Genomic DNA, 115343 nt, shown 5'->3' on the forward strand with positions numbered 1-115343 from the left:
TGAAAAATATTGAGAAAACCAAATGAGATAAAAATAGATACAGTAGAAAGACTACTACAGGAAGTAATTAATCGTACGAAGTTAGATGAAATATTGGAAAGAAAAAACTTTAATGGAAAATATGTCGATTGCTGCTTGGGGAGAAAATTGTAGATATCACAATCGGTATAAAGATATTCATGAGTTATTCAGAGGTTACGATTTACACTGCCTTAGGAAAAAAAGGATAGGTTCCCGAGACACCCTTTATATTTAAGTAACGATTCAAGCCAATAGATTACATAAAACCAGAGCGGATTGTGCATCATCTTATTCGAACTACAAGAAACCATAAACGAACAAGTAAAGCGGGACTTAGAGTAAACTGTAATGGTGAAACAGGAGGAGACGCATGGGTGTGGTGTTCAATTTGTCATGAAGAACATCCTGTGTGCTGAATCCATCGCTTGCTTATCTTGTATCAATAAACTTATAGAAGACTATCATAAAGAAGTATGAAAACATGCCCCACTCCTTAATAAGGAAGTGGGGCATACATTTATCCAAGGTATATTTCTTTTCTGCGCTTTTCTACATAATCTAACATCTTTAGAAATTCATCATCTTTTCTTTGTTGTTCTTCTTTTTCGTTTTCAGAAAGTAAATGTGATTCCAATACTACGTCTTCTAGATCGAACTCTTTTCCGTTCCTTGGATTGGTAACCCGAATAGAATAGAGTTTTAATGTATCAGTGATACGATTCGAAGTGCCAAGGATAGTACCAGGAGCTCCATTAAATAATAAAAAGGGCCTAACTTCAGGTACTTCTAATTCTTTTCTAAGATATGCGATATCTCCCACTTTAAATTTGTTTTGCACCATGCATCAACTTCTCTTATTTTCGATACGTGAATATTACATTATAAAGATTTTATTTTTATAACGATTCCATGAAACTCTTTTTGATAATGTTAAAAATAAGAATTTAAATTGAATCAAATAAAAAAATTTCTCTAATTGATATGAGAGGTTTTCATCGTTCTATCATTATACTTTCTAATTCCTCAGAAGAATGGGCTAATGTTAATATGAATGATTTTTTTCTTGTTGAGCGGCTGCCGCTGGCTTGTTTTCCTTTTCACTGTTTAAATATCCAACTCCTGTTAGTAATAGGATAGGGACTGCCACTGTTAGAATCTTTTGTTTCAATACGATAACCTACTTTCTATAGCCTTTGTGTTTGTCTTGATGAATTATGTATACAGTTCAATAATCTAGGAGACTCTCTGCTGTTATTAAATTATTTAATATAAATATATTTAAATTTATTTTTGTTATTAGTTGGTAAAATTAGGTGTTAATACCAATAAAATCGATATTAAGGTGATTTTTCAACCGAGCAAATATACTCATAATGTTAGAACTTTAGAATATATGAGATAATAGCACAAAGAAGAGAGGTGAAGACATGCCTACACTAATATATCTTGTTGGATTACCTGCAAGTGGAAAAAGTTCGTATGCAAAGATGCTTCAAAAACAATACCGTGCTGCAATCGTCGCGACAGATGAACTTCGCCAAACGTTGTTTTATAGTGAAACGAAACAAGGGAAAACAGGAATGTTATATCGTTATGCAATGGAACGCGTTCGTGAACACTTAGAGGAAGGTCGTAATGTCATATTAGATGGGACAAATATTGAGAGGGAATTCCGTGTGAAAGCACTGCATCGCCTACGTGATATACCGAATTTAGAAAAACGATGTTATGTGGTGGACACTCCCTATCAGGAATGCCTCAAGAGAAATCAAGAGCGAAAGCGAACGGTGGAAGAGCGGATACTAGAAAAAATGTACAAAAAGGCTGAGTTCCCATTAAAAGAGGAAGGATGGGACCAAATCGAAATTCTGCATACACCAGGTTCATACAATATATCGAGACAAGAATTTCAAGAACTTCTAACTAGGTATTCAAGTTATGAAGAATTCTACGAAAGACTAAACACCATCCCGTTCTTTTCTGATATGTTTCAATATGATCAAGGAAACCCCTATCATTCCTTACCATTATGTCAGCACACATATATGGTATACGCTCATTTAACAGAGAATTATGTAGGGGAAGATTTATTTCTTCTGCAAAGTGCTGCAGCACTCCATGATATAGGTAAACCGTTTTGCCGTGTATTTAAAAAGCTCAAAGGGTACCATTCGTATTATGGTCACGAATATGTCAGTACCCATATCGCTTGCCACTTTTTAATGGAACTTGGTTTCGAATGGGAGTTTATTGAGAAAGTATTAATGATTACAGAGTTTCATATGAAGATGTTACATGGCGGGGAAGAGGCAGCACGTGAAATCTATCATTACTGCGGTGATGAGATGCTTACGAAATTATATTTTTTCCGAGATGCAGATGCATTTGCGAAGTAGAGAGGTGAAAAAAATGCTTGTAAAATATCCACGAACATTGCACGTTCCTTGGTCGATAGGGGTAACAAGTGATGACCGTGTTCTACAAAATATGGACGGATTTGAAACTCAAGAAGTGATCGTACTAGAAAAGTTAGATGGTGAAAATACATCCCTTTATAAAGATGCTATTCATGCAAGGTCGTTATCAAGTGGTCATCACCCATCGAGAACATGGGTAAAAACGTTACAAGGAAGTATGGGGTATAGAATTCCAGAAGGCTGGCGGATATGTGGTGAAAATGTATATGCTTGTCATAGCATTCACTACACAGCACTGACTTCCTATTTTTATGTCTTTTCAATATGGAATGAGAAAAATGAATGTTTATCGTGGGATGCAACAGTTGCATGGTGTAAAAAGTTAGGCCTTGCACATGTTCCAGTGTTATATCGTGGCCCCTATAATGAAAAGGTAATTCGTTCGTGCTACAACGGTACTTCACTCTTTGGAGGGATTCAGGAGGGGTATGTACTTAGATTAACGGATGCGTTTCACTATAATGATTTTTCAAAATCCGTAGGGAAATTTGTTCGAAAAGACCATGTGCAAACCAATCAGCACTGGATGACACAAGCGGTTATCCCCAATAAATTAGCAAAATAAAAACACGCAATTCCAAATGGAACTGCGTGTTTTTTCGTTTTCTAACATCATTTGACGTTCATGTATGGTTACTCTTATCAGAGAATATACTCCCTAACACTGAAAACTATTAATTTATTAGTTTTTATTCGTAACTTTTAAAGTATCTAATACGACTTTAGTTGCGTCTGCAATAAGCTTATCATCATATTCTGCATCTTCTTTATCATGATTAGAAAGGATGGCAAGAACAATTGGCTTTTTATTTGGTGGCCAAATAATTGCAATATCATTCCTTGTTCCATAAGATCCTGCGCCTGTTTTATCCGCTACTTCCCATCCTTTTGGTACGCCCGCACGAATCAACTTATCACCAGTCGTATTTCTCTTCATCCAATCTACTAATAATTCACGTTTCCCTGTTGGAAGTGCAGATCCTAATGTAAATGATTGAAGTGTCTTAGCGATCGCTTCTGGTGTACTGGTATCACGCGTTTCTCCAGGATGTACTTCATTTAATTCAGGTTCAAATCGTTCAGATTTAGTAACCGTATCCCCCGTTTCTCTCAAGATTTTTTCAAATGCGGATGGGCCACCTAACTTTTTAAGAATTAAATTATGTGCCGTACTGTCACTATATCGAACAGAAGCATCTGCAAGTTCTTTTAACGTCATTCCTGTATCCACATGCTTTTCAGTAATTGGATTATAATTAGAAAGGTCTTCACGCGTATACGTAATCCTTTCATCAAGAGCTTCTATTGAGTTCTGACGTAAAAGAGCTCCCGCTGCTAATGATTTAGATGTAGAGGCAAATGCAAAACGATCATTTGGATGATAAGCAACAGTTTGATTTGTACCTGTATCCAGAGCATAAATACCAAGCTTAGCATTATATTCTTTTTCAAGCTTAACAAAAGAATCATGACCTGTATTTTCTTGTTTAATTTGCTTTATTTGTTTTGTTTGCTTAGGTGGTTCAGATGGAGTATTACTATTAGAACACCCTATTAGTGTTACACATGAAAGTAATACGACAGGTATAATCTTTTTGTAGGTAAAGAACTTGTTTAAAACGTACATGAATTTTCAACCTCTTTCAATAATATATGGATTTTGTTTTGGTATTTTAAATACCGATGTTAATTAAAGTGGGTGTTGGATATCAATACTTCTGAAGTTGAATTTTAACAGGCTAAGCAGAACCAAAGCGTTTATATGAATGAACGGTTACTGTTTAGGGTGTTTCTTTTTTGCTTACACTTGTAATAGTTTACCTGTGAAAGTATTAAACTCGTAACATTTAAATGAAGTATTTCAATACACACTTTTTTTACATCACTTTACTTTTGGGAATAATAAGTCCTTTCATATTTTTAGGAATACACATAATAGACACTCTAAGTAATAAATTTGTTCCATTTTAACTTGGTGAACGGTAAAGAAAATACAATGAATTGTAAATGAAATCTGTACGGGAGTATAGTACAGTGCATATGAAAAACCCCTCAATGCTATCTCTCAAAAAATCATAATTCTCGTCTTTATAAACTGTATTTTCAAAAACATTGCGAGCTTGTAAGAAAAATGAAAGGTAATTCAATATGAGATAAACAACCTTACTACTACAATGAAAAACAGAATCATTCTTAAAAATCATGAGATACGATATCAAGTTATTTGCGTGTTTAATACATTTGACCAAATATTCCAGTTTCAATAGGAAAAGTCGAATCAGACCATTAACGAATGGTATATTATTCGTATTTTGGAAAAGTCAAAATGTAGACAAGCATCTTCTATCAAATCTCATTCTTAGTATGTACATTTGGAGGGGATTTCTCATATGAAATTAGTAAAAGTAACAGATGTTAGTTAGGAGAAAGATGATAATGTTAACAAATTCTATGGGAAGGTGAAGAAAGAAGGTAGCGTAGGTCTATTCCTACGTGTATATCATTTAGATAAAAAAGGTGTAACAGCTTGGGAGGAAGTGCAGGAAGACGAGCTTCCTAAGAAAGTAAAAGAAAAACTAGGTGTGAAATAATCATTTATTTGTGATGGTGGATTCTCCTACGTCGAGGGTTCGCCGTTTTTTATTATATGTTATGTTGTAATTTTTTATATGAAGTATATTGAAAAGATAGGGTAAATCTTCTGGAATGATATCTCCATTATTACTAAATCCATTTATATCAACAAATTTCCCTTTGTACCATTATCTTTTAAAGTACGTATAAAAAATGCCCTTTATCTTATCTTTATCTTATCTTTACTTTATCTTTAAATTTTTATATTAAACTTGAAACCTTAAAGTACTGATGTTTGAGTCTAAAAAGGGCGGGAGATAGATGTTCATTACATAGTTTGTAAATAACCAATTACCTTTGAAAAATTGAATTTTTTATACGAGGAGGAATATATGAAGGATACAAGTAAAAAACAAATTATAAAAGTGTTCCTTATTAGTATTTTAGGCTTAGGAATAATACTTGGAATGCTATATTTTAATCATAAAACCAATATTCAACAAAATAAAGCGCTAGCCACCGAAAAACGTGTATTGCAATATGAGTCTACCTTAAAAAAAGAATTAGAAAAATATAATTTAGGAGAGAAAACTGCAGTTTTATTAGGAATTATGTACCAAGAGAGTAGAGGTGAGGGAAACGACCCTATGCAGTCATCCGAATCACTTGGATTAAAGCCAAATGAAATTCAAGAGACAAGCTTGAGCATTAAACAAGGGGTAAAACACTTTGCTAAAATGTACAAATATGGAACGGACAAAGATGTTAGCATGGATACAATTATTCAAAGCTATAATATGGGGCCAGGGTATATTGATTTTATTGCTAGTCAAGAAGTTAAACAACACTCGGAGGATTCAGCCAAAAAGTTTTCTAAGATGAAAGTTGATCAAAATCCAGCGATGTATACTTGTGGTGGAAATAAAAATAATTTTAGGTATCCATATTGTTATGGTGATTTCACATATGCTACAAAGGTAAATGAAAAAACAAAACTTATTGAAGAACTTCTTCGAAATGTACATATCTCTTCTAAATAAGTTGCAGAATGAAATATAATGATACCATCAGTTATTAACAATAATATCTAAGAAAAAAACTACTTTCTTTCTTAATTCACATAATTTTCAAAAATAAATCCCGTGGATGTTAATATTTGTTATATAATATATTTGTCAAAGCATTACCCCTAAAGTTTCTAAAGTCAAGCTGTAAGATAGTTTGTTAGGCACGTATTTTCACCTTAAAACAAAAAGAACTTGTAGAGATTCCTACAAGTTTTTTTGTTTTAAGGGTTAAAAGTGGATTTTAAATATAGTTGCAATTTTTTGAGGGGGAAAAGTAAATGTTTATAAAAACAGAAAGATTATTAATGCGAAAATTTGAGTTCAAAGATTGGCAAGCTGTTCATGAGTATACATCAGATATCAATGTTATGAAATACATACCTGAAGGGGTTTTTACTGAAGAAAATACAAGAAACTTTGTGAATGAAAACATTGGTGAAAACGCTAAGAACTTTCCTGTATTATTAATTGATAAAGATATTCTGATTGGTCATATAGTTTTTCATAAATATTTTGGTGAGCATACATATGAGATTGGTTGGGTATTCAATCCTAAATATTTCAATAAAGGATATGCTTCTGAAGCAGCACAAGCTACATTGAAATATGGCTTTAAGGAAATGAAGTTACATAGGATTATAGCTACATGTCAGCCACAAAATATTCCATCATATCGAGTGATGGAGAAGATTGGAATGAGAAGAGAAGGCTATTTTAGGAAGTGCATACCACATGGGAATGAATGGTGGGATGAATATTATTACGCTATTTTAGAAGAAGAGTAGTGTTTTAGAACGCACTATTTAAAACGGCAGATTAAAAACAAGTAGGTTATATTTCTTCTGCATATGTTATGAAAATAGTATAATTTAAGAACCCACAATGAAGATAATTACTGATAAAGATATGGTAGTGATGAGAACAGTTGTAGGTTTTGGTGCAAAAAAGTTATCAAACTTGGACATACCAATACTATTCCTCTATAAAGGCTTATAAACGGTATGGAAACAAAACAGTTGTTCAAGTGTAAGAATTTTGAGCCTAACTTTATTTTGTAAATAGTGAGATGATACATGCGGTACAACTTGAATCTTCGTAAAGAAGTATTTCTACATGTATATTACACTGAAAAAAAGTGCAATAGCTTGGGAAGATGTGAAGACAGACGAGTTTCCAACAAAAGTAAATGAAAAAATAAATATGAAATGATTAGTTACTTGTGATGGCGGATTCTCTTACATGGAGGATTCGCCGTTTTTTATTTACAATGAGAAACGCATGCTAGGATGAATATTGGGATTAATTAGAATGTTTGACTGGTCGATACTGCTAATGTATTAATGATCGATATGTATAAGTACCTATACATATCAGATCAACGAAATTTTGTTCATTTGTTTTCATTAGAGGTTGCATCTCGGGGGAAAAGAAGAAATTGTGCAAAAGAAGTGTGAGAAATCCGTAGCGTGACTGAGAGAATTAAACGCGTAAGATATCTTGTAATAGGCAGCATAGCAGAATGTTAATTGTATATTTTAATATATTGTTGTAATATTACAAACGGTACCTAGGTAATATAAGGTAAATGCGCTATTGTTATTGTATAAATATGGCGCAAACAGGGGGAATGGACATGAAAAAGTATCTAGTAGCAGGATTATTGTTATCAAGTTTATTAGTGGGATGTGGTCAGGAGAACGCCTTTACCAAGAAAGAAACAGCTAAGAATGAACAGATAGTGAAGAAGGATGAGAAAGCCGATAAGAAGGTAGATGATGCAAAGCATGATGAATTAAAGGACACGCAAAAGTTGGATGACAATGTGCTAAAGGATAATGAAAACAAAGAGGTTAAAATGGACAAGAATGAGGGGAAAGTTGATATTGTAAAGTATCAGTTTCCATTAGAAGATAGTAGTTCAACAATGCCTGTCGATTACTTTGAAGCACTTAAACATGGTATGCCATATGAAGAAGTAGCTAAGGAATTACACCGTAATGCGACAAGTGCATTTAAAACGAAGAAGTATGATACGGACTTAATTGAATATACTTATGAAGCGCCACAAGCGATAATACAAGTTCAATTTAAGGATGGTAAGTTATTTGGTGCGGATTATGTTGGTCAAGATAAGGAAATGTATTCAGTTATTTCTGTTGGATGGGATGAAAAAAATAATCGCTGGACTGAAGAGAAAAACGTAGGCGTACAATCTAGTGAAAATAATCCAAATAATACAAATAATCACAAGCCTCAAATAAACGAAGGTAAGAATATAGAAACGAATGATAAGCCCGCACCTAGTACAGCAGGTGTAAAGGCAGATAAGAAGTCCGAAGAAGTTACCAATAATAACGAAGTTGAACAACATCGTAATAAGGAACAATAACGTAAGGAAGTAGAAGAATTTAAGCCGAGTGATGCGGACATGGAACGCATTAAACGACAAGAAGACAGTTGGAATACACCATTAGGTGGTGTTGGTGCTACATGGCAAGAAGAAATGGAAGAGATGAAAAAACAGAAATAAAATAACATACATACCTATTATAGGGATTAAGTGAATTTAAAGTGGGAAATTTATAGTTTTTATCATATTTTATTATATTCATTCTATAAAATTCAAAAAGATGACAGGGTGTTGGAAATCCAAAAGGATTTCTCATTAATCTGTCTATTACAAAATATTAATATTATTGTTGATATTGTCTTATAAGAAGGAATTCATTTAAGATATTAATTGAAAATATTAATTAGGAGGATGTTAGAAATGGAATTAAATAATGGGGATGGAATTAATATAGAAAAAAGTACAAGTATTAACATGGAAGAAATGGAGTTATTATTGTTAGCTGATCCCTCAACAGAAGTAGTTAATGGGTATCTTAAAAAGGGAGATTGTTTTGTTTTAAAAAAAGATGCTTTTACTGTAGGTATTATGATTTTAATCCCTACCCGAACTGAAACAATTGAGATTATAAATATAGCAGTTTCCGAAAAAGAGCAAGGAAAAGGATATGGGAAATACCTACTTAGATTTGCTATAGATTATGCTAAAAAAGAAAAATATAAAACTATAGAAATAGGCACAGGAAATTCTAGTTTAATGCAATTAGGTCTTTATCAAAAATGTGGTTTTAGAATAACCAGTGTGGATAAGGACTTTTTCTTACGAAATTATAATGAAGAAATATATGAAAATGGTATTCAATGTATGGATATGATTAGGTTAACGCAAAATTTATAAAAAATTATTTGTACATAAAAATCGCAACACCCATTAAATGTGAAGGGTTGCGATTTTTTTGATATAATGCGTCATTATGATTTGTGGGTAGCGTTAGGCAGTATATGTATTTGAGAATTATTACAAAATCAACAAGTGTTAATAAATTTATCTGTTATGTCAACAATTTGAATATATTTCAAATTGTTTTTTATAATTCAGATAGATCTTTTTCCAATAATTTTAATGAAAAGTAAAAAATATGAAATTTATCCATTTTAGTTATGGTTAAATGTTCATTTAAACAACTAACTAATGGGATTTATTAGATAATTATTAGCGTAATTTTTTCTTTATTCAAGGATGAAAATCGTACTAAATGTAGATATAACAACTATTATGTTGTTTTAATGATATAAAAATATTTGGTTTTTGAAAAAAGAATTTTCTGAACAATAAATATTATTATATATTGAGAAAGTAAAAAAATAGAAAAATATCAATTTAATCCCAAAAATAACGTGTGAATATTATAGATATAAATTACAACTTGATATTTCACATGAATTTCTACAAATTTAGATGTTTATTAAATTAGGAGGATTGATAGTGCTAAAAATGTAGTTTGTTGCTAATTCAGTATTTTATATGCATCCATGGGATTTTAGAACGCACAGTTATTATTTGCTAGTAAGTATTTTAATATCAAATCTTTTGGGGAAGTGATAAGTAATGGTCACAGTATTAAATAATGAAACTAAAAGTTTATTAGTTGATAAAATTGCAAATAAAAATGCGTGTATTGGATATGTAGGCCTAGGTTATGTTGGACTACCATCGGCTCTTAAATGTTTAGAAGTAGGTTATGCGGTAAGAGGTTTTGATAAAAATTCAGCAAAAATAAGAAAACTAGAACGTGGAATAAGTTATATCAGTGATATTCAAGATACTGAAATCCAAGATGCTTTACATACAAATAGATTTTTTGTTAGTACAGAAATGAATGATATAAACGAATGTGATGTTGTAGTTATATGTGTTCCTACACCATTAGAAAGAACTAGTAAACAACCAGATTTAACATATATTCATTCAGCGGTGGATGAAATAGTTAAATACATTAAAAAAGGTACATTAATTATCTTAGAAAGTACTACTTATCCAGGTACTACAAGAGAAGAAGTTTTATACAAATTAGAACAGAAAACTAATTTTAAAATTGGTGTAGATATATTTGTAGCATACTCTCCAGAGCGAATCGATCCTGCAAATCAATCGTTTTCAATTCAAGATATTATAAAAATCGTAGGTGGAGTTACATCTAATTGTACCGATTGTGCAGCAGCTTTCTATAGTAACTTAATTAAGGATATTCATAAGGTAAGCAGTCCAGAAGTAGCAGAGACAGCTAAGTTATTGGAAAATACGTATCGTTTTATAAATATCGCTTTTATTAATGAAATGACACAAATTTGTAATGAGTTAAACATAAATATCTGGGAAGTAATTGATGCCTCAGGAACTAAGCCATTTGGATTTCAAAAATTCTATCCTGGCCCTGGCGTAGGAGGACACTGTATTCCAATTGATCCTATTTATTTTAAGTGGATTGCAAATAATAAGGATTTAGCAACAAAAATGATTGATGTGGCAAGGGAAATTAATGAAAACATGCCTAAGTATGTTCTTAATAGAGCACTACAGTTACTAGATGATAAAGATGGTAAGAATATTCTTATGGTTGGTGTTGCATATAAAAAGAATGTTAATGATGCTAGGGAATCGCCAGCTTTGGATATTATGAATGATTTAATGATAGAAGACTATAACGTGGATTATTACGATCCGTTTATAGAGGAACTCATTGTGGGCGATAACACATTGAAAAAATCTATAGATTTAAACCTAAGTCAATTAGACAAATACGCTTTAATTATTGTTCATACGGATCATGATTGCATTAATTTTAAATTGCTTAATGAGGTAAATTGTTTAATTTTAGACACAAGAAACATATTTAAAGATGAATCAGTATATAAAAAAAATATTATAAGTTTGTAGGTGATTACATGGTAGAGTTTATTCCTTTTTATCGACCGGAAATCAATGATGAAGATATAGAGAGGGTAGTTTCTGCCCTTAAATCTGGATGGCTTTCAAAGGGGCCAAAAGTGATAGAGTTTGAAGAGAATTTAAAAGAATATCTGAATACTGAACATGTAGTAAGTTGTAATTCAGGGACTGCCGCATTACATTTAGCATTACTGTCTTTGGGAGTTGGATTAGAAGATGAAGTAATAGTTCCAAGTTTTACTTTTTGTTCTAGTGTAAACGTTATTATGCATGTAGGTGCAAAACCCGTATTTGTGGACATAGATGAAGAGAATTTATGTCTTGATCTTCAAGATGTTAAAAGAAAAATCACTAAAAAAACGAAAGCAATTATTGCAGTTCACTTTGCTGGATATCCGGCTAAATTAAAAGAACTTCAAAAATTATGTAAAGAATACGGACTGTTTTTGATAGAGGATGCAGCGCATGCATTAGGAACAAAATATGATAATACTTTAATTGGTACACATGGAGATGTTATTTGTTTCAGTTTTTATGCCACAAAAAATATAACAACAGGTGAAGGTGGAGCGTTAGTCACTAAAAATGAATCGATTGCTGAAAAAGCTAGATTATATGGTTGGCATGGTATCACCAAAAATGCATGGAATCGTTATGGTGAAGAAGGAAGCTGGCGTTATGATGTTCTATTACCTGGGTTTAAATATAACATGATGGATCTACAAGCTAGTTTGGGTATTAGTCAGTTAAAAAGAGCTGATGAAATGATTGAAAAACGCAAGAGAATAGCTGAAAGGTACCAAGAGGAATTAAAAGAGGTTCAAGAGTATATAACGTTACCTAATTATACTAACAATCCAAGTGTAAAACACGCATGGCATTTATTTGTTATAAAAATTAATTCTAATTCTCCTGTTAGTAGAGACCAGGTAATTCAAGAAATGAAAAAGAGAAATATTGGGCTAAGTGTTCACTTTATTCCTGTTCACATGCATCCGTATTATGAAGAGAGATTTAACGTATATTTACCTAAAACGGAAGAGATATTTAATCAAATTATTTCATTACCACTGTATAGTGCTCTTACAGACAATGAAGTTGAACATATTATAACGTCTTTAAAAAGTCTATATCAATTAAAAATAGGGAGGTAAATATTTATGAAAATTGGGGTTATTGGTGGCAGCGGATTTATTGGTAAGCATGTTACAAAGGAGTTACTAGCAAGGGGGTATGAAGTAGTTATATTTGATAAATTTAAACCAAGTATTGATGTTCCTTTTAAGGAAATTGATATTTTAGATATTGCAACATTAAGAGAAAATCTTATTGATGTCGATGGGGTAATCCATTTAGCTGCATTAGTGGGTGTTGATAATTGCCGTTTAAATGAAGAAGATGTAGTGAGGGTGAACTTTGAAGGTACGAAAAATATTGTACAGGTTTGTACCGAAAATGGCATAGAAAAATTATTGTTTTCTTCCAGTTCGGAGGTATATGGGGATGGAGTGAGTGTTCCGTTTAAAGAAAATGATATTAAAATTCCAAAATCAGCTTATGGAAAAGCTAAATTAATGTCCGAAGATTATTTGAAAGAATATGTTAGTAATAGTTTGAAAATTAGAGTGGTACGTTATTTTAATGTGTACGGTTCACAACAAAATGATAACTTTGTAATTTCTAAGTTTTTAAAACAAGCTCATAGTGGTAAAGATATTACTATTTATGGAGATGGACAGCAAATTAGATGTTTTAGTTATATAAGTGATATTGTTAACGGAACTATACTAGCCTTTGAATATGAAGGAGAAAACTTTGCAGATTTTAATATTGGCAATAACAAACCTATATCTATGGAAGAACTAGCAATAAAAATTAATGAATTAATGGGCAATAAAAGTAAAATTAAATTTCTTGATTTAGGTGAAGAGGGAGTCCGAAATTCTAGTATTGAAATCTTTAGAAGAATCCCTTCAATAGAGAAAGCTAAATTATTTTTAAACTATCAACCAATTATTTCATTAGATAAAGGACTAGAGATAATAATAGGGGAGAAGTATGGAAACACAGTATCTATATCCTAAGAATCCAAAGAAAATTAAGTATCCCATATATTCTTCTCCTTGGAGTATATCTGATCATGTATTTTTTTTGAAAAGTGTATATAGACCTAATGATTCTAAACTTAAAAAAAGTCTTCAAGCTCTTTATCCGGATGCAGAAATTGTATTAACTAATAGCGGTACATCTGCATTAGTAGTTGGTTTAAAGTATCTAAAAGTGGCAAAGGGAGATGAAGTAATTCTATCGAACTTTAATTGTCCTAATGTAATAGAAGCAATATTAACGGTGGGAGCAAAGCCTGTATTAATTGATTTAAACACTAATCATTCAATTTCTCTTAATAAAATAAAAAAACATTTGAATGCTAATACAAAGGCAATTATTCTTACGCACTTGTATGGATGTCATGACGATTTAGAAATTATTGACTGGGCTAGAGAAAATAATATTTATATCATCGATGATGCTGCACAAGCAATGTTTTCTTATCAAAATGGAAAGCCAGTTGGTAGTTTAGGCGACATTGGTATTTTAAGTTTTGGAGGAACTAAACCGATCCCAAGTATTGGGGGAGGAGCGTTACTTCTTAATCGTACAATAAGTGAATTATGTGACATGGATGAAGAAAAGAAGGAAGAAGTGGTTTTAGATTATAAGAATCATTTAAAAACACAATTAGCTATAAAAATAAAAAAGAGTAGAGTACTGAGTTTATTTACTAATTATTGGAGGAAATTAGAGATTCTGCCCTCCTATAATAATAGTAAATTAGATTCTTTACCGGAGAAAACGGAAGTTATAAATCCAAAAAGAATGTCTATAGTACGTTCATTGTTAATTGATAAACACCTACAGAAAACAAAGAAGATTTTAGAAATAAATATATGCAACGCTAGTCTGTGTTATACAATGCTGCAGGAAATTGAAGAAAAGTATGGCGTTAAGATTATATTTTCAGCTCAGAATGTTTATTTAAACTATTTTACCATTATATTCAAAGAATCATCTGATAGATATGAGTGTTCTGTACATTTAGCGGAAAAAGGTATACAAATTTGTTGGAATTACTTACCTCTGAGTGAAATTCCTATTTTTTCGAAGTACGCAACTGAGTCAGAAAATATAGATTATTTATGGCCAAGGGTATTATCAATACCTTTTAAATATCCTTTAGTAGACAAGGACCTTAAGTATATATGTAGTCAAATTCTGAAATATTTAGAGAATAAGAATTAAAAGGTGATTATATGGAAATCGAAATATGTACTGACGCCCAATATTGGGATGCCTGTATGGAAGAATACAATGGTTCTGTATTTCATAGTTACGAATGGGGAAAGTTAATGGAATTATTACCTGGTGTTCAATTTTTCCCAGTACTAATAGAAACACGAGATACAGTAGTTTTAACTCCTATGTATGTACAGGATGGTAGGCTTTTGGGAAGTTTAATTGGTTATGGAGGTCCAATAATAATTGGCCAAGATAAAATAGATTTTTCAGTTTATGAATCCATAATAAATAAGAAGTTTGAAAATAAAATTCAAAAGCTTTTATTACCTATAACGATAAATCCTTTTCAAAGTTATAGTAAAGAAAAGTGGGATTATAAAGAAACTTATATGTTAGACCTGCCAAATAAGTTTGAGGATTTATGGACATCGTGTTCTGGGAAAGCTAGGACAAGTGTTAGGTATGCACGTAAACAGAATGTTGAAGTTCGTCCTATAACTGTAGCGGAATTAGATGAGTTTTACCAATTATATCAAGAACATAATACAAGTATAGGAGCGAGTTATTCATTTAGTAGAGAGTTTTTTTATCATTTAGTTCTTAATTTGCAAGAAAAAATCCTTTTCTTAGGGGCATTCTTAGAAGAAGAATTAATTAGTTCCAGCATTTTTATAATGGATAAAAAGGTTTTATATTATTGGATTAACATTAACAATACCGAAGGGAAAAATTCACAATCTTCATATTTACTACTAAATGATGCGTTTGAATTAGCAATTCATAATAAATTAAAGTATGCGGATTTAGGATATTCACATAATAAAGGGATTGCTAGACCTAAGATATACTGGGGGGCAGCTTTGAAAAAATGTTTTTGTTTAAAAGAAAGGATTTAAACTATGATTATTAGTGGCCACCAACCAAGTTATTTACCTTGGTATGGTTTTTTTGAAAAAATTCATAAATCAGATGTGTTTGTATTTCATGATATAGCACAATTTGAAAAAAAAGGTTTTTTAAATAGGAATCGTATTAAAACTTCACAAGGAGCGTCTTGGTTAACTGTTCCAATACAAATGAAGAATTATAAAGAAATTCCATTTAATAAGTTAAAGATAGACAATACTCAAGATTGGGAACGGAAGCATTGGAAAGCAATAAGAATTAATTATTCTAATGCACCTTACTTTAATGTATATAAGGATTATTTAGAAAGTTTTTATTCGGAAGATTGGATTAATTTAAATGATATGAACATGAATTTTATTCATTTTATTATCCGTGAATTAAACATTGATACGGAGCTATATTATGTATCAGATTTAGAAGGGATTACAGGTAAGAAAAGTGATTTTGTATTAGAGTTGTGTCAGAAATTTAATGCCAGTACTTATTATTCTGGAAGTTTAGGGCAAGATTATTTAAACGAAAAAGACTTTGAGAATGAGAATATAGAAATTATTTATCAAAGAATAAGAGATTATTCATACAAGCAATTATTTGGGGAATTTATACCACATTTATCTATTTTAGATATTTTACTAAATTGTGGGCCAAAGGAAACAGAAAAATTAATTAAAGGAGTCTAAAATTCTATGAATGTACTTATATTTGCTGCTCATCCGGATGATGAAATAATTGGTGTTGGTGGAACAATAGCGAAACATGTGAAACAAGGTGATGATGTACATGTTGTAATACTTGCAGAGGGAAAATCTTCTAGAGCTAAAGAATATAGAGAGCTAGATTTAGAGGTTAAGAACTTATCGTATAAAGAAACAGAGGGGGCATGTACTACACTTGGTGTAAAAAGTTTTGCAAGACTAGATTTCCCTGATAATCGTCTTGATACATTACCCTTACTTGATGTAGTGAAAGAGATTGAAAATCACATTGAAAAAATAAATCCTACAATTATTTATACTCAATATGGTGGAGATATAAATATTGATCATACTGTTGTTTACAGAGCAGTAATGACAGCGACACGCCCTCTGCCAAATACTAATATCAAATGGGTATTTGCATATGAAACTTTATCTTCTACAGAGTGGAATTATAATGAAAAAGATAAGTTCCTTCCTAATTATTTTGTGAATATTGAAGATCATTTGGAGGAGAAATTAAGTGCGATGAGACATTATGAATCTGAGTTAAGGGAATTTCCTCATCCACGCTCTATAGAAGCAATGAGACATAACGCATTTGTATGGGGTGCCAAATCAGGATACCAAGCGGCTGAGGCATTTATGTTAGTAAGGGGGACATGGTAGGTGAAGAGAATATGTTAATACCACAGGTCCCGTTCTTTGGTTTAGATAGTAAACAGATTGACTTAAAATGGGTTGAAAAAGGCTATGGATTAGAAGCAAATATTTTTGATGGGAAATCTTTATTTGATAACTCATATACAAAAAGGTTTTCTGAGGTCCTTTCTTTTGTGCAAACCCTTAATCCATCCTTGTTAACGCTGCATTTTCCTACTGATAATGCAGACTATCTCAATGATGAATTTATTAAAAAGCAACTATATGAATTTATTGACCTTGCTATAAAGTATAATGCATCAGGTATAACAGTGCATGCTAATCAATTTATGAATGTCACGGAATTTCAAAACTATAATCTTCTTGATAATAGAAAAAGGATTATAGAGTTCTTTAACATGCTAGATGAAGAAATAAAAGGAACTGATATATGGATTGGTGTTGAAAACCTACCCATTATTGGAAACTTGGGTGATGATTTTGATCCTATATTTATATATCCCGAAGATTTTACTGATTTGGTTAATTTGGAGTTATCTAAAGTTGGAATAACATGGGATATATGTCATTGGTCTATAACCTATCTTACACGTTTAGGTATTTCTAAATTATTAAGGCAAGAAGAAATTGAATATAAGGACTTTCATAAGTATTTAAGCTTAATGGATCATATTAAACATTTTCATTTTAGTTCTTTTAAGCATTTAACGATTCCTTATAGTGAGGTACGTTGCTATGAGGGAGAGAATCCGGCTAATGGATCTATTGATGAAAGTTTATTACATGAAACTTTATTAAAAGTGAAGAACAATACTTTGGATAAAAACATAGGAATTGTATTTGAGGTTCAGGAAACTGATTATACGAATAGAAAGAGGTCATGGGAGACTCTTAATTGGTTTCATAAAAATATTACTGGTATGCAAACAAAAATGAATTATTTGGAGATATAAAAGGCACTATCGGTTTATTTATTTTTACATGTAACTTGAGTTAGAGATTATTTTAATGAACCTTTTCTTCTAAGTAAGTGTGTTAGGAGGGAAGGTTTTACTATTAATCTTTTTTAATCATAGGGAGGACAAATGAAAAAACTAACTCTTATAAAGAAGCTTATTGTAACTTTTGGGATTTTGTTGCTTTTCCTTTTTAGTAATTTATCTGAGGATGTAATACTAGTACATGCTATGACTAAGAACGACCAAAGTTCTCTCATGTCAGATAAGGTTCGTGCTAGTCGAGCTATTGAACATACACGTTTTCTGTCTGAGAAAATTGGTCCACGTCCAAGTGGGACTAAGGAAGAACATAAAGCAGCTACATACATTGGAGATACATTAAAAAAATTAGGGTATGAAGTTGAGTATCAGGCCTTTCCTGTACCAGATCAATATATTGGGAGTATCTCTTTTAGTGTGAATGGAGAAAAAGAATGGCAAGTTGGAGCAGCATCTAATGCATCTATACCTAAAGATCCTGTCGTAGGACCGGTAGTTTCTATAGGAAAAGAGAACGATATTAAAAATTCACCTGAGCCAATTCATGGGAAAATAGTATTATTGGAACAAGCTGATACGTATGAGAAATATAATGAACAAGTTGAGTATGCAGCAGAAAAGGGAGCAAAAGCTGTATTGTTATATAGTACGATTGGGGATAGAGGCAACTATGGAGAAGCCTTTAACCCAGTTCTAAAAAAGAAACAATCAATACCTGTATTTGGGCTTGCTTATAATCAGGGAATTAGAATGAAAGATAAGATAGTGCATAATAAAAATATAGTTAGTTTAAAGGCAAAACACGAAATGAATTTGAGTTCATTAAATGTTATTGCGAAAAAAAAGCCCAAATACAAGACAGATAATGAGGATGTAGCAATAATGAGTGCTCATTATGATAGTGTTATCGGAGCACCTGGAGCAAATGACAATGCTTCCGGCGTAGGACTTTTATTAGAGTTAGCATACAATTTTAAAGATATAGAGACTAATAAAGAAATTCAATTCATAGCCTTTGGAGCAGAAGAAAATGAATCTTTAGGTGCTTACCATTATGTTAATCAGTTATCTACAACAGATAAGAAACATATTCTAGGGGTTTTTAATGCAGATATGATAGCGACAAGTTACAAAAAGGCTAAGGACTTATATGCAATGACACTAGATGGTTCTCAAAATGAAGTAACAAATACTGCGGTAGCTACTAGTAAAGCATTAGGGAAATCGGTTGTATTAACTGGAAAGTTTGATTCTAGTGATCATGTACCATTTTACGAAGCTGGAATTTCCTCAGCACTATTTATTTGGATGGATGTAGAGAGTTGGAATCCCCTAATTTATCATGTTGAAAAGGTATTCCATACACCTCAAGATACCGTTTTAGAAAATATTTCTCCTCAGCGTATGCAGGAGGCACTAGAAATTATAGGGACAAGTTTGTATTACTTTATCAAAAGATAGGTTTTTTCGGAGGTTTCAGCATAGCCGACTAAATTTAGATTTTAATAATAATATAGTAAAACTTTTGTTGGGATAAAAATATACTTTGAGCATAGGCGAGGTAACTATATGAGGAGTACATGGAAAGAATTAAAGGGGATGGATCTTAATGTCTGGATCCGCTTTATCGGAGAAGCCTTAAATGGTATTGCAATGATGATGTTAATGCCATTTTTTGCATTATATTTGAAGGATAAAGTGGATTCTCTACTTGAGGTAGGTATAATTATAGCTTTATCCCCAATTGCGGCGAGTTTTGGTTCATTAATTGGAGGGCATATAGCGGATACTTATGGACGGAAACCAACTATGGTACTCTCTATGGCCAGTAATGGGCTACTAATGCTTGTTTTTTTGTTTATTGATAGTTTTATAGGGTATGCCATTTTATCTATTGGTTTAGGGCTATGTAATTCTTTCTTTGAACCAGCGGCATCTGCAATGGTTACCGATGTAACAGAACCTGAAAAAAGAACTGAGGCATATGGATTACTTAGAATGGCTCATAATATAGGAGCTGCGATAGGCCCTATAATTGGTGCAGCAGTTGTGGTTGTATCAAAAGATGTCATATTTTTGATTACTTCTGGAACCATGCTGTTTTATACAATATTAATGTTATTGTTTCTAAAGGAAACAAAACCTAAAAATATAATGATACATGAGGAAACACATAAACAGTCAATAAGATTTACGTTAAGAGTTGTTATAAGAGATAGAATATTTCTATTCTATATAGTGACGGGAATCATTATATTTATGGGATTCTCACAATCGGAAGGTATGTTACCACTTCATTTTAGTAATGAGGATACAATGATTTTTGGAAATAGTAATCCATTTCCATATTTAATGACTTTAAATGGCTTATTGGTTGTATGTTTCCAATTTCCTATTTCAAAGTGGTTAACTCACAAACCAATTGGTAAATCAATGCTATATGGTGCTATTCTTTTTGGCGTTGGCCTTTTAGCAATAGGATGGTTACCAAAGTGGTTTCAAGTAATAGACGCAAATGATTTAATTATTCTAGGCTCATTATTAATAGCTTATACAGTTTATACAGTAGGGGAAATGATTATGTCACCTGTCCAAATGACATTCGTCGCTAATATAGCTCCAGAACATTTGAGGGGGACTTATATGGGGGCGGCTAATCTGCAATGGATTACAGGTAATGTATTTGGACCTCTTCTAGGCGGTGTATTACTGGATCAGCTTTTAGGACATATGTTATTTACAATCTTAGGTGTGGGTTGTATTATTTCTGGATTTGTTTACTTACTATTAGATAGACTTATTGAGAATAGAAGTAAACAAATACCTATAAAACAAACATCTTAATTTTAATATTGTTAATAAGTTGAAAATTAAATTTTATGTTTTAAGGATTAAATAAAGTGCACGTTTATTAATAGTAAACGTGCACTTTATTTATTAGTGTTTAAACTTAATTTATATATAGTGAGTTTTTTAGGTGACGACTTAAGTGTATAAAAGTAATTTGCTACTTTATTTAATTAATTTCAACTAGACTTCTTGTCTTATCAATATGATTAAGTAACATACGATACTCTTCTTCGTACATAGTTACACGTTGTAGAAGGGAATGATTTTCTGTCTCTAAAGTTTTTATTTGACTTTGTAAGTTTGTAAATTCATATGTTTTTTTATAATTTTGTAGAAAGAGAATAATATCATCTAATGTCATAGATAAAGAGTATGTTTCTTTTTTGTTGAGAGGGAGAAATATTGTTTCCCACTTCTCGATTTTGTTTTGTTTGTTGTATTTCCTCTTGGTATTGTTTTCTCACGTATGAATTCCAGCGAAATCCACAAGCTGCAGGTGTCCGATTTAGTAGCTTTGCTACTTCCTTGAATGCAGTTAACTGTGTTCCACCGTTACGAATATTCTGGAGTACTGTTGATGTGAGAAGTAAATCTTTATCGTTAGTCCAGGAATCTTGTCTTGAGAGTACCACGTTTTAACCTCCTTTATATGTTTTATAACATTAATCAAATTAAACGTTCTCTTTTCCTTTTGTAAATTTGATATCAATCTCTCATTTTAATCTACTTAGAATAAATCCGTTAATACGTAGATTGCTGATGATGCGTTAGGTGGATTTACTTATATCACCCACCAATTTATTAGTAAAAAATTAATTTCGTTGTACATAATATTATAGGATCTTCTGACAAGAGACAATTACGCTGATATAGCCACTAATAGGAAATAAGAGTACTTTATCTGTTTGTATTTTGGGTTCTGGATAACGATTGTAATATGCGTTTTTAATAGACATTTAGTAGATATTTGTTAATTTAGCATCTCTAAATGGAGGCATGTAACTTGAATATAATAGATTAAAAGAGGATATATACTATTGGGGTTAAAGAGAAAACGAAATAGAGAGGATATTTTAGGTTAGGAAAATTTGAATGGACTTGTCATTAAAGATAGGACCTTTCAAAAAGGGAGGATAATTGACAACTGTAGGTACTATGATTAGGAATTTAATTCTAATCATTTTATGTTGAGAAATAAAAAATTATTTTGTAAAAGGCGAGATGGGATGGGAATTCATATAAATTTTACAAGAAGAGAAGGTAAAAGTAGAATTTTATTGAGAATAACTTGTGCTAGATTAACTTAAAAAACCTTATAATATAATTATATTATAAGGTTTTATTTTAACTATAATAATATTTATTGTGATTTTTTATCGAAGAATAAATTTAAATCTGTTTTGTCTGTGTCGTCTGCTAAAGCATTTTGTATAATATCATTTAATAATTGCATTTTTTCTTTTTCAAAAAATGGGACACTAATATAATAAGGTGTTCCTGCTTTTTCAATTCTTAATATTGTCTGGATACCGCTACCCGCAATTCCAATACCTAATAGTAGTAAAATTAATCCACCAATAAAACTATCACTTAAAGTACCTAATCCAAATAAGAAAATTAGTATTCCTAAAATCATTGGTTTAAAGAAATACTTGGTAGATAACATTGCTCCAGAAATATTTTTTAGAGGAATGTTTTGTTGGTCTTTACCAGCAGGAATAAAACCAAATAATGTGTTTGATAAGTTGGTTTTTACAAACCTATTATCAACGTCTACTCTGCCTTTTATCCAAAAGAATAATAGGCTGGTTGAAAATTCAAGTCCTTTCATCTTTTCATCTCCTGTTATAAATTACTAATAATAAAATCTATATATCTTTATATTAACATTAATTATGAAATATGTGTATAATTTTTTATAAAATTATAATATACAGAATAACAAGAGTGAAAAAGTGTTAAGGGCAATACGATTATAGGGAGACTATTAACTGGTACAGGTTTTGCTGAAGTAAAAGCGAAACGAATTCTGTTTGATGAGGTGCCAATGGATTATTGGTCATTTATGCAATATATAATTTATCTAACGAGGGAAATGTTATTGTAGGATACGGAGATGGTATATTTGGTTTGGGATATAATGTACCTGTGAACAAGTAGATGCACTACTTTATCGAGCACATTTGAAGGGGTATGTGAAAGATGATCAGATACTACATATTCAAGGGAAGTCGTCATTTGCTAATCTTTATCATGATATTAATGAAAACTCAACAATGTTTTTAAAAGAAATTTTGACGGTGACAGAGTTAGAGATTTTTAAAGGAGACAAAAAAGGAAATCTTAGGACAAAAGGTACGTTTACACGCGCGGAGATGGAACAAATAATTAAAAATGCTTTTCCCTACAGTGTGAAAGCTCCGCATTAATTTAAAGGTATACCTGCTAACTTTTGGGTAGAAGAAGAAATTAGTGTAGTTTACTCTAATTATATTTTAGCAGGAGTAGAGATAGGGGAATTTGCTCCATTTATGACAGCAACTCGTGAACAGTATGCTCAATTTTTATATAATGCTCTTTGAAATGATCTTTTATGGAATCTTAAAGATCTATTTGAATAATGAGAAGAGCTTTTTCTAAAAGGTAAATCAGTTATTAAACAAAGGCTATGGGATTTTCTTGCTGTAACCATTTCTTATTTATCACTAGACAGCTTTATTAATAAGAGAAAAAAGTTGGTGAGATAAAGGGCATCATTCTAATTAGAATGATGCCCTTCTTAATTTTAAATATAATTTAATGAAATACTTTTTCAATTGTGGGCATAACAGCTATTGGTGGTAGGGATTTAGTCCATGCAGCTGCATATACATTTAATTTCTCACCTAATGTGTAGTTTTCACCACTTGAAACAGGGACCCTTAAAATCTTATTTTGAGAAACTAGATCCCACCAATCATGTTGATAAGCAAGAGCTTCATCTTTTGTAGACGTAGCTGCAACTACTAAATAATTGTTCTCTACTGAAATGACATATCCAGTAAAAGGTTCTTGTTCTTGGTTCTGAATAGAATGAACAGGAATATTGTTGGCGGAAATCTTGTTAGAATCTGCAAAGGCCGGTGTTAATCCGAATGTAAATCCACATCCTAGTGTTAAAACTGTTACCGTTGTTACGAATATTTGTTTTTTGTTAAACATGATATATCCCCCTTATATTTTATTCTTACACTATCCACTTTCAATTTACATACATATAAAGCCTTTTAATATTAAGATGTTTAACAATTCTGTAACAATTATCCTATAAATGTTAATATTATCTATTAATGGAATTGGGTTTGTGTTATAATTCACTAGGTGAACTATTATTGTTCATTTCATCTCTTGATGAATGTATGCCCTTCCTTAAGTGTAAAGATGTTCGATTTTATTGGTGAAGAGGGGAGATATCCCTTTCCTTTTTTTTATGAGATTTTGGGAATGAACAGAAAAAGAACCCTATGGGGTTCTTTTTCTAGGCATATTAACAGTAAGGAGAGTATTGAAATGCTATTTTCAAATCTTTATCAGGAGAAAAATTTGAAAAAGCTTATCATGTTATTATTTTTACATATATCTAATATAAAGTGAATTGATAATATGTAGATTCACTATTACTAATATTCAATTAAGATATTTAGCGCTATGTTAATAGTGTTAACTATCTTAATTGGTGTGGAATATGATAGAAAGCATAAGTTTACCGCAAACTTATACTTTCAGGATTTGAAGAATATTCTTAATATGAATTTTAAAGAAAATACAAAATTTTACTAGACGTGAGAAAGAAGGAACTGAAAATATCCTTTAAAATAAGATATATTTTGCTCAAAAGATTAGAGGGCACCAATTCATTAAAGCGATAAAAAACGTTTTAATGAATTGGTGTCCTTTTTGTTTTAAAAAGAGAATATATTTTCTCAACAGGACAAATGGTAATCGGCTATAAGTATTAATTATAAGGATAAAAGGAAAATAGAAATTAATAATAAAGGAGAATGCAAAATGATAACATTAATATCTGAAAGAAATCTAGCTGAAATCCACGAAGACGATGTAGATGTATTAAAAGTAATGGCACATCCTGTTCGATTACAAATTGTAAATGAATTAATGCATCATAAAATGTGTAATGTTACACAATTAACGGAAATATTAAGACTCCCCCAATCCACTGTTTCACAACATTTATCAAAATTGAGGAGAACCGTACTCCGTTCAGAAAGAAGAGGGTTAGAGATGCATTATTATATAGATAATGCTAAGGCACGTCAGATTGTTGAAATTTTAGGTTTATAGGTTAATAATACATAAAAGGTTTCCTGTTACAAGGCAGGAAACCTTTTTTATATGTATAACTAATTGTTTGATAATATCATACTGTAGAAGCTACCTAACAATAATTAAATTTAAAAGCTTGTTTTATCTTGCCACACACAATTTAACACGATACATAGGTGTAAACTTACAAAGAAGGGTTTTAAATAGAAATTAGATATAACAATGGATAATGGTAAGTGTATTAAAGAAACTATAGAATTAATGAAATGCAAAATAATAAATAATAAATAGTTGTTGTAAAGGCTTATTCTGATAATAAAAGGAATTAGATACATTAAATTCAACTATGAGTTTTTTTACTAAAAATATGTAAGTGAGGATTACAAGCAACATAATCCTTTTGTAGCTGATGGACGAAAAGCTTTCATGGATTTCTTTAAGGAGGATTTTGTTAAGAACCCTAATTCTTTTGCAGAAATTAAACGTGTAGTAGCTGAAGGAGATACAGTTTCTCTTCATGTACATTCTCGTACTCACTCTCAAGATAAGGGAGTTGCTATAGTGGATATTTTCCGTATAAAGGATGGAAAGATTGTCGAACACTGGGATGTAATTCAAGAGATTCCAAGTGAAGCAGCTAATGATAATACGATGTTTTAGGTAGAAAATCTATTTATAGATTGTTAAAATATTTTTTCGAAAATAAGTAAGATTGCGTTAGTAAAAATATCCTTAGAGTGATTCTTTCTTACTAACGCAATTTTAAACTTTTTAATTCCGTAATTATACTTGAAATCACCGCGATACCTAATACTATCCTGTATAGTTTATAGGAATAATATCTCCCTGACTAAAGTTTTCAAGAAAGGATTTATAAATGTTTTTTAATTCATTGCATGATGGCAGGAATTTAAAGTGGCCTTTATCAATTCGTTATAACCTTTCTTAAAGTGAATAAATCCTCTTTTTATTTTCTCATTTCCTCCGTTTTAGATATGTCTTTTTAGGATTTCAAATCTTACCTTTTCATCAAATTTATCTGCAATGTATATTACAGTTCCGGCAAGATATTTTAGTCCATAAGCTACGGGTGTCATCCAAAGTTTATTTAGGAAAGAAAGATCTTTAATTCGGTGCTTACTTGAAAAGAAAATCATATTGTTCACTCCATTTCTAAAGGTGATAGATATTTTAATAGTCGTCTTATTTATTGTTTTAGTTGCGTAAACAAGGTACAGTACAAAATGTACTTTGCTATTTTGAACAATTTTTTTGTTTGGGAATTTGTATAGAGATAGAAATAATAAGAATAGTGAATAAAACCCTACTAAAGTTTAGTAGGGTTAAGTAGATAAAGATGTAGAATGGATAATTTAAGAAATAAAGGACATAAACTGTGTTTCTTAATTTCTTTGTGTAAGACTCTTAACAAATAGCGTTAAATAGTATGAGGAAGAACCAACTAAAATAGCATATGGTATTAGAATAATATCAATACCATTTACAATTACATAACCAAAAAAACCAGTCCAAAAGCCATTACAAAAAGAACAGTCTAAAAAAATTTCAAACAATTCATGAATACTACGTAATTTTTCACGTGTGTACTGAAATTTTATTTCAAATAAAAATGCGCGTACCCCTAAGGATATAAATAGCAACAGGCTTATACTTATATCAAAATTCATTATCTCACCTCCAATTCCTATTTAAAAGTCGTAATAAGTTGTTAGAAAGTTGAGGGTTACAAAATAATTAATATTTAGCTGGGATATTTAATAAATCATTTGAAAGATAGTTACCCCAGTAAAAGCTAACATAATGAAATGAATTAAAGTATATTTTTTCTAAAGATATGGCCCAATGAATAAAATCTAATCTATTAACCTTAACTTTTCTGGCTCTATAGACCATATGGTGGAGTCCCTCTAAATCAACTAAAATATAGCGTTGAGGGTTAATATCCTGATTAAAGGTAATTACAGCACTGCATTTAGAGCGTTTGTCCATATTTTCGATTAAGCTATAAGGATTTTTTATTCCAATTGCATTTTTCCCAATATCGTATCCAACAAATAAGAATTGATTACTTGTAGTAAGGACAGCTCTTATCTGTTTATCATTGTATAAAAATGAAAAATATTTTTTTATATCAGTAGTGTTTAACTTTCTATCTTTATGTAAATTCAAGATATCACCTCCCTATAGTTATCGAAATTTAAGTAACTATAGTTGCAAGTGAATTGTAAAGAGACTTATTAGTTTAAAGGTTGTTGCTGAATCACAATGTATAAATTGCAGCATTTAATTTAAAGGTAAAAGCTGAATCCATCATATTAAAGCTAAATAATATTATTAATAAATTATTATCTATTATTTAATAATGATTATTTGTTATAAAAATAGATTCAATACTATCTCATTTTAGAAACTAAAAATATTTAAAACCATTATTTTTATATTGAATTCCATCAATTTCAAAGTGGATTTAATTATTTAGTGTAATTTATAAACAAATTCAGAGAAATAAATCGTTTACATGTTTTATGTTAAATGACAAGTACTTCTTTAATAGAATTGCTAATTTGTTAATTGAAGAATAAATAAGAAAATCTTTGATCATGTCAATTCAATAGTTAAGAATGTACGTGAGAGCTTAATAGAAGCTAAGTGTAAAAAATTAATTTTGTTAAGAGTAATTATGGGGTGAGATAGAGTTTGACTAAATTTATTCTAAGTGATGTTAAATTTTCATTGTGATTTTCTTATATTGTTACTGCAAATACTTACAAGAGGGTGTGATGAGTTGTTCTTTCCACGTATCACTGATGTTTATGCTTGCATACATAAGACATTGAGAGAAGATAGTGTAATACGTAAATGTATGGGTCTTAATAATATTACAGTAGATATGGAAAATGAAATGCACATACAAAAGCGTATGTCTCCTAAAGAGGCACTAAACAACCAAATTCCTTTAATTGCATTTTACAAGTCATTTGTTCAAAAGGAACGAAACAATAATATTCATGTGATAACATTTGACTTCGATATCTACACAAATGATGATGTGGAATTGGCATTAGACCTTGCAGATAGAATAAATCAATTATTCGATAATCAATCTCTGCAGTTATTTAAAGGAGTATTTTTCAAGGGTCAGTATGTAGGATCTGCAGAGGTTGCAAGTGAAATAGAACACTCTTATAAGTATTTCACTAGATTTGAATTTATTTTTGAAATTGAGGGGTGTAGTTAATGTCACAATTTGACAAGTTTAACAGTAAGAATAAGAAAATGATTATTAAAGGTGCAGGTAAATTTATGGCTAAAATTCCAGGGTGTGATGAATTAATTACACTAGGTCATATGGCGAATATGCGTCTTGATGTGCAGTTGGATATGGTTGATATTGAAGGGGGAGACTCTTCAGCACCTATTGATACACTACTACGTAAAAAGGTAATTGATATTACTGCAGAGGATGCAAAATTTGATTTAAACATGGTACGTCTTGTGTTAGGGGCAAAACTTCGAGAAGGAGTTAGCGGCTTAGCCTATGAATTGAAAAATGAAACAGTAACAATTGCTGGCGATACTGAACCTGTTTCTATTAAATTATCTAGTCCAGTATTAACAGGTAGCGGAGCACCTAAAGTACAGATTTTCAACCAAGTTGCAGGTTCATTTGTACCAGAATCAGCAATTACAGTAAATGGATCAGCTGTAACACTAAAAGGTGGTGCGGTTGAAGGTGATACTGTAGTAGTTTATTATCCTGTGGCATCATCATCTATCGATCCTGATGGTTTCGTATGGGTATTAGAAGAACGTCATGATGTTAAAGGTGGACTAGTGACTCTTAAGAATCCTCTATTTGGTGGATCTTTAGGTTCAGCTTCTTCTAAGACAGAGCATGTATCTGTAAGATTAGTAAAAGAGAATAAATTACTTAAAAAAGTAACAACTAATCCTGCAAAAGGTGAGTATACAATTGATCCTTCTACAGGGGAGATTAAGTTTAATGATTATCTTGAAGGAGAGCAAATTTATGTGAACTACAAGCGCCCAGAGGTTGTAGATGTAATGGCAATTGGTTCTCGTGATTTCCCTCTTACAGTATCTGTTGTTCATGATGGACATTTTGAACAAATGGATGGTAGCATTCAAGGTTACCAAGTTGAACTATATTCTTGCCGAGTGAAATCTAACTTTACATTAGACACAGCACGACAAACAGCAGCGACTCATAGTATTACACTTACAGTTATTGATGGGGAACGTACAGACAGTCGTTTAGGTTCTATTAAGCGTTATCAAATTGAAAAAAGTGGCGATGTTTGTTAATTAGAGAAGAGGATACCTATGTATCCTCTTTTTTATTAATTTATTTTTAAACATTTTAGATAAGGTGAGAATGGATTATAAAAATATCTATCACTTAAACCTTTTTTCGTAAGGTTGTTACATTTAACACATAAATTCTTATATTAGTTACGAGGTCGTTTAGGTGATCCCCTTCCTTGCGTCCTCTATAAATTTAATAAGGGGTAATAGAGTAATATAGGGGGAGATTAAATGAGTGAACGTAATTTAGCAATTCCAAGTAGAGAAGAAGCTATCGAGGAACCTACTCTTGTAGAGGAAGCAGAGGAGAAGGTTGAAAAGCAAGAACCTAATAAACAAGAGGAAATAAAGTTAACTAAGCAGGAATCAGAGTTTATTGAAAAAGTATTCTTCGAAGAGGATGAAAAGGTAACATTACGTGATGGAAAAACCTATGCTATCCCTCCTTTAGGATTAAAAGATGCTAAAAACCTAATGAAAAAGTTGAATACAATTGATACAGGTGTCATTATTGCTAATTTAATTGCAGATGAAACAGGTAATGATAGTTATGATGAACTATTAGAGGTCCTATTGATGGGCTTTAAACCGTATTATAAAGAAATTTCAGCTCATTATTTAGGGGATTATATTGATATTGTAACAGCTAAAGAAATTATAGATATTATGATTGGACTTAATGGCTTAAAAAAGTCTTTATAGACTCTGAGGAAGAAGAAAAAGAATATGACGAAAATGCCTACGTTGATTGGGCAGAGATTTTCTTTAACTTAGGTCACTACCTGGGGATGAAAAAACAGGATATATGGGATTTGACATTACCTCAGTTAAACTATTACTTAAAGAAATGCCATAAGCATATAGAGTTTACAGTTAAGGTACATTCAATGTCCTTCACTGGGTTATTTGGGGGCGGTTCAGCTCAAGCTGCCGAACAGAATAATCTAAAATATAGTGATGGAAAAGAAGTAATTGACGGATATGAGGTTGCAAATGCTGATGACATGGAGTGGTTAGCAGGTATTCTCTAATAAATAATCCTGCCCTTCCTTTTTATTTGAGGATAGGGCGGGATTTTATTATGTAAAAGGAAGGTGAAATAAGTGACAGTCAATAATCAAAATATTGGTGCTACTATTGCACTAGAGTTTGATAAGTCAATAAAAAATATGAAAGAGTTTGGAGTACAGTTGGAACAGCTAGATCATCGTTTTGGTAGTATAGAAAAACGTATAGATGCTATGAAAAACTCTTTATCTTCGTTATCGGCTCAGACATCTAAGGCAGCGGGAAGCAACCTTAGAGCAAAACTTGAGCAAGAATTAAATAATATCGTCCAAGCAAATGGTATTACTTTATCTTCAGTTGGGTCAGCACCTTTAAGTATTAAACAAGAAACCGTTCAACAATTGATGTCTAAAGTAGATAAAGAGTTAAATAAAACGATTGTAAAGATGATCAAAAATATAAACATTAATATGGATTCTGCTATGAATAATAGCGTAGTACCAGTTGGAAAAGATGAATTTAATAAAATTAATAAAGAAATCTCTAAGTTAATTAGTAATCAAATTAAACAATTAGTAAATTCCATTCGCGAAAATGGGGGGGATTTAGTAAATGCAGATAACTTGAGTGGACTTAAATTAGATATTTCTAAGGGAACGGTTAAGCAAATTTTAGTAAGTATTAAAAATCAATTAAAACCTATTTTACTGAACCCTGAGGTTGCTATTGAAGGACAGACATTAACAATTTCATCGAAAGATTTATCTGAATTAACGAAAAAAGTAAGAGGGAAAATAAAAGATTCTATAAAATTTGATTTCGAAGGTGTTATTAGCGAAGAGAATGGCATTGATAGCGAGATTATAAAAACAGCTAAACGTATTGACAGTTTAATAGAAAATTATATAAAAGGCATACGAGGAGGGCTTCAAAAGATTGATCTCAAATCTGTAGAAGTACCTATGAAAAATATATCTAAACAACTTCAAAGGTATATTGCAAATGATTTAGGTGTTTCTCCAGCCGAGTTAGCTCATACTTTTCATTCTGTGGATCGAGGATCTCTAAGAGGATATGCTTTAAAAAGGCAGTTTGAAGGTATGGAAAATACAATTAATAAAAAGTTAACTGCAGGAACAAATAAAATAATGATGTCACTGAAACAATCAGTAAGAGCTGTGGACTTTGAACCTCATTCTAATGTTACGCAATATTTAACTAGTGAAATTAACAAGCTGAACAAGCAAATTATTAAAAAAATTAAGGAGTCCGTTGATAAGCAGTTTGCACATATAAGGAATGAAATTCTAGAAATTAATACTAACCCTCAAAAGGCGAATAGTAATAGACAGTTAGGCTTTATTGCAGGAAATAGTGCTAATACTTTAAATAACTCAAGTGGATCAAATCATAGTAATACAAATAAAAATAATAGCGATTCTAGTACAAGTAAATCCACAAAACAAGACAATCCTTTTGATGGGTTTGGAATGGCTGGAGCGGTTACCAAAAAAGTTAGGAGCCTTGCTTCGGGCTCAATGCTAGATCCGATGGCTGCAATATCTAAAGCAATGGAAACCTTTAAAATTGCTCAGTTAGAACAGTTAAAGATTACACAAAACTTCTCTTTGAAACCTGAATATAAAAACAAAAATGGAAATACAGATTGGCTAAAATTAGATAATGATACTGGAAATCTAATGAATAATGTACGTGATTTATCCACTCTTTACGGTATTGATTACGAAAGAATGTCTAAGGTAGCTGGTATAGCATCAGGTGTTACAGGGGATAAACAATCTGCACGACAATTTGTTGATCAAGCTTCTAAAGTTTATCGTTTAGATAACAAATCAGATTTGGTTGAAACAATTGCTCCAGGATTACAGACAATTATGGCACAGTTCAAATTATCTGTCTGGGAGTTGGATGGAGTAGTTAACTCTTTTGCTGTTGCTACGAGTCAAACTAAAGCGACTACTGAAGATATTATGAAGGCTATGTCAAAATCGGGTACAGCACTCCATTCAGTGGGAGTGAATGCAGAAGATGCTGTGGCTTTAAATGCATTAGCAATTCAAAGTTCAGGAGAAACAGGGGAGAATGCAGGTGCAGCCTTAAAAACGATTGCAGAACGTATTACTTTACCATCTGTTTCTAAGCAATTAGAAAATTATGGTGTAAAGGTATTTGAAAAAAATGAAAGTGGTATGAAAGTACGTCGGAATTTCATTGATATCCTATCAGACACTGCGAAAGCAAGCAAAAATAAATATATTGGAGAAGATAAAGTAAAATCCATTCTGTATGGAGAAGGTGGGGCAAACCAGCCACCAAAACTGATGTCCTTTTTAGAGACCATGCATAAAGCGGGGATAAATAACAGTAAGGATTTATCGTATTGGAAAATTAAGCAAGAAATTAATGAATTTAAAAAAGATCCTGCACGCCTTCAAGAAATGATTGCGGTAACGATGAAATCACCTTCAGTGACAATGGAAAGAGCTGGGGTATCTGTTAATAATGCATTAGTGTCAGTATTAGATGCGCTAAATCCAGAGATTCAAACTTTAGCAAAAATTATTACAAACTTAGCCCAGGGAATGGAGAAACATGCAGGGCTATTTGCGCAGTTAATTACGATTTTAGGTAATGCCTTGGTAGGTTTTGGTGCTATTCATGGAGTCAAACGATTAGGTCAATTGAGTAATTATGAAGAGCATTACAAGAAAGCCACTATGGAAAACAAATTCTTTGGTGGTACATCTTTTACAAATCGTAAAGTGGACGGAGCGGTAGGTTTTTTAAATGATCATGTTTTGGGGGAGAGCCAAGATTTACGTAATCAAGTAAATAACAAAAAATTCTATCGTGCGGCTATGAAAAATGATACGTTAAAAAGTTATTTTGAAGAATTAGCAAATTTAAAAGAGGATAGAAAGAATGAGATAAAAGAATATGTAAAAGATCATGGTGGAAAAGCTGAAAATATGGCCGATTTCCTTAGCATCATGGATGAATCTAAAGGCTATTATATGGGTGAAAAGAAAGAATTAACAGCTGATGAATTACATACTCGTTCAGCCTATAATGCTCGCAACCTTACCCAAAGTAAATTATTAACAGACGCTTTTACCACAAATTTCTCAGAGCATTTAGTGAATACCTTATCAAATAGGACTAACTTTGACAGTATGAATGAGAATCAAAAATCAACGGCTGGTCGTTTAGCTCAAATGGATGATCAAAAACGTATTGGATTTGAGACATATCTAGATCAAAACTATCAAAGCGTAGGTAAATCGATAAATAATATGGATGGGCTTAATAAGGCACTCGATGAATATGAGGCTAGTAACCGAAAGGCTACTATACAAACAAGACAAAGTACCACTGCGTACAGGGATTTATCAAGTGCCGTAAAAAAGGTAGCTGATGAAGCTGAAGGTGCATCAAAAAATAGAATGAAGGGTTTTCTTGATTTTCTTGATACTATCCCACAGCGAACAAGAGGAGCTGGTGGGGCTATTATGGGACTTGCACGCAGCGTAGGAAGATTTGCTAAACAATTAGCTATTGCAACCGCTGTTGGTGATGTTTTAACGAATTCTGCTGAGAGCTTTGGTTTAACGACCAAGCAAGAAAAAATACGAGATTATCATAATCAAACCGCAGGTGCCGCTGAAGCATATGTTAAATATGAAGAAGATGAAGGTAAGGGGAGTAGATTTCTAAGACAAGCCGGATTGGCATGGAATAAAATTACAAATACTTTTTCACCAGGACACCCCGACGTAGATAGTTTTGATGTGGGATTAGGTCAAGAATTTTTAGGCGGAAAAGGGGGATTTAAAGGGAATTTTGAGAATTGGATAAAGAGAGAATATGGAACGTCGAATTGGAAAGAAGCTTTAGAAAAAGAGAATGAAAAAAGGGCAAATGATGCAAAATCTAAAGGTCAAGATGGAAATTATTCAAAAGCATCTTTAACAGATTTAACACAATCGTATTTAAATCAATCTGGAATGTATGCTAAGAAGCAGCAATTGGAAAAAGAAGAGTTTATAGATCAATATAGGAAATCGGCCATCTCTGAATCAGAGCAGAATATGCGAAGGGATGAAGCAGAAAAAGCTCGTAAAGCTTGGGAGAATAAAATGATAGATGAGGGTCAATATGATTACTTTTCTTATGATGATTTAAAATCTCGTATTCAAGAGAGCCAGAAAGTTGCCAGTAATAAGGGAGAACTTAACTTAATTACCGCCCTTCTAGATGGTGTGAAAGCTGACTCAAAAGAGTATATGAAACTTAGGTTACAAGTAATTCAACAAGAGCGAGAAGCTTACAAAAAAGAGATGGACGAGCTTCATAACTTTACTCGAGGGCGAGAGGCAGAGTTGGAAGAATTGGAAAGAAATGGGGAAAGGTATACTGTGGACCCAGAAACTAGAGAAAAGGTAGAGACGGCTGATTATAAAAAAATTAAAGAATCTGTTGAACGGAGTAAGGACAAAGAAAAGAAATTAAAAGCTGAATTTGACCTAGAAGATAAGAAAAAACAAATTGAAGCACAACGTATTAAAACGGAATTTTATATTAACGACACTCAGAAAGGATTTTCTAGAGCTCAGGCTAAGAAACAGTATAAGGATACATTAAGTGCTATTAGCATGAACACAGAGAGTCCTACTTATATTGATTCACAGATTGTTTCAAGCCAATCAATGATTGGAGAAATGAAAAGTAAACTGGCAAATCTGCAATCCCAACAGTTAGCAGATCCAGATGGTCAGTTACAAGATACTATTCAAGGATTGAGTCAACAAATCGCAAGTGCTGAATTAGAAGTTAAAAATTTAAGAATTCAAAGGCTTACAGCTTGGAGACATGATTTTGGTAATAATATGGATGATTTGGAAATTAAGTACATGCAGGAACGTGTGAATTTTGGACCAAGTATAGGAGATGATAGTTTCTTAGCACGTGACTTAAGAGTAAGAGAATTACAAGATCGTAAATCACTTATAGATAAGACCTTAGCGGTCAGAATTGCAGAGCGAAATAGTGGTAAGTTTGAAGAAGGTTCATCTGAATACGAACAAATCATGAAAGATATTCGAGAATTGACAAAACAATCTTTACAAGCACAGATTGGTATCCACCAAGAGTTAAGAGCACAAATGGGTGGAACATTTAATCTTCCTGAAGGCGTACAGGTTATGTCTCAGTATGATTATCTAACAAGTAAAGGTACACATTCAAACTTTAGTGTTCAATCAGGAGATATGTATGTCAATATTACGTTACCTAATGTAACTGGACAAACTTCTAGTCAACAGTTAGCGAATCTTGGAATGAATTTAGGAAAAGGATTAGCACAAGGTAGAACAACACCACTACGAAATCAGTTAAATTCAGCCCCTTGGGGATATCCAACATTCTAATTACAAAACCCCATCTAATTATTAGGTGGGGTTTCTTATAATACTAAGGGGTGATTAAATGGCACAACAAAAACCAAGTAAATCAAATGATGATGTATTTAAACGTAAATTATTTTATGATAACGGGATTCGTTTTGTACAAGTAAGGGGGCGTATGACTGGCGATTATAAGCCACCAACGCCAGTATTAAAATCCCATATAAACGAAAATATTCAATCTTCTGCAGGATTGGTAGGGAAAGGGACTTCTCATTATTCTACTACCATTCAATTTTTATTTGCGAGCAAAGAGGAATTTGCAGATTGGCTGCAGTTTATTGGTGCAGAACACAAATACTATGATGAAAAAGGCACGATTTATTTAGGGATTGTTAATGGTGATTTAGATATTAAAACAGCAGAATTTGAGACGAAATATATCATTACTGTAAACCTTATGTTAATTCGAAAACAAGATTTCGAATATCGTCATCAATATCCTTTTATAGATATTGAAAATCATTGGGCGCAAACGTATATAGATGAAATGCAAAAAAGGGGCCTTATCACTACTTATGCTAGTGATGGAACACCTGTACAATATTTTCAACCTGAAGTTTGGATTACAAGGGCTCAAACGGCATCCTATATGACAAGGACTTTTAAATACATCGAAAAGATATTGAGGGGGTATTAAAAATGCCAAAGCGATGGTTAGATGTGGGTCCAAAGGATTGGTTTTATCGTGCAGTATTAGAAACAGATAATATGTTTATTGATGCAAAAAAAGAAGAAACCTTATTTAGTGGAAAAACCTATAACCAATTTATTGGTGGCAAGTCACGTCAGGTTCATAATTTTACTTCAACAGAGGGACAAACCAAGTTTGAAGTAAGCGGATATAAACCTGATTCTAGGGAAATGGTGTTTGTTTATATTGATGGGGTGCCTACACTCCCATCTAAACTTGAGGATAATTTTATACATATTGGTTATCCGTTAACCAATGGAAGAGAAGTTAGTATTCTTTTATCTGGGGTAGTGGAAATGCATGAAGGAGATCATACTCTTGAAAACTGTCAGATTTATCCTTTGATGAGCGGATGCTCTTTGGCTTATCCGGCAAAAAAGTTAGAAAAAGCGAATAATTACGTATTTGATATCACTTACTCTTTAAATGAAATAGCAGTTTGCATGAACAAGAAGTTAAAGAGAATACATGTAGATGTAAATGAAGACGAATCCATACAAGGTGCACTTACAAGAACGTTAGGATTTAAACGAGACTGTTTTACTATAATTAATGGATATCTTTATGTATCTTATAATTTAAATCAGTTTCCTATTTATGTGAATTACAATTATCAAAAGGGTGCTCAAATCAAAAATAGGCAGGGAGAAAAAGTTGTCCCTATGTCAAGTTGCGCACTCTATAATGATAGATTCTTTCCTGATATAACGATATATAGAGGAGAGTTTTTTACTTTGTTACAACGTTTAAGAATGAATATTTATAATCGATATACAGATAGAGGATATGTAAATAATACAATTAAGCAAACGGAGAGATACATTAAAGATAAAGATAAGATTGTAGGAAAATGGTATGCCGAATCAGTCTTAAATATATTAGATGAAAAATTTAATGATGGTTGTTATGTATTTCCACTTTACGCAGATGATTCCTTTCAACCTGAGGTATGTGTAACTAGAGCTGAAGCAATTGTATATTTACATAGATTTACAGAATGGGCACTAGAAAGATTTAGATAGGGGGGAATAAGGTATGCCGAACGTATTTGATCATAGAACTCCTGCGCCTCAGTTGTTAAATGACGTAATGAGAAAAGTTAATGCTTTAGGTCATGAACCTAGGGTTATTATTGAATTTGACAAAATGGCCTATGTACCAGGAATGAAAAATAAGTTTGAAGTTTGGGACAGAATTCGAGAAGCATCTATTGTGCATCAGGCAGCAGAGGCAACTTTAACAACACCAGTAGCAGGTGCTGAGCCAAGTTCTGTTACAAAAGGTGGAGAATCAGGGGATAGATTTGAGTATATTAAATGTGCCTTAAATAAATGGGTAAAACATTATAAGTGTCCCAATGTTGCTTATTTCTTTCTATTAGCTGTAGCAAAGCATGAAACAGGATTTGGAACATTGGGACAAGGGAAACCTGAAAAAGGAAGTTATATAGTAGGATATGGTTGCCCGGGTTCATGCGATCCTCAATATAAAGGGATAGATACCCAAGCGAAGTATGCTGCAAAACGTTTTTCCGAAGCAATGAGGAGCAGATACGCAAAAATTTCCAATGGATATATGGATGCTAGTGATGTTGATTATTTCCATGAAGGTGGAGATAAAGGATATAAAAAGTGGAAATGGTCAGCAGATGGACCTAACTGGAAAAAACTTGTGAAAAGCTATTTTGATAGAATTATTGGTGAATCTAGTCAAAAAAAATGGCATTGTAAAGAATCTGGTTCTATTATTAATAAAAATCTGTTTCCAAAGCATTCTACAAATCTAAATGTTTCCAAGAAGGAAGAAGACTGTGGTTGTGAGAAAGCTGAGACTTATACAATTGAGGAACAAAGGAAAGAAGTTCATAATGCAACCTCTAGTGCGTTATCCGGTGCTACTTTTCCTGTTGAAGGAATTTCATTTGGAAATGGTGCGAAAGTATCTTCACACCATATGAAACATAAGGGCGGGGGTGCACGTTCAGGGCATAAGGGTACTGATATTATACATACATCCCAAGGTAAAATTAATGGTATGTGGGTAGTAGCGGCTTGGGCTGGACATGTACATAAGGCTTATAAAAGTACATCTTATGGTAATTGTGTAATGATTCAACATGATAATGGATATATGACAGTTTATGCCCACATGCAAAATAATTCTTTACAGGTTCGAAAAGGTGATTTAGTTACTCCAGGAACACGTTTAGGGAAAGTCGGAAATACAGGTCAATCTTATGGCGCCCATTTACACTTTGAAATTTGGAAAGGTGAATGGATTTATGGTGGAAATAATCATATTGATCCATATCCTGTTTTAACAGGTGCTCAAAAATTAGGAGTAGCACCAAGCGGTAAAGGTAATAATGGAGGCGGTAATACGGGCGGAAATGATAATAGTACAGGAAATGGAAGTGGTGTTAGTCAACCACCACCCCAAATGACCATTACCCAAAATATTAAGTTTAATAAGTGCTTTGATAAGGATGCAAATCTGGATGAGAATTGGCATGGACAAGAGAACATAACCCATTTTACAGCTTGGTCAACAGGCGAAAAGTATTTAGGGTTTAATGAGAATATTGCCAAAGGAGCAGTTGAAGATTTTGGATATAAACATAACTTCTCTTCAGACGGATTTTATGAATATGCTTTCTATGCAGATCTTAAAGAAGGAGATTCCGTAACGGTTACATATGACGGAATGATTGTAAAACGATATACAAAAGAGAACAATACAACACAACCTACATATGAACCTCCAGTTTATGCAAAATGGGTTGCAAGTGATATACAAGGGACCAATTCACATATATTAGATTTCTCCTTAAATAATGTAAGTGGTGAGGCCGTATTTGGACTAAAATGCTTTAAGGTAGTGGAAATTGAAACTCAATACGGTGCACAATATGTTGATGAAAGAATTAAGGCTCGTAAACGTGATGTATGGGTTGATACAGGGGCGTTTGTATACGATAAAACCTTTACAGTAGACCAAGATGTATTACAGTGGGAGATAAATAGCCATTTTGACGCCAGAGTCGCAACTGCAAGAATTACTTTAGACAATAAACATGGTATTTATTCTCCTACATATGAACGAGCCAATATCTTTCCTGAGAATTTAAGAGAAGCAGAGATGTCATATTATGAGAATGGTGCAATCAGACATGTGTTAAGTGAAGCTACCCCAGTACGTATTTATGCAGGCTATGGTGAAAACCTAGTAAGGGTTTTTACAGGACGTATAAGAGGAGAGATTGAGCAAAATTCTGATGAAAAAACAATTACTATTAATTGTGTAGATATGTACGATATGTTAGAAGAACATGTTTTTGATAGGGTCCTAACTTTTCCTCGAAGAGACGAGATACATGGTGATGAAAAACAACCAGTAACCATGTGGGTTAAATCATCTATTATTCATAATATCGTAAATGAGGCAGGAATGATTGGATGGAGGATCCATGAAGATGATTTGAGATATGCTGACGCTATTATTGAAGAAACGTATTATATTGATATCGATAGAGGTGGGAAAAAGGCAGTCGTCTGGGATACTAAAAGTCAACAATATGTCGAAAAAGATATAGCAACTGTACAAGATGCACAAGGTTATAAAAATCCTTATGTACAGGCGATAGATTTTTTAGAAGGTACAAGAGCATCTGATGCGGTTCATGAAGTCATCGGAGATATTATGTATCGCTCCTACTGTGATCGTTATGGAACATTTAGATTGGAAAATATCCGTAAAATTAATGCAAGTGAGGCAAAATGGTCATTTATAGATGGTGAGAATTTATATTCTCTTTCCACTTCTATTGACCATTCTCGTATACGTAATCATCTTATTATTGTTGGTAATGGTGGGCAAATTGAGCATTTTGTAGATAAAGATCTTCTTATATCTACAAAGGGTAATATGAGAACGGCTAAGATTGTTGCTGATTGGATTGATGAGCGATTTGGTTCAAATGCAAGAGGAACCAAAGAGGATATTTCGAACAAATTATTTTTTGATATGAAAAGGCAAGCCCGTACTTTTAATGCCGTTGTTAAAGGAAATCCAATGATAGAGTTATTAGATGGTTGTTATGTTTATGATAGTAATACTTCTAATGCAGGGTATTATGTCATAAAAGGGAACCGACTTGTTGGAAATAAGGAAGGTATGTTAAATTTCCTAGAATTTACTTGGCATGACAAAGAGAATTATTATAGCTAAAAAAACAAGGAGATTCCTGCGGAACGTTAGGAATCTCCTTGTTTTTTCTTATAATGCTATGGAAAGCGAGGTGGGAAAATGGCGCAAAAGAGTCATATGAACGTAAATGATGTATATCCAATACTTGATATGATCAATAGAAAAGTTAATCAAGGAAAGGGAACAAGACACCATTTTACTAGTCCGCTATTCAATAATGATAACGACAATGGTGTAACAACATTGAATTCTTCTCAATGGCAAGTAGAGTCATTTGAAGTCATAAGGGAAACAGAAAATTCAATAGCTAATCATGTAATTAATGAGATCCGAATTATTTATCGAAATGGTGCATTAGATAAAATTTCTTTAGTCCGTGGGCTCAATCCATCTGTATCTGATGAAATTCAAGATTATGAGTACATCAACAATATTATGATTACAGAAGTTTCTATAAAAACAGAGTGGTTTGGTAAATCCCAAGAAGTTGTTGCAAAGATTATAAGGGAAAATGATTACGGTAATTTTAAAAAGGTTAAACTCACGTATTTTGACTCGGAATGGGGCTGGAGTGAGGACGAAATTGAAGAAGATTCTATGCCGTCTAAATATGAAAATCCATCTGATTTTTATAACGGTAAATATAGTAATTATGAAGAAGTGATAGTAGAGGATTATGTAGACTATGCAGAAATAGGATATGCATCTAATGAAGAAATTGAAATCTCTCCAGATGGTTGGTCTGATGGATATAATCCATCGTCTCCTGTAGATGTTAATGTGGAACTCGGACCAAAGATAACAGATGAAATTTAGAGAGGAGGTCCTACATGAGTTTTGGAGCAAATGTAGTAGTTGGAGGGGAAATAGATAGAGTAGGTAGATTGGGTGGTGGACGTTTAGATTATCCATTTATGCCTACAAAAACAGTTCCTTATATAAAGGGGAAAATTTTAGAGGTACTAGGTACTTTAGGGCACTTTGATATTCAATTTATTCCTGATTTTGATATTGAGCTGGTCTCCGTAGCTGTAGGAGCATCTAGATATCATTCCTTTGATAATTGGAGTTTGTTTATTGGGGATGATCATAAAAATAACTATGTATTTGATGAAATTTATACGAAGGATTTACCAGAAGGTGCTTATTTAATGGCTGTGAAAACAGTAAAAGCAGGTACCCCAATTACATTCCGCTTTGATAATAAAGGTGGGCAATCGAAATATGTTTGGATAAACTTTCAATGTTTAAGGGATAATCCTAACAAATAAGAGAGGTGGATATAAATGCCTTGGGTAGAGGAAACATTAAGACATGATAATTTTTTAGATGATATGTTTGATAAAGTATTTAGAAGATTTAAAGATAAATCAGGTAATTACTGGTGGCAGAATTTTAACAATCAAGTTCCAAAAGTAGATCTATATAAAATTACTTTTGAAAAAGAGTTATTTGTAAAAGGGGAAAAGGGATATCTACCTCCTTTTGAATCTCGAGAAGGTATGTTATGCATCACTCGGCATATGATTATGCGTAGGTGGGATAATGAGTATTTAGCATTCGCACAGTCAACAGGGGCTGTAAAAATTAACACTAAAGATATTCCTAGAGAAAAAGAAGGTTTCTTAGAATGGATTTCTAATTTTTATAGAAAATCTGTAGACTATACAACTGTTTATTCATACACACTAGACACATATGCTGGATATACGCATTATGTATCACCTAGTGGTGAACTTGCTCCAGTTACTATCATGAGTGAAAATCATGGTTTGGATATATTTAGGGATAGCATGGATATAGAGTACTACGGTGAGGATGAATACTATGAAAGTATGAAACAATCACCGATTATTACCATGCAATTAAAAGGAGATACAGGTGATCTAGTTGCCTCCATAGGGAAGTTGAATTATCGAACTAATACGAATTGGTGGGGGGACTCTTTAATTCAGTTAAAAGGTGTATTTGATGAGACAAGTGCATTTTTTACATTAAAAGTAGATTCAGCTCCTAGCTGGGAAAATAATATGGTGACTTTAATTCCCTTTTTCTTTGGAAATCTAGTATCTAAAAATACATCTTCGAAAAATGAAACACCAATCGCTATGCTTGGAGGTAGGCAAGTAGGAGAATTTTTTGATTTCGATAGTATAGAGACTAAAACTGAAATTTTACAACCTATCACAAGAAATTATGTAAACCATCCATCAAACGGAGTAGATTCCGTTATGATCAAAAAAACCAAATACGGAGCGCGTTATCAAGAACATTTTTTACGTTGGAACGTGCCACCTAATCTAATGCCACCTACTCGTGAAGAATTAAGACTGGTCAAAAATGCACAAGGAACCGAGAAAGAGGAAGAATACGCTCGTAAGTACCCAAGGGCATGGAATTATTTAAGATATGGTTACTATCAATACGATTTTCATGCATCTAGGTATAGTAATAAGATTCATACATCTCGCGCAACAGTCATGCATCCTGAAGATGGTGTATTAGGGTATATTCCTAATATCGTACTTCTGCCCGTTATTAATGTTTCTGAAGGTGAGAAATTAGTGTTCCCTTATTGGTGTGAAGAATGTAATGAATCTCAATATCAACCTGAGGTACCTAAAGAATCTACTAAATTAGAGTGGGGAATTGCTAAGAGTACAAGCAAACTGAATAATCTTCATGTTAATTTGGGAGATTCAACCAATAATTCTAATTCTGATAAAGGTAATAAATTTTCTTATTATTGCGATGGATCAGTAAAGGCACAAGCAGTAGATGATACTTATTGGAATCCCTCTGTTATTACGCAAGATTATTTGGCTAACAGCACAGATGGTATTGGAAAGGAATTAAGCAAATCGTTCTGGGAGGGGCGAAATGATTGGTTAGATTATTTACAGGAGTCTCAAAGTCAGTATCATTTGGATAACTCTAAAATAAAAATTGAAGATTTTCATAAATTTTTATGGAAAACTTTAAAAGATATTAAAGATGAAGGTTATAGTTTACAAGATAGATGGCTAGATTTTAACGAGTGGGGAAAGGCAAATTTACCTTGTTTAAATGAATTGCAAAAAGCCTCAGTATTTATGTCAGCTAAACTCAATAAACCTGTCTTATTTTTCCCAGGTTCAGAGGGGTTTTTAAAGGGCGATATATTAGATAAAATGCTTCCTTTAATTAAGAAAGTACCAAGTGCTATATATGATTGGATTGACTTTAATAACGTATTTATTGAAAACGAAGATGATACAGGTCTTGTTGGAGCTTGGGTAATGGATAGTTTTGCTACAGCCATGCATAGTAATGGGAAAAAGGAAAATATTTTATCTTCTTTTCGTTCTTTAGTTAACTTTGAACCTCAGGTGCTGCTTTATAATATTTCAGCTGCCAAGGCACATCGCCCATATGACTATATAAAACCTAACCTGGGTTTTGGCAGTCATGTTGTTGATGGAGAATATAAAGCATATTATTTACCGGATATGACTAATGATAATTATATACCTTATGTTGCCGCAGAAGTAGCTGTACATGAGATGGGTCATGCATTATCTAATTATGGATATGACATATTAGGTGAAAAACTACATGAAATGCAAGAATGGTTAGATATTAGTGGGTGGATCGAGAATATTGATGGTTCATTTAATGAACTAACGAAAAGCTCGCCGGGTACAGCACTAGATAATGGAAAACTTGCTCCGGTATCAGATTATGGATGTTTTAGCCCGGCCGAAGACTTTGCTGAGGCCTTTATGATGTATATCATTAATAGACAGTTTTTAGCTAGCAATTTTAAAGATAAACACGATTTTATAGTTAATAAATTAAAAGAAATGGGTATTGATTCAAAAATGTAGGAGGTAAAATATAATGATTCTTAAGATAAAAAGAGGAGAAGATTTTGCCTTTATTGATAATGAAGGTGATATTCAACATAAAGTCAGAGTAAGCGGTAATAATGAATCTCTTGTAAAATCCCTGGATAATATTTTGAATGTTCAAACTGGAATAAGGTTTAGAGGAGAGATTAAGGGGATTCCACATAAATTAATTACAAAGGACGGAAAAAATCCTTCGACAATCAATAAATCTAATAAATTATATCTTATGGAATATTTTAAAAGAGACTTAGAATTACAAGGCTTTACCGTGGAAATTATAAAAGCGTAGAGGTGATTTTGATATGGCATTAACTCCCGTTCCTAATTTATCAGTACCGCAAAATAAAGGGTTTAAAGGAACTGATTCACTACCAATTATACATTCAATTAGATGGAGGCATTTACCATCGAGGTACATTTTTAAAGACGTAGATGACGTAATTACATATCATTCTCATGGGCCACTTACTATAGATATTAACAAGCATGGTGTATCTTATCTTGATGTTTATTTCCTAAAAGATACTGATATCGTTGAAGTAACAGCATATATCAGATTTTTAAGAGAAAAAGATCAGCTTTTAATAGAGGAACCCTATAAAATTGGAGAGGCTGGGGCAGTAATTGCTTTAGAGGATGATGAAGTAAACCATGAATTAAGGAGAGTTAAAGGAATTGCTTTTACGCAAAAAGACTTAGGTGATGGTACACCTATGTACGACTTTATGAATATGTCTAAAGAAGGCATTTATGAAGTCTGGATAAAAGTAATTACAGGGTTAGGAAAAGAAATGCATTTAAGGGTTCCTTTTCAATGGGACAACTTGGTGCCTAGCATTCCTCCAGAAAAAGATGGTCATGATTCTGATAATGCGGGCAAGGATAACAAAAAATCAGAATATAATGATGAATATTACGTGACGATTGTAGAGGGGGACTCAGCTTTTACTAAAAGGCCTTCTACCCATTTTAGAATGGCAGGTATAGGTATGTTAAAAGATGCGGGTTGTTTTAAAAGAATAGAGACTCCTGTATTAGAACCAATTTCAAGGCCTTCAAAAATACAGATTATTAATGATATCCCAATTAGTAGCTGTGGTTTAAATTTAATTACATCACGATTTAATAAGGGAGTAGGAGAGGTTGTTACATTCTCGCTTGTACACACAAATAAATCTGGTATTCTACGCATTGATACGAACTATGATAAGAATGGTTTAAAGAGTCTTGGGAATGGAACGTTTAAAGTTATTAATAAGGGCGTATATAAAGTTACATTTATTGTAACGTATAACGATGGACAAGAATGTATAACTGAGGGGACTATTATTGGCGAATTTATTTGTGAATTAAACATTACTGGTCCTTCTTTAAAATCACATGTAGGAGATTCAATTGTTCTTCATTTAGATCATGGACAAAATAGTTCAGCTTCTAATATTGGTGTACTTGTTCAAACCCCTCCTAAAGTCATGCAGACAGGAAATTACACTTTTACTAGTAGTTCACCAGGAGTATATTCAATTAAATTTATCGTTGATTATGGTTTTGGAGTTTGCGAAAAAATAGTGAATATTGAATTTATCTCAAAAAATATTCCCCCTGAAAAACCAGAAGGTGAAGGTGGAAAACCAGAAGGCGGAGGCGGAAAACCAGAAGGTGAAGGTGGAAAGCCAGAAGGTGAAGGCGGAAAACCAGAAGGCGGAGGTGGAAAGCCAGAAGGCGAAGGTGAGAAACCAGGTAAAAATGTACTAAAATGCGGACAAACAGCACAGGGTGGCATGGGATATGGGGAATATATTCATGCTGTAAGTGAAGAGGGCATCTGCTATGTGGAATATGATTTCTTCTCTGCACCAGATAGAATGCGAGTATTTGTTAATAATGAATTGATTTATGATACTTCACGTAAAATGGATAAAGAAGGAAGCCCATTTGGTTTTTATTATAAACCTGATGATGGGGAATTAAGAGTAGTAATGAATGATGGCCAAGATAAAGGGAGCAGGTGGAGTTATACCCTGTATTGTGGAAGTAGTGTACCTTCGGATGTAAAGCTAAAAGCTAAAATTATTAATTAGACATGAGTGTTGTTAACAGAATAAAAAGACTACTTATAATAAATTTAAGTAATTAGTTGCAACTTATTACCTACTCATAACGATAACTAAGTTGCAGAATAAGGGCGGGTAAGATCTCGTCCTTAATTAATAGAAAGAGAGGTGTAGAAATGCCGTATATTGATAGCACACCTGCACTTTCCCCTTATAAGGTTCGTGAAGGTAACTTACAACACGGTTTTATGGATTTACTGATTAAACACGGCTGGACCAAAGTAGTAGAGTTTAAAAAAGCTGTAACAGGGTCTTATTATGTTACAGATCATCCTTTAGAAGGAAGGCATGATGAAAAATTTACAGTTGCCAATCATATTATTCTACGTAATGCACGAGGTGATTTGTTTGGTTTTGCTGTAGTTGCAGATTGGAAGGAGTTTACTGCTCATGATAAAGGGATTCCATATTACAATGCTTTTAAATCAACAGCTACTGAAAAAGAGGCCCTTATTAACTATATGGCCAAAGAATTTGAAAAAAGAAAAGTAAATACATCTCTTTATTTTTATATGTTGGAAAAATTACCAGATGTAAAAGAAGGAGATAAATTATTTACCCCATGGGGAACGGGATCTAGTGCAGATGAAAAACGACTTCAAATGGCTTTAGATATTGAAGTTACACAAATTGATTTTAAATCTACAAGTGCTGGTTCAGAATTTGTAAAACAAGCGAATCCTGTTGTGATGCAGTCGCCTATTGTAGAGTCATCTCTACGTTCACCATTACTTGAGAATATTGATTACCCTTATATGCATACAAATTGGTGGGTTGATTCGGAAATTAATATTAAAGGACATATTGACAGTAATAGTCTTTTCTTAATTATCCAAACGGATAATACACCAATGTGGGAAAATAATGTCGTACCTATTGTACCGATTTACTATGGCGATATTGAAGCAATAGATGAAGGTGATCCTGCTATCGCATTATTCGCAGGAACTGTTCCAAAAGGTACTGATACAAATGGCGTTGCTGCTTATAACTTTGATGATATTAAGATTAAAGGTGGGCGTCAAATTATGCCTGTCTTGAAAAAATATCCTTCTAATCCATCTAATGGTGTTGACTCTGTAATGGTGAGTCGTACTAAATTAGGTTCTCGTTATCAAAGTTATTACTTGTCTTGGAATGCACCTGCACAAGATATGCCTCCTAAGCGTAGCTCTGAAGTAGGTAATAAACAATACCCACGAGCATGGGAACGAATTAATAATTATCAATTCAATCCTTCACGTTATTCGGATAAAGTACAAACTTCATTTATTTATCTGATTCATCCAGAAGAAGGAGTAAGAGGGTATTTAAAGAAATCTGTAGGATTTAATTCAATTAATATGGGATCTAGTGAATTAAGAATTCGTCAAGAGAGTTGTCCAGAAAAGGTTTTTGATGTATATCAGTGTGTCCCGGTTAGTGCAATTTCACCACTAACGAAGCGACCATCCACACAATTTCGACCAATGGGATTAGGGTTGTACAAAGAAGCACTAAATACTTCTAAGAAACCAGCAGCGAATAAGACTCTAGTTAATGTTTCTAACCTAAAAGCTACAAATCCACAAGAAGGAACTGTATTACTTACTTGGACAAATCCAAATGATATGGAGCTCTCAACGGTTACCATCTTCGTAAATGGTATGAAGTATGCAACAGGTGTCACTGAAGTAGAATCATATACTATTAAAAATGTGACAAAAGGAAATGGTGTAAAAATCAAACTAGTTTCTGTAGACATGAAAGGTAATGAATCTGCAGGTATTGAAGTATCTGTGAACGTAATGTAGTAATGCAACTTACATGTTATGAAAGAAAGGTACCTACCTATAATATACATGACATAGAAGAATTGCTATTTATAAAACTGATTAACCTATTATTAAAATAAAATGATGAAGTGGGTGATGAGATGCCATATATTGATTCAACTCCTCAGGATTATCCCTCTAAGTTTGAAGAAGATAATTTGCAGGACGTATTTGCACAAATGTTAATTGATAACGGTTGGACGTTAGTGAGGAACTTTTATAAAGCTGCGGTAGATACAAGGGCGTACAATCGCCGAACGGATCAAGTCAATTATGCAATTGCAAGACATACCATTTTTAGAAATGCAGATGGGAAATTGCTAGGTTTTGCGACAATTAGCCAATTCCCTCTTAAGTACAAGTATGAGAAGAAACAACCTATTCGTAGACCTCACGATGATACCGATCCTAATGATCCTAACTTTAAAATGAAACCTACTTGGGATGAATGGATTAAACAAAAGTATGTAGATAATACAACAAGAACAAACTTGTATTTCTATATGTTAGAAAAGTTACCAAACTCTAATCTTGTTAAAGAAGATGGTATTGTTTCAATCGTTACTATGCCAGGTATGGGTGGTACATCCTTTGAGCAAGACAGAGATAGGGATAGAGATGACTGGTCTAAGTGGTGGTATGAATATTTTGAAGGAAACTACCATGTAGAAGATAGAGACTATGATCCAGAAGACTTAATTTATGAGGAAAAATTATTGTCAGCTTCTCCTTTCCATGTAATACGTTCAGCACTAGATATTGAAGTGTTAGAAACACGTTGGGATACTGATATGCAAGAAGCGGTAATTGAAAAAGCTGATCCTCGTGTAATGCAGTCACCAATCGTTAAGACTACATTACGCGCTGAATTTTTAGAGCATATAAATGATCCTTTATGGCATACGAACTGGTGGACAGATTCAGAAGTTCGTGTCAAAGGTCATATTGATAGCACAACATTTTTCCTAGTTCTTCAAGCTGATACAGCCCCTGTTTGGGAGAAGAATTTGGTTCCAACTATACCGCTATATTTCGGTAAAGTAAATTCTTTAGATGGAGATAAAGATGAAGGCTATGCATTATTTTCAGGAACTATTCCACCTGTAAAGCGTGTGGATTCAACTAGAAAAGAAACTACATTTTCTTGGCGGAAAATTATGCCTGGCGATACAATCCTTTATGTAAATGATGCAACAAAATTACCTGAGGCACCAGCGTTGTTAACGATTAATGGTACAGAGGTAGTTAAACTTATTGAGAAAAAAGGTAAATATTTAACTGTTGAACGTGCGCAACTTGGAACATTCATGCGTGCACCTTATTGGGACACAGGTGCGACAATTGCTCGTCTATCGACTAATAACGCTAGCAAACGAGTGAAGAATGAAGATGTAGTATCTTTATTTGATTTTGATGATCCTGGCGCAACTGTTGGCGAAACGATTTATCCTTTACTTAAATTATATCCACATCATTCTTCAAATGGTGTAGATTCTGTAATGGTCTCCCGTTCTAGATTTGGTGCACGTTATCAGGCTCACTATCTCTCATGGAATGCACCTTCGAACCAGCTACCACCAAATAGAGTAGATGAAATTGGTAAGAAATATCCGAGAGCATATAATCCTGTTGAAAAAACTAACAATTATAAATATCAATTTAATACTTCCCGATACTCAGATAAAGTACACTCCTCTCGAATTTATGTAGTTCATCCTGAAGAGGGTGTGAGGGGATATTTAGATAAAGCAATCGGGTTTAACTCACAAGGAATGAGTGCAACGAATTTACGCGTTGCAAAACAAAACTGTCCGGAAAAGGTTTATGAAATGTATAAACCACATAGTATAGGTGCAGTATCTCCTCTAACGAAGCTACCTGTTACACCTTTCCGTCCTGTAGGTTTGGGGATTTATTCTGAGGACATTAATCTAAATGAAGTTCCTCACGACAATAAGAATGATAAAACTCCTCCAGGAGAAGTGAAGATTACTAAAGTATTAAGTCCAAAGTCACAGACTATTGATGTAGAATTTGACCTTCCTACAGATAAGGATTTAAAGCATGTCAATATCTACTTAGATGGTAAGATCTATGCTACTGGAATTACTGGAACAACTTATTACAGATTAATGGGATTAAACACAGGATTTAAACCTGAGATCAAAATTACTACGGTGGATTCAGCCGGTAACGAATCTGTAGGTATTACTGCAATACCTATAGAGGTTTCTTAATAAATATAGAAGGGGTGACCAATATGTCATTAATTAATACAGATGGATTTTTCGATGTAGATTTGTCCGTGCAACTTCTACCTTTAGACTTAGAGAAGTTGTTTAATGCGGGAGGATGGAGTACTTTAGGGAAATACCGTGCGGTATCGCCTTTAACAGATGCAAATGGAAAGAAGGATCCATACCGAAAAACTTTTGCTGAAACTTTTCTATTTGAATCGAAAGGTAGCGATAAACAACATCGCTACTTTGGATTCACTACAGGTTATGGTGGAAATGTGAGAAAGCTTGGAGAGGAACCTGTAATTTCAAAAGATACATTTTTAGGTGAAATGAAGGATGTAACTCCTAGTGGGGCCAAAAAAACAAAGACAGTATTTGAATTTATGGTTAAACCAGTTATTCCTTCTAGTGTAATTTTATATCGTGAAGATGGTTCAATGATTGACCAAGCTACAACAAAGTATTTAATAGATGGAGAGAAAGGGACTGTAACATTCAATGATAGTCAAGTAGGTAAGGTTCTTTCTACATACTCGCTTACAGATAATGCTCCGGATCTAGTAAAACGCTTATGGTTCTTTACGTTTGAAGGATTTATCCCTACTCGATTTATTTTACGTTCTGAACGCCCTGACTTGGCTGAGTTAGAAGACAAAAAAGGTGGAGTATTTAGCTTTAAAATGAAGAAAGGGAACCAACGTATCCGCGAGAATTCATATAAGTTCTATGATAAATTAACTGGAACAGTACCTCTTGATTCCGCTGATTATACTGTGGACCATGAGGCCGGTACAGTAACGTTTTCAGGAGGAACTGAGCCGTTAGCATTATTCGCTGACTATGAATTAGAATATGTAAAAGATGCAAACGGTAATTATGGAGATATTGAAGTAAATAAGTTTAATCCGCAAGTTCCAACAGAACTTATGGGGGCCGCTTATGATGCAGTTCGCTTTGTTTATCCTTCATTACCAACAGCCGTAACGTTTATTCCGCAAAATGATATCGGTTTAGGATGGGGACGAGATTCTCAAGTTTATTATTGGGGAAATATTACAAAGGATCGTATCGTTTCTTACTTCCGTTTAGATCCTGCGCCGGATCCTGAAAGTACGTTCTTTGCACCATTATATATTGGACGTCTATCGACAATTGGTAAGACTCCTCGAATGAATAATGTAATTATTGGTGGAGCTCGTTCTGATGATGAGATTCAATATAAGGCGGGTATGAAATTAGGACGTAGTGTAGTTGACTATGGTGTAAATACATCTAATGGTAATAGTTCTGTACTTGTACAACGAACTGTTGGCGGGGCAATGTATCAAAAACACTATTTAGCATTTATTACTCATGATGCTGACGTAGATCCAAGCCATGAGTCTCGTTTTAATCCGTCTGTATATTCTAATAAATATCACATTTCGCCAATGTATATTGTTCATCCTTCTGATGGATATGTGGGTAGACTAGATGAAGTTTATGCAATTCATCCAAAAAATATCTCACAATTAGATGAACTAGAAGTAAAAGAACGATCTGAAAACGAGCAAGTAGGTACAGGAGATGGAGCAATCAAAGAGTTTCATTTATTCCATAGACCTACAATCGATGATGAATTTGAAGTTCGCTTAGTAAGTTCAGCTGGATGTAATACGTTAACTAAAGCGAATTATGTTGAATATAAAGCAGATACACCTCCAGCTGCTGGGAAATTTACAGTAGATGGTTCTACCAAACGATTAATTTTGGGTGATGCTCCAAAAGATCGCGTAGAAGTGATTGTTTCTTATAATTACGCCCAAACATATCGTTACACTTTAGCAGATACACCTAGAACACCTTTCCGTTTAGCGAACATGACTCCATATGCTCCTATTGGACTTGGTTTCTTAAAAGAAAATTTATAATAACCGCAACTAAGTCATGACTTGTACCGAATACTACGGTGCAAGTCTTACTTTGTCGAAAGGTGGGTGGTGGAAAATGAGTAACAGTAAGCATTATTTACTCAGTTTCACTACCCTTTTTTATAATAAAAAGGGATATGTATTCAGGTTCAATCGTCATCAAAATGTACCTAATCTAGATGTTGTCCCATTGGCTTTTGATCCTTGGAATAGGTATAGTGCGTTAGCTTTAGATGATATGAAAATGGGTACAAAAGTGAAACGAGCGGCTGGTGCGATGCACTCTGTATTAGCTGATTACAAAACTATATTTGAAGGCTCCAATTTAAATTTAGAAAAAGGTAGTCTTATTTATATAGCGGAGGTAGGAGAAGCGTTAACTAGAGGGGATAAAAGTGCACGACAAGGGAATTTAATAGAAATAACAGAGAATAAGGATTTTTACGCTTATTTTGGAGAGGTTATTAGTCAAATTAATACAAATCTAGTTAAGAAACTAAACAAATATGACTTGAAATCTAGTAAAAAGTCGATGATTCATACAGAAACTCCATTTGAATTTAAAAGTAGTAATAAGAGGGTTTATAGTGAAAGGAATTCGTATGATTTTGGCTTTTTGAAAGAGTTAATTGGAGAAAATATTAGTTTAGAACTACTCGAGTTATTACCGAGTTTTGGTCATAATCAAGTAAAAGAATTAGCAGATGTATTATTTAAAAGTGGGCAAATCAATACTGAAGAAAGGTTACTAACCTTACAATATGGCGAGAAAGTTGTAGAAATAGCAAAAGCTAATTTTTTAAAAGTGGTTTGGGATGCTCTCTATAGCCAATTGGATAAGGGTAACAAATTAAGTGAATTTGGGAAAGAGCCCAATAAGATTGAGAATTTTAAAGTTATTTTTACAAGTTATCCTGATGAAGGAATATTAAAAGGAAAAGATACACCAATTCAAGGCGTTCTGAATTTAGGAGATATAGGTGAATCCTATAAAGGAATTTTAGGTTTTCTAGAAAAGCATGAAATGAGTAATGGAAATAAGCTGTTATCAAGTAAGGTTGCAAATACTGAAACAGGATCTTTAATTGCATTAGAAGGAAACGTTTCTCAGGATAGTAGGGGGAATTATCATTTATATGGATTAGTCCCATTTGATGTATATGAGGCGTATATTGAACCTAAAATTTACGAGGGTGTGTCTCATATAGCTTCATTAAGTGAAGCTAGTGAAGTCTATAGATTAATGAATCAGAAAGCTTCATTAGATGAAACACGAAACGTACATGATGTAATTATTCAGGGTTTAGGTGCAGGTAAGAATATTTCAGACGTAAGAGTAGATTCAATGACAGTGCCAAGGGCAAATGTGAATTATACTTTGAACGATTTTAGTCAGTACATTGGTAGTACCTCTTTCAAGTCTGTAAAACAGCTAATTCATAAAATGGAAGATAGTAAATCTTATCAGTATACGAAGAATAGTGAGAAATTTATCATTGCAGATAAGTATAAAAATGTTCAAAATAATTTATCAGGATTTGAATTAGGTCAGGTTTACCATTCTGGTTCTGAGTCACTGAATATGGAAAAAACACAAAGCAAATCATTTAAGTATGGATTTGAAGATTCAGTATTAAATAGTAACTTTAGTAGTCATTATCAAGCGAATGTTACTACTTTATTGGATAGCACAGAATTTATTCGTGAAGCAGAAAAGTTAAATCTACTTAGTGGGGATAGAAATTACCAAGTTGGTGAAAAGGTTGTTATAAATTCCGGTGAAACATTCCAGATTCAAAATGGTCATTTGAATAATTTAGAGAATGGCGCTAATCGTTATGCTTTTAAAGGGGAATTAATAGCTATAGAACAGGCCTTTAGCAATGAGGATATGATAGATGTTGAACTTAACGAGTTAAATACAATGCAAACTCACTCTTTATTAAAGGACGCTAAAATAGATGGTTTTTCTTCAAGTGTGTTGGAACAATGTGAAGATGTAGTGGTTACACATGTAGTAAAAAAGAGTGAAAAGAAAAAAACAAATGAAACAGAAATTGAACAAAATATTTCTGTTAAAAATAGTGTAGCTGATTATGAGGTAACTATAGAAAATGAAATTAAGTATCATCTAGATAAAGAATTTGACACATTTATTTCAACAACTATCTTAAATGATCAAAGAGAAATCTTAGTTGATATTTCGAATGACTATGGAGATTTTGGGGAGATAGAGAAGAATTTAGAACTTTGTGTAGAAGAACAAAGTGTAGTAAATAAACCCGAAAAGAACATGGAAATTCAGCAAGACACACTGATTAATTCAAAACTTGAAAAGATATTTGAATCTTATATTCAAGATAGTAATGTAGTAAATCAATTGAAACAAGAAAAAGAAATAAATTTAGTGAAATATTTAGATGCTAAAAGTGAAAAGGTATTGAATACGGATGTATCAACCAGCATGATAGCAGATGATATACAGAGAGAAGAAAAAGCTCATGTTGATAATCTAATTGGATTGGAATTAGAAAATATAGTTGAAACCTATATTCAAAATAACGATTCAGCAGCGCTTGCAGAACGAGAAGAAGAGCTGAATGAAATATATCTAATTGATGCTGTTCTAGATAATACAAGAGACTTGTATTTATTAGATAGTAATAGAGCGAATCAAACTGATCATAAAGAACAGGTATATATTGAGAAGTTAGTGAGTTCGAAACATGAAAAAATATTAGAAACGTATGTACAAAGCGGTAATATGGCAGAACAAAATGAAAATAGAAAAGAAACGCTTGAGACGTATGTACAAAATAGTAATAAAGCAAAACGAATGAACGAAGAAGAACTACATGTCGAGAAGCTATTAAGCACTAATCTTGAAAAAACGTTAGAAACGTATGCGCAAACTGGTGAGATAGCAGAACAAATTGAATACGAAGAAGAAACAGCTATAGAGAAACTGTTAGGCATGAATCTGGAAGAAACGCTAGAAATGCATGTGCAAAGTATGGATAGATTGGATCAATTACAACGTGAAGAAGAACTACATGTCGATAAACCACTAAGTATGAATTTGGAGAAAACACTAGAAACGTATGCGCAAAGTGGTGAAATAGCAGAACAAATCGAACGCGAAGAAGAAACAACAGTAGAGAAATTGTTAGGAATGAACCTGGAAGACACGTTAGAAACGCATGTGCAAAGTATGGATAGATTAGACCAATTACAACGTGAAGAAGAACTACATGTCGATAAACCACTAAGTATGAATTTGGAGAAAATACTAGAAACGTATGCGCAAAGTGTTGAGATAGCAGAACAAATCGAACGCGAAGAAGAATTACACGTCAATAAATTACTAGATATGAATCTGGAAGATACGCTAGAAGTGTATATGCAAAGTGACGATAGAGCATTTCAAAATCTTCGTGAAGAGGAAAATTACCTCATTAATCTAAGTACAGCAAAATCTGATGGGATAATTGATAGTGTTGTCTATAAGGAAAATACAATGTCAAATATGGCTGAAAAAGACAATGGTATTCTATTGGATTATGTATCAGAAGGTATAGTAGGAGAGACTTATGAAACGTTAATAGAAGAGGTAGAACCATTAATTATTCATAAAGAATATGAAACAATGATACAAGATGTAGAAAACGCATTAAGTGGAAGTGAAGTCCACGTTGCAGTAGAAAGAAAACATTTAGCTCATCTGTTTAACATATTTGATATTGAAATGAACAATCAAGTACCAACCAATGTAGGGAAAGAAAAGGATGCTACCATTGAAGATACAGTTTCAGGTAATCAAACAAATCAAATTGGAGTTGTAGTTACTGATGGGGTTCTTATGAGTTTGGGAGATACCTATGAGTCAATTATTGATCCTACTATTAGAGGTGAAATGGGTGCAACTATAGACACTGTAGTTATAGATGCGAATTTAGCAGATCACAATGCATCAAATGAAGTGGATATTGCAACAATTGAATTCGTAAATAGTGGTAATGATAGAGAAACAACATTAGAAGAAATAAAGTTTGCAGGTTCAGAAAGTAATTTCGAAACTACTATAAATCACTATGATTTTGCGAGTAATAGTCAAGAAACAGATTCAATTATAAACAATAATGAAATGGCAATTTCGGGAATTCATGTAGATACAGAGGTAGAAGAAAGTACCTTAGCAGAATGTAATGTATTCTTAGATGTTATCGAAGAACAATTTGATAAAACAATATTACGTAAAAATAGAAAAATGACAATAGAAGATGAAATGCAAACAGAACAGGTAAATAAGAAGAAAATAAGGATTTTCCAAGAAGAAGAGGGAAGTTCAAGTAATGAAACTATAATGATACTGGATGAAGAAGAACAGATAAACATTAATTCTGCTTCAAATATCACAATAGATAGTGAAACTACAACGAAAAAATTAATATTAAATACAATGTCTATAGAAGATGATGAATTGTTAAATATTAATAAAGGGAATTATGGATTTATTGATGAAATTGATGAGGGAATGCATTCGAATTCAAATATAATTTCTATAGAAAATGAAGTGGATTTAAATATTGAAAGACAGCATGAAATGAATGTAATTGATGAAGATGATACAGGTATAGGATTACCTGAACCAGATAAGCCATGGGATGAAAAAGAAAAGGATAAAGTATGGCTCATTATGGGTAAACCATTCCCTGCATGGAATGGTTGGAATATCAAGAAGACGCGATAGGAGGAAGTTACTATTGAGCATTCATAGGGTTCAGACTGGACTTATTTTTGACGATAATTTTGAAACACTTGATTCACGTTGGATCGTATCCCCTACTGATTCTTATACGTACAGTGATTCTGATAAACAATTAGTACTTAAACACAACTCTACTGATAGAAGTACAAATGCTCTTTTTTCTCTGCCTCAAAATGAAGATGAATTGTTACTACAAGTGCATTCGAACTATACACCAAAATATTTGGGAGATGAAGGTGGTCTCGTTATTTGGAAGAATGCTCTTGAGAAAGTTGAGTTTTTGGAAAGTGAAGATAGCATTTATGAGAATACCTATAATATTTGGAGAACAGTAAAAAAACAAAATCTGTGGACCTTTTTTGCAGAGCGAGGAAATGCGTGGGAGCTATTTGACTCAACAATTTGTATCGATCCAGCTATGGCTGGAGTTATATTAAAAGGTACACCAAGAGATGGGTATACCCCCCTTATTGTAGAAAGGGTCATCTTGTGTAAAGGTACCAATATTAGTGTTGGTAATTTAAATAGTTTTTATAAAGTTGAGTTAATTGATTATGAAAGAAATATTGTAACTACTCAAATAGTTCCAGATGGATATTCAGGTATAGACATTGAATTACCTACCATTCCTTTTAAGGGGAAAATTAGAGTTTACGATAAGAGTGAGACTGGTGAGTATGTTTTAATAGATGAACAAAAAGAATACGCTGAAATGTACGGCGGAGATCTGTTTTTAAAAGGTACAAATTTAAAAGTCAAATGGAAAGGCCAAGAGTTAAGTGAAACAAAAGCTACACATTTAGGTGCACTGAAAAGTGACATAATTGAACAAAAATTGACTGTCTTAAACGATACTTCGGGAAATGTAGCGGAGAATATTGAAATTCAGATTGCTGTTTATAAAAAAGAGTTTGGCTGGGAATGGTGTGATCTTGCCACAGACAACAACGGTACTCCTAATCAATATGAAGATACAACAATACGTATAGGAACGTTACATGAAGGAGAATCAAAGGATTTTTGGGTGAGAATTGCTAGGGTCGATACAACCGATCCTGAAAAAATAAAACAACAGATGAGACCTTCACACTTCTTCTTGGAAATAAGAAACGAATAAGGGGTGGCTAAATGGGAACAAGAATGAAGCTCCATAGATATAGTCCTATCACAAAAGATTGGGATGAAATATTACACGTTGTTGATCAAGATTTCGTGAAAACATATGGTACATCAAATCCTATTTTACCAGTTGGTCATACTTATGAACCAAATAAAGGGTTATTAAAAGTGTATTATAATGGCCGGCGTTTACTAAGCGGAGTTGATTATATTGAGCTGGATGATTATCACATCCATTTAGGTGTAGGTTCAAAAAATGAAGAGCGTTCTATACAGCTACAAATTGGTGATGAGGTGTACATAGAAGTCTATAAAAACCAATATTGTAGTAGAGGGCAAGCTACTATTAGTGGAACGCAATTTTATGACTTACAAAAGGAAGTATATGATGCTCGGCAATTCAGAGAGAGTGATAAGCCTCATATTTCATTAGATGCACGTTTAGATGAAATACAACGCCAGTTAGAATTGGTGTACGGTGGAAATTCTAGTGTAGATATAGATTATGAATATAACGAAAGAGGTCAAATTATTCGTGAAATTATCACGGGAGATCATACTATTATTCGAGAGTTTACGTATTATGAGAACGAGGCACCTATGGTAAAGGGTGAATTGAAAACAGAGACTGTATATTATACAGATGGTCTTGGAAGTCTATCTCAACAGGTTACAAGGGAATTTTCATATGATCCTGCAACTAGAAGACTATTAAAGACAACAGTACGAGGGGATAGCTAAGTCTATCCCTTTGTTAATTTCCAATGGAAAGTTCTTATAATGACAGTGCATACCTCGATTTATAAGGAGGATAAATTTATGGATTTTATTGCTTACAATAGAGCACATCTCAATAACAGGCGTATACGGAAGCTTGACGATAAAGTGATGGTATTTGTTGTGCCATCTATTGTACAAGTAGGTATTGTTCGTACAGAATTACGTTTCCCTTATAAGGGAGAGTTAATTGATGCATATGTAACGTGCGGCACAATGGGAGAATCAAAAACGTGTATTGACATTGAAAGATGCAGTCAAAGTTCATATGATACAACACCTATTTGGCATAGCATTCTTGCTGATGAACTTGTTATTGATGGAAAGAGCAAATCTAATCGTACGTCCTCTACACCATATTCTTTTAAACCGTCACAACTAGCTGTTAATCGTGATGATCACTTTAGAATCAATATCAAAGAGGTAGGTAAGGGCGTAAAAGATATTACTGTAGAGTTGATAGTTGAATTAGCTCTCGAAGAATAATAAATAATTCATCACAACTTTATAAAGAGATGTAGCGATAATTAAAGTGTAAATAAAAATTAGGAGGTCATTTATATGCCAGCACCACAAGTGAATTGGAGAAAACAAGACAACTCAGGAGCTGTACCGTCTTGGAATATTGGGACCATTGATGCAGGAACACCTTCCTCTGATTTTGGAGTATTAATTTGGAATAACTTTGCGGGAACAACAGATTTATCTACTATGACAAACTGTACTATTACGACAAAAGATAGTGCAGGTGGTAATACGGGTGAGTTAGTAACAAATAAATGGGTTGAGGTGACTGTTGCATCGGCAGCTGAAACTGGTCGTACACCTATTGGAGGTAATTCTACTCATCCAATCCAAGCAGGAGGAAATTCAACGAATACTGATGGTACGTTTTCTCCAAATGCAAATGAAATTTTAGGTGTTAAAAATGATGGTAATAAAACTAGTGCAAAAGGTAACTATGCAGAAGTTATCCTTCGTGCCAATGTTCCAGGTAACGCGACAGCAGGAAACGTAGCATTCTTAACACGTGTTGCATATCAGTACGTATAAAAAATAGTTACTTCAATGCAATGAGGTAGGGGGAAGCAAATTGATTTTACAAAATGATAAATATACACATTCTCCTGTGGCACAGGATTTTATCTGGGTGGCTGAGTATCCTGACGGTACTCATCTCCCAGAATTTGATTTTAATACAAAAGAAGAGAATAGCTTTTATAAGATTGATAGAAATAAGCTTTTCCGATTCGGATTAATTGGTCATGGTAATAAAATTTATTTTGAACGTGATGGTATTTTCAGTATAGCAGATCATCGCATTCAGTTCTTTTATGAGTTTGATGGAAAAACTATACCTTTAAATGGCGATTTTAAGTATGACATTAACGATATTATCACATTTAAAGATGCAGAAGCATCAGGACTTGTGGCTGGTTTTCAGGGAAACGGAATGCTATCGAACCGCATCACTCATTACAGCTTGGGGTATAAAACGAATATTAATGTAGAAGGTATTAACTTTCATTTTAAACCCATTGTAAAACTTCCACTTAACCAACCTGCCATGATTAATTTACGAATGGTAGCTGATCAGAAATTAGATGGAAAAGTGATTATAGTAAATAATGGACGAGTAGCTTTTGAAACTAAAGCGCCTCTTGAACCTAATATAGGTGGTGAATTGAATTGGATCATTCAGTAAAGTTAACAAGAGAACAACTTCTAAATACCCTTTATGGTACATCTTATAACATGGATGGGAGTGTAGTAAAAGATACTGAAACGATTCGAAACTACACAATAGAAGTTATAGATAAGAAAGTTCACTTAAAAACATTTAATATACCAGTTCAAATCTTAGTAGAAAACGAATGGTGTGATATTGAGAGTGTAGTAAGTGATGAAGATTTAAGCCTAATATATTCAACATTTCAAGAAGTTCATCTGGACAGTGAAATAATTTTAGACACAGATGATCCAACAGGTATTTCTGTACGAAGTCGTGAACGAGTTCGTGATTTATCTAATTTAATTTCTGAAGCAGGTATAGATTTGCCGAGGGAATTTACTTGGGTAGACGGGGCATCAGAGACAAGTGGCGTTATTATTTTACCTCAAGATGATTATGATAAAGTATTTATTGCTACTGATCCGGATAAAGATGGGAACCCTTTAATTGTCTTTATTGAACAAAAAACAGAAAAAAATCAAGAAAGACCATACTTTTTAAAAGAAAAAGGTAAGACATATATATATGTTGACCATTTCTCTGGTGGAGGGGGAACACAATCTAGTCCCTATTTAGTTGAGGATGAAAAGGATTTACATAATGTCCGAAGTAACTTAGGTGCTTACTACACGCAAACAAAGGATATTATTATGACTAGTTATCAAACTGGTTCTGGTTTTGCTCCAATTACTAGCTTTAAAGGTTACTATGATGGTGCGGGATATGATATTAAAGATTTATATATTAATCGTACCCAATCTAATGTGGGTTTGTTTGGTGAACAAACCGGGGGGACTATTAAGCGTGTTCGATTAGTTAATGTAAATATTGTGGCCAACGGATCAATGGTAGGTGCTTTAGTAGGAAAGTCTGATGGAGATGTTGAGGATTGTGCCGTAATTTCGGGAACAGTTAAAAATGAGGGGAGCTCTGCTCAATATACAGGTGGCTTAGTTGGTTACCAAAATGCAGGGAGAATTGTAAGAAGCTATAGTCATGCGGATGTGATGTCTTCAGGTAATAACTGTGGTGGTTTTTTAGGAATTGTTAATGGTGGATCTGTATCTCAATGTTTCTCAACAGGTTCTGTTACTGATTTAACAGTTGCTAAAAACGCTTCGTATCATGGGGGGTTTGTAGGTTCAGGAAGTGTATCCTATTGCTACTACAATCTTACAAAACAAGGCGGAGTAGCTAAAGGTGGGGGCACTGCACTTAATGAAGCAGACATGAAAAAAGCTTCTTCATACTCGTTTGATTATCAGAATTATTGGCATATTGGTGATTATAAAGTAAATAGAGGATATCCTGAGAATAGAAAATTTATTAAGTTTAAAAAGGGTAAAGGAATTTCAGAGGACCCGTTCCTCATTTATAATCAATTTGATTTAGAACAAGTCCGTCATTTCGCGGACAAACATTTTCGTATGGAAAATGATATTATACTGAACTATCCTAAGTCGGGTTCTGGTTGGCTACCAATTGGAATGGGGATGAGTAATTATGATAATGGCTGGTGGGCTAATGTTTTTGAAGGTACTTTTGATGGAAATAATAAGGCTATAGGTAACCTTTATATGTATAGGCGTTCAGCAAGTAATGTTGGGCTATTTTATCAATTATCTGGTTCTGCTATTATAAAAAATCTTATTATTATTGATGTTGACATGGAAGTTGGAAATGAATCGGGAATTGTGGTAGGGAAAATGTCCGGTTCTTCTAAATTACTTAATGTAAGTGTAAAGATGTTTAACACATTTAATTATAAAGTCTTTGCTAAAGCAGGAAACGGAAACGGATCAGGAGGAATGGTGGGCACTATGGGTAACGATACCACTATTGAAAACTGTCTTTTCGATGCACCTATGCAGCAACAAAGTGGATATTTTGGAGGAATTGTTGGAACTACAGATAGGACAGCTTTAATTTCAAAATGTACAGTATCAGGTATCTTTGATCAAGTTTCCGGATATATGGGAGGAATTGTTGGTAATATTCCTTATATCTCCTATTACAGTAAATCTAGTCAAAGTATCAAAATACAAGATTGTGTTGTTCACGCTAATATGGCGAATGCATCTAATAATTCGGGTATTATTGGTGGAATTCATTGCAGAAAAGAACAATATTATAATACTAATACATCAGGTCAATCTGGAGTATGGGGAGTAACAATTTCTAGAGTTATTATCACAGGCTATGCTAGAGCGTCAACTTTATCGTTTTGGACATGGGATTCTAACTATGGAGAAAATCCATCTCCTGGATATTTCATCAATGGATGGATTCTTGATAATAGTTTCTTTAATAGAAATAAAACTAATGCAGGCTCTTATAATACACTTGATGCCAAATATACACCAGAAATTCGACATCCTTCCACCTACGGTGCCTATGACTTTGTGAATATTTGGGCATTCGATGAAAAAAATCGAGATGGGGATCCCGTATTAATAAAACACATCCCACCAAAACTTCCGATTTTAGGTTTTAGAAATGAAATAGGCCTGTATTATACGGATGAAGCTGGTAATATTTTACGATATTTAGAATATGGAACTTTGGTAGCGGGTAGTACCTCTGAGGCTTATCCAGTATGGTTGCAGAATAATGCTGATTTTCCTGTTAAAGATATGAAAGTTTGGGTCGATCCACATACAGTTAAACCTGGAATTACAGTCCAATTAAGTTTATCAAATAATCCTTTTGTACCTGTAGATGAAATACCTTTCCCTGGAACTATACCTATTGGAGATGCTAGACAGTTTTATATTAGGTTCTTGTCCGAAGTTACAGTAACAGAGGGTGGTACATTTGATATGAAGGCAAAAGCAAGTCCTGCTTAATGAGCTTTTCATCTCAATACAATGGGATTGGACGTGATTAGAATGGCTTATCCGTTAAAGGGACTGACTTTACATTTACACTCTGCGTTAGCTAACCAAGGTTACTCACAGGGTGTAAATACACCCCCTGTTAATTCTTGGTTTGATTTAGCAAGAAAAGGGCATAACGGAAGTTTGATAAGTTTTAACTTCTCGCAAGATAAGACTTGGACAGGTATGAATATACCTACGGATCCTTATTCGCTTTACTTTAACGGCCTTAACAATCACGTGGTAATCCCTAATCATTTGGAATTACTGCCAATAGACTCAGGTTTTACTTTTGAAACTTGGGTCAAACCAGTTAAGTCAGGTTATGTGGCATCTTATGGTGCGGGAAGTGAACGAGGGTTTTCACTTTATTTTGACTTAGATACTCGTGAAATTCGGGTTCAAATAACAACAGAAACAAAGAAAATGTCTTTTGTTTTTGCTGAAGTTAACGTAAAGGCTTGGCAACATGTAACTTTACTGTATGACGGGGAACGTTTATGGGGTATGATCAATGCAGCTCCGCAGGGATTTAGCTTACCTGTATTGGGAGAATACGTTAATACAACAGCCCCATTAGTATTAGGTAAATCATCAACAGCAAATAATAGTTATTTTGAAGGAAATATAGCAACTTTTAGAATATATCAAAGGGCACTTAGTTGGGATGAGGTAACGAATAGTTACAATGCAGGTTTTCTTATTACCGACAATAAAAGTGAACTATCTTCTAAGGGATTAGTATTATGGCGTGATGAGATAGAAGCTACCTTAAATGTAAGCATAATGTCGCGAGCAATAGCGAAATATGAGACAGCCAAAGTAGATAGTCAAAATTTAAAAGGCTTCATAGATATTATGAAACCTGAAGATATGATAAGTTCTATTATAATTAATCCAAGTATTAGAATAGCCGCTAACTATGAGATTGATAAATTTGGAGAAGAAGATTTAGTTGCTACAATTAGTGTCACACATTTCCAAAAAGATTTAAGATGTACATTGAATATCAATCCTATCAGTTATATGCGTTCTGAATATAATATGGAGGGTTATGGATCTAGCGATTTTAAATCAGAAATTAGAGTATGTACACATAACAATCTATTTTCCAATATATCTATTAACCCTTATGCCAAATTAGTAGGCCATTATGAGATTGATGAACAATATATTTCAAGTTTACTTTCTGAAGTAAATGTATTGACGTATCCTGCACATTTAAAATCAAACATTATAGTGAATATGAAAGAAATTCATTTGTCTGCTAAGTATGAAACGGACAAAGCTTCATATCATGATTTTAAAGGTGCCATTTCTGTAACATATTTTAAAGATTTACCTTCCAATATTGGAGTTAATATAAATGTAGATAGATTAGTAAGGGCTACATACTTTACTGAGCCTTCGTATTATAGTGATCTTTATTCCGAGATTTTTGTAATGGGTACGAATAACTTGGAATCAAGTATACACATCTCTACTAATTCATATATAAGAGCAACCTATGGAGTAGATGGTATTACCATTAGAGATTTCCTTGCAAATCTTACTGTAAGAGCTGTACAGGAACTTCCCTCTACTATTAACGTAACGACCCGTTCATCCATGAGAGCACAGTATGGTATGTCTGGGATTATCATAGATGATTTGGTTTCAAAAATTACTATTACTAGTCTTTCAGAGCTCGATGGTACCTTAACGGTAGCTGTAAAAGGAATAATGTCTGCCAGCTATGAAATTTCGCCAATCTTTATAGCAGATTTACCTATGGATTTAGGGATTAAAGAGTGGAATGAATTATATGGAGACATGTTCATTAATTTGAAAAACAGTATGATGGCTACCTATGAAATAGCGCCTATTTATTTTGAGTGGTTATCATCTAAGTTATCGATTAGAGTAACTGAAAATTTACAATGTAAATTGTTTGTCTCTAAGCCATTCGTATTAAGGGCTAGTTATGGCATGATGGAAAGGCCAAAGTTTAATATGAAACTGTATCCGAATAAGGATGCATTTATTCGTGAATTTTTCCCGAAATTAAACTATGGTTCAGAAACACAGATGTATATAGGTAGGACTGGATCACCGTTTCCTGAGAAATATCGTTCCCTTGTGGGATTTGATATTTCAACAATACCTACAGTAAATACTGAAATAGGTAAAGCTATTTTACGACTGTATTATGATGGGAGAGGACAAGGTTCTCAGTCTGTTCAGGTCATTGAAAGTAATAGTCAATGGAATGAAACAGGTGTAACGTGGGCTAACCAACCTCAAGCTGCAATAGATGGATTTTCTGTAACTAGAGTAATAGGTGGAGCAGCTGGATACGTAGAGTTTGATGTTACGCAGTTAGTTAAGCAGTGGCATATATATGAAAAACCTAACCTTGGTTTCTTAGTGCGGGCAGTAGAAGAGTCCGAAAATTTATCTAGAGGATTTTATACAAAAGAAGCAATCGAGCGAAGACCAGAGTTAGAAGTTACATACTATGACATGCAGATATATTCTGATGATCATGCGTATATTTCAGCAGAAATCACAATTATTCAGAATAAGGTAAAAGATTTAATTGGTAACATTCTTGTTAGAGATAATAAAGGATTTGGTAATCTATCATCTAGTTTATATGTTCATCAACCTAGGGAGTTAGAATCCCGAATTTGGATTAACCATCCACAAATTATAGGTAGTATTGTATCTAGACAAAAAGATTTTAGTGAAATTCTTGCAAAAATAGCTATTAAAACAATAGGTGCATCTGACCTTGATGGTTATATTCGTGCCAATGAAATAGAAAAACGTTCGAGTATTTATGTTCTTTATAGAAATGATTTGAGCACTAATATTACCGCTCGTGTATGGGGGAACCCTATAGTTAATGGTGGGCAAATAGCCTCTACTATGAGTATTACTGAAAATAATAAAGTCTCTAGTGTTTATGTTCTTTATAGGGATGATCTCATTTCTAATTTTGATATAAGAGTATGGTCTAATGATACTGACTTGCAAAATAATCTACTCATGGAATTTGAAATCACACGTAGTTTTGAGTTGCCTGGTAGTTTAGATGTTAAAGAGCGAGTTGAATTAGATAGTACAATTGGAATTAGGGTTGAAGAATGTACGGATCAACATTCTGAAATGTACGTTAAGTATAGAATGGATTTAGAAGGTTATGGTAACATAGGAAATCCTAATTTAAAAACGTACATTAATGTTTGGGAGAAATCTTTATTAAATGGCCATGTAATTGCAAGACAAAATAATGAGAACAATCTTCCTGCGACTATTCATATTCCGCTAGGTGGGTGGGAGGAAATTCCTTCTTCGATTAATCTACGCATGATGTATGATGTTCCAGGTATTGTAACAGTAAACTCAGGTAATTTACAATCGTTTATTACGATTCCTATTAATGCGCAAAAAAATCTGGTTTCCATGTTAAATGCGCGAGTGAGAAGAAGCTCAGATTTAGACAGTATATTTGAAATAAATTCAGGTAACTTCTATTCAGAACTAACTGTAAGAGCTATAGGTCATATAGATTTTAGAGGTTATGTAAGAGTTAAACAAAATACTGAAGATAGGCTTCCGATTAAGGGGTATGTAAGGCCTTGGGTTAACTTGTTCTCTAGTATTACTGCTAGTAAGCCACGGTATAGAGATTTAGCCTCTTCTATTAGAATAAGACAAACTGGTGCAGTGATACTAGAAAACTCTATTGTAGTAAGAGTATGGGGTGACTCTTGGCTTGATGGCGGACAACTAGATGGAACAATAGCTATTCGAATATGGGATAACCAGAATCAAGAATCGAGTATTAGTATTAGACGAAGTGCTGAAATCGGATTAAATGGATTTATTCAAGCTAAACAAGTTAGTGATTTACCTTCCAAGATTGCCGCAAGACAAATTGCCTTAGCAGATTTAGCTTGTGAAATAGCTTGCTATGATCATTTTAATTTGTTCGGGAACGCTACTGTACGAGTATGGGGTGATTCTCAAACAGATGGTGGTTTACTTAATGGTAAAATTACCGTAAGACAGTCTTCGAATAGTAATCTTGTTGGTTTAGTTGAAGTATTTGAACATTACAGTGTAAATTCCACGGTTATTATAAGGCAGAGTGATAAGGAAGATTTAAGTAGTACAATTGCAGTAAGACGATCAGCTGCATATGATAAACTTGGAACAGTAGCTGTTAGACAGTCCGATAAAAGTGACTTACAAGCTTATAATTTCTTTGTAAGACAAAGTGATAAATCACAGATATCGGTAACAGCTTTAATTAAGCGTGTTAGCAATTTAGAGAGTAGTATTGAGGTCGTAACAGCATATCCATATGCCTATATAATGTAAAAGAGAAAAGTAGCCTACCATTTCACTGGGTAGGCTATTTTTTATGATTAAATTCTTATAATTTCTATTGAATAAGATAATAAATTTATAAATATATGAATCATATAAATTCTTATGATTTTGCTGTAAAAATCAATTTTCATTGTCTAAAGAACTTTCAATGGTCTAATTAAAGTAACTTTTCTTAACGTATTGTGTTGTAGATAGTGTTTCTCTAAGAAAAGTGTAATCTTTTTATTTTTGAGTAATGTTAGAGGGAATATATAAATCTTCTACTTAAATTGTTTAATAGCGTAAATATTTCCAATGTAGAAAGTTAGTTTTATGTATAGTGACATGAAATTTTTTTAACTATTCTATGTAAGAAGCTAGATAAGACTCAATGATAGAAAGTGATAACTGCCTTAAGTTATAAGGATAAATGAAATAGGAATACGTTTTATCTCTAACAATACATGGAGATAAAAATTTTGAGCGTATTTCATGTGTAACATCTCTTTACCTTGTAATAATTCACATTAGGTTATGTCTAAGGTAGGAGAATTTCTAAAAGTAGGAGGCTATTATATATGCCTAAACAGGGAAAATACAATCTTGTTGAAATTGGTTTGATCAGTATAGCACTGTGGTGGGCAGTTCTATTGTTATCTCCCATTGCTACATTTAAAAATTCTGTATACAGTACTATGGAGCAAGTTATGCCGGAACAGTTATGGGGCATGCAATGCTTATTTATATCTTTCTTCTTATTATATGGGGTGGCTACAGATAATAAGATTATTAGAAGTATTGGATTGTTAATTTCTATTGGATTTTGGACATTTGTTTCCGTTTCCTTATGGTTAAGTGATAGTGCTACAACAGGTACAAGTTATTTTGTTTGGGCACTTATGGCCGCAGGTCTCTATCTTAAGCTGATGAAAGTAGGTGACGGTTAATGAAAGATAGTTTAATTTCTGCAATTGCTTCTGTATTAGGCATGTTTATTACAGGAGGTTTTGGTTACTTAACTTCTAAGAACAAACCAACTTCTAACACCAGTATCGATACAAGTACAAACCGTCATTCTTTATCTGATGACGAAAGGCAGTTTCGAATTGAACTCAAAGATATGATGTTAACATATCAAAATCAGGTGAAAGAACTAACTCTAGAGGTTGCTAGATTAACAAAAGCGAACCTTCAATTAGAAGTACAAGTAAGACAATTAACGGCTCGTAATGAGAGTCTGGAAACGCAAGTGCATGAATTAACCACTGCGAATAGAGAATTAAAAGAAGAGGTACAAAGGAGACGCAATAGTATTACGGAATAAGGTGACTCATGGGAAATGCATTCAGAATAATTAGTTATTTCAAAGGCAAGGACTACCTCTATCTGTTTTTATATTAAATATATTTATTATTCTAAGTAAATGTTAAACCATAAAATATTCTCCTTATAATAATGCAAATCAAGTGTTGCAATACGAGATTGATGTTCTTCATTTTATTCAGGCATGAGGAGGTCTTGATGTGGGATTTAAGAAAAAATTTGAAATTGAAACGGATTATCTGGATGAAGGATCAACCAAGCGTCCTGGTAATCGCATTTATGTTCAATTTATTGTTGCGCATGATATAGAGCATCCAAACTTAACAGCAAGAGAAAGTGTAGATTATTATCAACGTACACAGAATCAATCAAATACTGCGGTACATTTTCTCGTAGATGATAAACAAATTATTGAATGTATACCTGCGGTGACGCATGAACCAGAATATGCCTTTCATGTAATTTATGATGTTAATACTAGTAATGCATTATATGATACATGTGCTAATAATTCTGCCATCGGAGTGGAATTATGTTACGGTGAAAAAATTGATAAGGTAGATTCGTATAAGCGCTATGTTTGGCTACATGCTTATATTTGTTATAAGTTTGGACTAAATCCTCGCCGAGATATTATAGGGCATGATGTACTAGATTCTAAGCTGAGAAGTGATCCCACTAAAGGATTAGAATATGTAGGGAAAAGCTTTAATCAATTCATTATGGATGTAGTAGACGAGTATGAAAGTTGTACAAAGGGCACCAATTTGATATCTAAACAGGTGTCAGTCAAAAATGGAAATTTATATACAATACGTTCAACCGATACGCTTCAGTCTTTAACCACTCAATTTGGTATAAAAGTAGATTGTTTAAAAAAACTAAATCCAGAACTGGACATCCATGCATTGTATGAAGGACAAAGTATTTTAATCGAGACAGGTTCACCACAATTAGGCAAGAATTACATCAACTTAGAACTAGAAGAGTATATGAGAAGTCCTCCTGTTCGACCATATCCAGGAAAGCCTATAAAACAAGGCGATAGGGGACGGAATATAGAGGCGATTCAAAGAACATTAAAAGTGAGTGTTGATGGCATATTTGGTAAGGAAACAGAAGAAAAGGTTAAAGAGTATCAGCGGAATTCTAGTTTCTTATCTATTGATGGTGTAGTTGGTATGCAAACTTGGTATGCACTATTTTAAATTGGAGGAATAGAAAATGAATGACCTTTTACAGTCAATGCTAGAAAATGGAGCATTGTTAGTGATTTTAGCAATTCTAACAGAATCTCTTACAGAGATTCTAAAAAACATGATACCTAATAGAACCATTCAAGATCGTTTCACGTATCTGTTATCTATTTTGGTAGGTATTTCTTTAGCATTTGCTTTTAATTTAAACTTCTTTGACTTGAATGGATATGGAAAATATATATCCATGATATCTGCAGGATTATTGGCAAGTAGAGGAGCAAATTATGCGAATGGATTTTTGAAAAAATTTGATATTTTACGTTAAAAAAGGATGGGATTAAAGTATGGGATATATTGTTGATATTTCAAAATGGAATGATAATATTAATTGGGCTGTGGCGGCAAAAAATTTAGATCTTGCTATTTGTCGTGTGCAATATGGTTCATTGAAACGTGATAAATTGTATAATCAGCATGTGCAAAAATTAGAAGCATATGGCGTCCCGCATGCAGCATATGCTTACGGGTGTTATGTAAGTGTTAATGATGCAATTGTGGAAGCAAAAGATTTTATGGCACGAGTTAGTCCAAATGCTAGATTCTTAGTGTTAGATGTAGAAGATGATACACTCGCAAGTTGTGGACCGAGCAAATTAGCTGCAGCATCTCAAGCATTTATTGATACATGTAAAGCGGCAGGATGGAAAGTTGGTTTATATGTAAGCCATCATATGTATGAAAAATATGGGTTAAGTAATGTAAAAGCTGATTTTTTATGGGTTCCACGCTATGGAAATAAGCCGAAATATAGTTGTGATTTATGGCAATACGCAGACAATACAACAGGTGGGTATGTATCTGGAATTGGGAATTGTGATGTTAACCGTTTGAATGGTGACAAATCTCTTAAATGGTTCTTGGGAGAAGAGGAGAACAAAACGTTTTATCGTATCTACCTTGGTGACTTTAATACGTCTGAGTGGAAGGATGCCACAATGAATAGAGTAAAAGAAATTCTACCTGGTTATGGTTTGTGGGAGGAAAATTTAGGGGATGATAATTATCGAATTATTGTAGGAGATTTTAATACTAAATCATGGGTTGATGAAACATTTAATAAATTAAAATTAGCTCTTCCTAACTATGGTATGTGGATTCAAGAAATTTAATAAATAAGCGGATTCTTTATTAAAAGAATCTGCTTATTTTTATGTATAAATAAAATGATTTTTAAGAAGTTGTATAGTTTGAATCTTCTGTAAATTAATGTTATATACTTTTTTAATTAAGTTTTATTGCGAGCAATCATTGCATTCAGATAGGTTTTGATCTAAGCGGCTTATAGCTTGTTGACGAATATAATATAAAACTCGAGAGCTATACTTGCTTATATTGTAACCACATACATCTAATAAATCTTTGAGTTGTTCTATATTCATTATACAGTTTAATTCGATCATTTCTTCTGCAATTAGTCCTATTTCACTTTCATATTTGGACAATCGTTTTGACTCAAAGTTGTTATCTAACTTATTCTTTATACGGTTTAAAGCACGATTAACTGTCATTGGATAGACATTTAATTTTTTTGCTATCTGTGAGTTATTGTTACCATCCATAATAAGGTTGATTACTTGAGTTTCAAATTCGGATAAATCGGAGTTTTTAAGTAGATTTTCTACATAGATTTTATCCATTACTTTACTTTCATAACCTATTGAGTAATCCTCGGGTTCAAAGCTTTCAAGTGAATTTAAAGAGGTTAATTCTGAAGCGAATCGAAGAACATTTTCAATGCGCTCTACAGTAACATCAAGTAATTTTGCTAATTCTTCAGCTTTTGGAAAATAACCTAGTTCATTTTCAACTTTCTCCATTTGTTTGAGTAGATCTACTGCACTTCGACTTAAGCGTACAAGTCTAGAATCATTATAGAGTAATTGGTTAACTTCCCATATAATTGGCCGATAAATATAAGTAGTAAACTTAATTCCTTTATTAAAATCAAAATCTCTAATTGCTGTAATAACAGCTATATAAGCATGTTGAAGTAACTCTTCTTCATCCACGTTAAATTTGTTTTTCAGGGATTCAATGCTTCCTTTATAGTGAGCAATGATTGAGAAGAGAAATTCTTTATTTTCATATAAAAGTTCAGAGAGTAAATCAGGATCCTCTTGGCAAGCTTTCAATAACACATTGTTATGTAAGTCAGGTAGATTATCTTCTCTAAGGTCAATATATCTTTGGGAAGGCACTTTAATTCACCCCAACTCTATTAACAAAGAAAAAACTTTTGGTTAATTTTAGGATGTAAGATTGTGGTAACGAATCAAAGTATGAGTTTAACTTTAACTTATCCAAATTGAAATATAATAGCTTTATTAATTTGTCTTTTGTCATTTCTAAATCCTCCTGTTTGTTGAATCTGCATACTAACTGTCGTTATGAGAAGTTAATAGGTTGCGACGGAAAAAGTAGAAGGATTTAAAAAAGGGCAGGAGAAAATATAGGTTTATTGAGTGGATAAACGGAAGACACTTGTAAGTATCGAATTGAAGGTTAGCAAAAAACTATTTTCATTTTAGATTTTTAAAATCTTACAACTATTTTTAGGGATATTTCGATAGCTATTATGAAAAAGGAGGAGTAATAATTCTGTTTTATTCAAACAAAATTTCAGTTAAACAAAATTCAAAGCAAAGAAATTCTTTAAAGAGTAACAAAGCTGTTGAAAGTTTGCTTTTCTTAGGAGGTGAAGAAAGTGGCATTGACTCCACATGGTGATAGAATATACTGCGATAAAAAATTGGAGGATGTTATTTCTATTTTAGATGAAAACCTAGAAATTAAGATCGATGGAATTGTATACAATGTCATATTAAAGACAGGTGAATATAAAACTTATCATGAGCAATTTGAAAGTGAACTTCCTGAAATGATTACAACTATTTTTCGAGATAATAACATTCCTTTGTTTTGTAAATTAGGTGGGATATATGATTTTTCTAATAATCGTACTGTATTGGTGTTTGAGCACATGGATACAAAGAAACATCATGATATTAATTTAATTGGCGGCTCAGCATACAATTTGTTAATTGGAAAAGTATTAAATACGGAACCATTTGCAGATGGTACTTATTATAAATTTATGGAGATTCATAGCAATATTTTAGTGGTATATCCTGATATGTCTCAAATAATTTCTACAATATTAACAAGACAGTATGCAAGCTATACTCTTATTGGAACAGCTATTATTAGAAAGAGTATGTTTGACGAAATAAAAAGCTCTATTTATGTTGCAAGTGCATCGCGCTTAGAGGGAAGTATTTCAATTCGTAAATCAGGTACCTCTCATCTTAAAGGAATCATATCAATACCTATAGATGCTTCCCATGATATTGGCTCATTTTTAATTATTAGGAAATAAGTTCGCAACACTTTAGTTAAGTAAAACGACTATAAATATATGACTGTATGAGATAAATCCCATATCAAACTAATTAACCTATTGAAGTTTTAGAGTAAGATCAGGTGTAGATGAAAGATTATAATCCAGGAGGTATTTAAATATGAAAATAAATAAATTTAATGTTTCTGCGGTTTTTTATTTTAAAAGTGGTAATTCAAAGAAAGTTGATTGGCTGGAGGATAAGTTAATAAAAAAGTTAAAGAGTGAGACACAAGAAGTAACTGAAGGTCTTAGCTTAGAGGAAGCAGATGTTTTTTTTCAAAGTAAGTTTAAGGAATGGCAGGAAAATGGTACTACTATTATTCGAAAAAATGCTAAAGGTGAAAATTCTATCATATCCTTTGCAGAAGTTGAATATATGACCATGTTAGTTAGCTTAGCCAAAGATATCTCTCTAGCTACAACTGAGTTGAATGAAGATGTTTCTAAAGCAACAAGAAGTATTCAAGAACATCCTGCATTTAAAAAATAATAATGAACAGGGCAGCATCATTAAAAAATTACTTTATAGATTTGAAAATAAAGAGTTTTTCTTTTGGGAAGTTAAACAATATGACTATACAAAAGGCTAGAATTATTCTAGAAAAAATTAAATAAAAAATTTTGTAAATCCTTATAATGAATGCGATACAAGAGGGAGGAGGATGAAATATGAGGGCAAAAGAAATTTTAACGAAGTTAGGCACTTTAGAGCAAAAGAGAGATGAGGTAAGTTCTGCATTAATTGAGACTTCCTATAGAGAAGCAAAGTTAGTTTTGGAGGACTCTCTAAAGAAGTACCAGAAGAAAGTTGATGCTTTTCTTAATACAGAATTCGAGCCTTTATCATCAACAGCTTTTCTAATGGTTTCCCACAAGAATTTAAATCTCAACACGGGTGATCAAGTTCAGTTGAATGTAGAAGCCTTAACTAGTGATGGGGTTACAAGGAATGTTACTGCTGAACTTCGTCCGGCCATGTTATTTAAAGATATAGATAATTTATATAATAATAAAGGTTTAATTACAACGGTAGACATTAGTAATTATAAATACGAAGAACGAACAGTTGAAATAGTAAAGACTACCAATGGTTTTGGTGTGGGTGATGATAGAGAAACACAAGGATTACAAGTTATAGCAACGAATAAACGAAATGAATATCGAATTGTAAATTTAAATGGTGACTATTTAGGGATTACTTTCCAAACAGATGGTAAAGAAGAAGTTGGTGATAACTGGTTAATTTATGTATATTGGGCGAGTACAGGCACTACTTATTCTGTCAAAGATAAATATATAGCAAAGGTGAGCCCTGAAGGAATTGTAACAGGCCTTAGTGGAGGAACTACAGATATAGTCATTACAAATGGGGTGCATGAAGTATTTTTACCAATTACAGTCGTAGGAAATGAAGCCCCTGAACCACCAGCTATTACTTCTGTGAATAATATGGAAAGTGGAGTAGAAGTTAGATTTGATTATAGTACGTCACCTGATAGTGGGACTTATAACATTTTTGTAAATGGTGTATTAGTTTTAACAGGTGTTGAGCATTCACCTGCTAAATTAGATCATAACATTTTTAATGATAAAGTATCTGTAATTGAAATGACGGCAATTAATTTAGAGGGTAAAGAGTCTGAAAAATCTAATGCATTTCAATATAAACCATTAGATGAATTACCGACTACTTAAGATTTTTTAATGTGAATGTAAAAACATAGTACAGTATTTTTCATAAGGAAGTACGTATTATAGCAAGTTTAATATTTAAATTTGCTATAGAAAAAAATCGCAACTAAATTGATATATATTTCGACTACTATAATACCAGTATGAAATAGGAGAGGTAAACGATATGGAATTATCTAAGAAAATTAGTCGATTAGTACAGTTAATTCAAAGTGGCGAAAATTTGTCCATTAGTATCGACATTAATTCCAGACTTGCTAGAATTTGTGACATGGATTTTTCTATGGAAGAACAAAACAAAATTATTAATGGTCATATTGATAACACATGGCTAGTCCAATGGTTTAATTACTTGCGAAAGGCAATAAAAAAAGAATTAGAACAAGGTGAAAATAATGCCTTGAAACATGTAGATTTGCTTGAGGTACAACATTTGCAAGTAAGAGATAACATTGAGGAAAAAAGTCAATTGAATAAAAAGGCTAAGAATGCTTCTGAATCAGTTTCTAATAATGAGGCAGATATGAGTAGAAATCTTTATATTGCGGAGCTGGAAAAGAGCTATCGTAATATGGAGAATCGGCTTAAAAAAGCAGAAGATTATGTGAAATATTTAGTGAAACAACTAAATGTAAAAAATGTAACGGAGCAAAACTTACAGTATCCATTACATTTTTCTAATAGTAGCAACAAAATAGAAAATGCAATGAAAGTTAAGAATAAAGAGATTCAAAATGTTATTGATGCAATGAAAGATATTGAGGTACCTTATGGATCATTTATAAATCATCAAATTAACGAAGTGATTATAATTAAAATTCATAATGATTCAGGGATTAATTATATTGTATCAGGGGATTATGATTCAGCAATTTTAGTGTAGTTAATAAATGAGATTTAGAGGATATGATTTTAAGGTTGGTGATAATTTAATATGCTATTAAATACATTTACAACGGATCAGTGGAAAAAGCATAGAGAAAACCTCGCTAGTAAGTTAAAGGAGATACATATAGAACATTCCATTAAACGAATGGTAAGATATGATTCCACTTCACTTGGCTTACAAGATTACCATCTTTCTTTGGTATTTGATACTGAAAAAGAACGTCTCTATATTTGCAATAAAGCATCTAAAAGAATGATTGAAAGTACTTCTATAAGACGTTTGCAGGAAATAGAAATGGTGTTAGTAAATTGGTTAAAAGAAATAAAGGAAATTATTAAATAAATTTATATGAGGATTATGTTTAGGTTGAGGAGATATGGATAATAAAAAAGTTAAAATCTATAGATATTATACAGGTGGAATTTATCTCGTTACTGGTAAGGGAAAACAAACAGGAACGGATGAAGAAATGGTAATTTATGAAGATGCTAAAGGAAATACTTGGATTGAACCTCAGAGTACTTTTATGGCGGATATTGAGGTATGCGGAGTAAAAGTTCCTCGCTTTGAGCATTTAGGTAATTTCTATAAAAGTAATTAAGGAGAGGGTTAATTTGTTAGGCAAGCGAAAATATATGGTTTCTGGTCATGATGCAGAAGGAAAATATGTAGAAAAAGAAGTTTGGGCTAGTTCTGCTCGTAATGCATTAAATATTTCTCAAGAGTGGAATGACGGTAATACATTTACGGTAGCTCGTAAGGTTGGATGCGGCTGTGGTGGAAATTAAGTAGACATAAATGTATGCAAATATATAATTATTTTATATTAATATACGGTATAAAGGATTTATTGGCGTTCTTCCTTATAAATACTTTACAGGAGGTAGGAATAAAATGTTTGAAATTAATACAGTTGAAGAATTTAAAGAAAAGATAGTAGAAGGGTTTGTTTTAGTTTATTTTTATACTACTTGGTGTGGCCCCTGTAAAATGATTACACAGGATATTAAGGAATTGTCAAAAGAAATTGACGATATTAAATTTATTCAAGTTAACGCTGATCAATTTTTAGATATCACTAAATTGTGTGAAGTTACTACGATTCCAACGCTTCTGTTTATGAAAGATGGTAAAAATATTGAAAAGAAAGTTGGATTTACTCCTAAGCAAGAAATTAAGGAGTTTATTGAGGCTAGTAAATTAGCAAGCCAAATGGAGGCTGAAGAGGAAGTATTAGAAAAAGATGCTTAAAGTGAGAAGAAACATGAAAAGGTAATACCACAAAGGTGTGTCATTTGACACACCTTTTCCTATAATGGGCTTACTATATTTGGTTAGGAGGTTACAATCGATATGCCTAAACTCAAAAGTATTATGAGATATGTTAAAGAAATAGATAAAATGATTAAAGATTTGCGTAAGGGTATGGCACATAGCCATCCATATTCAGTAGATGCTTTACGGCAATATGTAGATGAATTAGAAGCTATACGTGAAGTAATCATGGAATCAGGACTTGAATCTGGTGAAAACTTGGATACATTAATGTATAAAATCAGGGAATGTATAAGGGAGTGCGTGAGACCTTCTTATGCACGAAAACCACAAGTTTTACCTTATCCAAAACCGGATCCGTGGGTACCACCTGTTACAGTCACAGGGGTTAATATTATTTTCGTTGTGGATATTTCTGAATCCATGTTTGAAGGAGGGGGCCTTGAACCTGGAGGTCGTGTTAGAAATTTATTAGTTGCCACAGCAAATGAAATCGAACGTTATGCTAAAGCTGCTAAAATCCCATGTAAAGTATCATTAGTGGCCTACGCTGATCCAACAGACAGAGCAGGGGAGAATAGACCGAACTTTTGGAGAATTCTACTGAATAAAAGTGTAGATGTACAAGGGTTAGCACAAGCATTTTCTGATATTGGTACGCTAACATTTAAGCGAGGATCGGATTTCCCTGAATCTGGTATGTCTGCAATTTATCATTCGATTGATCAAGTGATAGATAAAAGTGTAGTAAATGGTAAACCTGTAGAGAATTCTCTTATTCTTGTATCAGATGATAGACAAAAGTTAGAGGGCAGTAGCGAACCTTCACATCGCCTGTATAAAGAAGTTACATACGATCAGGTTGATGGAAAGCTAAATAGCCTTAAAGTATTTAATCGTTATGCGTTAGTGCCTATGAAAACTATATATACAGTTCTTCCTGGAAGAAAAGGACCTGGGAAAATAGGGCCAGGGAATTGGAATAGTCCTATCATTCCTTTCTTTAGACAGTGTAGAGAGTACTTCCATGTAAGTACTTTAAAAGATGTAAGCGATTGGATCACTTGGACATTAGATCCTACTAAGGCTCCGAAAAAAAAGTGAGGAGGAAGTGATAATGACAATTAGATTTGGAGATTTGTATGAGGAGATTTTAGCTATTGAAGATGCTATGCAGCGTATGAGAGACGATATAGCTAGTTCAGATTGTTCCTCTATTACAAAATGTCGTTTGGAAATAGAATTAGAGATGCTTGAACAAAAATTATATGAATTAGAACGTACAAATATAGATTTTGAATTATTAAACTTTGTTACGATTATAGAATCTATTGAAAGATGCTTTAATTGTATTGATATTCCAGGTGAATTATCTCATGATATAGCTCCTGCACCATATGATACAGCAAGCAATTGTGGGGGGAAAAAGAGACAATTATCACTTAAAGATATTGAATTAATTAAAGTATTTGAGATGAGTACTAGAAAGCCTGACAAACGACCAAATGCATTTGAATTTGTTAAGAGTGCAATGCCGTATAAAATTCTCACAATTGCATCAGAGAAGTATATTGTAACGTATGACTCGTTACGTAACGGTATTGCGGTTAAAGGATTTAATAAGCAAACAGGGGAGTCAGTAACGAACTTTGGAAATATTTCTAGAATTGATGTGAAATTAAATGACTCGGCACGGCAAAAATATGGCATAGAATGGGTAACTGCATGTAAGGTTTTATTAACAACACCTACACCAATGGTTAGTCTGGCACCTTTGTCGTTAGCTATTGATGGTAACCCAAGTACTATGCCTAGGGTTGAATATACAAATGAGGCAGAAGTTGAAATGGTATTTCAATTTTTTGTATAGATAATTAGAAACTAAAGATAATAAAAAACGTACAGAAGTGTACGTTTTTTATTTATCTTTTTATTTCATTTAATCAAGGCGGAAATTATAATGTTTAATTTTCAAGTCATTTTCTATTTAATGCACCTAAAACTTTGAATTAAGAAAGTCGTTTATTTTCTCTTCAAATTGTTGATGAAATAATCTATTGAAATCTAAATCACTATTAGAGTACTCTCTAATTTCTTCGATTGAAAATGTACCACCCCAATATGGAGAGGTATGAATATCCGAATGAAATGTCACTCCTAAATGGGTAGAAGGTATGGCATTTAGCATGATGTTTGAAATCTCTTTTAAAACGTCTTGGGAAATATCTTGTGGTACATCAAAGATTAATTCATCATGTATTTGTAATACGATGTGTATATCATGATCTTCAAGTATAGATTTGTAATTCTCCTGTAGCCATTCAACTCTATCTAAGCATTTTGTGCCATCTGAGCGAGTGGGATAAAATAAATTCACCATAGCTTTTTTAACTTGTGTCGCAGAAGTTCCTTGTATTTTAAAGTTACAACTTTGCCGTTTTATTTTCTCTAATCTCCAATCTGAATTTTCGTTCTTAAAGGTGGAGGAAGAGGTAGCTTTTAGAATTGCTTCTTTAAAACGTCTTTTTCTACCAAACAAATCTTTTACATAACCATTAGTTAAAACTTCTCTATGTGTTTCAGCTTCCCACCTTAAAAAGTTTGGTAATTGATTTTTAAATTGATTAATTAAGGAGGTTGCTGCTACTTTTGTAATATTTAATTGATCAGATAAACCGATTTCTGTTATACCATATAAGGTCACTTAAACCCCTTAGTTTCCTAAGGGAGTGGACTATACCTTAGCAACTATTTTAAGCTGCTTCTCACATTAAGCGAACTCGTTAGATTGGTTGTTTATTAACCGCGGAACGCTATAAGTCTCTGCACCTGCCATTCGAATGAACGCTTTGGCACAGGATTGCCTTATGCCTATACACTTAGGTTTCCCTGTTTTGAGTGAGATTTGAATTCGGCAATCCATTTACCGAATACAATGCTTTTCATTTTTTTTCTAAGCAATTCAAAAGCATTTGCTAGAGTAGGAATGGTAGTACTATTTAGTTCCTTCATATTATATATCTTCAAGATATATAGACATTCTGGAGTATCTGACCATTTATTTATAAGCTGTTGTATATGATGCTGAGTCTCTTTTAGTGTCTCTCTTTTATAATTTCGAATATCCTCAAACAAGTGATAAGTAAACCCCTTAATTTGGCAAGTGATTTGACTATGTACATCTAAACCTTTCTTAAAGGCTTCAATTAGAACCGGTTCTTGTGTTACTATTGCGAGCCAACGTAATTCTTGTTGTATGTATACCGCCATTTTCATGGTACTTCAACACTCCTTAAAGGAGCCGGATTAGACTATACCTTCTGTTGCATTCCTGCAAATAATGGGCGAATTTTGTGACCACTAAGCCCATAGCCTACCGTATAAATGAGTTCGATTGATTTATCAATTCTGGTTGATAGACGACTCATTATTTTGTTAACTATGAATCGAGATGATAATTAACAAGCAGTCGTTGCACTTCTTGTCACTAGAAGCACAGGATTCGCTCCACCGTTACATGAGGGCGTTCCCTGTTTTGAGTAGGTTTAGATTAACGACTTCAGCCAACGTTTTGTAAACTGAAGTCAATACTGGTGAACAATCTACCTCTTTCTGCTCTAAAGGCCATACGTATAAAATCAGCTTTACTTGGTACTTGTTGTCATTGTAGTAATGCAAGGCTCTTTATCCTTGCTCTCTTTTTTCAAAGAGTATCGGACTATATCATCACCCTGTTGTAGAAGGGTGGATCGCTTTCGTGCTTATTTCGCCTGTTCTAGGTTAATTTAAGTAGTCTCTGCACCTTTCTAATATCCCTATTAGACTTGGCTCAGGATTGACATAGGTAATTACCCTTAGTTTCCCCTGAATTAACGATCTGCTTACACATAAAGTCACCTTTATGCAGCCCACAACTTTAGGTTTGGTGACGAGCAACTCATACGGCCTGTTTTAGTTCCTACAGAGTTATAGATAGGATGGATTTTATTATCAATAGTACCTTGTTGTTCTTTGGGTAGGGAGTCACAAAAAGAACTTATTAATTTCACTAAGCGACGATATTCTAGAATTAGAGGAATTACAGGATGCTTTGATAGATTACGTATCAGCGTTTTTCTATCTGTTTTTAGTTTGGAAATCACACTTTTGCAACCTTTGTCATATTCCATGATAGGTTTTAGAATAGCGTTATCAATATAAAGTTTTTGGGCCAAATGGGCTGGAGAATTTATATTAAACAAAGTGCTTGTTAATTTATTTACGCCATTATATTTATTTTGTTGCTTAGGTGGGTGTATACAATTATTTAATGTGATAGTGGAACCTAGGTAATTCAATATTTCTTTTTTTACGGATTGTAATTTCGTTTGGAGTATTTGTTTTACATCATTACTTAGAAATTCTTCACTAATTTTAATTCCTTTTCTTTCAGCGGTAGTAAGTACGGCTATTAAAGGCATCTCTATTTCCCTAAATAATTTATATATAGGAACAAGATTAAATTTAGGGTTTTCAAAAATTCTTTTCTGATACTCGAATACAGACTTTAGCATAAAAATATCATAGCAAGCGAAGTAGGTAGCTACATGATGTTGTAGCTGATCATAGAGTGTCTTTTCAATCATATATTTTTTTCTATCAATGGTATTTAAAATGGTTTCATTTGAATTAAGACGAGGTAATACATATTCTTTATACCATTCTTTTACACCTTTTGGATGGTTCTCATTTAATAGGTTTGCAGCTATCTCAGTATCCCAAAAGATATTATATGTAATGTCAAAATCACACCAATTATATAGAGCATGAATGTGTTGCTTACTGTTACTAAGTATTAATAAGGTATCTTTCTCTAATAGTGGTGAGAGTTTTTTCATCGTGTATTCTAGACTTAATGTAGAGATATGCTGTGATAATCCATGTTTAAAAGGCTTAATAGGTATATAAAAAAAACAGTTATCCATAAATCCAATCGTAATTGAGATGATTGAGTCTTTAAAAGGATTCGAACCAGTGGATTTCGTATCAATAAATGTATAAGCTTGCGAATGTAAGGTTTTATATACCTTATACTTGGTAATAAATTCTTCAAATTGTTCAGGTGTATGTATTAAATAGTAATTTGAAGGTAGTTTTACTGAATGATTAATTCCGTGAACATATTGATTTTGTTTTATCGTAATCTTTTTTTTCTCATTTTTTTTTATACGAGTTTTTTGTGTGCTTTCTTTTACTTCGCGCCTATTTAATAGTGTAAAAATGTCCTGATTGGATTCATTTGATTTAAAAAACAAAATTTACAACTCCTTACTTCAAAAAGGGACGAAATAATCGTCCCTTTCTATATTTAATAATAGAAATTAAAATTCCATAATGTTTTCTAAAATGGTAATTTATGATTAGTAGTTCTCAATTGTTCCTTTTCATCAAAACCTTCAGTAGCCAATGGAAGAGTAGGGGAACTACATTGAAACTGTGCTTGCTGTAAATTATATATTGTTGATGCTGCATTCATAAATTCTTGGATTTCATCAGGACTATGAGAAGTTATATATGTTGATATATCAAGCATTTCAATTTCATTAAAGTCTGGTTTCTTTAATATAGGTTCATCATCCACTGAAGTATAATGGTATGGTTTAGCTGAATAAGTGGTATCATTAGCACCTGTTCCACTTCTAGAAATAGTGACAAAGTCTTTTGTAGGATCAATCATGTAAAGATTAAAATCTGTGTGTAATTTTTGAATGTGAGTTTTCGCTAAAGAGACTAGCTTAATCTTATTATCTAATGGATCATATACACGTAATTTAATCTTTAAATTCGGATATTTACTCGGATTAACGTGACAAAGGGGGCACACACCTGTCCCTGGACAACGTATATATTTGGGTTTTAAGGTGGGTTCATAATGCTCGCGAATACCAACCAGATTTTCATACCAATCGATAAATAAAAGTGTAAGTGGTTTTTTATCTTTAAACGTAAGAAAGGTATTTCCCACTTTTAAAATTGCATCTAATCCTTTTATTGTTGTCATACTTTATTTCCTCCTTAATATATATACCGTCTCTAAATTGTTATATATAGATATAAAGTTTTATTTAAATTAACTTTGTTTATTCTGTTTATATAAATAAATAAAACTTAAGTTTTAAAATGCAGACTGTAAGTTATGAATCTAACCAATACTTAATAGTAATAATTGAATAACTAAGCTTAATAATTTTCCAGTAAAGTTCATGTAATGAAGTGTTATATATAAAAGAAGGCTGAAATCTAATAAGAAACAGATAAAACGCCTTTGAAAATTATTGTCTATGTTGTATACTAGTTGTATATACTAGACTAATTAATAGTTATCGTAATAACTAATTAAAAAGTTGCGGAATTTATAATAAAAATAAAAGTTACTTTTGTTTACAAAATGTTCTTAATTGTTTTACAATATTTTTGGGTGATTGTTGTTTGAGATAGTAGGGAACTAAGTATATTAACAACAATAAATGCTACGCAATTTCTTTAATGCTCTTGTTGAGTGCGATTTATTAATTTTAAGTTCGTTTGCGATTTCGGCTAAATTCATACAGACTCCTAAGCCGTCATATAGCATGTATTCGATAACATGTTGTTCAGTCGGAGTAAATTTATTTCTATGTATTTCATAATCTGCTTTAACAATTGAGAATTCATATCCTTGTTCGTAAGACTCTTGGCAAAATGTAGGGCAATTGTTGTCACTAGAATCGTCTTCAATAAATCCATCACAATAAAATACAGAAGTCGAATTTTGTTCTACCATTCTATTTGTATAACGATAGTAATCAACCACGGTTCTTTTAATAATTGTTTGACAGAATGAAGGTAGCTTTTCAGATGGAACTGTTGTTTGTTGAAGAGATTTCATTATGCGCAAGATACAATCTTGTTTCACATCCTCTTTGTCTTGATTTCTCACTTTAAATAATTCGAAATTAAAAATTTTAGCTATAGATTCAGAGTTTAGTATTTCCATTATTAAATCTTGAAAGTTTATAGTTGCTGTGTTCATTATATAAATCCCCTTTATTTGAATGAATTAAAATTTACTGCTTAGTAAACTAATTGAATTTGTATTTAATTTATCTAGTAATCCCATTTTAAGTAAGTCATTGGAGTCGATTTTTGAATCTTCAGTGAATTGGGGTGGATAGAGCGTATGATTGACCGTGAATCCTTCCTGTATTAATTGTTTTGTTGCTTTTTGTGTTGCATCTTTTCCAGCTTTGTCATTGTCAAAAAATAGATCAACAATCTCTATACCTGCTAGATGTAATTCGCGTATTTGGTTTTTAAATAATAATTTCCCATTAATTGCAACAGCAGGAATACCTACTTGATAGTTACTCATTACATCTATAGGAGATTCTACGATACGAACTCTTTTAATCCGATTGGGTGATGTTCGTAGTTGGTTAATTAAATGAAGTCCAAATAAAATATCTTTTTTGTTTGGTAATCCTTCGTTGATAAATTTTGAACCCTTATAATGGCTTCCAATTTTTCGTTTTTGTAAAAAGCGAAGATCCCCGTTTCGAGTACGCTGCGGAAATACTATACATTTATTTCTGACATCTATTTTTATTTCGTAAGTATCTAAAGTCTCCATGTTTATTCCACGCTGATTAATTAAATAGGACATTGCTACATTGTAAATCCCTTGATTTTTAAATTTTTCCTCATCCAATTTTTTGAGTGTTTCTTCGGATAACGTATTTGCTTTTATACATTTTTTTCTTGTAGCTAAGAGTTTTGAAATGTCTAAAGGTTTACGATTGTTTTCAAAATAGTAATTCGATAATAGGGCTTTTAATCCGTTGCCTTGCTCTAAAACAAAAGCGGTTTCAATTACACAATCTATGGTTCCTAAGTATCCACAACAGAAACAGTGTGTGTGATAGGGAGGGGTTTTAGAAATCCCAAATGATGGTCTTGTTTCTGTATGGTTCGGACAGCAACACATTATATAATTGCCGTTATCATTTTTCTTTGAAAATGCTGCATGGTTACTTTGGTATCTAAGGGAATACTGATACTTAAAACGCAAATCATCTATTAGACTTGGTATATCCAGTGATGTATTTTCGAGTATTTCTATATTTCTTGCTTTTTGCATGTATTTTCATCTCCATTATTAATACTAGAAGAACTGTTTTTCGTACTGATTGTTAATGGTACTAATCAGTCCTGTATCAAAGTTATATCGCACAATGAAACTTTGACCACTAGCATTGCCACGATTTTTTATGACCTGTACTTTAAAGGTTGTTTCATTTATTTTGATAATAGATATACCTTTGCTAGCATCTTGGAAAATTGCATAAGTTTCCCCGATATCCTCACCAGTCATCGTGCTATCAGTTAGACTTTTTTTAATTCTTTTAGCGGACTCTCTGTTAGCCTGTGCTACTACATAACCTGGAATTCCTGTTCCTAAAATCATTTCACGTACTGCTGCTGATATATCAAATAATCTTTGTCTTAAATCTCCAAAATTATTATTGGAGTTATTTAAACGTACTTTTGATAATTGATCTAAAACGAAGCGAGTATGTCCTTCAGACTCAAGGATGCGCTGTATTTCAGTCACTGAATAGGGGCGGCCACCATTTTTTTGAATATCATAGATGACCATATCTTTTTGCTTTTGCCTTAGTTGATCTAAAAAGAATATGTAACGGTCTTTTTGTTCAGCGGACATAGTACCACGTTGTATGCCTAAATTTGATACACCAGCCAGGACATGATCCCAATTTCGTGCAATTTCTTCAGCACGTTGTTCTAAAGCAAAGTATGCAGGGAAATCCCACTCGATATTACTATTCCAAGCGGACATTAACATAAATGAAGAAATTAATGTTTTACCCATGTTAGATGGTGCGAAAACAAGAAAATAATCAGTTTCTTGTCCATCACTTACTAATCCATTAGTTACTAAATCTAATGTTTTAAAACCTGTAGTCGCTCCTAAAATTTCATTTTCATCTCTACCGTGAATTGATAAGTATTTACTCTTACGTGTATCCGCCATTCCAGTATATGAGTATCCTTTGTTGTCAATATTCGCAAGTTTTAACATATTCGTGGCATTTAATTTAATATCTAAAATAGCTTCAACAGTTTTTTTTTCAGCGACAAGGTTTGCTGCTTTTTGAAGAAAGGGCTTGAATTTTCTATGTAACCAATCTTCTTTAAGGGCATCTACTACAAATTCTGTTTTTTCTAATTCGACCATTTCAAATTCTTCAAACATATTCATTACGGTTTCTATTGTTGGAAGTTGTTTTTGTAATTTCTTAAAATTTTTAATGTAATTAAAAATATCTTTATGTATAGGAAAATGTTCTTCATCAAGGCCATTTTGATCAATTGAAGACCAATCTTTATTTTCTAATATATGGTTTAATAGTTGTAATTCTTCAATGGATGGCATAATATAGACTCCTTTTCATCTAATCTCGACATAATAATCGATGTGATAATGGAAATAGTTGCGATTTTTTTAATAACAAAATACGGAACCTATGTTCGTTTTTTGAGGTGAAAAAATAGAACCTACGTTCCTTTGTGAATTAAAATAAAACGTATGTTCTGTTTTTTGCCAAAAAATAAAAGAACCTATGTTCGTTTTTGAGGCGTAAAAGAATAGAAGATTAAATCAGAACTCTAATGGAATAAAGCATCTTACTATCCAAAACAGATATTGATGCTTTATTTTGTTCTAATTAACTTCTTTTATTTTACAGGTATTTATATATGAGGATTTAATACATTCCTTCTCAATTCATAAGCTGAAAATTTAATCATGTAAATTAGTATACTATGGAAATATATTAATTGTAATACTATTTTTACATATTTATCATATTATTGTTAAATGGATTGTAGAAAGAGCTCGTTGCATGACGAGACCTCTATATAATGGGCTTCAAAATATAACTTTTTTCTTGTCTTCTATCACGACCTCCTAATTGATATACAACAGTATTAAATAACATACGAGATGTAATAATATCTCCAAGACAATTCTCTTGTTCTAATTGTTGGAGTGTAAGATTAGAAGTGAAAAATGTTGATTTTTTATTTTCCTTACGAAAATCAATCACATCATAAGTAAAATCTCTAATATAATTTGTAAATCTTCCATTTCCTATATCATCAAGTATTAGTAAGGGAACCGTCTTCATGAGTTTTACTTGTTGTAAAACTTTTTGTGTGAAATCTTCATCATTTAATTGATAAATTTGGCGTAGATCATTTGCCCATGAACCATACTTAATATAGAGTACAACCGGAGACTCAAAATTAAATAAAGAAGGATTCATTACTGATTTAAATATATATTCCATTGCAAAGGCTATAGCAGTATATGATTTACCAGTTCCTTTTTGTGGATGTATAAAAGCGAGATTATTTCCATTCTTAACAATTTCCTTAATTGAATTAAAAGTATCTATAATGTAATCTTTGTACATTTTGTTATCCGTGTCTATTATGAAATTTCTTTTATTTGCATTTTGATATTCTAAAGGAATTTGAGAAAGCTTTATAGCCTGATTAAGTAAGATATAACCGCCACACTCAGGATTTATCGTATAATCCTGTGGCAGGGGAGTAGTACCAGTTCTACGTTGGCACCAATCCCTAACGACACATTGTGCACAAGTAACATAAGGTTCATTCAATATTCACACCACCCATTATGTTTATAAATTCTTTATATGATTTTGTAATTTTGAAACTGTTATATAATAGATTGATTTTTAAATATAAAATTACTAGTCAATATTTCAATATCTAATTCTTTTTTCTCTAAAACATGAAGGAATAAAGCATTTAAGTGGTTTATTGTATTTTGCTGAATCTCCATATGATGTAATGAATATTTATTTTGATTGAGAAAAGATAATATTGAATTTTTACATTTCATAATATCCTTCCAACCATATTTTTTTGCAAGTGTATCTATTACTTCCCACATCATTTCTGATACTTTTAGGAGTGGAATTTTATCACATTCTATTATGTAGTATCGATTACTTTTTCCGCGACCTGGGACCTCTTTTTTTATAAATCCTTTTTCAACTAATTCATTAATATAACGAATAATTGTATTTATTGAGCAGGAACAAGATATAGATAATCTATAAATACTTGGGAATGCGAATTCTCCTTTTTTATAAATGTAATTCAAAATGTTTGAGTAAACCAATTTTGCGTGAGTACTTAGGCCAATACAGTGAGCTACCATGCTAGGAGTGCTTATATGCCCTTTGTTGTATGAGCTATTGTATATAAATTCTCTTTCTTTTGAATTTGGCATTGTTTTATACAGTTAAAACACCTCTTTCTATTATAAGTATCGTTTTATATGCTGAAAAAGTTGAGGGGGAATTTTAAGGAAATAAAAAATAATTCTACATGCAGATAAAATATAAACTAATTTACCTATAATACTATTAAATAGATTGCAATAAACATGTAGTTTTTTAATGATGGAAAACTTTAATTTATATAAACAATTAATTTTGATATAGAAATTAATTGTTTATATTCTTGCTTAGTTTTGGGTTTGATTATAAAGAGCGATTATAAAGAGAGTATTAAAACTTGAATAGTTTAGAGGTGATTATATGAGAAGTAATTGGAAATCACATCCGATTAGTGAATTAGGGGATCAAATTGGAAAAGCTATTATGCTTACATGTAAAGAAAATGCATATATTGGTGGTTTAAAAGATATCACTGAAAAATTCATTATGATTGAAGTTGGTGAGGGGATGGTTATTGCTGTGGACCGCACTGTATTAAATGATGAATCTATAGAATTACATGTTGTGGGAGGCTAAAAGATTGTCTGACTTTGTTATAAGTGAAAATACGCGCAATAGCATTAGTACTAATAATGCTCCTAGACCAAAATTAGATCCCCGAGATCCTAATATTGGGAAAGTAGCACTGGTTAAAGAAGGGACATATAAGGGTCTAAAAGGTATAATATATCCACCTACTAAAGAATTGAAATATGATGGAGAGTTTGTAAAAGGATTTACAGGGCATTATGAAGTAGAAAAACTATATCATGTCATGTTCTTTTTTGAAGATGGTACATTTTTTTGTGCAATGGAGACAGATTTATTGGATTTAGAGGTAGAAGGGGGTATATTCATTATTGATGATGGAGATGGAACTGTTGCAAAACCCTATGGATGTGGTGAAAGATTATACACGTCGGTTCCAGAAATTTATCATGAATTACCTTTAAATAAATCAGGTTATATCATTATCAATACCTATCAAAGCAGGTGGGTAGATTCTTTTTTTAAAGTGTTTTGGATTAACAATCTTACTACACCAATTGGACAAACTCATACACGCGTGCATGGAGTAGTTTTTAATAGTCCACATGATATAATATTTTATTATGATCCCAAGTTTAACCCAAATAAAATAGTTGTTAAGAATGATTACATAGGAAATTGGTATCATAAAGTCAATTGTCTTACAGAACTTGATGGATCAATATTTAAGCCGTATACCTGTGGAACTAATATTGTTCTTAATAGTCCCATAGATATGAAAAAGTGTTTTTTTCAACTAATTGAACGTACAGGGGAAGTTGAAGTTGTATATAAATACTTGGGAGATCCTAAAAGTGAGGCTTCATTAGAAGTGTTTTGGCAGAATGAAGTCATAGGGAAAGTAAACACTAAGGAAAAAAATTTTGAGGAGAAAAGCATTATCTTTAGTGTAGATGAAATCAAAATGTTTAATCCTCAGGTGAGAGTTACAGTACATGGACACTGGGAAGTGAAAGTAAAATGTCCGGTAAATAAGGAGATATTACAGTTAGGAGAACAGAATTTTTGAGTACTAGTGGTATGGGTTCGTTAAAAGTTGAACTAACCCCAGAAAGTTTGACAAGTCGTTTCATTAGGCAGCTTTTAGGGCATGAGTTCGATATTGTACCGGGCTCATGCCTTTTAATTTTGCCTTAATTCGTTTGTGATTATAATAATCGATATATTTTTCAAATTCTTGTTTAAAGTGTTCTATGCTTTCAAAATCTTTTAGATAAAGAAATTCAGATTTCATAATACCAAAGAAACTTTCAATAATCGCATTATCGTAACATCTTTGATACAAGTGAATAGGTTGGTCTTGAATCAATTGTATAAGCGATTATCTCTCAATTAAATAGATCTAACATCGGTGATAAGTAGAGCTTCTCGCCGCATAATTTAAATTCTGTTATGTCTGTAACTCATTTTTCGTTTGGCTTTTCAGCCTTAAAGTTACGTTCTAAAATATTTGGCGTAATCTTACCTACTTTCCCTTTATAAGAGCGATATTTTTTCATACGAACTAGGCTCTTTAAACCTAACTCTTTCACAATTCGTTGAACTTTTTTATGGTTGATTTTGTGTCTTTGGTTCATTAACTCATCGCGAATACGGCGATATCCATAACGACCTTGGTGTTCATCGTAAATGTTTTGAATTAAGACCTTTAGCTCTTTATCTGGATGATTAGAATTCTGTATCCAGTAATAATACGTACTTCGTGGGAGTTCTGCTAATTTTAAAAGTGCCTTTACCGGAAATGCTTTCCTTAGTTCATAGATTATTTGCGCCTTATCTTGTTTGGTGATTTCTCCTTGTTTTGAACTAAGGAATTCAACTTTTTTAAATAAGCATTCTCCATACGCAAACGCTCCAATTCAGCTTGTAATGCTTCTACTGACTCTTCTGTTTGTGTTTGTTTCTTAATTGATTTTTGATTGTCCTTAGTCATAGATTGATGCCTCTTTTTCTTAGATTTAAGGGCGTCTACTCCTTTTTGACGTAGCTGAATACGCCATTTTCTAATAAGTCCAGATGAAGAAATATTAAAAATAACTGCCGTTTCGTTTGGAGACGTCCCATTTTCGAACATATAATTTAGTACGCCTAGTTTATACTGTACAAAATACGTTGTATAGTCTTTTTCAAATGCTCGGATTCCATGATATTCAAATTGTTTTATACATATTCGAACCACTTCGTGATTCGTTCTCAATGATTTCGCAATATCTTTTATACTCTCACTTCCATCTTGATAATGTATTGCTGCATTCATTTTGTTTTCTGAAGTAAATTTAGTCATAAAAAAATTACACCTCCAATTGTTAGACACATTCTAACAATTGGAGGTGTAATTCATAAGAAGTAACCTGTTTTTATTTATACATTAAAAAATCGGCGGAGTAACAGAAAATAAAACTATCGCGTTTTTTTCAAAATGATTTACCCATTTATGCTTTAAATAAGCAGGTATCTTTACACTGTCACCAGTTTCTAATACGTATTCTTCCTCGTTTAAATATAATGTGATTTTCCCATCTAAGACAAATGCTAATTCTTCTCCTTTATGTTCTAGCACATTTTCTGATGAAGCTGTATTAGGCGGGACGGTCATAATTGCTGTTGCTAAATTTCCAGTGAAATCAGGTGAAAGCATTTCATATGATAAATTATCGATAATCATTTTCTTTCGTTTATGAGAACGTACAATTAAATCGTCTGTATTTGTATCTTCAAGTAAAAAGCTAAATGTTGGCACATCAAGAGCTTTAGCAAGCACTTTTAATGTTTGAATAGAAGGGTTAGCCGACCCGCGCTCAATTTGACTTAACATAGATGGTGTAATATCAGCCATCTTTGCTAGTTCTTTACTAGTTAAACCTTTTTCTTTTCTTTGTTTTTCAATTTTTTTACCAATATCTATATTTTCCATAATGAAAATCTCCTTAATGATTATTAAATTATATTTAAATAAATTAAATTAAAATTAACTAAATTGAATAATTTGTGTTAAACTATATTAAAATTAATTTAATTATAATTTATTAAATCGTAAGCTACAAGGTGATGAGGAGGAAGAGAAATGAAGGAAATAGAGAAATTAAAAGAGGAATATCTACTATTAAATAAATTAATCGCAACAGAAGAAGTATTTTGGATAAATCCAAACATAGAAAAGTATGAAACAGCAATAAAAGATACACCATTGAATGAAGAGAATGTAAAAGATGCGGAAGAGAGATTAAAGCGTTTTGCGCCATATATTGCGAAAGTTTTTCCTGAAACGAAAGGGACGAACGGCATAATCGAATCACCTTTAGTGAAAATACCTTCTATGAAAAAAGCTTTAGAGACAAATTACAAGCAACCTATTTTAGGAGAATTATTATTAAAATGTGATAGTCATCTCCCGATATCAGGATCAATTAAAGCTAGGGGCGGCATTTATGAAGTGTTGAAACATGCTGAGCAACTAGCATTGCAGCACGGAATGTTAACAGAAGAAGATAATTATTCCATTTTAGATAGTGATACATGTAGAGAGTTTTTCTCGAAGTATTCAATTGCGGTAGGTTCTACAGGGAATTTAGGACTTAGCATAGGAATTATGAGTGCGAATCTAGGTTTTAATGTAACTGTTCATATGTCAGCAGACGCAAAAGAATGGAAGAAAAGTTTATTAAGAAGTAAAGGTGTAAACGTTATTGAATATGAAGATGATTATAGCAAAGCAGTAGAAGAAGGAAGACGACAGGCGGATGCAGATCCCAGCTGTTATTTTGTAGACGATGAAAACTCACATGATTTATTTTTAGGATACGCAGTAGCAGCATCACGATTACAAAAGCAATTAGATGAGTTAGAGGTTGTAGTAGATGAAGATCACCCTTTATTTGTTTACCTTCCGTGCGGAGTAGGAGGAGGACCTGGCGGAGTAGCATTCGGTTTAAAATTATTGTATAAAGACAACGTTCATTGTTTCTTTGCAGAGCCAACACATTCTCCATGTATGTTACTCGGCTTAATGACAGGCCTTCATGACAAAATTGCTGTTCAAGATATCGGAATTGATAATGTAACAGATGCGGATGGACTTGCGGTAGGAAGACCGTCTGGATTTGTCGGGAAAACGATGGAACCATTTTTAAGCGGAAATTATACAGTAAACGATGAAGAGTTATATAGATTGTTAAAAGACCTAGCTGATACGGAGAATATTTATTTAGAGCCTTCTGCACTAGCAGGTATGATAGGGCCAGTGAAAGTGTGTAAAGAAGATGAGTATTTACAAAAGCAACAGTTAGCAGAGAAGGTGAAAAAAGGTACTCATATTGTGTGGGGAACGGGTGGAAGTATGGTTCCTAAAGATGTAATGAATGAATATTATAGGAAAGGTTTGGAATTATCGATATAAGAAAAATGAGGCTAGTTGTAGCCTCATTTTTTCATGTACATAAAAATCTTTGTTATTTTCACAATAGTTCTTTATAGTATATATAAAGGATAACTAATATTGAATAAATACAACAAAAAAGCTTTATTTTACATAATAAGAGGATGTGTATACGATGTCATTACAGACTAAATATATAGCGGGTATTTCGCTTGGGGTTATGGGTGTCGGCTTTGCGGCTTCTATCCCTTTTCAAGGAACGGTAGCTGGAGAGATTATACAAGGTGGATTTGAAGCTGGATTGGTTGGTGGACTTGCGGATTGGTTTGCGGTTACTGCTTTATTCCGTCATCCGATGGGAATACCAATTCCGCATACAGCTTTGTTACCTAAAAACCGTAAACGGGTAACGAAAGGGCTTATTCATACGTTAGAAAATGAATGGCTGACGAAAGAAAGTATTACGAATAAAGTAAAAGAGATGCAGTTAGCACAAATGGTAATGCAAATTGCTGAGAGAGAAATGCAGTCTGATGCTGTGAAAAAGGGGATTGTAACGATTGCAGAGAAAGCAATTATAACAATAGATACAGAAAAGTTAGCTGTTATTATTGAAAAAGAATTAAAAACATATTTACATACAATTAATACAAGTAACATTTTACAAGTGCTGGTTGATCAATTAGTTGTGCAAGAATATGATGAAAAGACACTTGATTACATATTAGTGAAGGTAAAAGATTGGACAGCGCAAGATGAAGCTCGTTACCAGCTCGGTAGCTTAGGTATGAAGGCGATGGAAAATATAAAAGTAGATGGATTCTTGCAGTTTACTTTGAAATCATTTATGAATATTGTAGATGAAGATAAAATTGGCGGCATTTTGCAGAAGTTTATCATTAGTAATATTAACAGCTTACAAGAGGCTGATAATAGCACAAGACAACTTATATTAGCGAAGATTCGTCAAGAAATTATCAATGTAAAAGAAAATGAAGCCTTATTAAAGGAATTAGAAAATTGGAAAGAAAAGTGGATTGCGAATTGGAATGCTACTGACAAAATAAAAGAGATGCTAGAGCAAGTACAACAAAGAGCAGTTGCTTTTGTAAATAATGAAGAATTTGCTGATAAATATGTTATTCCATTTTTACAAAAACAAATGAATAAAATAAAAGAAGATGAACAGACAGTTCAAAAAATAAAAGATTGGTTACAAAAACAAGTTGTGAATCTTGTTGAGAAGAACCATTCGAAAATTGGTAAGCTTGTACAAGAAAACCTTGATAAGTTAGATGATAAAACGTTAATCGAAATGATTGAAAATAATGTCGGTAAAGATTTGCAGTGGATCCGAGTGAACGGGGCGGTTTGTGGATTTATGATTGGATTAGTGTTAGAAGGAATTAAAGCGATTATATAAGAAAAACCTTCCGCAATTGCGGAAGGTTTTTCTTATTTTTCAATAACGCTCATAGTTAAATTATAAGTTTTCTCAATATTTAACTTGTGCGTGCCATTTCCAGTTTTAATTGAATTTTTATACCAATGTTCTTGGTTGTTTAATTCTGGATGTTCTGCTGAAGAAGTATTTTCTTTTTTCGTTAAATCTTCTACTTGTTCCCAAGGTGTACTTCCATGTGTTTCTTTTTGATTCGTTACTGCTGTTAAAGATACATCACTCTCTTTTGCAAGATGGACAGACACTCTTGAGCTTTCTTGTACAAACCAATTATTTTGTAATTGACCTGGATAAAGAGATAGTTCGTTATTTGAAGCACGGATTTCCACATTTTTATTTTGTGGAAGAACAAGCGTTGGTTTCACCTGTGGTGCTGAATTAAATAACGTATGTTGAACAGGTAATGATTTTAAAGTGATATACATCGTTTCACCAGCCGTTTGAACTGAAAGGAAATCATCTTGTTTTAAATTGAGTTTTTCATTTGCTTTCGTCGTCATTTCATAAGTTCCCAAAAGGTGAATTTGATTTGTATTATTTCCCTCTATCGTTAGAGGCTGATGCCCTGCATCTACTACAATTTTTTTGATAGATTCAGGTATATCAAATTGTCCGTCTGGAATATTACTCGTTTGTCTCGTTGTGTTAATAGAATGACGAAATTCTTCTAGTAAACCAGTTGATAATAAACAGTAAAAAGCAATTCCGACGCTTCCTAAAACGCCGATAAAGAAAATGCTAAAAATATCATATTTAATAAATGATTGTTCCTTCTTAGAAAATAGAAGGTATAGTAAAATTTCAGCTCCAAGTATGATAAGTAAAACTGGCCACCATGCAGTTAGTGTATCTAATACTTGAATTCCTTTTACGACTGAAAATAGTAAAAAGCATCCTAACGATATAATAGAAAGCCCCATTGAGAATGTTCCAACACGCCAAGTCCTCATTCGCTTGTCCCACCTTTGTTTTCTTTATTTCCAAGTAACAATTTAAATCCGCCGCCAATTAAAAGGAGCGCAACGATAGATGTTTGGAAATAGCGATAATATAGTTCACTAAGATGAATATTAAATATAGTTACAAAATAATCATTCAAAATAGGAAGGACCGTTTGATCTAATAAATAATAAACACCGAGTGTAATTAATCCGATACCAATCCATCTTTGATGATTTATAAAATAATCGATAATGGGTTCGTCTTGTACTCGTTCTTTTCCGTATTTTGCTGTTTGTTGTAAAGCATCAAAAAAGCTATAGAACCAAATGATTGGCACTAAAAATAAAAACGCAGAAAGTCTTAATAAGTCGAGTAAATAAATAGATAGTAAAAAGGCTGCCATAAGCTGAAGACCACGGCGTTGTAAGCCTAAATACATATGACCTGCTCCGGGGAACATCGCTAAAATAGAAGCAAATGTTTTATTTTTCTTTCCTTGCTCGCGGTGCTCTTCAAACTCTTCGAAAATAGTACGATCATCTAATTGCTCGCCACGTTCTTTTTTCTGGAGTTGCTGAACAACGTCAAAGAAATTGTAAATCCATAAAACAGGTAATGTAATAAGGAAGATAAGAAAACTTTCTTGCGATGTTAAAAGTGCAACGAAAATGATCATACTTCCGATTCCTGTGCAAGCTACTAAAAATGTAAGTCCGCGTTGCATAAGTCCTAATTGAAAATGGCCAAGTCCAGGGATGATGGATAAGAGAATGATATAAAATCGTTCGCTCTCTTTAGAGGATTCTATGAATTCTCCGGCAGCTTGTTTTTTCGATTGATTAATAATAGTGATAACTAAATCTAATAAATTGATTGCCCATAACACGACTAGTAAAAATAGAGAAAGAAAAGCAATATCACGGGCTCCTAATGCTATTGTACAAAATGCTGCAAAGATAAATAGAAATACAGCCCCTCCGCTATATAAAATAAACCGTCCAAATTTCTTTAAATATAAATGTCCAAGCCCAGGAATTAGCCCTAATACAAGTGCTAAAAAGGGATTTTTATTCATGCTTTGAACCTCCGTCCTTTTTCGATGTGTCTACCGATTTGTTTACAATTTGTTGTGAGATAGAAGACTCGTTATGTTTTGAAGATTTCTCTAAATTTGATGTCGCTGTAAAAATATACTGAAATAAACCACTTACCATAAAAATAATTGTAGCCGCAGTCGCAATTATGTAGTGAATGATCGTGCGCTTTAGTGAGGTTGTTTTTATATTTTCATTAGACTGTAGTGTTTCAAAATTAATTTGCGTCATAACTTCGTTCGTAAATGAATCATCATTTATCATTGGAAGGTTTTCATGTTGTTCATCAATACTTTCCATATAAAGTGCTAAACAATGATCACATTCATAAAGATGTTCTTCCATAGATTCACGTTCATTGCTTTCTATAAAATCTAATGTATAATTGCGCCAATCTTCTTTTGAATAATGCATCATAGAAACTCTTCCTCCTTCCAATGTTTTTTAATCCATTTTCTTGCCCGATACAGTTTCATTTCGACTGTTTTTACTTCAATGTTTTCCTGTAAAGCAATTTCTTGATAGCTTTTTTCTTCTAAGTAATGTGCGAGAACGACGTCACGGTAATTTTCAGGAAGTTCTCTCAGTTTTTGAGCAATGAGTAATTTCTGCTCTTTCGTCAATAATAAAGCCTCAATATTATGAGAGGACTGTATATTTTCCTCAGTTTCTTTACATAAGGAGAGTTCTTCACTTTCTCGAGCTTTCTTCCTCTTATAATCAATAGCGTGATTGGTGGCAATACGTGCCATCCACGTTTTTAATCCGCGAAATTGATAATTAGGGAGAGAGGCGTGAATTTTTACGAATACTTCTTGTGTAACATCTTTCGCATCTTCTTCATGTCTTACAATAGAAAAGATAACTTGAAAAATATAATGACGATATGTTTGCACGAGGATACGAAAAGCATGTTCGCTTCCTTGTTGTGCTTTTTCAATTAATTGTTTTTCCTCAATGGGTCTCTCCCTCCTTTTTGACGCATTCTATTATATAGACGTAAAGAATGATAAGTCACCCTACACATTTTGTAAAAAAAGAATAATATATTTTTTGCAGAAGAGCTAGATGAAAAAAGTGTGAAAAAATGGTAAGCAGAAGTATATAATGAGCAAGTAGGAAATGTTACACGGAGAAAGGATGTGAATGTTAGTAGGAGGAAGGTCCATACTAACAAACATGAAAATTAAAATATTAATAGCAGACGATAACTCTTTTATTAGAGAAGGCATGAAAATTATTTTAAATACATATGAAGAGTTCGAAGTGGTAGATACAGTAAATGATGGAGAAGAAGCTGTAGCATATTGTAAAAAGCATGAAGTTGATATTGCTCTTTTGGATGTTCGTATGCCAAATATGAACGGGGTAGAGGCGACGAAGTTTATTTGTGAAGAGACGAAAACAAAACCGCTTATTTTAACGACGTTTGATGATGATGAATATATTTTGGATGCAGTAAAAAACGGAGCGAAAGGGTATTTATTAAAAAATAACGATCCGGAGCGTATTCGTGATGCAATAAAAGGGGTATATAATGGCCAAACTGTTATGCAAGATGTAGTTCTCGATAAAATTAAGTCCAATTTAATGGAAAGTAAAGAGGAAGAATGTAAAATAGATAAAAGTCTTTTTACTGAAAGAGAGCTTAGTATCATCGCATTAATTGCAAAAGGTTTCTCAAATAAAGAAATTTCGAAACAGCTTTTTATATCTGAAGGAACAATCGCAAATTATATTACATCAGTTTTAGGGAAAACGGGACTTGAACATCGCACACAAATTGCGATTTACTACTTAACAGGGAAAGTAGATTAATGATATGGAATTTTGGTTAACTGTAAGTAAATTAATTGTCTTTATATATATTGTGTTCAGTTACATACATTCAAATGTTACGAACTTACCATGGGTTATATTTGCTTTGCTTTTATATCTTTCTGTAAACGTGCTAATCTCTATATTAAAAAAAGATACGTACAAAAAAATATTGATTTGTATTTCAATTAGTGTAGTTATGTTATTAACATGGAGTGTTCATCCGTTTTTTATTTTGTTTTTATCTTTGAATTTATACGAAATTACATTCCATTACATAGACAAGAATTGGTCACGCTTTGTTATTATGATGCTTCCAATTACAATTACAGATGAAAGCATTCGAATGACTTATGGATTAATTGTTGCATTTTCTTTTCTCGTTTTAACTATGGCAGATCGATATATATCACGTGTAGTAAAGCTTGAATCTCAAAATGATAAGATGCGAAAAGATATGCAACGACTTACGAAAAGCTTACATGAAAATAAAGAGTACATAAGGCAATCAGAATACACATTTAAGCTAGAAGAGAGAAATCGATTATCACAAGAAATTCATGATAAAATTGGTCACTCGATGACAGGCGCATTAATTCAAATGGAAGCAGCAAAGAGATTAATGGGGATAGATAAAGAAAAATCTGCGGAGTTATTACAAAATGCAATTCACATTTCAAAAGATGGAATTGAAAGCATTCGCATTACATTAAAAAATATGAAGCCACCAACTGAGCAAATTGGCATTCACCGTATGAAATTATTCATAGAGGAGTTTGCTAGTAAGCATGATGTAAACATTCCTTTCGTATATAAGGGAAACTTAGATATGATTTCTCCCATTCAGTGGAAAATTATCGGTGAAAACGTTACAGAGGCGTTAACAAATGCGATGAAATATGCTGATGCGACAGTCATTTCAATCGATATTCATGTACTGAATAAGATGGTTAAGGTGCAAGTGAAGGATAACGGAAAAGGCGCAGCTCTTGTTAAGAAAGGTCTCGGTATTATGGGGATGGAGGAGCGAACAGCGTCTGTAAACGGAAAAATTATTGTAGATGGAACAAGTGGTTTTTCAGTGACGATGTTGTTGCCGATATAAGAGAATGGGACGAAGATGAACCATCTCATATGAAAAAAGTGAATAATCTCATGTGAAAAGAATGAACTTCTGCACTGAGCAGGTTCATTCTTTTTGTTTATACTAATAGCAGAGAAACCGAAATAGGGGTGAAAATGATGAATACATTAGAAATTAAAAATTTAACGAAAAAATTTGGTGATTTTATCGCAGTTGATAATATGTCTTTATCTATTAAAGAAGGAGAAATATTTGGCTTTTTAGGATCAAATGGTGCTGGTAAGAGTACAACGATAAATATGATTGCTGGCTTGTTAAGAAGTAATGAAGGCGAAATTAGCATACTAGGAAAAAATATAAAGAAACATAATCGATTTGCGAAAATGAATATCGGTATCGTTCCGCAAGATATTGCAATTTATGAAGAGTTAACGGCCTATGAAAATGTGAAATTTTTTGCTGGATTGTATGGGTTAAGAGGGGCTGAACTAAAAGCAAGAGTAGAGGAAGCACTTCAATTTGTGGGGCTTAGCGATAAACATAAGAGTTACCCGAAAAACTTTTCTGGTGGGATGAAGCGAAGACTGAATATAGCTTGTGCAATTGCTCATAGACCGAGGTTAATTATTATGGATGAACCGACAGTTGGAATTGATCCGCAGTCAAGAAACTATATCCTTCAGTCTGTTCGGAAATTAAATGAAATGGGAAGCACGATTATTTACACGAGCCACTACATGGAAGAAGTGGAAGAGATTTGTACAAAAATCGCAATTGTCGACCACGGTAAAGTGATTGCAGAAGGTACGAAAGAACAGTTAAAAGCGATTATTACAGATACGAAAGATATTTGGATTGAAGTGAAGTCTGTAGAAAATTTAGATGTAGAAAAGTTAAAAGATATAAACGGTGTGAAAGCTGTTCAAATTGAAGAGAACGTAATCAAGGTAAACTCGGATGCAGGATTAAATAATTTAAATAAAATTATTCAGCACTTCATTAATCACGATATTGAAATTCGTTCGTTAGAAGAGCAGGCACCGAATTTAGAAACTGTATTTCTTACGTTGACTGGAAGAAACTTACGAGATAAATAAAAAGTAAATGAAGAAAAGGTAAAGGGAGGTTCATCAATTGAACATCTTCAATATAGCAGTTATGCATATTAAAAGAGATTTCAGAGACGTAAGAACTTTAGTTTTTATGTTAGCATTTCCAATTGTGCTTATGCTTGTGTTAGGAACAGCGTTAAGTAACGCATTTAATAGTGATAGTCATTCGATTAAAGATATACAAGTACTATACAAAGATGAAGCAAGTAGCACGTTGTCTCAATCATTTGCAGCATTTACGAAAGAAGTGGATAAATCAGGTATTCATTTTAAAAAAGCTTCCGGCAGTATAGATGGGAAAGAAGAAGTGAAGCAAAATAAATATGCTGCATATGTAGAATTAAATAAAGACGGTGCAAAATTTTATGGTAGCGACAGAAGTAGTGTAGAGGGTAGTATTGTAGAAGGAATGCTTACAACATTTGTTGATAAGTATAATGTAGCGACAGAAGTTGCAAAAGTAGATCCTAGTAAGGTTAGCGCAGTTATTTCAAGCGGAAATCATAATGACTATATAAAAGAAACATCTTTACAAGCGGCGAAAAAACCAGGTTCTATGGATTACTATGCGGTTGTAATGACGACAATGATTGCACTGTATGCTGCGATGGGAGCAAGTTCTTTAATTCGAGGAGAACGAATACGTAAAACAGGAGATCGTCTCATTGCTGCGCCTATAAGTAAAGCTGAAATATTCATTGGAAAAGTACTCGGTAGTCTTGTAGCAAATGCCCTGTGCATATTACTCGTCATGTTATTTAGTAAATTTGTCTTTCAAGCGAACTGGGGCGACCATCTTGGAATCATATTTATTATATTATTAACACAAGTCTTTCTAGCAATTAGCTTCGGTTTAGGAATCGGATATATTACGAAAACAGGTGAAGCGTCTAGAGCAATTATTATGGTAGTAGTGCAATTAGCTTCTATTTTTGGTGGTGCATATTTCGTAGTAGAAGAAAATTTCGTTACAAATTTATCACCATTAACGTGGGCAAATACAGCTGTTATGAAAATTATTTATGCGAATGATGTAGGGGCGGCACTACCAGTCATTTCTTTAAACCTTGGAGTATCAGCACTCTTTTTATTAATTGCGATTATTGCATTACGTAGACGGGAGGGGCTATAGTATGAAAGATATTTTATGGCTCATACAAAAAACGCTATCTGTACTTTTGAAAAATAAAAAAAGTTTACTCATTATAATTAGCTTGCCGATAATAGGGACGCTCATTTCCTTTTCGATATACGGAAATGTAGGGCAAGGAACATTAAATATCGGGATTGTAAATAAAGAAAGTCAGCCAATCGCAAATGATACTGTGAAATTTTTAGAAGGATTAAATCATGTTAATGTAAGCAAAATTAAAGAGTCTGAAGTAGAAGATAAACTCACTTCCAAAAAAATTGATGGTGTGATTACATTAGATTCTGGTTTTTCTGCAAGTGTTCGAGAGGGGAAACCTGATCATATTGAGATTTCATCGATTAAAGGCGATCAAGTAACAGTATTTATAAAATCATATTTATATAACTATGTCGATAATGTAGCTGCGATTAGTAAAGTGGCAGGAGCGGATCAAAGTACGTTTAATAGTATGTACGCGGGTTATCAAAAAAGTTCATTTAAAGTAAAGTCTGAGACACTTGAAGATACTTCAAAAAATAAAGATATGACAAATCAAACGATGGGTTATCTTATTATGTTTATGCTATTTTCAGCAGTGAACTTATCAGGATTTATTTTAAAAGAAAAAGAGAATAGAACGTATTTTAGATTATTATCAACGCCGATTGATGGAAAGAAATTTATATTATCTAATGTCGCAGTGAATATGATGATATTAACAGTACAAATTGTCATTGCAGTATTCTTTATGACGAATGTTTTTCACACAAATATTAATATGCCTTTCATAGTAATGATTGGTGTGCTTATGATATTTGCTTTAATTGCAATTGGTTTATCATTAGTCATTGTGTCCTTTTCAAAAAATTCAGCTGCTTCAAATGCAATGCAAAATATAGTAATAGTACCAACATGCTTACTTGCTGGATGTTATTTCCCATATGACATTATGCCAAGTGCAGTACAAAAAGTAGCTAATTTTCTTCCGCAGCGCTGGTTGTTAGATACGATATCAAAATTACAACAAGGAATTCCATTCTCTGAGTTGTATTTAAACATTTTAATTTTATGCGCTTTCGCGATGGCATTTTTCTTAATTGCGATTTATAAGTTTGGAAGAAATAATGATGCGAGGAATTTTGTTTAATGTGAAAAGGGTGTGGCTTAATGCCATACCTTTTTTGTTTGTAATTTAGAGTATCTTTTGTAATATAGGAATGCTTTTGTAGAGCACTTCGTTATGTGAAGCATGCACAACATATTTATTTCCATCTAGAAGAAAAACGCTATGTAAAACAGCGTTACTGTCACCATGTTTTGTAAGTAAATCACCGACAACTTTGCCGTCTGTCCATTTCAGTTTGGAATGTGAAGGGACGACTTGTAAATATTGAATTGTTTCCTCTCCATCTCCGGCAATGAGTGTAGTTTCAATATTTCTTTTTTGTATAATAAATCTATTTTCATTTAATGTATCGAGGAAAGGGTTTTTCGTTTGCATATTACTATAAGGAAGAAATGTAATAGAAGAGTCAGACCTTATAAATAAATAATTTCCGTAATCTTTACAAGGAATAACATCTTGTAATCCGGGAAAGTAAAGATGTATCGCCTCAACCTTATTCATTTTATGTAAGATGCTTAAGTAACGAATATATTGTTCCATATAAAAATGAACGATATTTATTTTAGAAGAGGCATGGATAGGGAGACTACCGCCAGTCCAATAACTATAATTTGGTGGAGATCCAGCGTTTGGTGTGCAGAGTATTATAAGTTGATTCACATCATTTTTATATGTTTCACTTTGAACGTAAGAACGTCCAAGAAGGCCGCCCATACTATGACAAATTAGATTTAGTTTATCGCAACCTGTAATTTTTTTAGCATAGGCAATCGTTTGTAATAAATATTTTTGTGTAGAAAAAGCAATGCGCTGCCGCCAGTCATAAAAACAGATGAACAAGTCTTTATTTCGTTCGTACCCCATACTTTCTAACATCATGATGAATGGCTCGTAAACAAGTGCAGAAAGTCCAAAACTCCAATTACCAGTGCCGGAAATAATAATATTGCTCATTGAGCCGAAAAGACCTGGGATAAAAACAATAGGAGTTTTTCCTCTTCTCATATTTCTCTCTCCTTTAATCCTTTAGCATCAATAAAAATCAGAAATACATTTCGTATGAAAACATATTTAAATGAAACACTACGGAGTAGAAAGTAATTTGAACGGAAGGAAATCAAAATGATTAAAAAAATATTGCGAGTTACTTCTATTATTATTGCTATTTTCATTTTTATTTTAATTTGGATGCATATCGATGTTACCTTAGGTAGGAAAATGGAAGCTGGGAAAAACATGCCGACAGAGTATGCGCCTCATTATAGTGATTTTCAATTATATGTAGAAGGAAAATCATTATATGAGCAGCTATTTGAAGATATTAAAAAAGCGAAAAGCTCCATCTACACTTATTTTTTCATTTTGTCGGATGATAAAAGTAGCCATACTTTTTTAAACTTATTAAAAGAGAAGGCAAAAGAAGGAGTAAACGTTTATTTATCAGTTGATCGCATTAATGATTTATCATTTGAAAGGAAGATGATAAATGAATTGCGGGAAAGTGGTGTACATTTTACATATAGTAGAAAACCTTCATTACCATTCGGATTTTATTCACTTCACCATCGTAATCATCGCCGTATTACGACGATTGATGGGGAGATTGGCTATACAGGCGGATTTAACATAGGAGATGAGTACTTAGGGAAAGATAAGCGATTTGGATATTGGCGTGATTATCATGTACGTCTTAAAGGAGAAGGAGCAAAAGATTTAGAACAGCAATTCGCTTTAGATTGGAAACGAGATACGAAAGAAGAGATAAAGAGAAGTACGAATAAAGCTAGTAAAGGGAATACTTTACATACTATGACTAGTTACAATGGGCATTACGTCGCTGAAACATATATACAGTTAATAAAGCAAGCGAAGCATTCAATCGTCATTACAACACCTTATTTTATAGCGAAAAATAAAGAATTAATGAATGCTTTAATTGAAGCGCAAAAACGTGGTGTTACAGTAAAAATACTTTGGTCATATAAACCAGATATCCCCCTTATTAAAGAGGCGGCATATCCGTACATACGTCAAGCTGTTAATAACGGGATTACGGTATATGGTTATAAAAAAGGGATGTTTCATGGAAAGTTAATGCTAATTGATAATGAGTTAACTGTTATAGGTACAACAAACTTTACTGCCCGTAGCTTCTATATAAATGATGAGATGAATTTGTATATTCATGGCGGGACTATCGTATCGGACGTGAATAAGGCGTTAACAGAGGATTTTCGTGATTCAAAAGAAATGACGAAAGAGTTTTTTGAGAAGTTATCTTTTTGGGAGCGTTGTAAGGAAAAAGTGGCGGGATTGGTTGATTTTTATTTGTAACGATGAATTAGGAAAGGGTGCCTACAAAAGGCACCCTTTTTGGTGGGAAATCATTATTTCTCATGCACCAGCATCGTAACATCATCATTGATCAATGTCCCCACATGTTCGCCTAAACATATTTTCTTCATGACCCCAGGCTCATCAAAGTTAAAGACATGTGCTGGTAAATTGTAGTCCCTGGCAAGCAGTAATGCCGCTTGATCCATAACTTGTATATTCTGTCTAACAACATCATTATAGTTTAGTTTGCTGTACATTTTTGCTGATTTATTATGCTTTGGATCACTTGTAAAGACGCCATCGACACCCTGTTTTGCGACTAATATGGCATCACTATTCATCTCAATGGCTCTTTGTACACTTGGATAATCTGTCGTCACGAACGGTTGGCCGTTACCGCCTCCAAAGATAACGATATAACCGTTATCTAAATGGTGGACTGCACGCAAGCGAATGTATGGTTCAGCTACTGCATTAAATGGAATGGAAGTCATAACGCGTACTTCTCTATTTGTTTTACTTGTTAAAACACCGCGAAGCATTAAGCTGTTAATGATTGTACCTAACGTACCGATATTATCAGCTTCTACGCGATCAATTCCCCACTCTTCAGCTAGATGTCCCCTAAAAATGTTACCGCCACCGATGACGATAGATACTTCGATACCTAAATCAACAATGGATAAAATTTCGTTTGCGATATGTTCTAATCGTTTGGAGTTAAAGCTATTTCCAGTTTGATCGGCAAGTGCACCGCCGCTTAATTTAATTAAGACACGTTTATATGGTCTCATAACAATTCCCCCTATATAGATCGCAATAAAAAAGGAACAAAGGCGAATGCCTTTGTTCCTTTTTAAGAAAATGAAAAAGAAAAGAAGAAGATAGGACGAATTGATTTGTATAGTTTTTCATAACATCCACTCCTTTTCATTTTGATTTGTTGTAAGTATATATCTTTTTGATTATACGAAACAATCTGATTACTTATCAAGTTTATTTTATCGTTTTTTAACAAAATGGTGTCAATGAAAAAAAGAAGAAAAATATTTGAATTTTTTGTGACGAACTTGTAGGTTTTTGTATGATTTTGTAGGTTCGCTTATAAGATGTGTGAGTAGCTTTTATAAATACAAATTGAAAGCGTTCGCATGAAGGGGATGAACATAAATGAAAAAATTCGGATTGGCAACACAAATTTTTGTCGCGCTTGTTTTAGGGATTGTAGTAGGGGCAGTCTTTTATGGCAATAAAACGGCGATTTCTTATATCACACCAATTGGGGATATATTTATTCACTTAATTAAGATGATTGTAGTACCAATTGTTATTTCAGCATTAATTGTTGCAGTAGCTGGTGTAGGAGATATGAAAAAGCTTGGGAAACTAGGCGGTAAGACAATTCTTTATTTTGAAATTATTACGACGATTGCTATTTTAATGGGATTACTTGCAGCGAATATATTCCAACCAGGTACTGGTGTTGATATGAGTAATTTACAGCAAAGTGATATTTCTTCTTATAAACAAACAGCAGATGCAACCGAGAAGAAAGGTTTTGCTGAGACAATTGTTCACATTGTACCGAAAAACGTATTTGAATCGATTGCACAAGGTGACCTATTACCGATTATATTCTTCTCAGTATTATTCGGCTTAGGCGTTGCGGCAATTGGGGAAAAAGGAAAGCCTGTCTTTAACTTCTTTGAAGGCGTACTCGAAGCGATGTTTTGGGTTACAAATCAAGTGATGAAATTTGCACCATTTGGTGTATTCGCATTAATTGCCGTTACGGTTGCAAAATTTGGTGTAGCGACATTACTTCCGCTAGGAAAACTAGTGCTAGCTGTATACGTAACTGTTATACTATTCGTTGTGATTGTATTAGGTATTAATGCACGAATGGTTGGCGTAAACATTTTTACATTAATGAAAATTTTAAAAGAAGAACTGATTCTTTCGTTTACGACAGCAAGTTCAGAAGCTGTTTTACCTAATATAATGAGAAAAATGGAAGAGTTCGGTTGTCCAAAGGCAGTTGCCTCTTTCGTAATTCCGACAGGTTATACATTTAACTTGACTGGATCGGCTATTTATCAAGCGTTAGCGGCATTGTTTGTTGCACAAATGTACGGTGTGCACATGTCACTAACGGAGCAAATAACGTTATTATTCGTTCTCATGTTAACATCCAAAGGTATGGCGGGAGTTCCAGGTGCATCGTTCGTTGTTGTATTAGCAACGTTAGGTTCAATGGGGTTACCACTAGAAGGTATCGCGTTAATTGCGGGAATTGACCGCATTTTAGATATGATTCGCTCATCTGTCAATGTATTAGGAAATGCATTAGCGGCCATTGTTATGTCGAAGTGGGAAGGCGAATTCGATAATGAGAAAGCAAAACAATATGTAGAAACAGTCAAAGAAACAAAAGCAGCATAAGAAATCGTTAAGGAGTGAATAATCATGGCAACATTAACTGAAGTTAAAAATGGTGTTCGAATTGAAAAAGATTTTTTAGGTGAAAAAGAAGTACCAAACTATGCATACTACGGCGTACAAACAATGCGTGCAGTTGAAAACTTCCCAATTACAGGATATAAAATCCATGAAGGGTTAATTAGAGCGTTCGCAATTGTAAAAAAAGCAGCAGCGCTTGCTAATACAGATGTAGGAAGATTGGAATTGAACAAGGGTGGCACGATCGCAGAAGCTGCTCAAGAAATTCTTGATGGAAAATGGCATGATCATTTCATCGTAGATCCAATTCAAGGCGGAGCAGGTACTTCAATGAACATGAATGCAAATGAAGTCATTGCCAATCGTGCTCTTGAATTATTAGGGATGGAAAAGGGAGACTATCACTATATTAGTCCAAATAGTCATGTAAACATGGCGCAATCAACAAATGATGCATTCCCAACGGCGATTCATATCGCAACGTTAAATGCATTAGAAGGCTTATTACAAACGATGGGTTATATGCATGATGTATTTGAATTAAAAGCAGAACAATTTGACCATGTTATTAAAATGGGTCGTACACATTTACAAGATGCTGTGCCGATTCGTCTTGGACAAGAGTTTAAAGCGTATTCCCGTGTACTTGAACGTGATATGAAACGAATTCAACAATCGCGTCAACATTTATATGAAGTAAATATGGGGGCAACTGCAGTTGGTACAGGCTTAAATGCAGATCCAGAATATATTGAAGCAGTTGTAAAACATTTAGCTGCAATCAGTGAATTACCGCTTGTTGGTGCAGAAGATTTAGTGGATGCGACACAAAATACGGATGCTTATACTGAAGTTTCTGCAGCACTTAAAGTATGTATGATGAATATGTCTAAAATTGCGAATGACCTTCGCTTAATGGCATCAGGTCCACGTGTTGGTTTAGCTGAAATTATGTTACCAGCTCGTCAACCAGGTTCTTCTATTATGCCAGGGAAAGTAAACCCTGTTATGCCAGAAGTTATTAACCAAATTGCGTTCCAAGTAATTGGTAATGACCATACAATTTGCCTTGCTTCAGAAGCAGGACAATTAGAATTAAACGTTATGGAACCAGTACTTGTTTTCAACTTATTGCAATCAATTAGCATTATGAATAACGGTTTCCGTGCCTTTACAGATAATTGCTTAAAAGGAATTGAAGCGAATGAAGATCGCTTAAAAGAGTATGTTGAGAAGAGTGTAGGAATTATTACAGCCGTGAACCCTCATATCGGTTATGAAGCAGCAGCTCGCGTTGCGAAAGAAGCAATTGCAACAGGTCAATCCGTTCGAGAACTTTGTGTAAAAAATGGTGTATTGTCACAAGAAGACTTAGAGTTAATTCTAGATCCATTCGAAATGACACATCCAGGGATTGCAGGAGCAACTCTTTTAAAGAAAAATTAAAAGAAGAGGGGGGACAAGCCCCTTTTTTTTGTTTACAATATAGAAATGCTATATATGAATAGAGGTAGGGATGTTATGAGCAAGTTTACAGTAGCTTCTAATGGTGCATTAGAAACAACATTAAGAGGAGCAGAAGTATTATCAACACCACTTTTAAATAAAGGGGTAGCTTTCACACAAAATGAAAGAGAAGAGTTAGGTTTAAAAGGGTTATTACCGCCTGCGGTTTTAACGTTAGAAGAACAGGCACGCCGGGCATACGAACAATTTAGTTCTCAGCCGGATGATTTATTAAAGAATGTATACTTAACTGCGTTACATGATCGAAATGAAGTATTATTTTATCGTATATTAACAGATCATTTACGTGAAATGTTACCGATTGTATATACACCAACTGTCGGTGTAGCAATTCAAAGGTATAGCCATGAATACCGTAAACCACGTGGTATTTATTTATCAATTAACGATCCATCAGGTATTGAAGAAGCGTTTGCCAATATCGGTGCAACAGCTGAGAACATTGATTTAGTCGTTGTAACAGATGGAGAAGGCATATTAGGAATTGGTGACTGGGGCGTTGGTGGTATTAACATCGCAATCGGAAAGCTAGCTGTTTATACGGCGGCAGTTGGAATCGATCCTAGTCGTGTATTACCAGTAATTTTAGATGTAGGTACAAACCGTGAGGAACTATTAAACAATCCATTTTATATTGGAAATCGTCACCCTCGTATAACAGGTGAAGTTTACGATGAATTTATTGATACGTTTGTACAAGCGGTAAATAAACAATTCCCGAAAGCACTTTTACATTGGGAAGACTTTAGCTCTCGTAACGCACGAAAAATTTTAGATAAATACCGTCATGACGTTTGTACGTTTAATGATGATATTCAAGGTACAGGTGCAGTTTCGCTTGCGGCTGTGTTATCGGCAGTGAAAGCTTCTGGTGTACCATTAAGTGAACACCGCGTTGTAGTATTTGGTGCTGGTACGGCTGGAATCGGTATCGCAGATCAAGTTAGAGATGCGATGGTCCGTGTAGGCGTATCTGAAGAAGAATCATATAAGCGTTTCTGGTGTATTGATCGTAACGGGTTAGTTACAGATAATATGGAAGATCTTCTTGATTTCCAAATTCCGTACGCAAGAAAAGAAGCGGAAGTAAGTGAGTGGAAGCAAAATGATGTGATCGGACTTGCTGAAGTTGTGAAACATGTAAAACCGACAATTTTAATTGGTACATCTACTGTTGCGGGCGCATTTAAAGAGGGAATTATTAAAGAAATGGCTTCTCACGTAGAAAGACCAATTATTTTACCAATGTCGAATCCAACACCGCTTGCTGAAGCAAAACCAGCAGATTTAATCGAGTGGACAGAAGGAAGAGCGTTAGTTGCAACAGGAAGTCCATTTGAACCAGTTACATATAACGGTGTAACGTATGTGATTGGACAATCAAATAATGCACTTATTTTCCCAGGGCTTGGTCTTGGAACAATTGTAGTACGTGCAAGTGTCATGACGGATGGAATGTTCGCAGCAGCAGCTGAAGCAGTTGCAAGTATGGTAGATACAAGTCAGCCAGGAGCACCTATTTTACCAGAAGTTGAAGAATTACGTAATATCTCAGAAATGGTTGCAATTGAAGTAGCGAAAGTTGCAGTTGCAGAAGGTGTTGCAAGAGTGAACTTAAGTGATAACGATATTAAGATGGCAGTGAAAGAAGCAATGTGGAAGCCAGAGTATCGCCAAATAAAAGCGGTAGAAAAGGTTAGAATATAGAAAAAAAGCCCGTTTATAACAATAAGCGGGCTTTCGCTTTTACTACTGAAAAAAGTATAGGAAGTGGCACCTTTGAATTGGAATCAATTATGGAAGAAAGATATGTCCCTTTTAATTATATTAATGGTCGTTGTTCCGATTGCTGGGGAGCTGAACTTTCATCCCTTTAATGATACGTTTCGAGTTAGCTTCGGTACACCGCTATTCTTCTTTTTATTATTATTTTTAAGAAGAGTACCAGCAGGAGTTGCAGGTATTCTTGTTGGTATATCTGTAGTCTTATTCCGAGTATGTCTTGACTGGATCATGCAAGGTTCGTTTCATATGACAGAATCATTTTATTTGCGCTATCCTGTGTTCTTCTATTATTTTATTTATGGCAGTCTTTTTTCGCTTTGCAGGGTAAATAAGTTCCATCAGAAACCAATCATTATTGGATGCCTTGGAATTTCAATTGAAATTGTTGCAAGTATGTCAGAACTTGCGTTTTATCACATGTTAGTACTCGGTACAACAATAACGATTTCTGAAGTAAATAAACTTATTATTATTGCTATTTTTCGTAGTTTCTTTGCACTTGGTTTTTTAAATATGATGAATTTATATGAAACGAAATTAAAAGAATCGCAAGTTCGAAAAGAAAATGAAAACATGTTAATGCATCTTTCTAATTTATATGTGGAATCTGTTCATTTGAAAAAGACGTTACAAAATGCAGAATTGATCACACAAGAAGCATATCAGCTATATCGAAATTTACAAGCGAACGATGATTCTAATAGTAAAACAGCATTAAGAATAGCAGGAGAAGTGCACGAAATAAAAAAGGATAATCAAAGAATTTTTGCGGGATTATCTAAACTGTTATTAGATAAAAATGTAGCTGAGTATGTAGAAGGACATGAGCTTACAGAAATGATTGTAAGAATAAATGAAAAGTACGCTGGAATGCTGGAGAAAGATATACGTTTTTCTAAACATATAGAAGGTGAACACGCTGCATATCACGTGTATACAGTGCTATCAATCTTTAATAACTTAGTTGCCAATGCAGTGGAAGCAATTGAAGATAGAGGTCTCATTCATATTAATTTATATAAACGAGAGCAACATGTAATATTTGAAGTAATTGACGATGGGCCTGGTATTGCGCAAAAGTATAAGAAATTAGTATTTAAGCCAGGATTTACTTCCAAGTATGATCAAACAGGAACACCGTCAACAGGCATTGGACTTTCTTACATACATGAAATGGTAACAGAGCTAGGCGGAGAAGTAAGATTAGAAGACAATGAAACCGGAAAAGGGTGTAAGTTTATCGTTTGTTTACCGGAGTGCAGTTTAAAGCGGGAAGGGGAATAGATTTGTTTTATTATATCGTAGATGATGATGAAGTTTTCCGTTCGATGCTGTCGCAAATTATTGAAGATGGAGATCTTGGAGAAGTAATTGGTGAGGCGGATGACGGAGCTTTTATTGAAGCGGATCAACTAAATTTTAAAAAAGTAGATATTTTATTTATTGATTTGTTAATGCCGATGAGGGATGGAATTGAAACAGTTCGTCACATTGCGTCAACTTTCACGGGGAAAATCATTATGATTTCTCAAGTGGAATCGAAGCAACTTATAGGTGAGGCATATACACTTGGTGTAGAATATTATATTACAAAACCATTAAATAAAATCGAAGTTGTATCTGTTGTACGCAAAGTGATGGAGCGTATTAGATTGGAGCGTTCTATACATGATATTCAAAAATCATTGAATAACGTGTTTCAGTGGGAAAAACCGCAATTGCGTACTGAACCAGTGCAAGAAGGAAAAAAGATAGGGGATTTAGGACGCTTTTTACTATCAGAACTCGGTATTGCGGGAGAGAATGGAAGTAAAGATTTACTTAGTATGCTGGAATATTTATATGGTCAAGAAAAGGCACAGACATTTGAGTTTGGCTTTCCTGCGTTAAAAGAAATTTTTCATCATATTACGATAAAGAAATTAGGGGATGTAGCTTTAGATGCAGATATTGATAAAGAGAAAAAAGCGTCTGAACAAAGAGTACGTCGAGCTATTTATCAGTCGTTAAATCATTTGGCTTCTTTAGGATTAACAGACTTTTCAAATCCCAAATTTGAAAGCTATGCTCCAAAATTTTTCGATTTCACTGTAGTTAGAAAACGGATGACAGAAATGACGAAAGATGAACTCGCATCTTCTGGTCATACGCGAATTAATACGAAGAAGTTTATTCAAGTGTTGTATTTTGAGGCGAAGAGGTTGATGGAGATAGAGTGAAGAAGATGCTTATAAATAAGCATCTTTTTTTGTTAAATCAACATTTTATATTTTCTCGTGGAGCATGTAAAATGTTAAGTAAGAGAAAATGGTTTTATATTAAGGAAGTGTCAAAGCAATGAGTTTCACATTAAATAAATCGATTATTAAAGAAGTGTGCGGAGAGACCTCATATAAAAGAGGTGAAGCCTATTATAAATCAAATAAAGTGATAATAAATCATTATGATGAAAATAAAGAAATTTGCGAGGCGACAGTAAAAGGGAATGAGGATTTCCATGTTATAGTAGAAAAAGCTAAAAAGGGTGATGTTGTTGCGAAATGTAGCTGTCCTTCATTAGCGTCTTTTCAAACGTACTGTCAACATGTTGCAGCGGTATTAATACAAATAAACTATAATCAACAAACAGGTGGAATGAGCTCCACTAGTAACAGAAATGATCAATTGACAAGTGGTATGTTGCAGCTGTTTGCAGACAAACCACTGAGGCCAAAAAGTAAACAACACCGTTTTGATACACGTGAAATGTTAGATATTGAGTTTATATGTACACCAGTAGCTACGAGGAGTGGTGGTGCTCTTCTTGGCATGCAATTGAAACTTGCCAAAGTGTATTTCATA

General features: G+C 33.1%; 97 protein-coding genes and 4 pseudogenes (1 of these 101 only partly in view). 75 read left to right on the plus strand and 26 right to left on the minus strand.

The genetic code is table 11. The annotated features are described in order from the left end of the window. Positions 1 to 538: 538 nt before the first annotated feature. Both C4S65_RS15120 and C4S65_RS35190 read right to left on the minus strand, forming a co-directional pair. Positions 539 to 862, minus strand: a complete 324-nt coding sequence (locus tag C4S65_RS15120) for a hypothetical protein (RefSeq protein WP_000250487.1) — start codon at positions 860 to 862, stop codon at positions 539 to 541. A gap of 201 nt (positions 863 to 1063) precedes the next feature. Next, the gene (locus C4S65_RS35190; RefSeq protein WP_003307055.1) at positions 1064 to 1189 is read right to left on the minus strand and encodes a hypothetical protein; all 126 of its coding nucleotides are present in this window, start codon (positions 1187 to 1189) and stop codon (positions 1064 to 1066) included. A gap of 259 nt (positions 1190 to 1448) precedes the next feature. Between C4S65_RS35190 and C4S65_RS15125 the strand changes: the two genes are divergently transcribed. Continuing rightward, a complete protein-coding gene (locus tag C4S65_RS15125) occupies positions 1449 to 2417 on the plus strand; it encodes an AAA family ATPase (RefSeq protein WP_098838675.1) in 969 nt (322 codons plus the stop codon). Positions 2418 to 2430: 13 nt separating this feature from the next. After that, positions 2431 to 3063, plus strand: a complete 633-nt coding sequence (locus C4S65_RS15130; RefSeq protein WP_061667084.1) for an RNA ligase family protein — start codon at positions 2431 to 2433, stop codon at positions 3061 to 3063. Positions 3064 to 3180: 117 nt separating this feature from the next. Here the strand turns inward: C4S65_RS15130 and blaIII are convergent, their stop codons facing one another. After that, complete coding sequence (gene blaIII, locus C4S65_RS15135) at positions 3181 to 4125, minus strand: class A beta-lactamase BlaIII (RefSeq protein WP_061667083.1); 945 nt, start codon at positions 4123 to 4125, stop codon at positions 3181 to 3183. A gap of 832 nt (positions 4126 to 4957) precedes the next feature. Between blaIII and C4S65_RS35195 the strand changes: the two genes are divergently transcribed. From C4S65_RS35195 to C4S65_RS15210, 15 genes and pseudogenes are all read left to right on the plus strand, one after another. Beyond that, the gene (locus C4S65_RS35195; RefSeq protein ID WP_000711426.1) at positions 4958 to 5089 is read left to right on the plus strand and encodes a hypothetical protein; all 132 of its coding nucleotides are present in this window, start codon (positions 4958 to 4960) and stop codon (positions 5087 to 5089) included. 375 nt (positions 5090 to 5464) lie between these two features. Continuing rightward, positions 5465 to 6112: a lysozyme family protein gene (locus C4S65_RS15145; protein ID WP_086790668.1), complete on the plus strand. Its 648-nt coding sequence runs from the start codon at positions 5465 to 5467 to the stop codon at positions 6110 to 6112. A gap of 305 nt (positions 6113 to 6417) precedes the next feature. Then, complete coding sequence (locus C4S65_RS15150; RefSeq protein ID WP_000470156.1) at positions 6418 to 6924, plus strand: GNAT family protein; 507 nt, start codon at positions 6418 to 6420, stop codon at positions 6922 to 6924. A gap of 848 nt (positions 6925 to 7772) precedes the next feature. Then, a pseudogene (locus tag C4S65_RS34380) lies at positions 7773 to 8669 on the plus strand (hypothetical protein). Between the two features lie 240 nt (positions 8670 to 8909). Then, entirely contained in the window at positions 8910 to 9386 is a 477-nt protein-coding gene (locus C4S65_RS15160; RefSeq protein WP_000422449.1) for a GNAT family N-acetyltransferase, read from the plus strand. Positions 9387 to 10097: 711 nt separating this feature from the next. Then, positions 10098 to 11426: a nucleotide sugar dehydrogenase gene (locus C4S65_RS15165; RefSeq protein WP_061667971.1), complete on the plus strand. Its 1329-nt coding sequence runs from the start codon at positions 10098 to 10100 to the stop codon at positions 11424 to 11426. An 8-nt stretch (positions 11427 to 11434) separates the two neighbouring features. Continuing rightward, positions 11435 to 12592, plus strand: coding sequence for a DegT/DnrJ/EryC1/StrS family aminotransferase (locus C4S65_RS15170; RefSeq protein WP_003308659.1), 1158 nt, complete (start codon positions 11435 to 11437; stop codon positions 12590 to 12592). A 6-nt stretch (positions 12593 to 12598) separates the two neighbouring features. After that, the gene (locus tag C4S65_RS15175; RefSeq protein ID WP_000690427.1) at positions 12599 to 13522 is read left to right on the plus strand and encodes an NAD-dependent epimerase/dehydratase family protein; all 924 of its coding nucleotides are present in this window, start codon (positions 12599 to 12601) and stop codon (positions 13520 to 13522) included. Beyond that, complete coding sequence (locus C4S65_RS15180) at positions 13497 to 14738, plus strand: aminotransferase class V-fold PLP-dependent enzyme (protein ID WP_103945281.1); 1242 nt, start codon at positions 13497 to 13499, stop codon at positions 14736 to 14738. Before C4S65_RS15175 ends, C4S65_RS15180 begins: the two co-directional genes overlap by 26 nt. A gap of 11 nt (positions 14739 to 14749) precedes the next feature. Continuing rightward, complete coding sequence (locus C4S65_RS15185; RefSeq protein WP_000401943.1) at positions 14750 to 15631, plus strand: GNAT family N-acetyltransferase; 882 nt, start codon at positions 14750 to 14752, stop codon at positions 15629 to 15631. Between the two features lie 3 nt (positions 15632 to 15634). Then, positions 15635 to 16324: a WbqC family protein gene (locus C4S65_RS15190; RefSeq protein ID WP_061667968.1), complete on the plus strand. Its 690-nt coding sequence runs from the start codon at positions 15635 to 15637 to the stop codon at positions 16322 to 16324. A gap of 6 nt (positions 16325 to 16330) precedes the next feature. Further along, positions 16331 to 17008, plus strand: a complete 678-nt coding sequence (locus C4S65_RS15195) for a PIG-L family deacetylase (protein WP_098838673.1) — start codon at positions 16331 to 16333, stop codon at positions 17006 to 17008. Between the two features lie 11 nt (positions 17009 to 17019). Continuing rightward, positions 17020 to 17955, plus strand: a complete 936-nt coding sequence (locus tag C4S65_RS15200; RefSeq protein WP_003308655.1) for a hypothetical protein — start codon at positions 17020 to 17022, stop codon at positions 17953 to 17955. A gap of 132 nt (positions 17956 to 18087) precedes the next feature. After that, positions 18088 to 19461 carry a M28 family metallopeptidase gene (locus C4S65_RS15205; protein ID WP_000737098.1) on the plus strand — a complete coding sequence of 458 codons (1374 nt, stop codon included), beginning with the start codon at positions 18088 to 18090 and terminating at the stop codon, positions 19459 to 19461. Between the two features lie 108 nt (positions 19462 to 19569). After that, the gene (locus tag C4S65_RS15210; protein WP_086406432.1) at positions 19570 to 20844 is read left to right on the plus strand and encodes an MFS transporter; all 1275 of its coding nucleotides are present in this window, start codon (positions 19570 to 19572) and stop codon (positions 20842 to 20844) included. Between the two features lie 172 nt (positions 20845 to 21016). On the opposite strand, the pseudogene C4S65_RS15215 reads toward C4S65_RS15210, so the two are convergent. Further along, positions 21017 to 21482 (minus strand): annotated as a pseudogene (locus C4S65_RS15215) (RsfA family transcriptional regulator). A 728-nt stretch (positions 21483 to 22210) separates the two neighbouring features. Next, complete coding sequence (locus C4S65_RS15220) at positions 22211 to 22681, minus strand: hypothetical protein (protein WP_000677075.1); 471 nt, start codon at positions 22679 to 22681, stop codon at positions 22211 to 22213. A 364-nt stretch (positions 22682 to 23045) separates the two neighbouring features. Between C4S65_RS15220 and C4S65_RS15225 the strand changes: the two genes are divergently transcribed. Further along, positions 23046 to 23279, plus strand: coding sequence for an S-layer homology domain-containing protein (locus C4S65_RS15225; RefSeq protein WP_098838672.1), 234 nt, complete (start codon positions 23046 to 23048; stop codon positions 23277 to 23279). A gap of 367 nt (positions 23280 to 23646) precedes the next feature. On the opposite strand, the gene C4S65_RS15230 is transcribed toward C4S65_RS15225, so the two are convergent. Continuing rightward, positions 23647 to 24051, minus strand: a complete 405-nt coding sequence (locus C4S65_RS15230; protein WP_000482306.1) for a DUF3221 domain-containing protein — start codon at positions 24049 to 24051, stop codon at positions 23647 to 23649. Positions 24052 to 24897: 846 nt separating this feature from the next. Here C4S65_RS15230 and C4S65_RS15240 point away from each other — a divergent pair. Continuing rightward, complete coding sequence (locus C4S65_RS15240; protein WP_061665728.1) at positions 24898 to 25191, plus strand: metalloregulator ArsR/SmtB family transcription factor; 294 nt, start codon at positions 24898 to 24900, stop codon at positions 25189 to 25191. A gap of 345 nt (positions 25192 to 25536) precedes the next feature. Next, positions 25537 to 25833 (plus strand): annotated as a pseudogene (locus C4S65_RS15245) (ester cyclase); the annotation flags it as partial. A gap of 743 nt (positions 25834 to 26576) precedes the next feature. Here the strand turns inward: C4S65_RS15245 and C4S65_RS15250 are convergent. Both C4S65_RS15250 and C4S65_RS15255 read right to left on the minus strand, forming a co-directional pair. Continuing rightward, positions 26577 to 26861: a hypothetical protein gene (locus C4S65_RS15250; RefSeq protein WP_001008319.1), complete on the minus strand. Its 285-nt coding sequence runs from the start codon at positions 26859 to 26861 to the stop codon at positions 26577 to 26579. Between the two features lie 67 nt (positions 26862 to 26928). Then, on the minus strand, positions 26929 to 27363 hold the full coding sequence (locus tag C4S65_RS15255) for a hypothetical protein (RefSeq protein ID WP_242488091.1): 435 nt from the start codon (positions 27361 to 27363) through the stop codon (positions 26929 to 26931). A gap of 616 nt (positions 27364 to 27979) precedes the next feature. On the opposite strand from C4S65_RS15255, the gene C4S65_RS15260 reads away from it, so the two are divergent. From C4S65_RS15260 to C4S65_RS15400, 29 genes are all read left to right on the plus strand, one after another. After that, positions 27980 to 28432, plus strand: coding sequence for a hypothetical protein (locus C4S65_RS15260; RefSeq protein ID WP_000465972.1), 453 nt, complete (start codon positions 27980 to 27982; stop codon positions 28430 to 28432). Continuing rightward, a complete protein-coding gene (locus C4S65_RS15265; RefSeq protein ID WP_000077128.1) occupies positions 28432 to 29520 on the plus strand; it encodes a hypothetical protein in 1089 nt (362 codons plus the stop codon). The genes C4S65_RS15260 and C4S65_RS15265 overlap by 1 nt, the downstream gene beginning before the upstream one ends. Positions 29521 to 29751: 231 nt before the next feature. Next, positions 29752 to 30222 (plus strand): hypothetical protein, encoded by a 471-nt coding sequence (locus tag C4S65_RS15270; RefSeq protein WP_000004089.1) that lies wholly within the window; start codon positions 29752 to 29754, stop codon positions 30220 to 30222. Positions 30223 to 30332: 110 nt separating this feature from the next. Then, positions 30333 to 30551 carry a hypothetical protein gene (locus C4S65_RS15275; protein ID WP_242488092.1) on the plus strand — a complete coding sequence of 73 codons (219 nt, stop codon included), beginning with the start codon at positions 30333 to 30335 and terminating at the stop codon, positions 30549 to 30551. 72 nt (positions 30552 to 30623) lie between these two features. Next, positions 30624 to 35975 carry a phage tail tape measure protein gene (locus C4S65_RS15280; RefSeq protein ID WP_103945282.1) on the plus strand — a complete coding sequence of 1784 codons (5352 nt, stop codon included), beginning with the start codon at positions 30624 to 30626 and terminating at the stop codon, positions 35973 to 35975. Positions 35976 to 36033: 58 nt separating this feature from the next. Then, the gene (locus tag C4S65_RS15285; RefSeq protein ID WP_000068593.1) at positions 36034 to 36651 is read left to right on the plus strand and encodes an S-layer homology domain-containing protein; all 618 of its coding nucleotides are present in this window, start codon (positions 36034 to 36036) and stop codon (positions 36649 to 36651) included. 2 nt (positions 36652 to 36653) lie between these two features. Continuing rightward, a complete protein-coding gene (locus tag C4S65_RS15290; RefSeq protein WP_001126626.1) occupies positions 36654 to 37727 on the plus strand; it encodes a hypothetical protein in 1074 nt (357 codons plus the stop codon). Positions 37728 to 37740: 13 nt separating this feature from the next. Further along, positions 37741 to 40932, plus strand: coding sequence for a M23 family metallopeptidase (locus C4S65_RS15295; protein WP_098838305.1), 3192 nt, complete (start codon positions 37741 to 37743; stop codon positions 40930 to 40932). A 78-nt stretch (positions 40933 to 41010) separates the two neighbouring features. Further along, the gene (locus tag C4S65_RS15300; RefSeq protein WP_000057634.1) at positions 41011 to 41727 is read left to right on the plus strand and encodes a hypothetical protein; all 717 of its coding nucleotides are present in this window, start codon (positions 41011 to 41013) and stop codon (positions 41725 to 41727) included. A 14-nt stretch (positions 41728 to 41741) separates the two neighbouring features. Beyond that, positions 41742 to 42182: a hypothetical protein gene (locus C4S65_RS15305; RefSeq protein ID WP_000007798.1), complete on the plus strand. Its 441-nt coding sequence runs from the start codon at positions 41742 to 41744 to the stop codon at positions 42180 to 42182. 15 nt (positions 42183 to 42197) lie between these two features. Then, positions 42198 to 44777, plus strand: a complete 2580-nt coding sequence (locus C4S65_RS15310; RefSeq protein WP_098838306.1) for a hypothetical protein — start codon at positions 42198 to 42200, stop codon at positions 44775 to 44777. A 13-nt stretch (positions 44778 to 44790) separates the two neighbouring features. Then, positions 44791 to 45090: a hypothetical protein gene (locus C4S65_RS15315; protein ID WP_098838307.1), complete on the plus strand. Its 300-nt coding sequence runs from the start codon at positions 44791 to 44793 to the stop codon at positions 45088 to 45090. A 13-nt stretch (positions 45091 to 45103) separates the two neighbouring features. Further along, positions 45104 to 46882: a hypothetical protein gene (locus C4S65_RS15320; protein WP_098838308.1), complete on the plus strand. Its 1779-nt coding sequence runs from the start codon at positions 45104 to 45106 to the stop codon at positions 46880 to 46882. A gap of 149 nt (positions 46883 to 47031) precedes the next feature. Next, positions 47032 to 48708 carry a hypothetical protein gene (locus tag C4S65_RS15325; protein WP_103945283.1) on the plus strand — a complete coding sequence of 559 codons (1677 nt, stop codon included), beginning with the start codon at positions 47032 to 47034 and terminating at the stop codon, positions 48706 to 48708. A gap of 122 nt (positions 48709 to 48830) precedes the next feature. Next, positions 48831 to 50966 carry a hypothetical protein gene (locus C4S65_RS15330; protein ID WP_098838310.1) on the plus strand — a complete coding sequence of 712 codons (2136 nt, stop codon included), beginning with the start codon at positions 48831 to 48833 and terminating at the stop codon, positions 50964 to 50966. Positions 50967 to 50989: 23 nt separating this feature from the next. Then, positions 50990 to 52879 carry a hypothetical protein gene (locus C4S65_RS15335; protein WP_098838311.1) on the plus strand — a complete coding sequence of 630 codons (1890 nt, stop codon included), beginning with the start codon at positions 50990 to 50992 and terminating at the stop codon, positions 52877 to 52879. Positions 52880 to 52955: 76 nt separating this feature from the next. Continuing rightward, on the plus strand, positions 52956 to 57629 hold the full coding sequence (locus C4S65_RS15340; protein ID WP_098838312.1) for a hypothetical protein: 4674 nt from the start codon (positions 52956 to 52958) through the stop codon (positions 57627 to 57629). Between the two features lie 13 nt (positions 57630 to 57642). Next, complete coding sequence (locus C4S65_RS15345; protein WP_000022192.1) at positions 57643 to 58764, plus strand: hypothetical protein; 1122 nt, start codon at positions 57643 to 57645, stop codon at positions 58762 to 58764. An 11-nt stretch (positions 58765 to 58775) separates the two neighbouring features. Then, the gene (locus tag C4S65_RS15350) at positions 58776 to 59507 is read left to right on the plus strand and encodes a hypothetical protein (RefSeq protein ID WP_000537241.1); all 732 of its coding nucleotides are present in this window, start codon (positions 58776 to 58778) and stop codon (positions 59505 to 59507) included. A gap of 78 nt (positions 59508 to 59585) precedes the next feature. Continuing rightward, complete coding sequence (locus tag C4S65_RS15355; RefSeq protein ID WP_098838313.1) at positions 59586 to 60029, plus strand: hypothetical protein; 444 nt, start codon at positions 59586 to 59588, stop codon at positions 60027 to 60029. A 75-nt stretch (positions 60030 to 60104) separates the two neighbouring features. Beyond that, complete coding sequence (locus C4S65_RS15360) at positions 60105 to 60596, plus strand: hypothetical protein (RefSeq protein ID WP_001111327.1); 492 nt, start codon at positions 60105 to 60107, stop codon at positions 60594 to 60596. A gap of 40 nt (positions 60597 to 60636) precedes the next feature. Next, positions 60637 to 61248, plus strand: a complete 612-nt coding sequence (locus C4S65_RS15365; protein ID WP_098838314.1) for a hypothetical protein — start codon at positions 60637 to 60639, stop codon at positions 61246 to 61248. After that, positions 61233 to 64121: a hypothetical protein gene (locus C4S65_RS15370; RefSeq protein ID WP_000350106.1), complete on the plus strand. Its 2889-nt coding sequence runs from the start codon at positions 61233 to 61235 to the stop codon at positions 64119 to 64121. Before C4S65_RS15365 ends, C4S65_RS15370 begins: the two co-directional genes overlap by 16 nt. A gap of 42 nt (positions 64122 to 64163) precedes the next feature. After that, positions 64164 to 68519 (plus strand): DNRLRE domain-containing protein, encoded by a 4356-nt coding sequence (locus tag C4S65_RS15375; protein WP_098838315.1) that lies wholly within the window; start codon positions 64164 to 64166, stop codon positions 68517 to 68519. 569 nt (positions 68520 to 69088) lie between these two features. Further along, positions 69089 to 69457, plus strand: a complete 369-nt coding sequence (locus C4S65_RS15380; protein WP_001125914.1) for a hypothetical protein — start codon at positions 69089 to 69091, stop codon at positions 69455 to 69457. Beyond that, positions 69457 to 69834, plus strand: coding sequence for a hypothetical protein (locus C4S65_RS15385; protein WP_000655296.1), 378 nt, complete (start codon positions 69457 to 69459; stop codon positions 69832 to 69834). The genes C4S65_RS15380 and C4S65_RS15385 overlap by 1 nt, the downstream gene beginning before the upstream one ends. Before the next feature lie 199 nt (positions 69835 to 70033). Further along, on the plus strand, positions 70034 to 71041 hold the full coding sequence (locus C4S65_RS15390) for an N-acetylmuramoyl-L-alanine amidase (RefSeq protein WP_098838316.1): 1008 nt from the start codon (positions 70034 to 70036) through the stop codon (positions 71039 to 71041). Between the two features lie 16 nt (positions 71042 to 71057). Then, positions 71058 to 71357, plus strand: a complete 300-nt coding sequence (locus tag C4S65_RS15395; protein ID WP_000998965.1) for a hypothetical protein — start codon at positions 71058 to 71060, stop codon at positions 71355 to 71357. Between the two features lie 19 nt (positions 71358 to 71376). Further along, on the plus strand, positions 71377 to 72201 hold the full coding sequence (locus tag C4S65_RS15400) for a GH25 family lysozyme (RefSeq protein WP_000540598.1): 825 nt from the start codon (positions 71377 to 71379) through the stop codon (positions 72199 to 72201). A gap of 123 nt (positions 72202 to 72324) precedes the next feature. Here C4S65_RS15400 and C4S65_RS15405 read toward each other — a convergent pair whose 3' ends face one another. After that, complete coding sequence (locus C4S65_RS15405; protein WP_088047532.1) at positions 72325 to 73290, minus strand: sigma-70 domain-containing protein; 966 nt, start codon at positions 73288 to 73290, stop codon at positions 72325 to 72327. A gap of 506 nt (positions 73291 to 73796) precedes the next feature. On the opposite strand from C4S65_RS15405, the gene C4S65_RS15410 reads away from it, so the two are divergent. The 10 genes from C4S65_RS15410 (at position 73797) to C4S65_RS15450 (ending at position 80218) form a co-directional block, all read left to right on the plus strand. Further along, complete coding sequence (locus tag C4S65_RS15410; RefSeq protein WP_090976089.1) at positions 73797 to 74468, plus strand: hypothetical protein; 672 nt, start codon at positions 73797 to 73799, stop codon at positions 74466 to 74468. Between the two features lie 142 nt (positions 74469 to 74610). Next, complete coding sequence (locus C4S65_RS15415; protein ID WP_090976091.1) at positions 74611 to 74982, plus strand: hypothetical protein; 372 nt, start codon at positions 74611 to 74613, stop codon at positions 74980 to 74982. Positions 74983 to 75161: 179 nt separating this feature from the next. Beyond that, positions 75162 to 76187, plus strand: coding sequence for a hypothetical protein (locus C4S65_RS15420; protein ID WP_098838317.1), 1026 nt, complete (start codon positions 75162 to 75164; stop codon positions 76185 to 76187). 163 nt (positions 76188 to 76350) lie between these two features. After that, entirely contained in the window at positions 76351 to 77067 is a 717-nt protein-coding gene (locus tag C4S65_RS15425) for a hypothetical protein (RefSeq protein WP_103945284.1), read from the plus strand. 51 nt (positions 77068 to 77118) lie between these two features. Then, complete coding sequence (locus C4S65_RS15430) at positions 77119 to 77415, plus strand: hypothetical protein (protein ID WP_098838319.1); 297 nt, start codon at positions 77119 to 77121, stop codon at positions 77413 to 77415. Positions 77416 to 77449: 34 nt separating this feature from the next. Then, positions 77450 to 77674: a DUF1653 domain-containing protein gene (locus tag C4S65_RS15435; protein WP_098838320.1), complete on the plus strand. Its 225-nt coding sequence runs from the start codon at positions 77450 to 77452 to the stop codon at positions 77672 to 77674. Between the two features lie 13 nt (positions 77675 to 77687). Beyond that, positions 77688 to 77861, plus strand: a complete 174-nt coding sequence (locus C4S65_RS34385) for a hypothetical protein (RefSeq protein WP_176543426.1) — start codon at positions 77688 to 77690, stop codon at positions 77859 to 77861. A 106-nt stretch (positions 77862 to 77967) separates the two neighbouring features. Beyond that, the gene (locus C4S65_RS15440) at positions 77968 to 78324 is read left to right on the plus strand and encodes a thioredoxin family protein (RefSeq protein ID WP_098838321.1); all 357 of its coding nucleotides are present in this window, start codon (positions 77968 to 77970) and stop codon (positions 78322 to 78324) included. A gap of 102 nt (positions 78325 to 78426) precedes the next feature. Then, a complete protein-coding gene (locus C4S65_RS15445) occupies positions 78427 to 79452 on the plus strand; it encodes a hypothetical protein (protein ID WP_098838322.1) in 1026 nt (341 codons plus the stop codon). 13 nt (positions 79453 to 79465) lie between these two features. Further along, positions 79466 to 80218: a hypothetical protein gene (locus C4S65_RS15450; RefSeq protein ID WP_098838323.1), complete on the plus strand. Its 753-nt coding sequence runs from the start codon at positions 79466 to 79468 to the stop codon at positions 80216 to 80218. A gap of 126 nt (positions 80219 to 80344) precedes the next feature. On the opposite strand, the gene C4S65_RS15455 is transcribed toward C4S65_RS15450, so the two are convergent. The 9 genes from C4S65_RS15455 to C4S65_RS15495 all read right to left on the minus strand — a co-directional run bounded on the left by C4S65_RS15455 (position 80345) and on the right by C4S65_RS15495 (position 89710). Further along, positions 80345 to 81052, minus strand: coding sequence for a DNA polymerase (locus C4S65_RS15455; protein ID WP_097961813.1), 708 nt, complete (start codon positions 81050 to 81052; stop codon positions 80345 to 80347). A gap of 167 nt (positions 81053 to 81219) precedes the next feature. After that, the gene (locus C4S65_RS15460) at positions 81220 to 81624 is read right to left on the minus strand and encodes a DNA polymerase I (protein WP_098838324.1); all 405 of its coding nucleotides are present in this window, start codon (positions 81622 to 81624) and stop codon (positions 81220 to 81222) included. 623 nt (positions 81625 to 82247) lie between these two features. After that, on the minus strand, positions 82248 to 83642 hold the full coding sequence (locus C4S65_RS15465) for a DNA polymerase (RefSeq protein ID WP_098838325.1): 1395 nt from the start codon (positions 83640 to 83642) through the stop codon (positions 82248 to 82250). 86 nt (positions 83643 to 83728) lie between these two features. Next, on the minus strand, positions 83729 to 84388 hold the full coding sequence (locus tag C4S65_RS15470) for a hypothetical protein (protein WP_000207535.1): 660 nt from the start codon (positions 84386 to 84388) through the stop codon (positions 83729 to 83731). 453 nt (positions 84389 to 84841) lie between these two features. Next, positions 84842 to 85399: a sigma factor gene (locus tag C4S65_RS15475; protein ID WP_001090549.1), complete on the minus strand. Its 558-nt coding sequence runs from the start codon at positions 85397 to 85399 to the stop codon at positions 84842 to 84844. 27 nt (positions 85400 to 85426) lie between these two features. Further along, positions 85427 to 86503, minus strand: coding sequence for a toprim domain-containing protein (locus C4S65_RS15480; protein WP_001167997.1), 1077 nt, complete (start codon positions 86501 to 86503; stop codon positions 85427 to 85429). A 24-nt stretch (positions 86504 to 86527) separates the two neighbouring features. Next, positions 86528 to 87820, minus strand: a complete 1293-nt coding sequence (locus tag C4S65_RS15485; RefSeq protein ID WP_001139151.1) for a DnaB-like helicase C-terminal domain-containing protein — start codon at positions 87818 to 87820, stop codon at positions 86528 to 86530. A gap of 481 nt (positions 87821 to 88301) precedes the next feature. Continuing rightward, on the minus strand, positions 88302 to 89072 hold the full coding sequence (locus tag C4S65_RS15490) for an ATP-binding protein (protein ID WP_001005177.1): 771 nt from the start codon (positions 89070 to 89072) through the stop codon (positions 88302 to 88304). A 59-nt stretch (positions 89073 to 89131) separates the two neighbouring features. Next, entirely contained in the window at positions 89132 to 89710 is a 579-nt protein-coding gene (locus tag C4S65_RS15495) for a helix-turn-helix domain-containing protein (protein WP_001133840.1), read from the minus strand. 310 nt (positions 89711 to 90020) lie between these two features. On the opposite strand from C4S65_RS15495, the gene C4S65_RS15500 reads away from it, so the two are divergent. Together C4S65_RS15500 and C4S65_RS15505 are read left to right on the plus strand one after the other, a co-directional pair. Beyond that, on the plus strand, positions 90021 to 90236 hold the full coding sequence (locus C4S65_RS15500) for a hypothetical protein (RefSeq protein ID WP_001257365.1): 216 nt from the start codon (positions 90021 to 90023) through the stop codon (positions 90234 to 90236). 4 nt (positions 90237 to 90240) lie between these two features. Beyond that, complete coding sequence (locus C4S65_RS15505) at positions 90241 to 91257, plus strand: hypothetical protein (protein WP_098838326.1); 1017 nt, start codon at positions 90241 to 90243, stop codon at positions 91255 to 91257. A 63-nt stretch (positions 91258 to 91320) separates the two neighbouring features. Here the strand turns inward: C4S65_RS15505 and C4S65_RS15510 are convergent. Both C4S65_RS15510 and C4S65_RS15515 read right to left on the minus strand, forming a co-directional pair. Beyond that, a pseudogene (locus C4S65_RS15510) lies at positions 91321 to 92532 on the minus strand (IS3 family transposase). An 84-nt stretch (positions 92533 to 92616) separates the two neighbouring features. Further along, the gene (locus tag C4S65_RS15515) at positions 92617 to 93162 is read right to left on the minus strand and encodes an XRE family transcriptional regulator (RefSeq protein WP_000427637.1); all 546 of its coding nucleotides are present in this window, start codon (positions 93160 to 93162) and stop codon (positions 92617 to 92619) included. Positions 93163 to 93312: 150 nt separating this feature from the next. Between C4S65_RS15515 and C4S65_RS15520 the strand changes: the two genes are divergently transcribed. Then, entirely contained in the window at positions 93313 to 94644 is a 1332-nt protein-coding gene (locus C4S65_RS15520) for a D-serine ammonia-lyase (protein WP_000658340.1), read from the plus strand. Positions 94645 to 94798: 154 nt separating this feature from the next. Next, the gene (locus tag C4S65_RS15525; RefSeq protein WP_103945285.1) at positions 94799 to 96046 is read left to right on the plus strand and encodes a DUF445 domain-containing protein; all 1248 of its coding nucleotides are present in this window, start codon (positions 94799 to 94801) and stop codon (positions 96044 to 96046) included. Between the two features lie 32 nt (positions 96047 to 96078). Here the strand turns inward: C4S65_RS15525 and exsE are convergent, their stop codons facing one another. Genes exsE through C4S65_RS15545 form a run of 4 tightly spaced genes read right to left on the minus strand, consistent with a single transcriptional unit; the run spans position 96079 to position 99017 of the window. Then, complete coding sequence (exsE, locus tag C4S65_RS15530; RefSeq protein ID WP_098316042.1) at positions 96079 to 97035, minus strand: exosporium protein ExsE; 957 nt, start codon at positions 97033 to 97035, stop codon at positions 96079 to 96081. Beyond that, positions 97032 to 98102 carry a hypothetical protein gene (locus C4S65_RS15535; protein ID WP_001039098.1) on the minus strand — a complete coding sequence of 357 codons (1071 nt, stop codon included), beginning with the start codon at positions 98100 to 98102 and terminating at the stop codon, positions 97032 to 97034. Before C4S65_RS15535 ends, exsE begins: the two co-directional genes overlap by 4 nt. Further along, a complete protein-coding gene (locus tag C4S65_RS15540; protein ID WP_000972351.1) occupies positions 98095 to 98538 on the minus strand; it encodes a hypothetical protein in 444 nt (147 codons plus the stop codon). The genes C4S65_RS15535 and C4S65_RS15540 overlap by 8 nt, the downstream gene beginning before the upstream one ends. Continuing rightward, the gene (locus C4S65_RS15545; protein ID WP_001195484.1) at positions 98535 to 99017 is read right to left on the minus strand and encodes an RNA polymerase sigma factor; all 483 of its coding nucleotides are present in this window, start codon (positions 99015 to 99017) and stop codon (positions 98535 to 98537) included. Before C4S65_RS15545 ends, C4S65_RS15540 begins: the two co-directional genes overlap by 4 nt. Positions 99018 to 99300: 283 nt before the next feature. Here C4S65_RS15545 and C4S65_RS15555 point away from each other — a divergent pair, with 283 nt between their 5' ends. The 5 genes from C4S65_RS15555 (at position 99301) to C4S65_RS15575 (ending at position 104414) form a co-directional block, all read left to right on the plus strand. Beyond that, entirely contained in the window at positions 99301 to 99939 is a 639-nt protein-coding gene (locus C4S65_RS15555) for a response regulator transcription factor (RefSeq protein ID WP_000694093.1), read from the plus strand. Positions 99940 to 99943: 4 nt separating this feature from the next. After that, complete coding sequence (locus C4S65_RS15560) at positions 99944 to 101044, plus strand: sensor histidine kinase (RefSeq protein WP_000397661.1); 1101 nt, start codon at positions 99944 to 99946, stop codon at positions 101042 to 101044. A 137-nt stretch (positions 101045 to 101181) separates the two neighbouring features. Further along, a complete protein-coding gene (locus tag C4S65_RS15565) occupies positions 101182 to 102120 on the plus strand; it encodes an ATP-binding cassette domain-containing protein (protein ID WP_001093815.1) in 939 nt (312 codons plus the stop codon). A gap of 37 nt (positions 102121 to 102157) precedes the next feature. Next, a complete protein-coding gene (locus C4S65_RS15570) occupies positions 102158 to 103267 on the plus strand; it encodes an ABC transporter permease (protein WP_001020176.1) in 1110 nt (369 codons plus the stop codon). Between the two features lies 1 nt (position 103268). Next, the gene (locus C4S65_RS15575; protein ID WP_000651891.1) at positions 103269 to 104414 is read left to right on the plus strand and encodes an ABC transporter permease; all 1146 of its coding nucleotides are present in this window, start codon (positions 103269 to 103271) and stop codon (positions 104412 to 104414) included. A 45-nt stretch (positions 104415 to 104459) separates the two neighbouring features. On the opposite strand, the gene C4S65_RS15580 is transcribed toward C4S65_RS15575, so the two are convergent. Next, the gene (locus tag C4S65_RS15580) at positions 104460 to 105398 is read right to left on the minus strand and encodes an acetyltransferase (RefSeq protein WP_001252492.1); all 939 of its coding nucleotides are present in this window, start codon (positions 105396 to 105398) and stop codon (positions 104460 to 104462) included. A 117-nt stretch (positions 105399 to 105515) separates the two neighbouring features. Here C4S65_RS15580 and cls point away from each other — a divergent pair, with 117 nt between their 5' ends. Then, positions 105516 to 106727 (plus strand): cardiolipin synthase, encoded by a 1212-nt coding sequence (gene cls / locus C4S65_RS15585; RefSeq protein ID WP_140337833.1) that lies wholly within the window; start codon positions 105516 to 105518, stop codon positions 106725 to 106727. Between the two features lie 53 nt (positions 106728 to 106780). Here the strand turns inward: cls and pyrH are convergent, their stop codons facing one another. Further along, the gene (gene pyrH / locus C4S65_RS15590) at positions 106781 to 107524 is read right to left on the minus strand and encodes a UMP kinase (protein ID WP_001248059.1); all 744 of its coding nucleotides are present in this window, start codon (positions 107522 to 107524) and stop codon (positions 106781 to 106783) included. Between the two features lie 376 nt (positions 107525 to 107900). Between pyrH and C4S65_RS15595 the strand changes: the two genes are divergently transcribed. The 6 genes from C4S65_RS15595 to C4S65_RS15620 all read left to right on the plus strand — a co-directional run. Beyond that, positions 107901 to 109172 (plus strand): cation:dicarboxylase symporter family transporter, encoded by a 1272-nt coding sequence (locus C4S65_RS15595; RefSeq protein WP_000713293.1) that lies wholly within the window; start codon positions 107901 to 107903, stop codon positions 109170 to 109172. 24 nt (positions 109173 to 109196) lie between these two features. Then, the gene (gene aspA / locus C4S65_RS15600) at positions 109197 to 110636 is read left to right on the plus strand and encodes an aspartate ammonia-lyase (protein ID WP_000224197.1); all 1440 of its coding nucleotides are present in this window, start codon (positions 109197 to 109199) and stop codon (positions 110634 to 110636) included. Between the two features lie 75 nt (positions 110637 to 110711). Then, positions 110712 to 112424, plus strand: a complete 1713-nt coding sequence (gene malS / locus C4S65_RS15605) for an oxaloacetate-decarboxylating malate dehydrogenase (protein ID WP_042973244.1) — start codon at positions 110712 to 110714, stop codon at positions 112422 to 112424. A gap of 63 nt (positions 112425 to 112487) precedes the next feature. Further along, complete coding sequence (locus tag C4S65_RS15610; RefSeq protein WP_003306724.1) at positions 112488 to 113786, plus strand: sensor histidine kinase; 1299 nt, start codon at positions 112488 to 112490, stop codon at positions 113784 to 113786. Between the two features lie 2 nt (positions 113787 to 113788). Further along, positions 113789 to 114721: a response regulator gene (locus C4S65_RS15615; RefSeq protein ID WP_000500300.1), complete on the plus strand. Its 933-nt coding sequence runs from the start codon at positions 113789 to 113791 to the stop codon at positions 114719 to 114721. A gap of 118 nt (positions 114722 to 114839) precedes the next feature. Next, positions 114840 to 115343 carry the beginning of a DEAD/DEAH box helicase gene (locus tag C4S65_RS15620; RefSeq protein WP_086406588.1) on the plus strand. 2691 nt of this gene lie beyond the right edge of the window, so only the first 504 of its 3195 coding nucleotides appear in the window; its start codon is at positions 114840 to 114842; its stop codon lies beyond the right edge, outside the window.

This window comes from Bacillus sp. ok061 (assembly GCF_900108285.1).
GTDB classification, from domain to species: Bacteria; Bacillota; Bacilli; order Bacillales; family Bacillaceae_G; genus Bacillus_A; species Bacillus_A thuringiensis_S.

Bases quoted from the DNA above. Each gene is read 5' to 3' on its own strand.
- C4S65_RS15145 (WP_086790668.1), top strand. From the start codon at position 5,465: ATGAAGGATACAAGTAAAAAACAAATTATAAAAGTGTTCCTTATTAGT.
- C4S65_RS15230 (WP_000482306.1), bottom strand. From the start codon at position 24,051: ATGTTTAACAAAAAACAAATATTCGTAACAACGGTAACAGTTTTAACA.
- C4S65_RS15340 (WP_098838312.1), top strand. From the start codon at position 52,956: ATGAGTAACAGTAAGCATTATTTACTCAGTTTCACTACCCTTTTTTAT.
- blaIII (WP_061667083.1), bottom strand. From the start codon at position 4,125: ATGTACGTTTTAAACAAGTTCTTTACCTACAAAAAGATTATACCTGTC.
- C4S65_RS15320 (WP_098838308.1), top strand. From the start codon at position 45,104: ATGGCATTAACTCCCGTTCCTAATTTATCAGTACCGCAAAATAAAGGG.
- C4S65_RS15160 (WP_000422449.1), top strand. From the start codon at position 8,910: ATGGAATTAAATAATGGGGATGGAATTAATATAGAAAAAAGTACAAGT.
- C4S65_RS15270 (WP_000004089.1), top strand. From the start codon at position 29,752: ATGAGTGAACGTAATTTAGCAATTCCAAGTAGAGAAGAAGCTATCGAG.
- malS (WP_042973244.1), top strand. From the start codon at position 110,712: ATGAGCAAGTTTACAGTAGCTTCTAATGGTGCATTAGAAACAACATTA.
- C4S65_RS15300 (WP_000057634.1), top strand. From the start codon at position 41,011: ATGGCGCAAAAGAGTCATATGAACGTAAATGATGTATATCCAATACTT.
- C4S65_RS15520 (WP_000658340.1), top strand. From the start codon at position 93,313: ATGAAGGAAATAGAGAAATTAAAAGAGGAATATCTACTATTAAATAAA.
- C4S65_RS15395 (WP_000998965.1), top strand. From the start codon at position 71,058: ATGAATGACCTTTTACAGTCAATGCTAGAAAATGGAGCATTGTTAGTG.
- C4S65_RS15310 (WP_098838306.1), top strand. From the start codon at position 42,198: ATGCCTTGGGTAGAGGAAACATTAAGACATGATAATTTTTTAGATGAT.
- C4S65_RS15380 (WP_001125914.1), top strand. From the start codon at position 69,089: ATGCCTAAACAGGGAAAATACAATCTTGTTGAAATTGGTTTGATCAGT.
- C4S65_RS15575 (WP_000651891.1), top strand. From the start codon at position 103,269: ATGAAAGATATTTTATGGCTCATACAAAAAACGCTATCTGTACTTTTG.
- C4S65_RS15580 (WP_001252492.1), bottom strand. From the start codon at position 105,398: ATGAGAAGAGGAAAAACTCCTATTGTTTTTATCCCAGGTCTTTTCGGC.
- C4S65_RS15120 (WP_000250487.1), bottom strand. From the start codon at position 862: ATGGTGCAAAACAAATTTAAAGTGGGAGATATCGCATATCTTAGAAAA.
- C4S65_RS15560 (WP_000397661.1), top strand. From the start codon at position 99,944: ATGGAATTTTGGTTAACTGTAAGTAAATTAATTGTCTTTATATATATT.
- C4S65_RS15220 (WP_000677075.1), bottom strand. From the start codon at position 22,681: ATGAAAGGACTTGAATTTTCAACCAGCCTATTATTCTTTTGGATAAAA.
- C4S65_RS15335 (WP_098838311.1), top strand. From the start codon at position 50,990: ATGTCATTAATTAATACAGATGGATTTTTCGATGTAGATTTGTCCGTG.
- C4S65_RS15440 (WP_098838321.1), top strand. From the start codon at position 77,968: ATGTTTGAAATTAATACAGTTGAAGAATTTAAAGAAAAGATAGTAGAA.
- C4S65_RS15480 (WP_001167997.1), bottom strand. From the start codon at position 86,503: ATGCAAAAAGCAAGAAATATAGAAATACTCGAAAATACATCACTGGAT.
- C4S65_RS15415 (WP_090976091.1), top strand. From the start codon at position 74,611: ATGAAAATAAATAAATTTAATGTTTCTGCGGTTTTTTATTTTAAAAGT.
- C4S65_RS15130 (WP_061667084.1), top strand. From the start codon at position 2,431: ATGCTTGTAAAATATCCACGAACATTGCACGTTCCTTGGTCGATAGGG.
- C4S65_RS15200 (WP_003308655.1), top strand. From the start codon at position 17,020: ATGTTAATACCACAGGTCCCGTTCTTTGGTTTAGATAGTAAACAGATT.
- C4S65_RS15425 (WP_103945284.1), top strand. From the start codon at position 76,351: ATGGAATTATCTAAGAAAATTAGTCGATTAGTACAGTTAATTCAAAGT.
- C4S65_RS15555 (WP_000694093.1), top strand. From the start codon at position 99,301: ATGAAAATTAAAATATTAATAGCAGACGATAACTCTTTTATTAGAGAA.
- pyrH (WP_001248059.1), bottom strand. From the start codon at position 107,524: ATGAGACCATATAAACGTGTCTTAATTAAATTAAGCGGCGGTGCACTT.
- C4S65_RS15355 (WP_098838313.1), top strand. From the start codon at position 59,586: ATGGATTTTATTGCTTACAATAGAGCACATCTCAATAACAGGCGTATA.
- C4S65_RS15525 (WP_103945285.1), top strand. From the start codon at position 94,799: ATGTCATTACAGACTAAATATATAGCGGGTATTTCGCTTGGGGTTATG.
- C4S65_RS15265 (WP_000077128.1), top strand. From the start codon at position 28,432: ATGTCACAATTTGACAAGTTTAACAGTAAGAATAAGAAAATGATTATT.
- C4S65_RS15150 (WP_000470156.1), top strand. From the start codon at position 6,418: ATGTTTATAAAAACAGAAAGATTATTAATGCGAAAATTTGAGTTCAAA.
- C4S65_RS15170 (WP_003308659.1), top strand. From the start codon at position 11,435: ATGGTAGAGTTTATTCCTTTTTATCGACCGGAAATCAATGATGAAGAT.
- C4S65_RS15180 (WP_103945281.1), top strand. From the start codon at position 13,497: ATGGAAACACAGTATCTATATCCTAAGAATCCAAAGAAAATTAAGTAT.
- C4S65_RS15435 (WP_098838320.1), top strand. From the start codon at position 77,450: ATGGATAATAAAAAAGTTAAAATCTATAGATATTATACAGGTGGAATT.
- C4S65_RS15475 (WP_001090549.1), bottom strand. From the start codon at position 85,399: ATGAACACAGCAACTATAAACTTTCAAGATTTAATAATGGAAATACTA.
- C4S65_RS15250 (WP_001008319.1), bottom strand. From the start codon at position 26,861: ATGAATTTTGATATAAGTATAAGCCTGTTGCTATTTATATCCTTAGGG.
- C4S65_RS15450 (WP_098838323.1), top strand. From the start codon at position 79,466: ATGACAATTAGATTTGGAGATTTGTATGAGGAGATTTTAGCTATTGAA.
- C4S65_RS15305 (WP_000007798.1), top strand. From the start codon at position 41,742: ATGAGTTTTGGAGCAAATGTAGTAGTTGGAGGGGAAATAGATAGAGTA.
- C4S65_RS15595 (WP_000713293.1), top strand. From the start codon at position 107,901: ATGAAAAAATTCGGATTGGCAACACAAATTTTTGTCGCGCTTGTTTTA.
- C4S65_RS15210 (WP_086406432.1), top strand. From the start codon at position 19,570: ATGAGGAGTACATGGAAAGAATTAAAGGGGATGGATCTTAATGTCTGG.
- C4S65_RS15400 (WP_000540598.1), top strand. From the start codon at position 71,377: ATGGGATATATTGTTGATATTTCAAAATGGAATGATAATATTAATTGG.
- C4S65_RS15515 (WP_000427637.1), bottom strand. From the start codon at position 93,162: ATGGAAAATATAGATATTGGTAAAAAAATTGAAAAACAAAGAAAAGAA.
- C4S65_RS15290 (WP_001126626.1), top strand. From the start codon at position 36,654: ATGCCAAAGCGATGGTTAGATGTGGGTCCAAAGGATTGGTTTTATCGT.
- C4S65_RS15185 (WP_000401943.1), top strand. From the start codon at position 14,750: ATGGAAATCGAAATATGTACTGACGCCCAATATTGGGATGCCTGTATG.
- C4S65_RS15495 (WP_001133840.1), bottom strand. From the start codon at position 89,710: ATGCCAAATTCAAAAGAAAGAGAATTTATATACAATAGCTCATACAAC.
- C4S65_RS15420 (WP_098838317.1), top strand. From the start codon at position 75,162: ATGAGGGCAAAAGAAATTTTAACGAAGTTAGGCACTTTAGAGCAAAAG.
- C4S65_RS15360 (WP_001111327.1), top strand. From the start codon at position 60,105: ATGCCAGCACCACAAGTGAATTGGAGAAAACAAGACAACTCAGGAGCT.
- C4S65_RS15295 (WP_098838305.1), top strand. From the start codon at position 37,741: ATGCCGAACGTATTTGATCATAGAACTCCTGCGCCTCAGTTGTTAAAT.
- C4S65_RS15285 (WP_000068593.1), top strand. From the start codon at position 36,034: ATGGCACAACAAAAACCAAGTAAATCAAATGATGATGTATTTAAACGT.
- C4S65_RS15325 (WP_103945283.1), top strand. From the start codon at position 47,032: ATGCCGTATATTGATAGCACACCTGCACTTTCCCCTTATAAGGTTCGT.
- C4S65_RS15125 (WP_098838675.1), top strand. From the start codon at position 1,449: ATGCCTACACTAATATATCTTGTTGGATTACCTGCAAGTGGAAAAAGT.
- C4S65_RS15540 (WP_000972351.1), bottom strand. From the start codon at position 98,538: ATGATGCATTATTCAAAAGAAGATTGGCGCAATTATACATTAGATTTT.
- C4S65_RS15190 (WP_061667968.1), top strand. From the start codon at position 15,635: ATGATTATTAGTGGCCACCAACCAAGTTATTTACCTTGGTATGGTTTT.
- C4S65_RS15375 (WP_098838315.1), top strand. From the start codon at position 64,164: ATGGCTTATCCGTTAAAGGGACTGACTTTACATTTACACTCTGCGTTA.
- C4S65_RS15175 (WP_000690427.1), top strand. From the start codon at position 12,599: ATGAAAATTGGGGTTATTGGTGGCAGCGGATTTATTGGTAAGCATGTT.
- C4S65_RS15470 (WP_000207535.1), bottom strand. From the start codon at position 84,388: ATGACAACAATAAAAGGATTAGATGCAATTTTAAAAGTGGGAAATACC.
- cls (WP_140337833.1), top strand. From the start codon at position 105,516: ATGATTAAAAAAATATTGCGAGTTACTTCTATTATTATTGCTATTTTC.
- C4S65_RS15485 (WP_001139151.1), bottom strand. From the start codon at position 87,820: ATGCCATCCATTGAAGAATTACAACTATTAAACCATATATTAGAAAAT.
- C4S65_RS15565 (WP_001093815.1), top strand. From the start codon at position 101,182: ATGAATACATTAGAAATTAAAAATTTAACGAAAAAATTTGGTGATTTT.
- C4S65_RS15315 (WP_098838307.1), top strand. From the start codon at position 44,791: ATGATTCTTAAGATAAAAAGAGGAGAAGATTTTGCCTTTATTGATAAT.
- C4S65_RS15535 (WP_001039098.1), bottom strand. From the start codon at position 98,102: ATGAATAAAAATCCCTTTTTAGCACTTGTATTAGGGCTAATTCCTGGG.
- C4S65_RS15460 (WP_098838324.1), bottom strand. From the start codon at position 81,624: ATGAAAATGGCGGTATACATACAACAAGAATTACGTTGGCTCGCAATA.
- exsE (WP_098316042.1), bottom strand. From the start codon at position 97,035: ATGAGGACTTGGCGTGTTGGAACATTCTCAATGGGGCTTTCTATTATA.
- C4S65_RS15330 (WP_098838310.1), top strand. From the start codon at position 48,831: ATGCCATATATTGATTCAACTCCTCAGGATTATCCCTCTAAGTTTGAA.
- C4S65_RS15500 (WP_001257365.1), top strand. From the start codon at position 90,021: ATGAGAAGTAATTGGAAATCACATCCGATTAGTGAATTAGGGGATCAA.
- C4S65_RS15385 (WP_000655296.1), top strand. From the start codon at position 69,457: ATGAAAGATAGTTTAATTTCTGCAATTGCTTCTGTATTAGGCATGTTT.
- C4S65_RS15240 (WP_061665728.1), top strand. From the start codon at position 24,898: ATGATAACATTAATATCTGAAAGAAATCTAGCTGAAATCCACGAAGAC.
- aspA (WP_000224197.1), top strand. From the start codon at position 109,197: ATGGCAACATTAACTGAAGTTAAAAATGGTGTTCGAATTGAAAAAGAT.
- C4S65_RS15165 (WP_061667971.1), top strand. From the start codon at position 10,098: ATGGTCACAGTATTAAATAATGAAACTAAAAGTTTATTAGTTGATAAA.
- C4S65_RS15205 (WP_000737098.1), top strand. From the start codon at position 18,088: ATGAAAAAACTAACTCTTATAAAGAAGCTTATTGTAACTTTTGGGATT.
- C4S65_RS15195 (WP_098838673.1), top strand. From the start codon at position 16,331: ATGAATGTACTTATATTTGCTGCTCATCCGGATGATGAAATAATTGGT.
- C4S65_RS15350 (WP_000537241.1), top strand. From the start codon at position 58,776: ATGGGAACAAGAATGAAGCTCCATAGATATAGTCCTATCACAAAAGAT.
- C4S65_RS15445 (WP_098838322.1), top strand. From the start codon at position 78,427: ATGCCTAAACTCAAAAGTATTATGAGATATGTTAAAGAAATAGATAAA.
- C4S65_RS15430 (WP_098838319.1), top strand. From the start codon at position 77,119: ATGCTATTAAATACATTTACAACGGATCAGTGGAAAAAGCATAGAGAA.